The organism is uncultured Duncaniella sp., from assembly GCF_910577345.1.
Classification (GTDB): domain Bacteria; phylum Bacteroidota; class Bacteroidia; order Bacteroidales; family Muribaculaceae; genus Duncaniella.
On sequence record NZ_CAJTMT010000012.1, the window covers coordinates 1 to 90218 of the forward strand.

82 protein-coding genes, 1 tRNA gene and 1 pseudogene are annotated in these 90218 nt (G+C 49.5%); 30 read left to right on the forward strand and 54 right to left on the reverse strand.

What is annotated here, in order from left to right:
- Positions 1–218: 218 nt before the first annotated feature.
- Both QZ310_RS06730 and QZ310_RS06735 read right to left on the reverse strand, forming a co-directional pair.
- A tRNA-Ser gene (locus QZ310_RS06730) sits at positions 219–308 on the reverse strand.
- A 318-nt stretch (positions 309–626) separates the two neighbouring features.
- Positions 627–1526, reverse strand: coding sequence for a hypothetical protein (locus tag QZ310_RS06735; RefSeq protein WP_297071718.1), 900 nt, complete (start codon positions 1524–1526; stop codon positions 627–629).
- Positions 1527–1830: 304 nt separating this feature from the next.
- On the opposite strand from QZ310_RS06735, the gene uvrA reads away from it, so the two are divergent.
- The 4 genes from uvrA to rbr all read left to right on the forward strand — a co-directional run bounded on the left by uvrA (position 1831) and on the right by rbr (position 7363).
- Complete coding sequence (uvrA, locus tag QZ310_RS06740) at positions 1831–4707, forward strand: excinuclease ABC subunit UvrA (protein WP_297071720.1); 2877 nt, start codon at positions 1831–1833, stop codon at positions 4705–4707.
- Between the two features lie 110 nt (positions 4708–4817).
- Positions 4818–5888 carry a DUF2027 domain-containing protein gene (locus tag QZ310_RS06745; RefSeq protein ID WP_297071721.1) on the forward strand — a complete coding sequence of 357 codons (1071 nt, stop codon included), beginning with the start codon at positions 4818–4820 and terminating at the stop codon, positions 5886–5888.
- A gap of 2 nt (positions 5889–5890) precedes the next feature.
- Positions 5891–6703: an EFR1 family ferrodoxin gene (locus QZ310_RS06750; protein WP_297071723.1), complete on the forward strand. Its 813-nt coding sequence runs from the start codon at positions 5891–5893 to the stop codon at positions 6701–6703.
- 78 nt (positions 6704–6781) lie between these two features.
- Positions 6782–7363 carry a rubrerythrin gene (gene rbr / locus QZ310_RS06755; RefSeq protein ID WP_297071725.1) on the forward strand — a complete coding sequence of 194 codons (582 nt, stop codon included), beginning with the start codon at positions 6782–6784 and terminating at the stop codon, positions 7361–7363.
- Between the two features lie 563 nt (positions 7364–7926).
- On the opposite strand, the gene QZ310_RS06760 is transcribed toward rbr, so the two are convergent.
- From QZ310_RS06760 to QZ310_RS06830, 15 genes are all read right to left on the reverse strand, one after another.
- On the reverse strand, positions 7927–8733 hold the full coding sequence (locus QZ310_RS06760) for a class I SAM-dependent methyltransferase (RefSeq protein WP_297071727.1): 807 nt from the start codon (positions 8731–8733) through the stop codon (positions 7927–7929).
- Positions 8734–8873: 140 nt separating this feature from the next.
- Positions 8874–9077 carry a hypothetical protein gene (locus QZ310_RS06765; protein WP_297071729.1) on the reverse strand — a complete coding sequence of 68 codons (204 nt, stop codon included), beginning with the start codon at positions 9075–9077 and terminating at the stop codon, positions 8874–8876.
- Entirely contained in the window at positions 9055–9630 is a 576-nt protein-coding gene (locus QZ310_RS06770; protein WP_297071732.1) for a zeta toxin family protein, read from the reverse strand. The genes QZ310_RS06765 and QZ310_RS06770 overlap by 23 nt, the downstream gene beginning before the upstream one ends.
- Positions 9631–9716: 86 nt before the next feature.
- A complete protein-coding gene (locus QZ310_RS06775; protein WP_297071818.1) occupies positions 9717–12191 on the reverse strand; it encodes a bifunctional UDP-N-acetylmuramoyl-tripeptide:D-alanyl-D-alanine ligase/alanine racemase in 2475 nt (824 codons plus the stop codon).
- Positions 12172–13179: a GSCFA domain-containing protein gene (locus QZ310_RS06780; protein WP_297071734.1), complete on the reverse strand. Its 1008-nt coding sequence runs from the start codon at positions 13177–13179 to the stop codon at positions 12172–12174. The genes QZ310_RS06775 and QZ310_RS06780 overlap by 20 nt, the downstream gene beginning before the upstream one ends.
- 215 nt (positions 13180–13394) lie before the next feature.
- Positions 13395–14012: a CatA-like O-acetyltransferase, family 2 gene (locus QZ310_RS06785; protein ID WP_297071736.1), complete on the reverse strand. Its 618-nt coding sequence runs from the start codon at positions 14010–14012 to the stop codon at positions 13395–13397.
- 55 nt (positions 14013–14067) lie between these two features.
- Positions 14068–14865 (reverse strand): helix-turn-helix transcriptional regulator, encoded by a 798-nt coding sequence (locus QZ310_RS06790; protein ID WP_300878737.1) that lies wholly within the window; start codon positions 14863–14865, stop codon positions 14068–14070.
- Between the two features lie 3 nt (positions 14866–14868).
- Positions 14869–15444: a flavodoxin family protein gene (locus QZ310_RS06795; protein ID WP_297071740.1), complete on the reverse strand. Its 576-nt coding sequence runs from the start codon at positions 15442–15444 to the stop codon at positions 14869–14871.
- Between the two features lie 27 nt (positions 15445–15471).
- The gene (locus QZ310_RS06800; protein WP_297071742.1) at positions 15472–16002 is read right to left on the reverse strand and encodes a GNAT family N-acetyltransferase; all 531 of its coding nucleotides are present in this window, start codon (positions 16000–16002) and stop codon (positions 15472–15474) included.
- Positions 15999–16199, reverse strand: coding sequence for a 4-oxalocrotonate tautomerase DmpI (gene dmpI, locus QZ310_RS06805; RefSeq protein ID WP_297071744.1), 201 nt, complete (start codon positions 16197–16199; stop codon positions 15999–16001). The genes QZ310_RS06800 and dmpI (QZ310_RS06805) overlap by 4 nt, the downstream gene beginning before the upstream one ends.
- A gap of 44 nt (positions 16200–16243) precedes the next feature.
- Positions 16244–17128 carry an MBL fold metallo-hydrolase gene (locus QZ310_RS06810; protein WP_297071746.1) on the reverse strand — a complete coding sequence of 295 codons (885 nt, stop codon included), beginning with the start codon at positions 17126–17128 and terminating at the stop codon, positions 16244–16246.
- A gap of 57 nt (positions 17129–17185) precedes the next feature.
- Positions 17186–17812, reverse strand: a complete 627-nt coding sequence (locus QZ310_RS06815; protein ID WP_297071748.1) for a CatB-related O-acetyltransferase — start codon at positions 17810–17812, stop codon at positions 17186–17188.
- Positions 17809–18009: a 4-oxalocrotonate tautomerase DmpI gene (gene dmpI, locus QZ310_RS06820; protein WP_297071750.1), complete on the reverse strand. Its 201-nt coding sequence runs from the start codon at positions 18007–18009 to the stop codon at positions 17809–17811. The genes QZ310_RS06815 and dmpI (QZ310_RS06820) overlap by 4 nt, the downstream gene beginning before the upstream one ends.
- Positions 18010–18020: 11 nt before the next feature.
- A complete protein-coding gene (locus QZ310_RS06825) occupies positions 18021–18476 on the reverse strand; it encodes a GNAT family N-acetyltransferase (RefSeq protein ID WP_297071752.1) in 456 nt (151 codons plus the stop codon).
- Position 18477: 1 nt separating this feature from the next.
- The gene (locus QZ310_RS06830) at positions 18478–18948 is read right to left on the reverse strand and encodes an META domain-containing protein (RefSeq protein ID WP_297071754.1); all 471 of its coding nucleotides are present in this window, start codon (positions 18946–18948) and stop codon (positions 18478–18480) included.
- A 763-nt stretch (positions 18949–19711) separates the two neighbouring features.
- On the opposite strand from QZ310_RS06830, the pseudogene QZ310_RS06835 reads away from it, so the two are divergent.
- Positions 19712–20053: pseudogene (locus tag QZ310_RS06835) on the forward strand (antibiotic biosynthesis monooxygenase); the annotation flags it as partial.
- A 56-nt stretch (positions 20054–20109) separates the two neighbouring features.
- Here QZ310_RS06835 and QZ310_RS06840 read toward each other — a convergent pair.
- Positions 20110–20742 carry a CatB-related O-acetyltransferase gene (locus QZ310_RS06840; protein ID WP_297071758.1) on the reverse strand — a complete coding sequence of 211 codons (633 nt, stop codon included), beginning with the start codon at positions 20740–20742 and terminating at the stop codon, positions 20110–20112.
- The gene (locus QZ310_RS06845; protein WP_297071760.1) at positions 20739–21095 is read right to left on the reverse strand and encodes a helix-turn-helix domain-containing protein; all 357 of its coding nucleotides are present in this window, start codon (positions 21093–21095) and stop codon (positions 20739–20741) included. The genes QZ310_RS06840 and QZ310_RS06845 overlap by 4 nt, the downstream gene beginning before the upstream one ends.
- A gap of 181 nt (positions 21096–21276) precedes the next feature.
- Between QZ310_RS06845 and QZ310_RS06850 the strand changes: the two genes are divergently transcribed.
- On the forward strand, positions 21277–21921 hold the full coding sequence (locus QZ310_RS06850) for a flavodoxin family protein (RefSeq protein ID WP_297071762.1): 645 nt from the start codon (positions 21277–21279) through the stop codon (positions 21919–21921).
- Positions 21922–22109: 188 nt separating this feature from the next.
- Here the strand turns inward: QZ310_RS06850 and QZ310_RS06855 are convergent, their stop codons facing one another.
- Positions 22110–23666 (reverse strand): Do family serine endopeptidase, encoded by a 1557-nt coding sequence (locus QZ310_RS06855; RefSeq protein WP_297071763.1) that lies wholly within the window; start codon positions 23664–23666, stop codon positions 22110–22112.
- 313 nt (positions 23667–23979) lie between these two features.
- Between QZ310_RS06855 and QZ310_RS06860 the strand changes: the two genes are divergently transcribed.
- Both QZ310_RS06860 and QZ310_RS06865 read left to right on the forward strand, forming a co-directional pair.
- Entirely contained in the window at positions 23980–25209 is a 1230-nt protein-coding gene (locus tag QZ310_RS06860; protein ID WP_297071764.1) for a C40 family peptidase, read from the forward strand.
- Positions 25210–25228: 19 nt separating this feature from the next.
- Positions 25229–26506, forward strand: a complete 1278-nt coding sequence (locus QZ310_RS06865; RefSeq protein WP_297071765.1) for a pitrilysin family protein — start codon at positions 25229–25231, stop codon at positions 26504–26506.
- A 19-nt stretch (positions 26507–26525) separates the two neighbouring features.
- Here QZ310_RS06865 and QZ310_RS06870 read toward each other — a convergent pair whose 3' ends face one another.
- The gene (locus tag QZ310_RS06870) at positions 26526–26999 is read right to left on the reverse strand and encodes a GNAT family N-acetyltransferase (RefSeq protein ID WP_297071766.1); all 474 of its coding nucleotides are present in this window, start codon (positions 26997–26999) and stop codon (positions 26526–26528) included.
- A 27-nt stretch (positions 27000–27026) separates the two neighbouring features.
- Positions 27027–27458: a MarR family winged helix-turn-helix transcriptional regulator gene (locus QZ310_RS06875; protein ID WP_297071767.1), complete on the reverse strand. Its 432-nt coding sequence runs from the start codon at positions 27456–27458 to the stop codon at positions 27027–27029.
- Positions 27459–27687: 229 nt separating this feature from the next.
- Here QZ310_RS06875 and QZ310_RS06880 point away from each other — a divergent pair, with 229 nt between their 5' ends.
- The 5 genes from QZ310_RS06880 to QZ310_RS06900 all read left to right on the forward strand — a co-directional run bounded on the left by QZ310_RS06880 (position 27688) and on the right by QZ310_RS06900 (position 33281).
- Positions 27688–28338, forward strand: a complete 651-nt coding sequence (locus QZ310_RS06880) for a DKNYY domain-containing protein (protein WP_297071768.1) — start codon at positions 27688–27690, stop codon at positions 28336–28338.
- Positions 28339–28515: 177 nt separating this feature from the next.
- A complete protein-coding gene (locus QZ310_RS06885; RefSeq protein WP_297071769.1) occupies positions 28516–29694 on the forward strand; it encodes a glycosyltransferase in 1179 nt (392 codons plus the stop codon).
- A gap of 15 nt (positions 29695–29709) precedes the next feature.
- Positions 29710–30063, forward strand: a complete 354-nt coding sequence (gene folB / locus QZ310_RS06890) for a dihydroneopterin aldolase (RefSeq protein ID WP_297071770.1) — start codon at positions 29710–29712, stop codon at positions 30061–30063.
- A gap of 78 nt (positions 30064–30141) precedes the next feature.
- Positions 30142–31491, forward strand: coding sequence for a GTP-binding protein (locus tag QZ310_RS06895; protein ID WP_297071771.1), 1350 nt, complete (start codon positions 30142–30144; stop codon positions 31489–31491).
- Positions 31488–33281, forward strand: a complete 1794-nt coding sequence (locus tag QZ310_RS06900; RefSeq protein WP_297071772.1) for an ABC-F family ATP-binding cassette domain-containing protein — start codon at positions 31488–31490, stop codon at positions 33279–33281. Before QZ310_RS06895 ends, QZ310_RS06900 begins: the two co-directional genes overlap by 4 nt.
- 13 nt (positions 33282–33294) lie before the next feature.
- On the opposite strand, the gene QZ310_RS06905 is transcribed toward QZ310_RS06900, so the two are convergent.
- Complete coding sequence (locus QZ310_RS06905; RefSeq protein ID WP_297071773.1) at positions 33295–33567, reverse strand: M48 family metallopeptidase; 273 nt, start codon at positions 33565–33567, stop codon at positions 33295–33297.
- Between the two features lie 145 nt (positions 33568–33712).
- Between QZ310_RS06905 and QZ310_RS06910 the strand changes: the two genes are divergently transcribed.
- Positions 33713–34981 carry a histidine-type phosphatase gene (locus tag QZ310_RS06910; protein WP_297071774.1) on the forward strand — a complete coding sequence of 423 codons (1269 nt, stop codon included), beginning with the start codon at positions 33713–33715 and terminating at the stop codon, positions 34979–34981.
- A gap of 68 nt (positions 34982–35049) precedes the next feature.
- Positions 35050–35895 (forward strand): inositol monophosphatase family protein, encoded by an 846-nt coding sequence (locus QZ310_RS06915; protein WP_297071775.1) that lies wholly within the window; start codon positions 35050–35052, stop codon positions 35893–35895.
- A gap of 141 nt (positions 35896–36036) precedes the next feature.
- Here the strand turns inward: QZ310_RS06915 and QZ310_RS06920 are convergent, their stop codons facing one another.
- The 6 genes from QZ310_RS06920 to QZ310_RS06945 form a co-directional block, all read right to left on the reverse strand.
- Entirely contained in the window at positions 36037–36237 is a 201-nt protein-coding gene (locus QZ310_RS06920) for a hypothetical protein (protein WP_297071776.1), read from the reverse strand.
- A gap of 135 nt (positions 36238–36372) precedes the next feature.
- A complete protein-coding gene (locus QZ310_RS06925) occupies positions 36373–36816 on the reverse strand; it encodes a hypothetical protein (RefSeq protein ID WP_297071777.1) in 444 nt (147 codons plus the stop codon).
- A gap of 351 nt (positions 36817–37167) precedes the next feature.
- On the reverse strand, positions 37168–38190 hold the full coding sequence (locus QZ310_RS06930; RefSeq protein ID WP_297071778.1) for a P63C domain-containing protein: 1023 nt from the start codon (positions 38188–38190) through the stop codon (positions 37168–37170).
- Positions 38183–39130 carry an IS1595 family transposase gene (locus QZ310_RS06935; RefSeq protein WP_297071779.1) on the reverse strand — a complete coding sequence of 316 codons (948 nt, stop codon included), beginning with the start codon at positions 39128–39130 and terminating at the stop codon, positions 38183–38185. The genes QZ310_RS06930 and QZ310_RS06935 overlap by 8 nt, the downstream gene beginning before the upstream one ends.
- A 124-nt stretch (positions 39131–39254) precedes the next feature.
- Entirely contained in the window at positions 39255–40463 is a 1209-nt protein-coding gene (pncB, locus tag QZ310_RS06940; protein ID WP_297071780.1) for a nicotinate phosphoribosyltransferase, read from the reverse strand.
- Positions 40451–41017 (reverse strand): isochorismatase family protein, encoded by a 567-nt coding sequence (locus QZ310_RS06945; protein ID WP_297071781.1) that lies wholly within the window; start codon positions 41015–41017, stop codon positions 40451–40453. The genes pncB and QZ310_RS06945 overlap by 13 nt, the downstream gene beginning before the upstream one ends.
- Positions 41018–41236: 219 nt before the next feature.
- Between QZ310_RS06945 and QZ310_RS06950 the strand changes: the two genes are divergently transcribed.
- Positions 41237–42025 (forward strand): Cof-type HAD-IIB family hydrolase, encoded by a 789-nt coding sequence (locus QZ310_RS06950; protein WP_297071782.1) that lies wholly within the window; start codon positions 41237–41239, stop codon positions 42023–42025.
- An 11-nt stretch (positions 42026–42036) separates the two neighbouring features.
- On the opposite strand, the gene QZ310_RS06955 is transcribed toward QZ310_RS06950, so the two are convergent.
- The 14 genes from QZ310_RS06955 to cls all read right to left on the reverse strand — a co-directional run bounded on the left by QZ310_RS06955 (position 42037) and on the right by cls (position 58695).
- Positions 42037–42624 (reverse strand): YigZ family protein, encoded by a 588-nt coding sequence (locus QZ310_RS06955; RefSeq protein WP_297071819.1) that lies wholly within the window; start codon positions 42622–42624, stop codon positions 42037–42039.
- Between the two features lie 87 nt (positions 42625–42711).
- Positions 42712–43764: a tRNA preQ1(34) S-adenosylmethionine ribosyltransferase-isomerase QueA gene (gene queA, locus QZ310_RS06960; RefSeq protein ID WP_297071783.1), complete on the reverse strand. Its 1053-nt coding sequence runs from the start codon at positions 43762–43764 to the stop codon at positions 42712–42714.
- A gap of 116 nt (positions 43765–43880) precedes the next feature.
- The gene (truB, locus tag QZ310_RS06965; protein WP_297071784.1) at positions 43881–44612 is read right to left on the reverse strand and encodes a tRNA pseudouridine(55) synthase TruB; all 732 of its coding nucleotides are present in this window, start codon (positions 44610–44612) and stop codon (positions 43881–43883) included.
- Between the two features lie 9 nt (positions 44613–44621).
- The gene (locus QZ310_RS06970) at positions 44622–45440 is read right to left on the reverse strand and encodes an undecaprenyl-diphosphate phosphatase (protein ID WP_297071785.1); all 819 of its coding nucleotides are present in this window, start codon (positions 45438–45440) and stop codon (positions 44622–44624) included.
- A 74-nt stretch (positions 45441–45514) separates the two neighbouring features.
- Positions 45515–45802 carry a DUF3098 domain-containing protein gene (locus QZ310_RS06975; protein WP_297071786.1) on the reverse strand — a complete coding sequence of 96 codons (288 nt, stop codon included), beginning with the start codon at positions 45800–45802 and terminating at the stop codon, positions 45515–45517.
- A 14-nt stretch (positions 45803–45816) separates the two neighbouring features.
- Positions 45817–46695: a permease-like cell division protein FtsX gene (locus QZ310_RS06980; RefSeq protein WP_297071787.1), complete on the reverse strand. Its 879-nt coding sequence runs from the start codon at positions 46693–46695 to the stop codon at positions 45817–45819.
- A 131-nt stretch (positions 46696–46826) separates the two neighbouring features.
- A complete protein-coding gene (locus QZ310_RS06985) occupies positions 46827–47924 on the reverse strand; it encodes an RluA family pseudouridine synthase (protein WP_297071820.1) in 1098 nt (365 codons plus the stop codon).
- Between the two features lie 26 nt (positions 47925–47950).
- On the reverse strand, positions 47951–48547 hold the full coding sequence (locus QZ310_RS06990) for a PASTA domain-containing protein (protein ID WP_297071788.1): 597 nt from the start codon (positions 48545–48547) through the stop codon (positions 47951–47953).
- A gap of 71 nt (positions 48548–48618) precedes the next feature.
- On the reverse strand, positions 48619–51030 hold the full coding sequence (gene lon / locus QZ310_RS06995) for an endopeptidase La (protein ID WP_297071789.1): 2412 nt from the start codon (positions 51028–51030) through the stop codon (positions 48619–48621).
- 664 nt (positions 51031–51694) lie between these two features.
- Positions 51695–53158, reverse strand: a complete 1464-nt coding sequence (locus tag QZ310_RS07000) for a leucine-rich repeat protein (RefSeq protein WP_297071790.1) — start codon at positions 53156–53158, stop codon at positions 51695–51697.
- A gap of 34 nt (positions 53159–53192) precedes the next feature.
- Positions 53193–54692 (reverse strand): leucine-rich repeat protein, encoded by a 1500-nt coding sequence (locus QZ310_RS07005; RefSeq protein WP_297071791.1) that lies wholly within the window; start codon positions 54690–54692, stop codon positions 53193–53195.
- 160 nt (positions 54693–54852) lie between these two features.
- Entirely contained in the window at positions 54853–55233 is a 381-nt protein-coding gene (locus tag QZ310_RS07010; protein WP_297071792.1) for a hypothetical protein, read from the reverse strand.
- 237 nt (positions 55234–55470) lie between these two features.
- A complete protein-coding gene (locus QZ310_RS07015) occupies positions 55471–57009 on the reverse strand; it encodes a hypothetical protein (protein WP_297071793.1) in 1539 nt (512 codons plus the stop codon).
- 225 nt (positions 57010–57234) lie between these two features.
- A complete protein-coding gene (cls, locus tag QZ310_RS07020) occupies positions 57235–58695 on the reverse strand; it encodes a cardiolipin synthase (protein WP_297071794.1) in 1461 nt (486 codons plus the stop codon).
- Between the two features lie 291 nt (positions 58696–58986).
- On the opposite strand from cls, the gene QZ310_RS07025 reads away from it, so the two are divergent.
- From QZ310_RS07025 to QZ310_RS07035, 3 genes are all read left to right on the forward strand, one after another.
- Positions 58987–60927, forward strand: coding sequence for an NAD(+) synthase (locus tag QZ310_RS07025; RefSeq protein ID WP_297071795.1), 1941 nt, complete (start codon positions 58987–58989; stop codon positions 60925–60927).
- Positions 60928–60962: 35 nt separating this feature from the next.
- Complete coding sequence (locus QZ310_RS07030; RefSeq protein ID WP_297071796.1) at positions 60963–62132, forward strand: dicarboxylate/amino acid:cation symporter; 1170 nt, start codon at positions 60963–60965, stop codon at positions 62130–62132.
- A gap of 359 nt (positions 62133–62491) precedes the next feature.
- On the forward strand, positions 62492–63232 hold the full coding sequence (locus QZ310_RS07035) for a DUF2807 domain-containing protein (RefSeq protein ID WP_297071797.1): 741 nt from the start codon (positions 62492–62494) through the stop codon (positions 63230–63232).
- Between the two features lie 156 nt (positions 63233–63388).
- Here the strand turns inward: QZ310_RS07035 and sulP are convergent, their stop codons facing one another.
- The 9 genes from sulP to QZ310_RS07080 form a co-directional block, all read right to left on the reverse strand.
- Positions 63389–65089, reverse strand: coding sequence for a SulP family inorganic anion transporter (sulP, locus tag QZ310_RS07040; protein ID WP_297071798.1), 1701 nt, complete (start codon positions 65087–65089; stop codon positions 63389–63391).
- Positions 65090–65483: 394 nt separating this feature from the next.
- Positions 65484–66326, reverse strand: coding sequence for a 50S ribosomal protein L11 methyltransferase (prmA, locus tag QZ310_RS07045; RefSeq protein WP_297071799.1), 843 nt, complete (start codon positions 66324–66326; stop codon positions 65484–65486).
- A gap of 94 nt (positions 66327–66420) precedes the next feature.
- On the reverse strand, positions 66421–66705 hold the full coding sequence (locus tag QZ310_RS07050) for a hypothetical protein (protein ID WP_297071800.1): 285 nt from the start codon (positions 66703–66705) through the stop codon (positions 66421–66423).
- Between the two features lie 19 nt (positions 66706–66724).
- Positions 66725–67066 carry a hypothetical protein gene (locus QZ310_RS07055; protein ID WP_297071801.1) on the reverse strand — a complete coding sequence of 114 codons (342 nt, stop codon included), beginning with the start codon at positions 67064–67066 and terminating at the stop codon, positions 66725–66727.
- Positions 67067–67181: 115 nt separating this feature from the next.
- Positions 67182–67379 (reverse strand): YtxH domain-containing protein, encoded by a 198-nt coding sequence (locus QZ310_RS07060; protein WP_123613305.1) that lies wholly within the window; start codon positions 67377–67379, stop codon positions 67182–67184.
- 78 nt (positions 67380–67457) lie between these two features.
- Complete coding sequence (locus QZ310_RS07065; protein WP_123613304.1) at positions 67458–67655, reverse strand: YtxH domain-containing protein; 198 nt, start codon at positions 67653–67655, stop codon at positions 67458–67460.
- Between the two features lie 144 nt (positions 67656–67799).
- Complete coding sequence (locus QZ310_RS07070; RefSeq protein ID WP_297071802.1) at positions 67800–70061, reverse strand: cation:proton antiporter; 2262 nt, start codon at positions 70059–70061, stop codon at positions 67800–67802.
- 49 nt (positions 70062–70110) lie between these two features.
- On the reverse strand, positions 70111–70827 hold the full coding sequence (locus QZ310_RS07075) for an MgtC/SapB family protein (RefSeq protein ID WP_297071803.1): 717 nt from the start codon (positions 70825–70827) through the stop codon (positions 70111–70113).
- A gap of 41 nt (positions 70828–70868) precedes the next feature.
- Positions 70869–71780, reverse strand: coding sequence for a hypothetical protein (locus QZ310_RS07080; protein ID WP_297071804.1), 912 nt, complete (start codon positions 71778–71780; stop codon positions 70869–70871).
- Between the two features lie 266 nt (positions 71781–72046).
- On the opposite strand from QZ310_RS07080, the gene QZ310_RS07085 reads away from it, so the two are divergent.
- The 3 genes from QZ310_RS07085 (at position 72047) to QZ310_RS07095 (ending at position 77362) form a co-directional block, all read left to right on the forward strand.
- On the forward strand, positions 72047–74395 hold the full coding sequence (locus QZ310_RS07085; protein WP_297071805.1) for a BamA/TamA family outer membrane protein: 2349 nt from the start codon (positions 72047–72049) through the stop codon (positions 74393–74395).
- Between the two features lie 95 nt (positions 74396–74490).
- Positions 74491–75168 carry an HAD family hydrolase gene (locus QZ310_RS07090; protein WP_297071806.1) on the forward strand — a complete coding sequence of 226 codons (678 nt, stop codon included), beginning with the start codon at positions 74491–74493 and terminating at the stop codon, positions 75166–75168.
- Positions 75169–75235: 67 nt separating this feature from the next.
- Positions 75236–77362 (forward strand): HAMP domain-containing sensor histidine kinase, encoded by a 2127-nt coding sequence (locus QZ310_RS07095; protein ID WP_297071807.1) that lies wholly within the window; start codon positions 75236–75238, stop codon positions 77360–77362.
- 127 nt (positions 77363–77489) lie between these two features.
- On the opposite strand, the gene QZ310_RS07100 is transcribed toward QZ310_RS07095, so the two are convergent.
- The gene (locus tag QZ310_RS07100; RefSeq protein ID WP_297071808.1) at positions 77490–79769 is read right to left on the reverse strand and encodes a glycosyl hydrolase family 28 protein; all 2280 of its coding nucleotides are present in this window, start codon (positions 79767–79769) and stop codon (positions 77490–77492) included.
- A gap of 37 nt (positions 79770–79806) precedes the next feature.
- Positions 79807–81600 (reverse strand): pectate lyase, encoded by a 1794-nt coding sequence (locus QZ310_RS07105; protein ID WP_297071809.1) that lies wholly within the window; start codon positions 81598–81600, stop codon positions 79807–79809.
- A 292-nt stretch (positions 81601–81892) separates the two neighbouring features.
- On the opposite strand from QZ310_RS07105, the gene QZ310_RS07110 reads away from it, so the two are divergent.
- The 8 genes from QZ310_RS07110 (at position 81893) to QZ310_RS07145 (ending at position 90170) form a co-directional block, all read left to right on the forward strand.
- Positions 81893–82663: a dihydroorotate dehydrogenase electron transfer subunit gene (locus QZ310_RS07110; protein WP_297071810.1), complete on the forward strand. Its 771-nt coding sequence runs from the start codon at positions 81893–81895 to the stop codon at positions 82661–82663.
- Position 82664: 1 nt separating this feature from the next.
- Positions 82665–83573 carry a dihydroorotate dehydrogenase gene (locus QZ310_RS07115; protein WP_297071811.1) on the forward strand — a complete coding sequence of 303 codons (909 nt, stop codon included), beginning with the start codon at positions 82665–82667 and terminating at the stop codon, positions 83571–83573.
- Positions 83574–83649: 76 nt separating this feature from the next.
- Complete coding sequence (locus QZ310_RS07120; RefSeq protein ID WP_297071812.1) at positions 83650–84045, forward strand: hypothetical protein; 396 nt, start codon at positions 83650–83652, stop codon at positions 84043–84045.
- A 75-nt stretch (positions 84046–84120) separates the two neighbouring features.
- Positions 84121–84615: a hypothetical protein gene (locus tag QZ310_RS07125; protein WP_297071813.1), complete on the forward strand. Its 495-nt coding sequence runs from the start codon at positions 84121–84123 to the stop codon at positions 84613–84615.
- 46 nt (positions 84616–84661) lie between these two features.
- A complete protein-coding gene (locus tag QZ310_RS07130) occupies positions 84662–84982 on the forward strand; it encodes a translation initiation factor (RefSeq protein ID WP_297071814.1) in 321 nt (106 codons plus the stop codon).
- Between the two features lie 42 nt (positions 84983–85024).
- Positions 85025–88360, forward strand: a complete 3336-nt coding sequence (locus QZ310_RS07135) for an exodeoxyribonuclease V subunit beta (protein WP_297071815.1) — start codon at positions 85025–85027, stop codon at positions 88358–88360.
- Between the two features lie 113 nt (positions 88361–88473).
- Positions 88474–89403: a hypothetical protein gene (locus tag QZ310_RS07140; RefSeq protein ID WP_297071816.1), complete on the forward strand. Its 930-nt coding sequence runs from the start codon at positions 88474–88476 to the stop codon at positions 89401–89403.
- A complete protein-coding gene (locus tag QZ310_RS07145; protein WP_297071817.1) occupies positions 89397–90170 on the forward strand; it encodes a hypothetical protein in 774 nt (257 codons plus the stop codon). The genes QZ310_RS07140 and QZ310_RS07145 overlap by 7 nt, the downstream gene beginning before the upstream one ends.
- The last annotated feature ends 48 nt before the right edge of the window (positions 90171–90218 follow it).

The following is a 90218-nucleotide window of genomic DNA, read 5'->3' on the forward strand; positions in this document are numbered from 1 at the left end:
CGCAGGTTGCTCCTCAGCAGAGCCTGTTTCCTCTTCAGCCAACTTACAAAGATACGCTCTTTCGATCAAAAAATCATCCTACCATTTTACAATTAGGAAATAAATGGTCTGTTACATCCTACCATTTTACAATTAGTCTTGTTTCGTGGCATTTCATGGCATACACGCAAAAGCAGAAACCCTGTAAGTGAACTACTTACAGGGTTTCGCAATGGTTTTGGCGGAGAGGACGAGATTCGAACTCGTGGTAGGATTGCTCCTACGTCAGTTTAGCAAACTGGTGGTTTCAGCCACTCACCCACCTCTCCAAAATGTTTTGTCTGTCCTGCGCTCAGGACTTTTGTTTTAAGGTTTTTGTTTCATTGCTGAGGTGTTTTCCTTAAAAGCACTGCAAAGTTAGGGCTTTGTTCGGAATCCACCAAATATTTTGGCAACTTTTTTAATGGAATGTTAAAGATTTTTTTACTCTTTAAGTTAAAACAGTTGATTTTCAGATGGGTATGGCAGGAAGGAAAATTTAATTCAAACCGTAGGCCGCTGGACATCGCTGAACAGAGTTGGAAAATAATCGATCGTGTTAGGTATAGCATGAGCTATTTGCGGGGAATTTATATAACACGGATAAATCACATCGAATATGCCACTGATGCTTGCAGGAAGGGGGCAGCTTTTCGGGAGCAGTCAAAATATTCGGTGGTGCCGGTCTTGCCATTGACTCGACATGACATTTTCAATGACACTCCTCCCATTGCCTCGACATATAGATTGTCGCCAAGGCGATGCCTGTATTTCAGCATAGGGCGGAAAGATGTAGAGGTGAAACGGCATGTCTTGGGTAAATCTTCATGACCGGGTCTGAAATAAAATGATTTGACATCAATATCCGCACCGGCACACAACAGAGTGTTTTTCCCGGGGATATACTCGACTCCAAACATACCGCCATAAAGATTTATGGTCCATCTCTCATTGAATCTATGACGATACATGAAAACCAAAAACGCCGGAATTTTCGATGTGCTGTTGATCATCACCAGCGGTCCTATGCCAAACTGAGTGTCACGACTGTGACGCAACATAAGCAGTCCCATTGCGATAGCCGAGATACGTTCGTAGCCACCGATGCCAAATTCGCTGTTGATCATAGCGATTTCCATCAGAGGCTTACCAAACAAGCGTGTTCTTGCCGTAGCTGTTGCCCCTAATTGCCATATAATATGAATATCGTTAAGTCCGATGTCGTCAGGGTCATAACCGCCGCTCAACGCTCCCGGTTCAAAATCGACCTTAACCGAATTGTATTTGGCATTAGCGGTGAGCGTGAAGGACTTTCGTTTGAGGCATTCATACGAAACTCTCGCTCCAAAACCATCTCTCACAGCGCCCCAAGCATGATCACATTGAAGATTGATATTGGTCTTCACCATGCCATATCCACCGGAACTGACATTGACATCTTCTTGAGTCTGGCCGAGTAAGGCCGGTGCTGTCAGGCAAGCCAACAGTAGTAGATAAATCCGAATCATAATATATAAAAAACACAAAATCCATAGAGAATAGTATTCTACACGCCAATATGCCCGCCGACAAATCGACAAACCGCCGAATCATACATATCAATTGCAGCAGGAACAAAACAGACCGATAAATCACCTTTTTCAATCCGAATTTGACACCACGCAACCCATAACCATTAAAAAGACGTCAATGTCCGTTCTGTTTTACTCCAACGTCTTTTCTATTTTATTAAGTTTCGGCAACAGCGTGGGAGTTTGCATTTGAGGCGACTTTTTCGTAACTTTGTATGTTACATTTGAAGGAACCGAAAAAATGCAGCAAGTCAACAATATATCTTCTCAAGAACAGAACATACAGGTGCTGGGTGCCAAGGTCAACAACCTCCGGGATGTCGACGTTGAGATTCCGCGCGGTAAACTCGTGGTCATCACGGGTGTATCCGGCTCCGGAAAATCATCCCTTGCCTTCGACACTCTCTATGCCGAGGGACAGCGACGCTACGTCGAGAGCCTAAGCAGCTACGCCCGCCAATTCATGGGCAAGATGCCCAAACCCGAATGTAAAGCCATACTCGGGCTTCCTCCGGCAATCGCCATCGAGCAGAAAGTCAACACCCGCAACCCTCGAAGCACAGTCGGGACCTCCACGGAAATATATGATTACATGCGCCTGCTCTTCGGGCGCGTAGGCCATACCTTCTCACCTGTCAGCGGCGAGGAGGTGAAAAAGCACACCATCGAGGATGTGGTCGCCTACGTCACCACTTTCCCCGAAGGATCACGCGCTGCAATTGTCGCGCCCATCATTCTTCCCGAAGGGCGCAAATTCGCATCGCAACTCGACGTCTATCTCAAAGCAGGCTACTCCCGACTGATGCGCGACGGCAGCTTTGTCGACATAGAGGAACTTCTCGGTGAAGTCCGTGCATCGGACAACCCCGACAGCTACAAAGCCGAAGACTATACGCTGCTCATCGACCGTCTCGCTGTCTCCCCCGAAGCTGATGAAATCAGCCGTCTCAACGACTCGGTCGAAGCCGCATTCTTTGAAGGCCGCGACCGTCTTAGCATCCTCATCTGGGGTGAAGAAGGACTCGTGGAAAAGGAATTCTCGAAAATCTTCGAGGCCGACGGTATCCGCTTCGAACCGCCGACCGACATGATGTTCAACTTCAACAATCCCGTAGGTGCATGTCCGACATGCGGAGGTTTCGGAAAAGTCCTCGGAGTTGACGAAAGGCTCGTCGTCCCCAATAACACACTGTCAATCTACGACAATGCAATCGCCTGCTGGCGAGGCGACAAGATGAGCGAATGGAAACGCGTGTTCATCGCTGATGCCGCGCAGTTCAACTTCCCCATCCATAAACCCTACCTCGATCTCACGCAGGAAGAAAAAGACCTGCTCTGGCATGGTCCAAAAGACCTTACGGGCGTGAAGATGACCTACGGCGATTTCCCCTCGCTCGACAACTTCTTCAAGATGCTCGACGAGAATCAATACAAGATCCAATACCGTGTCATGAAGGCGCGCTATCAAGGCAAAACCATCTGTCCCGAATGTCACGGTTCGCGACTTAAGAAAACCGCATCCTATGTCAAGGTCGGCGGTAAGACCATAGGTGAACTTGTCAGTATGCCTGTGAGCCGTCTGCTCGAATTTTTCCGCAACCTTTCGCTCAACGAGCAGGATGCAAAGATTGCAGGCCGTCTGCTGCGCGAAATCAACAACCGCATTTCATATCTTGAAGAGGTCGGTCTCGGCTATCTTACGCTCGACCGCCTTTCATCGTCGCTTTCGGGTGGCGAGAGCCAACGCATCAATCTCGCGACATCGCTCGGAAGCAGCCTTGTCGGGTCGTTATACATCCTTGACGAACCCTCAATCGGACTCCATTCGCGCGACACCGAGCGCTTGATTTCAGTGCTTAAGAAACTCCGCGACCTCGGCAATACGGTCGTTGTGGTCGAGCATGACGAGGAAATCATGCGTTCGTCCGACTATCTCATTGACGTCGGCCCCGATGCCGGACGTCTCGGCGGCAACATAATCTATCAGGGAGAACCATCAGAGCTTATCCCCTCTCAGGGAGCCTCTGAAACCAACGGCAGCTACACAGCCCGCTATCTCACCGGAGAGCTGACAATTCCCGTCCCCAAGCAACGCAGGAAATGGCGCGACTCAATAAAGGTCATCGGTGCGATGGAACATAACCTGAAGGACATTGACGTGCAGTTTCCTCTCGGTGTGATGACAGTCGTCACCGGTGTCAGTGGTTCAGGCAAATCAACCCTTGTCCGCGACATTCTTTTCCGTGCACTCAACCGCCATCTCGGCAACCCCGGCGATGCACCCGGTACTTTCCGCCGTCTCGATGGAGAGCTCAGCCGTATAAAAAATGTGGAATTCGTGGACCAGAACCCTATCGGGAAGTCAACACGCTCAAATCCTGCCACATATCTCAAAGCATTCGACGAAATCCGCAAACTCTTCGCATCCACCCAGGGTGCAAAACAGATGGGTTACTCAGCCTCGGATTTCTCGTTCAATTCCGAAGGCGGACGCTGCGAGGAGTGCAAGGGCGAAGGCTACATCACCATCGAGATGCAGTTCATGGCCGACATCACCGTCCCCTGCGAATCCTGTCACGGCAAACGCTATCAGAAGGAAATTCTTGAAGTGGAATATCGCGGAAAGAATATCTACGACATCCTTGAAATGACCATCGACCAGGCCATTGAATTTTTCAGCGAAGCCGGTGGAACGCAGGAGAAACGCATCGTCAAACGCCTCCAGCCGCTCAGCGACGTAGGCCTGGGCTACATCAAGGTCGGACAGAATTCATCGTCACTCTCCGGAGGCGAGAACCAACGTGTGAAACTCGCATCATTTTTCGCCGACGAGAAGGCCGAACCGACACTCTACATATTTGACGAGCCGACAACCGGCCTGCATTTCCACGACATCGCCACACTCATGAAATCATTTGACCGTCTTATAGCACTCGGCCACACTGTACTCATCATCGAGCACAACATGGACGTAATCAAATGCGCCGACCACGTAATTGACATAGGCCCGGAAGGCGGCGATGCAGGAGGACGGCTTGTAGCGACCGGCACACCGGAAGAAATCACCGAGTGTCCCGAATCATACACAGGACGCTTCCTAAAGGAAAAATTGCAGTAGTTCCTGCCGGTCCTGACACACCGGACAAGCTCAATCTAAATAAATAAAAACAGTGGTGCTTACGGCACCCGAAGAATTCTCAGACAAAACAGAAAAATCATATAATCATCATGGCAAAAATCGGAGATCGCGTCCGCTTCCTCAATTCAGTCGGAGGTGGCATAATCAAACGAATCGAAGGAAATATAGCATACGTTGACGACAACGGATTCGAGACCCCTACCCTCATCCGCGAATGTGTGGTCGTTGCCTCTCCCGAGGTCACCGAGAAAAAAGTGGCGCTGACACAGGATGAAATCAAACCAACCGTCAAACCGTCGGCAAACTCAAAGCCCTCATCCACTCCGGCACCTTCCGAACTTCCCGTCGAGGAAACCCCGGAGGGCGACAAGCTCAACGTAGTCCTCGCCTACGAGCCGAATGACATCAAGCATCTCAATTCTTCTACTTTCGACACGTATCTCGTCAACGACTCCAACTACTATCTCTATTTCACTTACCTCTCCCGCGCAGACGAAGCAAATGGATGGACCACGCGCTATGCAGGAGTTGTCGAGCCGAACATCCAGGTATTTCTTGAAGAGATTTCCGGCTCCGACCTCCCGGCGATGGACCGCATAGCCGTCCAGATGATTGCATTCAAATCGGACCGCGAATTCAAAATCAAATCACCGGTCGCAATCGAGACAGCGCTCGACACTACCAAATTTTTCAAACTCCACTGCTTCCGCTCCAACCCCTATTTCGACAAAGAGGTGATTGCTGTGGATCTTGTGACTAACGATGTCCCCCGTCAGCGCATGGTTCTCGATTCATCGCAACTCGAAAAAGGGATCAAAGCCAAGAAAGCTGTCGACCGTCCTGTCAAGCGCCCGGTGCAGAAGCATCAGCCCAAACGCGGTGACCGTATCGAAGTGGACCTGCACATCAACGAACTTGTCGACACGACCGCCGGACTTTCTCCCGCCGACATCCTCAATCTCCAGATTGACGAATTCCGCAAGGTCATGGATGCAAACCTCAAGAACAAGGGGCAGAAAATCGTATTCATCCACGGCAAAGGCGAAGGAGTGCTCCGCGCGGCTCTCATGAAAGAACTCAACCACCGCTACAAAGGTCACGATGTTCAGGATGCCTCATTCCGTGAATTCGGCTTCGGAGCCACTCAGGTCACCATCTGATTATGATACTCTGGTTCTCAGGCACAGGCAATTCCCGCTTCGTTGCCGAGCGGCTGTCTATCCTGCTCGGCCAACGGATGACTGAATTGCGCCCCTCAGTCACAGCCACGCCATTGACACTCCCGGAGGATGACACGGCTGTCTATTGGGTATTCCCTGTCTATTCATGGGGAGTACCACCTTATATACGTTCAGTCATCCGCGACATAAACCTTGACATTCAGTCTGACCAAGCCCTCGTCCATCACCTCATTCTCACCTGTGGCGATGATTGCGGTCTCACGGCCGAAATGTGGCGCAAGGATGTCAGGTCGCGTGGATGGCAAGACGGCAATGCCTATTCGGTCATAATGCCCAACAATTATGTATGCATGACCGGATTCGATGTCGACCCTAAAGCTCTGGAAGAGAAGAAACTCGCGGAGGCCCCTGCAAGAATCAAGACCATTGCGGACGAACTGCGCGGCTATAGCGTGGCGCAGGGTCGACGCGATGATATTGTCCGCGGAAGCTTCGCATGGATCAAGACAAAGGTAATCTATCCGTGGTTTGTCCGCTATGCCATGTCGCCCAAGCCCTTCCATTACACCAAAGAGTGCATCTCATGCGGAAAATGTGCGGCCACATGTCCGTTGCGCAATATCTCGATGCAGCCCGACACGCAACCTGATGCCTCCGGACGCACGCGCAAACACCCCGTATGGTGCAGGGATTGTGCAGGTTGTCTCGGGTGTTACCACATCTGCCCCCGCCACGCCGTGATGTATGGAAAATCCACTCGAAAAAAAGGTCAATATTTCAATCCCTTTGTGTGAACTCTTTGTCCGCTTGATGCGTTTAGACTATGTAAACAAAATTAGTCTACTTTAACGCATCAATTCAGTATTAAAAATATGGAAAAGAAATCGATCAAAGGCACCAAGACCGAGCATAATCTTCTCGCTTCATTCGCAGGTGAAAGCCAGGCACGCTCACGCTATACCCTCTTTGCAAAGAAAGCCCGTGAGGAAGGCTACGAACAGATTGCAAAAATCTTCCTCATCACTGCAGAGCAGGAGTTAAGCCATGCCGAACTCTTCTTCTCGCGTCTCGAAGGCGGCGTGGTTGAGATCAACGCAGGTTATCCCGCAGGTGTAGTTGCCGATACAATGACCAATCTCCGCGAAGCCGCTGCAGGCGAACGCGAGGAATGGAGCGACCTCTACGCATCGTTTGCCACTACCGCCGAAGAAGAAGGCTTCAAGGATATTGCAGCTATTTTCAAGATGGTAGCCAAGGTTGAGATCGAGCATGAGCAGCGCTATCTGCGTCTTCTCGAGCGTCTGACCAACGGTCAGGAGTTCTCAAGCGAGACCGAAGAGGAATGGCAGTGTATGCACTGCGGCTATGTCCACAAAGGCAAGTCAGCTCCCAAGCGCTGCCCCGTCTGCGGCAAGGAGCAAGGCTATTTCGAGCGCAAAGCCGAGAACTATTAATTTTGAATCCTTCCACTACGCATTATTAGCGTAATCCACAATACAATTACCTCCCGCCAAAAGTTTCATGGAACTTTGGCGGGAGGTATTGCTTTTTCAAGCCAGAGAAAGGCACATAGAGACAGAAGGTCAGAAGATACAAAAGATTAATTTCAAGCAGATTATATTTCTTCTGTTGCTTTTGTCTATTTTGTTCGTTTGTATCTATAACCTATGGTGTTTCCACACGCATTATTATCGGACATCTTCGATGCCCGTGGGGGGGAATCATCAGTTACCCACACACCTTCGCGGCACGCAATTTCGCCCTGCGGGCTTCATTGCGTTGCCGCTCGATGCGGGGCTACCATCGCATCGCTGCTCCGCAGCTTATCAATTGCCATCCGGAAAGATGATGGCACACCTTTTAGGTTCATTCGCCGTAAAATTGCCATCCGGAAAGATGATGTCACGCCCATAGGTTCATTCGCCCAAAAATTGCCATCCGGAAAGATGATGGCACGCCCATAGGTTCACTCGCTGCAAAATTGCCATCCGGAAAGATGATGGCACGCCTTTTAGGTTCATTCGCCGCAAGAATCAAGTCCGAGTTGCTCGAAGTGGGGGTCTTGGGGGTCGGCATTATATTTTTTGAAATCCAAACGATGGAACTGCTTGCCATTAGGCAAGGTACTTTCTTTACGGTCTATAAGCCTATAGCCTATTGCGGCAAGCGACCTAATCAGTTCGTCGGCATTCACTGTCACATGGACGGAGCCAAGTACTTCCAGTCTGGCAGCGTATGGAGACTCTGAGACAAAGCTTTCCCCGGCAGACGAAACATCAGAGTCAAGACTTCCCTCAACAGAGTGTGAATCCGAAACAGAGCTTCCCACTGTGTTCGGAGTATCAGAAACAAGTCTTTCGGCAGTATCCACCTGAATCACACACGAAACATAGTCAGCATGTGTGCGTGCCACCGCTTTAGCAAAATTTGCGCAGCCGACATATTCGATAAACAGATTGGCTACGACCATATCCACTTCAGGAATGGCGGCCACACTCTCGTTAATGTCTACCTGAAGAGTATGATACCTCCCGGATAAATCAGGGTGACGTTTTGAAGAGGCTTCAAGATAATCCGGATTTATATCAATCCCGTAAATATCCTTTATTTCTGACAATCCATAAAGATTTGCAAGACCATTGCCACCTGCAACTCCGAAAATTGCGACACTCCCGACAGGATAAGCTGAAAACTGCTCGTGCATTATAGCATCCAATTCCTGCAATTGACCGACAGAAGCCAAGGCCATGTGATTCTCATAGTCATCCAAGGCAACCCCTTTCCACGGGTTCATGCCCTCATCCACTTTTGATTTATTAAACATTTGCTTCCTATTTTTTAGTATGACTGATAAAATTAATCATTATCCCCTAAAATCAATGATAATAGGGAGATAAAAATGTCCGGGGTGGGCCCGGACATTCGTTATTGGTTGATGGTGATGTTTTTTTAATGTCTTTTCTGTTACATCCGAGCCTCTTGTGCCGCTTCGGCGAGGAAGTGGTCAAGAGCGTCCTTGGCGGACATCGAGTAGATCGAGCCGTCCTCATGCGCATAGACAACCGCTTGCCCCTTGACCACTTTGTCAAGCAAACATTTTTCTACGGCGATTTCCATGCCTCTTGCTAATTTTTCAGATATATTGTCAGTCAATTTGAGTTTCTCCATCTTTTTTAATTCGGTCATACAATTCTGGGGCTAAAGTCAAAGTGTCGTTGGCCACCACCTTCGGGCGGCAGCGGGTGTTGTCGATAATCGTCCAACTATCGACAATGGGCATGAAAAGATTAAAGAGGTTGCTGATACCATGATGGTAACGGCGAATGATCACGTCGGTGGGGATATTATGGCCTCCCTCGCTCACACGCTGGGCCACGCGCTTGATGGCGAGCTGCGGTGAAGAGAGCCATATATAGAGTAGGTGAACCAGATAGCCGAGGCTATGGGCCTTTGAGACGAGCGCGTGGTAGCTTCGGGTGGCAAGAGTAGTTTCGATTGCGAAGGTGATGCCCTTCTGGAGAAGCTCTTCAATACGATGGAGCATAATGCGTCCGGCTTCCATCGAGACACTCTCAGGATGGAAAGGAGAAAGGCCCTTGGCAATCTCATCGGCATTAACAAACTGCTGGCAGTCAAGGACGTCGGGCAATATGGTGAACGAGGCCGTTGTCTTACCGGCGCCGTTGCAACCTGCGATGATGTATAAACTGGGCGATTTCATAATAGAATTGGGTTTTAGTTTTGTCAAACTTGGATTTTTTTGACGGGGATGTGTGTTTTTTAAGATATTTTGTCTGTTCCGCACTCCTACTCGCGGTAGTAGACGCGTTTGACGCGCTGCGAGATGGAGGTTAGCACTTCGTAGGGGATTGTACCGAGAGTCTCGGCAAGGGTATCGACGGGCATATTCTCGCCGAAGACCTCAACGCGGTCTCCGACTCGGACATCAGGGACATCGGTGACATCAATCATACATGCATCCATGCAGATTGTACCGACGGTGGGACATTCGACACCCTTGACTATCATTCGGGCATTGCCATAGCCGAGATGACGGTTGATTCCATCGGCGTAGCCGACGGGAATCGTGGCAATGACTGAGTCGCGGGTGAGAAGACCTCGGCGATTGTAGCCGATAGTGGTTCCCGCCGGCCATTTCTTAAGCGAAAGGACGACGGTGTGGAGCGAAGAGACGGGGCGGAGGTCATCCTGCGACCCATCGTTCATGGTCTTTATACCGTAGAGCCCGATTCCGAGGCGCACCATATCGAGCTGATGTTCGGGGAAGCGGGTGATTCCGGTCGAATTGAGTATGTGGCGGAGGATTTTCCTTTCAGGGAAAGCTGCAAGGAACTCACGGCAACATGCGTCGAAGTAGTCGAACTGCAACTGGGTGTAGGCATCCTCCATCGGATCGTCTGCGGCACAGAGGTGGGAGAAAATCGAGCGGGGAACAACACGGTCGGTGCTTTTGAGCACTTCGATGAGCTCCGGGAGATCCTCTTTAAGGAAGCCGAGACGGTGCATACCCGAATCAATCTTTATGTGGACAGGGAAGCCATAGACGTCGTAGCGTTCGGCTTCGCGGATCAATGTGCGGAGGAAATCAATGCTGTAGATTTCCGGTTCAAGATTATCGGAGAAAATGGCATGGAAATTCTCGACCGTAGGGTTGAGGACGAGAATAGGCATCGTGATTCCGGCGCGACGGAGTTCGGCGCCCTCGTCATGGACGGCGACGGCAAGATATGTCGCACCCTGGGCCTGCAAGGTGCGGGCAAGTTCATGGGAACCGGCACCGTAGCCGGAAGCCTTGATCATGCAAGCGATGCCGGTGGTGGGGCGGATGCGCGAACGGATGGCATTGAAGTTGTCGACAATGGCACTGAGGTTGATTTCAAGCACGGTCTCGTGTTGACGGGCCTCAAGCATCTCGCAGATGCGCTCGAAACCGAATGCGGGTGCGCCTTTGATGAGAATGAGTTCCTTGCTGAAATCGCGGGGAGAGACGTTGCGGAGAAAATCTTCGGTCGTGTCGTAGAACTCTGTCGAAAGTTTGAAACAACCGGCATGGCGTTTCAGCTCAGGTCCTATGCCTACCATACGGCGGACACCAGCGCGGACAAGAAGGTCGGCCATCTGGGAATAGGTCTCTTCAGCATCGGCGCTTCCGTGCATGAGGTCGCTTATGATTACAGTCGACGAATGGTCGGAAGTGGACCGGCGACGCATGAAATCGAGCGCCGGGAGGAGCGAATTGAAGTCGCTCGTGTAATTATCATGGATGAGCAGACAGCCGTTGACACCCTCGATGACCTCCAGACGTGTCCCGATAGGTGAAAGAGCGGCCATGCGCTCACGGATAATGGCAGCAGGAATGTCGAGATAGAGCATTACGGCCAGACAGTGAATGGCATTCTCTATGTCGTGGTCACCGTTCACGGGAATTGTGAAGATGGCCGGTTCACCACCATTATATATATAGGTAATCGCGCAACCAATCTCAGATTTCACCACATCTTTAATATAGAGAAGAGCCTGAGGATTCGTGCGCGACCATGCGATAGTCACAGGAGCTTCGGCAACAGCAGAACTGATGAGGGAATCGTCACCGTTGTAGATGACGCAACGGCAACCGTCGAGCAACGACGCTTTCTCACGGCATTTTTCCTCGATCGACCCGAAGCCGGAGCTGTGGGGAGCGCCGATGTTGGTAAAGATACCGATTTCCGGACGGAGTATGGCTTTGAGTTTCGCCATTTCTCCCGGTTGGGAGATTCCGGCCTCGAAAATGCCGAGTTGGGTGTCGGCATCAATTTCCCACACTGAAAGTGGGACACCAATCTGGGAATTGTAGCTGCGCGGACTGCGGGTGATGACGATATCGTCCTGAAGCAACTGATTGAGCCATTCCTTGACGATTGTCTTGCCACGGCTGCCCGTTATAGCTATCACCGGAGCAGAGAAACGCTCACGGTTGACAGTGGCGATACGGTGAAGAGCATCCAGGGGAGAATCAACCAAGAGAAAATTGGCATCATCGACACACTCCATCTCTTCGGGGATGTGGGTGACCACGAAGTTTCTCACACCGGCATCGTAGAGCTGACGGAGATAGCGGTGACCGTCGCCGGAGGAGGTTGTCAGTGCGAAAAAGAGTGTATCGTCGGGATATGTGAGAGAGCGGCTGTCGGTCAACAGTCGGTTTATCTTCAAATCGGGACGTTTCAATGTCGTCTCCGAACCAAGAATCTGTGATATTTCAGAAATGCTGTATTCCATCATTCAATATGATACTTAAATAACGCGCACAGGCACGTTTGAGTTTAGGAAAACGCCCTGTAAAAGCATCGGCAAGCGCGGTTTTCCCAGCAGCCTCCCTTGCAGCCGCATCGGGTGAGGCTGTAAGGGTGCGGTGGGCCAGCCGACGTGTCAGAGAGGCAGCATCTCCGGCAAGTCTCAGGGTTTCCTCATCAAAATATGAAGTTTTAAAAAGATCGTAGATATATCTCACCGCCTGCTGAGTGGGATGTTTCATATCCTCGGCATAAAAACGGTAGTCGCGCAAATCGTCCATCATGACCTCGTAGGCCGGGAAATAGCTCACCTTAGGGTCCGAAGATGAACGTATGAGTGAATCTATTCCAAGTAGGAGCGTGGCTTTCGAGAGCTGATTGCCGTGGGGACCATGTTCGCTGTAACGCAAGGGGCTGACGGTGAACAGGACTTCGGCCTCGGCGTTGACAGAGCGGATGGATGAGAGGATGGAGCGCAGAGCCTCGGTGACCTCTTCGAGCGTGAGATAACGGACATCAAACATCGAGCCGGGGAGTTTGTGGCAATTGGCAACCACAGAGCCACAGTCGCGGAGAGTGAAGACCCGCGTTGTTCCGAGGGTGATTATGACGACTGACGCAGAGCGCAGAGTGGCGGCACTTTCATTTACGGCACGGTTCATTTTACCGAGAGCCGCATCGCGGTCCGCATCGGAGACACGCGAATGGAAGAGCGTGCTGACCCAGGCACCGTCGCGCATGACCAAGGTGGAAGCGGGGACCTCTCCCCTACCGGCAAGCAATTCAAAAGCCTTGCTGATAGACAGAGGATTGTATAAAGGGCCGAATGGATTCACATCGGCCTCAAACAATTCGGAAACCAGACAGGAGCCAATGTTGTCGGAAAAACAAGAGCCGACGAGGAGAATAGGCTCGCCATGTCTGACAAGTCCACGTTTTCCCTCAACGGGTGGCACTACAGTTCTGAAATCCATTATACTCACAAATTAAGCGTGGCCCCCGTGGATGTAAACTCACTTCGGGACCGGAAGAATTGATGTCACACACAAAGGTAGTAATAATATCTCGTTAGGTGTATCCAAATCCACCACAAAAATTAGCGGAGGATGAAAATAAATTTCCATCGTTTGAGAAATGGAAGCTCCAACTTATTTATTGAGAGGGCAACGCAATTATCGTATCGAGTACTTCAGTGAATCGTATCAATCTCACGTTGCAATAGGTCAAGGAAGCGGGCGGCATGTGCACCATCCATTTGAGTGTGGTGGAATTGGAATGAAACGGTGAGAGTTGTCTTGAAAAACCGCTTTCTGTATTTCCCCCATATCATGAACGGGTTGTTGAATATTCCGCTATACATTCCCACCGCTCCATCAATATCGTATTGGGCGAGTGCGGATGTGCCTATTACCATACTTTGGGACAGGTCGTGATTCTCACAGCTTTCAGCGACTTTTCGGGTAAGACGTAGATATTCGGAATTGAATGTCTCTAAATCATCACAGAACGGCACATCACAAGAACTGACTTCTCCCTGACTGTTTGCCACGATGGTATTCACAGCGAGTGAATCGTATTCAATGAGTTTGCCACCGACCGGGAGCATCTGAAATTCCTTTACCTGCGATGCCGCCCGCCCGATGCACCAGCACATAAGCATATTGAATTTAAGTCCACGCTTACGGCTGATTTTCAATAATCGGGTGACGTTAAGAGTCTTGAAGAACGTCACCATCGGCATCGGTGCGTTCATCCACATATCGAAGGCGTAAGCTCTCGTTGTTTCCTTTGGGTTTACTTCTTTCATTTTTTACGGCAAAGTTAACGCATTGCCGTCGCCACCGATAGAAGAAAAGGGACATTCAGAAAGGCGAGGCAAACAAATCGGAATACACGGGTTGAGTTTTCAGCAATTCCACCGGGGTGGTTCCGGAATAGCGACGGCACTCACGGATGAAATGTGACTGGTCAGCGTATCCACACGAATAGGCAATGTCGGCAAAATCGCGGTTGCCATTCTGCATGAGCCACAATGATTTCTGAAAACGGACAACAGAGGAATATTCCTTGGGTTTCATACCTACAGCTTTGAAAAACACGCGGTCAAACTGCTTCCGGCTGAGACATGCGATTTGCGCCATGCTTTCCACGCTGATGGATTTGTCAGAAAATAACTGAGTCAGCGAAACACCAACTCTTTTGAAATTATAAATCTCCGATTCCGCCAATCTTGACCATAGGCACTTTTCAATCATTTTTATAGCCTCGGTAGAATCTTCGGCGTTAAGCACATCATCGGCAAGGGCATTCAAGGTTTTGTCACCAAGTGAATAGCCGTCAATTTCTTCATTGTAGAACGAGGATAGAGGAATATTGAACACAGTACCAATTGCATGAGGATAGAACACCACGACAATGGTTTCAACATCGCCTGATGATTGAATCTTTGCCGGGAAGTTGACTTGACCGCTTATGGAAAATCTTGCTTGCTCTGATTTCAATTCCGGAATATAAAATCGTGTCCGACGATGAAAAATCAGTTGCGGATATCCGATTGGAAAGGTCAGGACATCAAGATTTTCATTGGTATTCTGAATCCAATAGTAGCGGATAAATGGCTGTAGTTGCGCATTGGGTACTATATATCTAAATCTGCTCATTACTTACCCTTGCTTATCTAATCTTTTGAGAAGCCATGTCATATTTTGTCCGAGATTACGCATATTTTCCATTCCCTCTTCATCATTGAGGACATCGCCAATTTCTTTGCCATAGACCATATTCCAGTATGTGGAGCCAACTACTATCATTTCTTTGTTCAGCATAAAATGATTCATCGCATCTACGGCAGTCATGCCTCCTGCACGGCGAACAGCGGCAACTGAAGCCCCAACCTTATGTTTCAACAATTCGGGATTGGTAGCAACCACAACACCTCCACGGTCAAGAAAGGCTTTCATTTTTGACGATACGTCAGCGGAATATACCGGAGAGCCAAGTATAATGCCGTCTGCTTCAACCATGCGGTTGAATACATCGCTGAAACCATCATTTTTGAAAACACAGTTTTTCTTGCCCTTGCAAGCGAAGCAAGCGCGACACGGCTGAATATCAATATCCGCCAATTGAATCAGTTCCGTTTCAATACCAGCCTTACTCAATTCTTCAAAAACTGTTTTGATTATGATTGCAGTATTGCCGTTCTTACGAGAGCTACCACTTATTCCAATTACTTTCATATAGATTTTATCAGTTTATCCATTCCATTATAGAAAATCATGTATTTGTTGAGATTCAACAAACTCCATTTCTATGCAATACCAAATCTCACCGAGGCAAGTGTAGCTTTCAGTCTCTTCTTTTTGAACTTGCTTGAATCCCACAGCTTCATAACAATGTATTGCAGATGGATTATTTTCAAATACACCAAGCGATACTTTAGTCGCATCTAATTCTTTGTGGGCATAATCAACCGCCATGCCGACAAGTTTTTTACCCAATCCGAGACCTCGCTTTGCATCATCAACTATTACGAATCCAAGTCGCCATTCTGAATTTTCAGGGGTTGGCTTTCTGAGTGTTATATAACCAATGACTTCGGCGGCATCAACCATAGTAAGAGCGATTGATGAATGTCTGTCTATGAATTTGTCATGAAATGAGTTAATGTCATTTGCCGTGACAGGGTAACGCGAATACCTGTCGGCACACCATTGACGCATTTGATACTCGCTTTTCAGCCATCCGGCAATAATATTTGCGTCAGCCGGATGAAATTCTCTCAATCGCACGTTCATGGTCTGTAATCACGCTTTATTTCATTGATTGACTTGCCGCCGATGCCGAAATTTTCATCGGGTAGTTCCTTGATGGTTACTGTGAAGAACTGCTCCGGGATATGTGTTATCTCAGAGGCCGTCGCTGTGAGCCGTTCAATCAATTCTTTCTTTTGTTCTGCGGTTAATTTACCGCTCTCAATAGATATGTAGGGCATATTATTCTTTTAATTATCCAAAATTGTAGTTATCAACCAAATCCTCAGTGTACGTTTGTAATCCATTGTAATGTCGAGTTCTCGGTTATGAAATCGATAATTCCTCTATCCTTCATCCATGATAGATAAGACCGAACTGTTGAACCCACAAGCACATATTGCTCAATGGTCATATTTAAAGCAAAATGCTTGAATACACCTGTGATGATTTCATCAACTGTATGAGGCATGGAGCAAAGATTCTTGATAACATTTTCTATCTCAAATACTTTTTCACTGTTAAGTCTTGCAAGTTCAGCAACATCGTCACAAGGCTCCGCATGGGATGGAATAATTATATTCGCTTTAATTGTCTTTATGAAAGCTAATGTATCAAGATACTTCTCAACATCATAAATAAATGAAACGCCATATTTTTCCAGTGTTGCAGGACTGCTGACACAATCTGCAATAAATACAGTGTCGTCAGGTGTTCTGAATCCTACCATTTCAAAGAAATGGCCCGGAAGCGGTATTATTTCAATCTCTTTTGGAAAAAGTGGAGAATTGAAGTCTGTAACAACTGATTCTTTTGCCATAATGAACTTATTCCTCAGCACCTTACAAGGATATCCTCCATATAAAAAAGATGGTTCAAGCACAGGATGACGAGTAAAATCAGCCTCAATGCCACTACTGAACACCGGGCAGCCCGTTTTTGACTGGATAAACGAGTTACCTCCTATATGATCTGCGTTTGAATGTGTATTGAGAATACCTTTTATAGTCCAGTTCTTTTCAGCAGCAATTTTCAAGATCTTTTTAGCAGCTTCCTTGTCATTCCCACTGTCAATGAGATAAACCTCGTTCTCAGTTTGCGCATATATGCCAATCTTTGCAGGACTATTTATGTAGTAGCTCCGGGAGCCTACTTGTATAAGTTCGTACATAATTCTATATTTTTTTCCTCAGTTCTGAACAACGTTGTACCTGTTGGTGAAGTTGTGTTACAATGCCTCAATATCGCCTGACTGAATATGGTCTATTAAATTCTTAATTTTTTCAATAGGCCAATTCCACCATTCCAATTCCAGGAGTTTAGCCACAACATCCGGTGCAAACCGTTTGCGAATTTCTTTTGCCGGGACACCTCCGACGATTGAATATGGCTCGACATCTTTTGTCACAACTGCCCGTGTGCCGATAATCGCACCATCGCCTATATGGACTCCGGCCATGATAACAGCATCGTAACCAATCCAAACGTCATTGCCAATTACAATATCGCCCTTGTTGTCCCATGCTGTAGCAATTTCAGTTTTTGGCAAATCCCATTCTTCAAAAAAGAGAGGGAAAGTATATGTCGAGAGTGATTTAAGTGTGTGATTGGCACAGTTGAATATGAATTTCGCACCACACGCTATCGAGCAAAATTTTCCGATAATCAGTCTATCGTGATTTATCGGATAATGGTAGAGCACATTGTTCTTCTCAAAACCACACGGGTCATTCACGAAATCATTATAGATTGTAAAATCGCCGACTTCGATGGCCGGTTTTGTAATTACCGATTTAAGATATACTGTTTGCGTATCGCCTGTTCGAGGATATATTATGTTGGGATTTGGATTCATCGTTTAAAATTGCGTTTTATCTCATCAATGGATTTGCCGCCGATGCCGAAATTTTCATCAGGTAGCTCCTTGATGGTTACAGTGAAGAACTGCTCCGGGATATGGGTTATCTCGGAGGCTGTTGCTGTGAGCCGTTCAATCAATTCTTTCTTTTGTTCTGCGGTGAGTTTACCGCTCTCAATAGATATGTAGGGCATGATATTTTCAATCAGGTCAGTTCCAAATGATAGATTCTTGTTTTCTCGCCCCACGGATGATAGCAAAAGCCGATGAAACCGAAGCCGAACCGTTCATAGAATCCGATGTGATCGGTACATAGATACAAGTTTTTGAACCCGAGCTGCTCAGCATCCTTCGCTGTATGTTCAATGAGCATTTTGCCATAACCGTTGCCTCGACAATCTTCCTCGACATAGAGGGCTGCCAACCACGGGTATAGGTCCATGCGGGAATTGAAATCATTTGTCACTAACCCGGCACAACCGATTATTCTGCCGCCATCGACCAACAGATACCATTGCGGAAGAGGATTGGCAGCATATAGGCAATGACGCATACAATCATCATAGACAGCCATAGAGTCTTCCGTAGCCCACTTATCTTGAAAGTAGGCTATTGCGCGTTCGAGGTATTCCGGATTCTTTCTCAGAGATACTATTTCCATGTCAGTTGCCGGTATGCTCGTCGGCCTGTTTAATGAATACGGCAGAGCCAATATATGGTGCTGTGAATGCGAGAGTGTCGCCATGACATACAGCATAGGCTGTGGAGTCGTTGAGAAGACGCAGCATGTTTTGCTCAACAATCATATTGTCGCAAGCCATCTCGGTGACAAGCATGTTTTTGAAACGGATGGTGTCGTTAGCGATTCCAAACTCGCCGTTAATCATGTTGCAGTCCGTTGAAAGGCTGAATGTATTGTCCGGCTCATTGAACGACAGCTTATAATTTGATGTCGCATCAAATTGCGTCGACTCGCAGTCTATGCGATAAGAATCAAGACGCCATCCGCCCTGCAAGACTGCGGCTGTGTCAGAAGTGGTATTTTCTCCGCTTTCTGCGGATTTATTTGTTGCAGTACATGCGCACAAGGCAACCGATGCCATGGCAATTATAGATAATTTGAATTGTTTCATATACTTGTTTGATTCTTGTTTTTGCTATTAGTCTTATTTTTTAACCTCACTCAGAGGTTTCTTGTATGTAAGAAGGAACATAGTTCAATCTTTTGAATTATTTTTCGGTTAGTTGGCGCACTCTGCGGCCGAATATTACTGATGCGGCTGATGCTGTCGCTACGCAAGACATAGGTGCAAGAGAACTGAAAGCATCGAAACATGCCCGTATAAACGCTATTATTGCAATTGCAGCAAACACATACTGCATTATCCGATAAAACCGTAGTGTCTTCATCGTTTTATTTGTATGCTCACTGTCAAAAATGAGCTTATTATACCTGTTATATAGGAATAGAGTTGAACCTATCCCAATGCGAAGTTACGAAATTTTTATCAGTTTTTAAGGGTTTTGATGATGGCCCGGCTGATTTTCGGTTGAGAACATGCAGGCTTTGACTTATCATTATAATCAGAAGTTGCCTGAAGTTTATGGCTACAAGATGATTGAATGATGGTGATTGGCAATGGGAATAACAAATTTATATATTGATTATCAATACATTGTTTATTTCACGGGAATTGGCTAACTTTGCCTTGAAAACGTGGGGATGAATTGGAGCCAAACCACTTGGAAATGTGGTTTTGAGATTTCATGATCCGCAAGAAAGTCATCACAAGCAAACAGGACATTATGCCAATCAAGATAAATAGACTTATAGCAATAATCATCGGCACGATGGCACTCTTTTCATCGTGCTCACATTCTCATAATATGGTAGAAAAAGAAACAATGGCGACTGACGGTATAGTCCGGTTGTCCAAAATCGAGGTTTATCCACAATATCTTGATGATTATATGGAGTTTGCCATTGAGGTCGGGACAAAATCACTGTGCACCGAACCCGGAGTGCTTACCATGTATGCCATGCAGGATAAAGAGAATCCATGCATGATTACAATATTGGAGACATATTCCTCGCAGGAGGCATATAAATCCCATATCGCATCAGAACATTTTCAGAAATACAAACAGGGAACTCTCCACATGGTCAAGAACCTTGAACTTTGCGACCAGACACCTCTGAATCCTGATAATATAATCACAAATACGATTGTCAGATGAAGTGGATGAGAAGGATTGAGGAGGCTTTATAGGAAACTTCCATATCGGACATAATATTATTTAGTTTCAAATATATGCCTTATCGATTCTTTGACTTTCGACAGATTACTGTCGGTCAACAATGGAATCAAATCTTGTATCTCCGCCACGGATTTATCCCACCATTTCAGCCTCTGCAATAATCCAATCAATTCATCATCAAAACGTTTACGTATGAACTGAGCCGGGTTACCTGCGACAATAGTATAAGGTTCCACATCTTTACTTACCACACTGTTCAGTCCGATTATAGCGCCGTCACCAATGTGTACGCCCGGCAGAATGGTCGCATTTTGCCCGATCCAGACGTCATTTCCTATGACGGTGTCTCCTTTTAAGGGCAAATCTTCATGGGATGGAGTACCCTGCTCCCACCCCATTATGTAGAACGGATAGGTAGAGGCTGCGTTCATCTGGTGGTTCGCACCGTTCATTATAAAATTTACGCCTGATGCAATCTGACAGAACTTACCGATTATGAGTTTATCGCCAATAAAATCATAATGATGCAATACATGCTTTTCGAAGTCCACATCACTGAAATAGGTGAAATCCCCGACAATTATATTGGGGTTTGTGATTGTCGGCTTAACTAAAACCAACGTGCTGCAGTTCTTAATTGGAAAAATGGTATCGGGAGAAGGTGTCATTGGCTGATTTTATCGTTTCTGTTAATCATAATCTGTTCAAAGTTATCCTGCCCCCACTTCATTAACGCTTCGACATGAGGCAAGAGTGTTTTACCTAAGTCTGTAATTGAATATTCCACGCGCGGCGGCACATCCGGATAAAGCCGACGGCCGATTATGCCGTCTGTTGTTAGTTGTTTCAACACCTGCGACAGCACTTTCTCAGACACGGACGGGATGTTGCGGTACAGTTCGTTGAAGCGCATCGGCTCGCTCTCAGAAATCTTCACGAGAACGACCAACGCCCATTTGTTTCCGAGCCATTCAAGCATCGGAGCGGCCTTGCAATATTCATAGTCCAATTTTTTTGCCATATCGTGTTTGCAGAATTGATTGGAAATGAGTAAAACAAACTTTTCGGTAAGGGGCAAACCTTTTGGTAAGTTATTGTTTAGGCTCTGATTCTCACCTAATTTTGCATTACAAAGTTAATAAAATTAGCCGAGATTCGGACGAAGAACCGGACCAAATGTATAACTAAACAAACAGCGAGGTATGAAAATAGTAATCATAAATAGCAGTCCGCGAAAAAATGGCAACACCGCCAAGCTGTGTGATGCCTTCCGCAAAGGAGCTATGTCAACTGCCACAAGCCCGGAAATAAGTACGATTTTCTTAAACGACCTCAATTTCAAGGGCTGTCAGAGCTGTTTTGCTTGCAAACTCAGAGGAAGCAAGCAATATGGCAAATGCTCTCTAAATGACGACCTGACACCGGTGCTCGAAGCTGTGAGTACAGCGGATTGTATTGTTGTTGCCTCACCCATATATCTTATGGACGTCAACAGCAATGCAAAAGCATTTCTTGAAAGACTATGTTTCTCTTTGGATTCATACGAGGCAGGGTATCGCTCTCTCGCAATAAAGAAAGTAGCTGTCGTGACAATATACACAATGAATACCACGGGTGAGCTTGCGCCTGTTAAAGCTATGGATAATGTGGATATGTTCTTAGGGCATATATTTTCACGCCCTCAAAGACTGTGTTCCTACAACACATATCAATTCCCGGACTACTCTAAATACGTTGTGGATGTGTTTGATGAAGCCGAAAAATTAAAATACAAGACAACCGAGTTCCCCAAAGATTTACAGAAAGCATATCAATTAGGAATTAATATCGCAATTCAAAGAGTTTGAACGACGGATAGAAATTAAGGTCATGTAGACTTTGTTTATAAGACAATTTTATTTTATACAAAAAAGAGAGTGCGGGGCGGTTGGGCCACGCACTCTCGACTGTTTATGGACAAAATGATGAGAGAGGAGAACTTATTGAGATTTATGAAACTTCTTGAAACTTTGATTGGAGGGAGGGGAATGAGTGATTATTCGGCGCCGGAGAGGTCGACTGCGTAGATGCCACGCTTGCCGGTGGGATAAACTCCACGGAGAATCATGACTTTTTCGTCACCGCCACTCTTCATGATGGCCTTGTAGATTTTCTCCACATCTTCGGGAGAGGAGACACGGCTGTCGTTGATAGAATAGACGATGAAGCCCTGCTTCACACCTGAATCGCTGAAACGGCCTTTGGAGAGACCGGTCACCTGCACGCCATTGCTGAGACCGAGCTGACGGAGGGTGGACTCATCGACTTTCTTGAAGGCACAGCCAAGATCGGTGATGTCGCCGGCCTTTGTCATCTGCATGTTGCCCTGAGGATTGCGGAGGGTAACGTCGACCGACTGAGTCTTGTTGTCGCGGATGTAGGTGACTTTCACCTTGTCGCCGGGACGATACTTGGCCACCTGCTCCTGAAGCTGTGCGACATTGTCGGTGGGAGTGTCGTTGATTTTGATGATGACATCGTTCTTCTGAAGGCCTGCTTCCTTGGCAGAGCTGCGGTCGCTGACATCGCCCACATAGACACCCTTGGTGACGGCAGTGATATTGTATTCCTTGGCGATTTCATTGGTGAGGTCGGAAATCGAGACACCGAGGACGGCGCGCTGAACGGTTCCGAACTGACGGAGGTCGCTCATGACCTTCTTAACGATAGAGGTCGGGACTGCGAAAGAGTAGCCCGCATAGTTGCCGGTCTGGCTATAGATAGCGGTGTTGATACCGATAAGCTCACCGGCGAGGTTGACGAGTGCGCCACCCGAGTTGCCGGGATTGACAGCGGCGTCGGTCTGAATGTAGGACTCAATGCCCATACGGCCGTTGTTGTGACCGCCGATGCTGCGGCTCTTGGCCGAGACGATACCGGTGGTGACGGTCGAAGTGAATCCGAAGGGGTTGCCGACGGCAAGCACCCATTCGCCCACCTTAAGGGCTTCGCTGTCGCCCATAGGGATGACGGGGAGATCCTTGGCATCAATCTTGATAAGCGCGAGGTCGGTGGTGGCATCGGTACCGATTACGGTCGCATCGAAAGTGCGGTTGTCGTTGAGGGTCACTTCAAGACGTTCGGCATCATCAATCACATGGTTGTTGGTGACGATATATCCGTCGGCGCTGATGATGACACCCGAGCCGAGTCCGGAAGGCTGCTGCTGACGCTGCTGCTCCTGCTGACGGGGCTGACTGCGGCGGCTGCCTCCGTTGGGGCTTCCGAAGAAGTATTCAAAGAAGGGATCGTTGAAGAAACCGCCGTTGCCACCCTGGCTGTAGCCACGGGGAGTGGCATAGCTCTTGATGGAGACGACACCGTTGATGGTGCTCTCGGCGGCTGTCGTGAAATCAGAATGGTTGGCAGGAAGCTGGGCGACTTTGGTGAATGAACCAGCGGAAGCCTTACCCTGGTCGAACATTTCGGTAAAGCTGCCGACGCGCTCCACATCGTCGTTGAAGAGAGCATTTCTCATCGCAACGGCAGTCATTGCTGAGCTAATGACTGCTGTTCCGGCAGCCAACATGATGATTTTTCCTGTTAATTTCATTGTTACTTATACGTATGATTGTTTATTAATTTTTTACTGATGAATTCTCTTGTAAGCGATGAATGGAAGCGGCCAAAAAGATGGTCGGTCCGAAAACTTTTTGACGCGTCTGCTTGTCAATATAATTCAAGCTCCGTGTTCATCCTTCATGCCTATTAGACGGCAAAAACCATGCAATGTTACATGCCGAATATGAGGGTTTAAAATAAATTAAGACGAAATTCGCCCTATTTAAGATATATTTACCCCGCCGGGCCAATATATGTCGATATGTTAAAACAGAACTGTCACTTTTTTTGATTAATTTTGCCGTATGATGTCAAAAAAGTCACCTCTTCTACTCCTTGTCGCACTCGTCGCCTCACTGATGGTGTCGTGTGGCAGCATGAAAAATACTTCTACCGTCCACCGTACCTCGAAGGTCGGCGGAGGGCGTGGCGACACACGCAACTTTGAAATACCGAGTACGCTGCCACCGCAGTCGAATGCACTTCTTGCGGAAGCGAAGAAATGGATTGGCACACCTTATAAATATGGTGGTGAGGACAAGCGCGGCATCGACTGTTCAGGCCTCGTGCTGAACGTCTACAAAAGCGCTCTTGACATCAAGCTACCGCGCAATTCCGGAGAGCAGGCAAAATATTGCTCACCCCTGCAGAAGAATCAGCTCATGCCGGGCGATCTCATCTTCTTTGCCACCGGCTCGTCAAAGAAGAAGGTGTCCCACGTGGGGATATATGTGGGGGACGGACGCATGGTCCATTCATCTGCGTCAAGCGGAGTGGTGGTCAGCGACATCGAGTCGGACTACTTCGTGAGGACATACGCAGGAGCCGGATCGGTGGATAAATACCGCGCGATGATTTCAAAATCCGCACAGAAAAGTCCGGCAAAGAAAGCGGCATCCTCATCCTTGGCAGCAACGTCGAAAACCAACAGCCCGGCTCCGGCATCAAGTCCAAGCACAAGCCCGGTCGCAACTGCAACGTCAACACAGAGTGCAAGTGCATCGACCGTCACCGGAGAGCAACCCTACAAGATGACACCTGTCACATCGCTTCCGAAGAAAGTTGACCGCAAGGAGAAAACTGCAAACAAGACAAGCATTGACACGAAAAATACGCCAACGCCTGAAAAAGCCGAGGATGTTCCGGCAATCGGTATGCCGACAGTCAAGTCTACGCAAACCACTCCGACAGTCACCGCAACACCGATAAGCACCAACGCCAACGGTCAGACCGCAGTGAAAACTGTGGCAAGCGAAACGAAGAAAGAGACCGTTGTCACTGCATCGTCAACTCCTGCACAGACAAAATCGGAGGCCACAACGGCGAAACCCGGCAAGGCTGTCGTAAAGACAGACAATCCGGTCCAATCCGCAACTTCCGTAACTGTCAAAACGGAAAAGGCTCAGGCAAATCCGGTCAAGGCCGTCCAGACTGTCAGCACCGGGAAGAATGCAGAGCCTACACCCGACGAAGCCCGTAAATCAGTCCTCGGTTCTCTGAAAGAACAGAAGATGGACACTATCAACAAGAAGTAAAAAAAACGCCATTTTATACATGGACCGCACCACTGCACCGAAAGTCTACAATTTTGGGCCGCTCACCCTATCGCCGGCCTCATCCCATACACTCGCCAACGGAATCCGCATCCACATTGAAAGCGGAAGCGAGATAGAAGTAAGCCGTCTGACCGTAGCCCTCCCCGCAGGCGAGGCCGAATCGCCAAAGCCAGGCCTCGCAGCCTGTGCGGCGATGGTACTCATCGAGGGAACAAAACGGATGAACGGCGAGGAGATAGCCAACACACTTGAATATAACGGCGCTTGGGTCAACACTGCCGTTTCGACCCACTACTCGACGGTGACGCTTTCGAGTCTCAATGACAAATTCGCGGACCTGCTTCCGATTGTCGCTGAAATGATTCTCGCACCGGTCTTTCCGGCCGAGGCTGTAGCCAATATCCTCCAACGTCAGGCCGCGCGCCTCGACATCGAACACGAGAAGGTTTCGTTTTTGGCCGACAAAGCCATACGTCCGCTTGCCTACGGAAACGAAAATCCACTCGCCCGGACAGAGAACCCGGACGAAATACGTTCGTTCACACCCGAAGAGCTGTCGGATTTCCACTATTCGCGTCTTGACCCGAAGGAGATACATGTCTTCTTCTCCGGAAATATCACTGAAGCCATGATTCAGGCCGTCGACAGAGTGTTTGTCCGTTTCCCGGCTCATACACCCGTGCCGGTTGCTCCACTACACTTCCCGACAACGGCTCCCGAACAGCAGAGAGTCGACATTGCCATTGACCATGCCAAGCAAAGCGCCATAAAACTCATGATTCCGGCAGCCGGACGCGAAAGCGAAGACTTTGTCCCGCTGCGCGCGACAGTCACCGCACTCGGCGGATATTTCGGAAGCCGTCTGATGCTCAATATCCGTGAGGACAAGGGTCTGACCTACGGCATCTCGGCAGTCCTGCTCGGCTACTCGCAACGGAGTTTCATCACCGTCACCACCCAGACCGACGGCTCGACAAAAGAAGAAGTAATCAAACTTATCTTCGAAGAGATGGAAAAGATGAAGGATCCGGCAAGCTACACGGAGGATGAAGTGAAGCGTCTGTCGAGATTTCTGCTGTCAAATCTCGCGACAATCCTCGACACTCCGTTCAGCCGAATGGACTACACGCAGACCCACATTTTCGCCTATACTCCCGATGATTATTTCGAGCAGCAGGAACGATTTGCACGCAACCTCACTCCCGAAGTCCTCGCAGAGATGGCCCGGAAATATTTCGACACATCCGCTGCAATAATAGCCACTGCGGGAAACTGAAGCATAAACTCCGATTCAGTCAAAGGTCGAGTTTGAACAATAAGGATTGCCGGTCGGGATAGTCATACCGCACCGGCAATTCCGTTTTTTCAATCCTGCGGAAACCGGCACGTTCATAGAAGGAGTGGGCCTTCTTTGCAACTGACGGGGTATCGAGAATAATGTGGCGGTAGCCCATTGTCTTGGCAAAGTCAAGCAGACGCATGTAAAGAGCCAGACCGACCTTGCACGAACGATAGTCGGAACGGACAAAAAACTTCTTCAACACGGCCCACTGATCGTCAATTCTCATCAAAGCGAGGGTCCCGACAACATGTCCATCGGCAATCGCCACCCAGAAATCTCCGCCACGGTTTATGTAGGCATCCGTGATGTCCAGCAGGTCGGGCTGACATTCGATTGGCATGTTGACCTTTGCCTCGTTGTTCTGGATGTCAAGTATGAGTTCAATGACCTCGGTCTTGAATTCGTCGCGATATTGTGTTATTTCCATATCCTTAGCTGATTTATCTTCTGTCGGTTATTTGTCGTTAGCGAGGAGATTGCTGATTGCATCCATGTGGGCAATCATTTCCTCCATCTGTTCTTCAGTCAGGCCACCATATATATCTTCCACCGAACGGTCGGCGGAAGCGTTCAGTTCGTGATAGATGACGATGCCTGAGTCTGTGAGTGAAATGATGTCCCTGCGTCCGTCCGTATCGGATGCTGAACGGCAGACATAACCCTGCTCCTCCAATTTTTTTAGCAGACGCGAAAGATAGCCTTTGTCCATATTCAGTTCAAGTGCAATTTCCTTAGCGCCTCTCCCGGGATGAAGGTACATGTCCTGAATCACACGAATTTCCGGGAGGCCGAAAGGACTTCCCATGTAATGCCGGTTCAAAATACCGAGGATTTTGGTATAGAAGCGGTTGAACGCCCTTATCCGGTCAATCTGTTTCTGTTTCATGCTCAAATAATATCTGTATGATTAAAATCGGATGCAAAGCTACGAAATATAGTTGACAAAATCAACTATTTTATTTCTTTTATCTTTCAATCTGCCTCTACTGCCGAAACCACGTCATCATCTGGATGACAAAGATACCGGAGTGCGTTAAACTTTTACAGCGACGCCATGTCTATCATTATATACAGTTCCATAAACGTAATGAACACCCCCTAAAACATCATTGATTATGCGAAAGTTATTTCTCCTGCTTGCTCTAAGCCTCACTCTCACCTCGGTCAGCGACATCAACGCACAGGGCAGACATGACCGCCGCCACCGGACGGAATCCTGCAAAGAAAACAGAGATGACGAACCATGCCACAGGCACGGGCGCAGAAAACATCGTCCGACGTATGTCGTCAACGGCGGCAATGTATATTTCGGCGGAAAAGTAGTCAAGGGTGCAACCTTAAACGGATTTACCGTTCTTAAGGACGACTATGCCAAAGACTTCTGGAACGCATATTACAGAGGTGTGAAAATCAGCGGGGCAAGCTCCGGCTCTTTCACCTCGCTTGGCGACGGTTATGCCAAAGATACATGGGAGGTGTATTTCGATGGCAAGAAAATCGGCGGTGCAAGCTGTGATTCTTTCAGGGTACTCGGCGACGGCTATGCCAAGGATACATGGAATGCATATTTCGACGGAGCGAAGATAGGCGGAGCTTCCCCCGACAGCTTCAAGGTCCTCCACGACGGATATGCGAAAGACTTCTGGAATGTATATTTCGACGGAAAGAAAATCAGCGGAGCATCGCCTGACAGTTTCAGCGTGATGTCCGACGGATATGCGAAAGACTTCTGGAACACATATTATTATGGGAAGAAAATCCGATAGTACGGAAGTACGGGATACCCGTCGGCAGAATCAGCGGAAAATCACCACTCTATATCAAACGCCGAATAATAGTCGAATTTTATCGGCATGAGTGGATAGATTTTTGGCGGGGATTTCGTAAATTTGCATCTTGATTTGCAATCGAAATCTCACGATTTTATACTACAATTTAGCAAGATGTTTGAAATAGAGTTTACGCCGGTCATCCTAATCCTGCTCTCCGCCATCATAGTCGCGTCGCTTTACCTGATATTCGGCTTCAGGCATTATGTCGCGTCGGTCGGAAAAAGGATTGTCAAGGATGATGCCGCCCCTTTCCCGACCGATCCGTCGGCCTATCCTTCCGTATCTGTGATAGTTTATTCCGAAGATGATGCGGAAAATCTTGAAATACTTCTCCCCCAGATTCTCGAACAGGACTACGAGGGCCAGTTTGAGGTGATTGTCGTCAACGACGGAGCCATATCATCGACAAAAGATGTGATTGCGCGTCTCGAACGCCGCTATCCCAATCTCTACATGACCTTCACTCCGCTCGAATCGCGCTCACTCTCGCGCAAGAAACTTGCCATCACCCTTGGCATTAAAGCCGCGCGCTACGAGGTGGTATTGCTCACACTCGGAACATCCCGCATCGAGTCGAAGACATGGCTGAAAAGTATGGCGCGCCACTTCATTTCCGGAAAGGAAATCGTGATTGGCTATGCGACCCCGCTCATACCTGAAGATGCGCCCAATCCCTGGAAACGTCTTCACTCTTTTGACGAAGTGCGCACGGCAATCGAGTATCTTTCATGGGCTATCGCCGACCGTCCCTACAGAGGAAATTGCTACAACCTCGCCTACCGCCGTTCAATCTTCTTCAAGAACAAGGGTTTCTCACGCACACTCCACCTTAAGTTCGGCGACGACGACCTCTTCATCAACGAAGTAGCCAATGCCGACAATACAGCGGTGGAATTGTCGACAGCCTCCATCGTCGAAGTGCTTGACCAACGTCCGCAACTCGCCCATAAGAATGCGAAAATGCGATATGACTACACGGCCAAGTCCCTGCGCACATGGGCGCGCGTATTCTTCGCGTCATGCTCGTGGGCATGGTGGATACTGCTCGGTTCCACTGTGGCGCTATCCATCGTAGGTCTTCCGTCACTGATTCCGCTCATTGCAGCCTGTGTCATCTGGCTTGCAACCGCAATCATCCTCATGCTTGCATGGCGCAAGACTTCGCGCGCATTGGGGTCGCGGTCACTTCTCCTCACAGTTCCCTGGTTCATGACCTTTGAGCCTGTCTACAATTTCTATTATAGAATCAAAGGGTTCATCCGCCGCGGACGTAACCTCACCTGGAATTAAAGAAGTTTTTTAGGCATGAAAAGTACCATTGAAATCAAGGGTCTGCGGCTATTCGCCCGTCACGGTGTGTTTGAAGAGGAACGCATCAACGGCAACACTTTTGAACTGGATGTCCGTCTGGACTACCCTATCGGAAAAGCGATGGAGAGCGACGATGTCGCCGACACGCTCAACTATGCGGAAGCCGTTGAGATAATCCGACAGGAAATGGACATTCCGTCACGATTGCTCGAACATGTCGTCGGCCGTATCCACAAAGCTCTCACCGAAAAGTGGCCCGACATAAGCGGAGGCTCCATAACGCTCATCAAGCACAATCCGCCCATACCGGCCGACATCGACGGCACGGCTGTGAAAATCGAATGGTAATGCACAATATCTAAAGTGATGCTTAAACCACAGGTTAAAGCATCACTTCAACTTAAACAATATAAAAAAATCAACAATATGTCAACTCCCGTCCTTCTTCTCACCGGTTATCTCGGCAGTGGCAAGACCACACTTGTGAACCACATACTCACCAATGAAAGAGGCATACGTTTCGCCGTCATCGTCAACGATATAGGCGAAGTCAACATTGATGCCGACCTCATCCAGCGCGGAGGCATAGTGGATTCAAAAGATGATTCGCTCGTAGCGCTCCAGAACGGATGTATCTGCTGCACTCTTAAAATGGACCTCGTCAAGCAGCTCGACGACATCATGGCGATGGGAAAATTCGACTATATAGTGATTGAGGCAAGCGGCATCTGCGAACCGGCCCCCATCGCACAGACAATCTGCTCCATCCCTCAGATGGGTGCGGAGTTCAGCAAGCATGGTCTTCCGAAACTCGACTGCATCGCGACAGTCGTCGATGCCCTCCGTATGCAGGACGAATTCAGTTGCGGTGAAGACCTCACTGCCAAAAAACACGACGAGGAGGATATTGCCAACCTCGTCATCCAGCAGATTGAATTCTGCAACATCATTGTCCTCAACAAGATTTCAGAAGTCACAGAGACTGAAAAAGGCCGCATCCGCACCATCATCAAGGCTCTCAATCCGGGAGCGCGCATCATCGAATGTGATTATGCCGATGTGAACATCGAAGATCTCATCAACACACATCTCTTCAACTTCAACAAGGTTGCTACCTCTGCCGCATGGGTCCAGGAAATCGAGAAGCCCATCGAACAGATTGAGGAAGAGGAGCGCGCACACCATCATCACCACCATCATGACGAAGAAGAGCATGAACACCATCACCATGAGCATGATGATGACGATGATGATGACCATGATGAATGTGAATGTCACCACCATCACCATGATGACGACGAACATGAGCACGATGGCCACGAGCACCATCACCACGAACATGGCGAGGGTTGCACCTGCGGCTGCCACCACCACCATCATCACCACCACGGCGAAGGCGAAGCGGAGGAATATGGCATCGGCTCGTTCGTCTATTTCCGTCGCCACGGTTTTGACCTGAATAAATTCGACTATTTCGCAGCCAACAAATGGCCCAAGAGCATCATCCGCTCGAAGGGTATCTGCTATTTCGGCAATAACCCCGACATGTCGTATCTCTTTGAAAGTGCAGGCAGACAGAAACAGCTCCGTGAAGCCGGAATGTGGTTTGCGACAGCACCTGAGGATGAACTCAAGGAACTCGTCGAACAGGATCCCGGCATCATGCGTGATTGGGATGACGACTACGGCGACCGCATGATCAAGATTGTGTTCATCGGCCAGAACCTCGACCGCAAAGCCATCACTGAAGCACTCGACGCCTGCCTTGACCTATGAAACCATATCTTCAAGTCGAAAATCTGACCAAAAGCTACGGCGACCGCCTGCTGTTTGATTCTGTCACCTTCGGAGTTAACGAAGGTGACAAGATCGGTCTCATCGCCAAAAATGGCACCGGAAAGTCAACCCTCCTGCGCATCCTCTCGGGAAGCGAGGCTCCTGACAGCGGCAGTGTCACATTCCGCAACGACCTCCGCGTCGGGTTTCTCGCACAGATGCCCGAATTCGAGCAGGGAAAATCAATAATGGACAATCTTCTGGCGACTGTCAAGCCGGAAGAGCATGAGGAATGGGGCCATGAGGACCGAATCAGACAGATGCTGTCGCAACTCGGGATTGATGACCCGGACAGGGAGGTGGACCACCTGTCGGGAGGACAGCTAAAACGCGTGGCACTTGCCCAGGTGCTTCTCGGCAATCCCGACTTGCTGATTCTTGACGAGCCTACCAACCACCTTGACCTCGCGTCTGTGGAATGGCTCGAAAACTATCTCACCCGAATGCGTGTGACACTGCTCATGGTGACACACGACCGATATTTCCTCGACCGTGTCTGCAACAAGATTATTGAAATCGACATGCAGCAGATTTTCACTTACGAAGGGAATTTCGATCTCTACCTGCGCCGCCGTGCCGAAAGAATCGAAGCATTGACCGGTGAGCTCGCAAAAGTGAAGAATCTTCTGCGCAAGGAGCAGGAATGGATGCGCCGTCAGCCACAGGCGCGAGCCGGAAAGGCACGTTACCGCATCAATGCTTTCTACGACCTGAAGGAACGCTCCCGGGCAAACTATGACGAAAAGCAGATTGACCCGACGGAAATCAAATCGTCATACATAGGGTCAAAGATTTTCGAGGCAGAGGGTATCTCAAAACGTTTCGGCGAAAAGGTGATACTCGATGATTTCACATATACGTTCGCACGATATGAGAAACTCGGCATCATCGGAGGTAATGGCGTGGGAAAATCCACATTCGTCAAAATGCTGCAAGGGCTGGTTGCACCTGACAGCGGAGAGTGGAATGTCGGCGAGACCGTCCGTTTCGGCTACTATTCACAGGAAGGACTGCAACTTCCTCCCGGCAAAAAGGTGATTGACGCGATTACGGACATCACAGAGGATGTGGTGGTCAACGGAACGACACACTACTCCCCCATGCAATTCCTCAACCGCTTCCTCTTCTCACCCGCCGACCAGCAGAAATATATCTCGACACTTAGCGGTGGAGAAATGCGCAGATTGAACCTCGCAGCCGTACTCATCACTCAACCGAACTTCCTGATACTCGACGAGCCAACGAATGACCTTGACATCATGACGCTTGGTATCCTCGAAGACTATCTCAGGGACTTCAAGGGTTGCGTCATCGTGATTTCGCATGACCGCTTCTTCCTCGACTCGATTGTCGACCATCTATTCGTCATGGAAGGCAACGGCGTCATCAAGGACTTTCCCGGCAACTACAGCGATTACCGCGCCTATCTCAAGGAGCAGGCCAAAGCCGCACAGGCAACGGCAAAACCCGCTGCAGCAACCGCTCCCGCGCAGGCGCAACGGCGCGAGAATACCCGTCCGCAGAAACTGTCGTTCAAGGAACGCAAGGAGCTTGAAGCTCTGACGAAAGAAATTGATGAGCTGACAGAGGAAAAGTCGGCTCTCGAAGCCCTCTTCAACTCAGGAGCTGAAATCGCTGACATCGCAGACAAAGCCAAACGTTACAGCGACCTTAAGGAAATCCTTGACGAAAAAGAGCTCCGCTGGCTTGAACTTTCGGAAAAAGAATAAAAGGAGCCTCGAATCACGGATTATAGAGGTCCGGATTGAAGAAATCGGCAATGTCACGGGCATTTTCAAGAGCTTTCACCGCAGGGCTATCGGGATTGAGAAGTGCAGCTTTCGCATAATCACCGGTAGCTCCTGCCCTATCTCCAAGACGCCACCGGAGTTTCCCACGATTGAAAATCAGAGTGTCATCTTCGGGTGAGGATTCGACAAGGCGGTCGAGCTCCAGAAGAGCCTCCTGCAGACATCCACGGGCTATCAGACTTTTATAATAAGGTGTGGTATCCATCAAATTTTGAACAAAAGTAGCGTTAACCGAGTTTAACTTTTAGAGACAGACTGAATTGACTGAGGATTTTATGCCCGTCAACACGAGGGATTCGCAGTCCGGCTCATTCGACACGCAAAGCTAATAAAAAGAATTGTCATCCACAATGAAGAAACTTCACTTTTTGCTTGCTCTGGCCATCGGGGCAGGGACATTGACGGCAAGCGCCATTGATCCGACCGCTACGGACTATACGTTCATTGAATGTCAGGGTTCAGCCATCCCGTATCCCGACCGCAATGTCGAGGGTCTTGCATATCCCGACTCACTCGCTCCTGTCTATCTCAACCATGTGGGCCGTCACGGTGCGAGGTTTCTATCGTCGTCGAAATATACAAATTCGCTGCTCCGTTCACTCCACAAGGCTGATTCGCTACGCACAATCACGCCGATGGGCCGTGAACTTATAAAAGTGTGCGATCTCGTTGTGGCGAGGACAGCCGGACGATGGGGTGCGCTCGACTCGCTTGGCATGGCTGAACAGCGGGCAATCGCATCGCGCGCGTTCATGGCATTCAAACCGCTTTTCGATAATACCAAAATCAATGCAATCGCATCATACGTCCCCCGCTGCGTGATGTCGATGGATGAATTCACCCATCAGCTGACACGGTTGAACAACAAGGTTGAAATCTACATGTCGTCCGGTCGGCAGAATTCTCCACTCGTTCGTCCTTGGACCGACGATGAGGCCTACAAGGCTTTCATGGCGAGCGAAGAATGGCATAAGGTCTATGATGACTATGTCGACTCTCATGTCCCCGTGACAGTTGCCGAGCGCGCACTCGGAAAGAATTATCCCTTCAATGGCGACGAGGCACGCGACATCAGTCAGGCCATCTATAAAGTGCTTGCCGGATGTGCGGCCATGTCCATCGACATTGATTTGCAGAAATATTTTACCAAAGCTGAGATAAACTCATTGTGGAGCGTGGAAAATCTGCATCACTATCTGACCCACTCTGCCTCCACCCTTTCAAGCGCGCCTCCGGAACTTGCCTCGCGTCTGCTTTCCGAACTGATCGCCACTCTCGACAGCGCCGTGGAGGGGAAGAATCCTTACAGTGTAATGCTCAGATTCGGACATGCCGAGACCATGATGCCACTTCTCGCGCTCATACATGTCCCCGGCTGCTATTACATGACCAACTATTTTGATACTGTAGGCCTCCACTGGCGCGATTTCTACGTCGTGCCCATGGCCTCGAACCTACAGATGATTCTCTTCCGTTCGGAAAGCGGGAAATATTATCTCCGTGTTGACCTTAACGAACAGCCTGTACCGCTCATTCCGGGGCGTCAGACCATATATATCCCCTGGGCTACCGCACGCGAGTATCTCAACCGTTGCTTGCCTATACAGTATCAGAATTAACCACAGTCCGGAAATCCGGACTTACAACACCTCTTTATTGTAGGACAACTCTCTCCAATCATTAAATCATGAACAGAACAAACACACTTCAGCCTGAATTGGCAGAAGTCATCGCCTGTGCAAAACAAGCAGGGCAAATCGCCATGCAGTATTTTCGCAGCGGCCACAGAATTGAAATGCACAATAAGCTAAATGACAGCGATATTGTGACCATAGCGGATAAGGAATGTGAGATCTGCATCAAGGATTTCATACGAAAAAACTATCCGGAACATTCCATATTGTCGGAAGAATCGGGAGAAACGTGCGGTGATGCGCAGTACCGCTGGGTGATTGACCCGATTGACGGCACGACCAACTTCTATTCGGGGATTCCATTATGGGGAATCAGTATCGGTGTTGAGTTCGGAGGTGTCACCGAATTGGGTGTAGTGTATCTTCCGGCAACCGACGAGCTCTTTTATGCACAAAGGGGCCAAGGAGCCTATCTGAATGACCGTCGCATACATGTCACCCCGGAGACCAAATTATCGCGGGCAGTCATTTCAACCGGATTCCCTGTCGACAAGGATGTCAACCCCGACAACAATCTCGACAACCTTGCCGCCATCCTGCCTCTCGTCAGAGACATCAGAAGACTCGGCGCGGCCACAGCCGACATCTGCTATGTCGCTGCCGGATTCCTCAGTGGCTACTGGGAACTGAACCTACATGAATGGGACGTGAATGCAGCCCTCCTGATCCTGTCGGAAGCAGGAGGCAAATCCACCCGCTTCCGACAGGACCGCGGAATCTCCATCCTCTGCGCCAACCCCTCAATCCACGACCAACTCCTCCCCTATCTCAACACATCCCCACGGATGGAGAGAAATTTTAATTATGTTTGGCATTTATATACAAATGTACATCAATAAAATTGAATATGCAAATGTAAGTATACATGTAATATAACAAAAGGGCTTATTCCGGTTTGAAAGAATAAGCCCTTAAAATGATGACGAACTGTGTAAGTGCAAAATGAGCTAAAATAATAGCTACAGAACGATTATTTCGGGTTATCTATATCCAGAAATACAATCTGATTTTTGTGATAATGCGACTACCTCTTCGGGCATTGACATTGTCAGATTGAATTTTTGTTCTACTTGATTAAAGTAGACACACTGTACCTCCCCTTCAGAAATAGACATAACTGTCATCTGAACGTCTTTTTCAGAGTTCAGACAAACCACATCTCCAATTTTAAGTTTGTTCATTTTACTTGGTTGATTGATATTAAACTAATGCGCGACACTTAACCAGCCACGCTTTGGTATTAATTCTAAAGTTGATTATAGATATTATGGGGGTAGTGCGAATACCCCCATAATATCTGTATTAAAAAATGAGTGCTAATCAGATGACTTTGTATATATTTTCTCGATGGAGAAGCTATTCCCCTTTCCATGCCGAATAAAAGTAAACCGAATGGGATTTTCGGTGACATTTAAAGTTTCGCCGTTGTCTAATAAAAACATAAATCCCTCATCATCATTCACGATATTTAATAAAGGACTATTATACTCTCTTTGCCCTTTAATCTTAATGTAGGCTGTCGCGTTCTCTATCGCAACATATTCAAGTTTGCAGTCTTTTATATGGGTCAATCGTGGTTCGCCCAAAAAATATATCATTTCAGCGTCAGGATGATTTGATACAACTTCTTTATAGGAAAGATTGTCTTGATTAATTAAGGTTTTGGCAATGTGGATTACAAGCAGAATTGAGATAGCAAGGATTGGCAATCCTATAATTCCACCACACACCCACATAATTATTTTGACGCATTTCTTCATTTTTTCAAAAGTTTATTGGTTAGTTTGCAATATTGCCTGAGTTATTGCCCGACCAATAAAAATAGTGGTGGGCTTTTGCATCCTGTACGATTCAGAGGCACTGCCATGCCCACACAACATACAAGACACTAAGCCCACCAAACAAGCCATACCCCTGAACAGAGGTACGACAAGATTGTGGGCGTTTAGTGCATTGTCCCCGTTGTGTTGAAAATTGGCAGTTTTCTGAATCGAGTACAATAGCATTAAACGCTATTCGTTTACAAAAATGCAAGCGGATAAGACCTCTATCCTATCCGCTTGCAAATATAGTGATATTTTTGATGTATGCAAAAGAATTACATTGTATATTTATGCCTCTCTGCCCTCATCATTGTTTCTCTTGTCCTTTCGAGGATTGTAGTTTAGGGCTTGCATGAGATTGTTATTAAATGATGACTTTGGCATATCACCTTTTACATCCTCTATTGGGGAAATAGTGTGTCCATCTTCATCAAAGTCAAAGGGAAGTTCTAATTGCCCATTTTGTCGTTCTTTTAGCTTCTTAAATTGTCGCCACATTTGCTCCATATTGTCTGATAGTTGAAAAAGAGTGACAATCTGTGTTATCTGTGATGATAGAGCTGGATGGCCTACATCCTCCGTAAGGCTTTGATGTAATCGAGCTGTATTATTCCCTTTGGCACTTTTAGGTGTTTTGTTCTTTAGCTCGTCTAATACACCAGTAGGCAGTTGCTTGTAAATTAAATCGTTAGTCCATTTACCGATAACACCGGGCCTTTTACGAATATCTTTAATGGTGTAATCCCATCCATTTAATCTAAAAAGTTCTTTGTAATATATATCGGGGAACCTCTTCTGCCAAGGCAGCAATTCTTCCGATATATAGGCTTTTAATATTTTTTGCAGCTCATCTTTTTCGCGGTCATGTTGATAGCCTGTAGCTTCATCAACCAAAGCAATAATACCTGTTTTTGCTAAAGCTCTTATTAGGATTTCTGCTTTTTGAGCTACAATAGTTTGAGAGGGGGTTAAATCTCCAACCTCTCTTGCATGTAAATATATATCACAAACTATAGGTAAAATCAAACAATTAAAACCATTTTGGACAGTCCCTTTTATTGACAAATAGCTTATAGGCCTGATCACCTTCATAACATCCTCATCTATATATTTTTGAAGATTTTTAGCATCCATAAATGTAGGGATGTTGATCACTCGTGAATTTCCACGAGCAGGTCGGCCTAACGCTTTAAAGACAGATGCTTGAGTTAGCACTCTTGTACCATCATTCAAAACGGCACATGGTATTTCTACATCACCGATTGTTAAGGAGCCTTCATATTTTGCAATGGGACGTTTTATTTTATCCATAAATGAGTTCTTTATAAGTTAATCTATGTTGTGTATTTTGAAGGAGAAAGTTGAAACGCTCACCATCGGAATGGTGACGTGTGTTGTAGCGATAGACGCACTCATCAATGTATCGTTGAATATGCTTACGCGACCAATGGTAATATATACCCATTATGCTACGCTTTACTATCGCCCAAAATCCCTCGATGCTGTTTGTCGTCAGTTCTCCGCAACCATAGAATCCTGCTCCATGGTTAACATTCCGATGGTCGTAAAGATAATCTGCTGCCTCGCTGTAGTCCCATTCATCAGTGTAGAGTTCACTCCCAACTTTGACATGTTTTAGGATTATTGGGAACAAAGTCTTTGAACGTGTGTTTGCCACAACTTTCGCAATTACCTTCCCTCCACGCTGTAACATGCCGAAGACCGGAACTTTGTCCTTGAAACTACGGCCTTGACATTTCTTCACTTTCTTGTCTTTATGGCGGTTCTTATTCTTGCCGCCAACGAATGTCTCGTCAATCTCAACAGCTCCATTTAGTTTATGGCTGTTATCATTGTTGACATCCTCGTCAATATCATTACTTATTCCAAAGCAATTACGGATGCGTTGTAGCATGAACCATGCCGTCTTTTGCGTCACATCAATATCGCGCGACAACTGAGCGGAGGATATGCCTTTCTTGTGCGAGGTCACAAGCCAAATAGCCACAAACCATTTGCGCAACTCAACTTTTGAGCTATCAAACAAAGTATTTGTCTTGACATTGAAATATTTCCCTGTGTTTTTACACCGGAATTTATTATCTTTGCACTTGTAGACTTTCGATGTCGGGTCAAATGGACTCTCCACGTCTCCCGGCCATCGGAGCCGTTCCAAATGGTCAATGCAACTTTGCTCATTCGGAAAAGCCTCGAACACTTCGATTATGGATTTGAAATCTTTGTCTATCATACAAAACTTATTATTCGTATGCGACAAATTTAAGAATAATTTTACACTAATGCAAATATTTGTGTAATTTTATATATAAATACCTTATGTTTTTAAATAGGGTGATGGACAATTAAAATTACCATCATTGCATCGGGAGGTGGAGGGTGGCGAGGAAGCGGCGGACGGTGGAGGGGTCGCCGGTGTATTTGCCTTCGTCTTCACTTAGTTTACATGTGAGGCTGTAGAAGGGCCATGACTCGGTGATTTTGACCGCCACAAGTTTTATGACTATATTCATCGGCTTGATTCCAGGAAAATCATTGGTGAAATGGGTGCCGATTCCGAATGAGGGCTGACATTTGTCGGACGCGTAACGGTTGATTTCTATCGCCTCGTCGACGTTCAGACCGTTGCTGAACACAATCTGCTTGGTACGCGGATCAATATTGAGCGAACGGTATTTGTCTACAATCAAGTCGAGCTGCCGACGGTTGTCACCGCTGTCGACACGCAATCCTTTGAACATATTGGCAAAGTCTTCCGAGAAGTTGAGGCTGAATATCCGCCAACCGTAAGTGTCGTAGAGATAGGTTCCCAGCGCACCGCGATAGGTCTTAGACCACACGCTCATCGCTATATGGTTGGCCATCAGAGGGCCATACATACCGGCGATGGCACATACAAACTCATGGGCCATGGTTCCGATTGGCACAAGGTCATACTTCATGGCAAAGTAGACATTGCTCGTACCTACGAAACGTCCCGGCCCTGCAACAGCCTTGTTGCAATCGGACATAGCCTTCACGCAGACATCCTGCGAGGCAAACGACAGGCGCCGACGTGTCCCGAAATCGCTGAAGTTACATCCGGCCTCAATCAAACGCGATGCCTTTGCGTATGACTTATCATAGTATGCCTCATAGTCAATGCCGTCAGCCTTACCGGTCATCATGTAGTACAGCTCCGAGACAATCGCAAGCACTTTCACTTCAAGCAGAATAGTATCGCTCCAACATCCCTCGAATGAAATTGCAAGATGCCCCTCTTCGTCCTGACTCACCTTCACCCACCTACGGTCGTAACGGAAACCTTTCAGATAACTGTAGAACCAGGTCGGGATATAGGTGCAGCGCCTGCGCATGAAAGCAATCTCCTCATCGGTAATCACCACATTCTCAAGCATGGCTATCTGTTCGCTCACAGCCTCGGCAAAACCCGGAGGATAGACGGTGTGGTCACGGTCAGTGAAACTGTATTTCACCTGTGTTCGCGGATAAGTATCAATCACCGCGCAACACATGGTGAATTTATAAAGATCGTCGTCCGTAAAATGTGTTATTATCTGTCGCATGTCACTTGTAGTTTAGCTATGGCCTTGGCAAGCGCCTCCCCGCCGTCGAGTGACGGTGAAAACGAAGTCAAAACGTGAAACATATTCTTACCGAAGATACCAACTCCGTCAGTCAATGTGGAGCGGACACAGACATCTCCCGCAAGTCCGCAGATGTCAATGCGCCCGATTTCCTCATCCTCAACAATCCGTCTTATCCTCTCGGCTGCACAGCGATTTTTAAAGATGGAATATTCCTCCTCGTCGCGGTTCTCGCCTTTATATAGAAACGTGACAGAGCCAGAGGTTGAATATAAGGGTGCAAAAAGATGCTGCCACACCGCCGCTCCGACAGTGTCATGGACACAATGCCGTGGCCACGGCCCACCGTGACCGTCAAACGAGCAGTGATCGTATGGATGGCGGTCTGCCGTTACGATTTTATGGGCATAACGTCCATCTGATTCATATATATACTCAGCCAACCGGTCCATAGCCTCCTCTGCACCGGGAACCGGAAGAGTGCCCGCTATGAAATCGACTTGCGGATCTACAATCAAAAGTAATCTCTTCATCTCAAAATAAAGTAAAAACGGGATGGTATCTTTATTTGTAACGTAGAGAAAGGTCTATTGTTTTACCCTCACACATTGAATTATAGTAAGTTCTACCGGAATATGTGGATTTTGCCTATTTCCTGTGCGCTCAATTACGCGACAAAATTCACAGTCCGGAATTTTTTGGCTAAATTTGCAGTCCAAAGCAGATTTTCACAGAAAAGATAAAGCATCGAGATGATAAAGGCTATATTTTTTGATATTGACGGGACTTTGGTACCCTTCGGCTCCCACGGCATACCTCAGGAGGTTAAGGACGCGATTGCAGAAGTACGCAGGAAAGGAATAAAGGTATTCATCGCCACCGGCCGACACCTGAGATGGATTGACAATCTCGGCGACACGGAATTCGACGGTTACGTCACAGTCAACGGAGCCGTCTGCCTACTTTCCGACAAGGAGACATGCATTTTCCGCCGCACCATCCCGCAGACAGACATTGAGAGAGTAATCCCCTTCTCGCATGAATCAACCATTCCATTGGTTGCCGTCCCACTCGACGGAGATATTTTCATAAACCGTATTGACGATGGTGTCCGCCACGTCATGAAGCTTCTACGTGTAGCCCACATTGATGTCCGCGACCTTTCTACACTCCAAGGCAAAGAAGTTGTTCAGATGATGGCATTCGGAACGGAAAAAGAGCGTACTGACAGTGGAATCTTCGGAAAAATTCTCACCGAATGCGAACCGACGAGCTGGAATCCGTATTTCTGCGACATTATTCCACGAGGAAGCGACAAGAGCGTTGGAATCGACAAAATCATTGAATATTTCAACATTCCGCTCTCGGAGACAATGGCATTCGGCGATGGTGGCAACGACATCGGAATGCTGCGCCACGTCGCCATCGGCGTAGCGATGGGAAACGCAGACGAGAGCGTAAAAGAAGCAGCCGACTATGTGACGACTGCCGACACCGATCATGGCGTGGTCAATGCCTTCCGCCACTTCGGATTAATCTGATAATTAACCACCTATTTATCCGCCTCACCTGCCCCGGTAGCGCTGAGTATGGATGTCCCGGAAATACCACCTATACGTCCCGACAATTCAGGAAGTAGGTCAAGGGGTAGCGAAATAGTGATTGAACAGGTGTTGTCAAACGCCTGTTCAATTATTTTTATGACCTCACGACCACCCGGCGGATTCTGAGCCTTCAGAAGCTTCATCACATCATTCATGGCAAGATAAGGGAAGGTGAACGACAGCGTAGTCATATCCTTACCCTCGATAATCTCCGCAGCCTCGATAGCAAGACGTGCAGCCTCTCGATATGCAGCGATAAGACCGGACGTCCCGAGCTTGATACCGCCGAAATACCTCACCACTATTATGACTATGTTGGTAAGGCCAAAAGAATTTATCTGTCCCAATATCGGCTTACCCGCCGTCCCCGACGGCTCGCCGTTGTCGGACGACAGAAACTCCTTGCGGTCCGAACCAATCATGTAGGCCCAGCACACATGGCGCGCGTCATGATACTCGTTGGCATAGAGACCGACATATTCCTTCGCCTCCTCCGCAGTAGTCACCGGAATGGCAAAAGAGATGAAGCGGCTCATCTTTTCACGAAAAGCCGCTTCACTTTGAGATGCTATGGTCAGATAGTTAGCCAAGATTGCTATTGATTTACCAAATGACCGATTTCTTTATGATACGATGAGCATGGCATCACCATAGACACCAAACTTGTAGCCCTCCTTCACAGCCTTCTTATAGGCATCCATCACGAGGTCATAGCCACCGAAGGCCGCAACCATCATGAGCATGGTCGAATAAGGGAGGTGGAAGTTTGACACCAACGCATCCGTGACAGAAAAATCGTAGGGCGGGAAGATGAACTTATTGGTCCATCCGGTATAGGTCTTCATGTGATCACCCATGCTGACAGAACTTGCGATCGCGCGGAGCACGGAAGTGCCGACAGCGCAGACACGATGTCCACCATCCTTGGTGTTGTTGACGAGGTCAACAAGCTCCTCGCTTGCCTCCATCTCCTCTGAATCCATGCGATGTTTGGTCAGATCCTCGACATCAATCTCACGATAGTTGCCAAGACCGCTGTGGATGGTGATGAAACCCTGGTTGACACCCTTGATTTCAAGACGCTTCAAAAGCTCACGCGAGAAGTGAAGACCCGCACCGGGAACAATGACGGCACCTTCCTTGCGCGCAAAAATGGTCTGGAAACGTTCTGCATCCTCCTCGTCCGGTTCACGGTTGATATAGTAGGGAAGCGGAGTGGTTCCGAGCTTGTAGAGCTCCTTCTTGAACTCATCGTGAGGACCGTCATAGAGGAAACGGAGTGTACGGCCACGGGAAGTTGTATTGTCAATCACTTCCGCAACCATCGACTCATCGTCTCCGAAATAAAGCTTGTTGCCGATACGGATTTTGCGGGCAGGCTCGACAAGAACATCCCACAGCTTGTTTTCCGCACTCAGTTCACGAAGCAGGAACACCTCGATGCGGGCGCCTGTCTTCTCCTTATTGCCATAAAGACGTGCCGGGAAGACCATAGTGTCGTTGTAGACAAAGAGGTCACCGTCATCAAAATAATCAATGATGTCCTTGAAGATCTTGTGTTCAATCTCGCCTGTGCGTCGGTTGACGACCATCATTCTTGACTGGTCACGCTCGGGAGCGGGACGCTGGGCGATAAGTTCCTCCGGCAGCCGGAATTTGAATTGAGAAAGCTTCATGCTAAAAAATTTCTTATATATTCTTTTCTGAATTATCTATTAAAAAAATACCCGTTGGCAATTCAATGTAACCTATCCTTAAATTCAACGGATCATACAAGGGATGAAACGCACACCTACTCTTCGCCACCTGCCTGATCGTCGTCGGGAAAAGTGATGTCCGTGGTGCGGATAAGCTCGACAGCCTGCTCGACTGAGAGGCACTTGTCAATCACAGCCTCCCCGACGCGGGTACGCCGCAATCCTATGAGGTGACCGCCCGAACCGAGAGCCTCGCCCAAATCACGGGCAATCGCACGGATGTAGGTGCCCTTGCTACAAACAATCCTCAGCGTCAGCACCATTTCATCAGGGTTGAAATCCATAAGCTCGATCTCATCTATCACGAGCACCTTGGGTTTCAGCTCGACCTCATGACCCTTACGGGCCATCTTATAGGCACGCTTGCCATCAACCTTGCAGGCGGAAAATGCCGGCGGAATCTGCTCTATCCTTCCGGTGAACTTGGGAAGGACTTCGCGGATCTTTTCGATGGTGATATGCTCAGTGGGATAGGTTGCGTCAATCTCGGTCTCAAGGTCAAACGATGGGGTCGTAGCGCCAAGCTTAACGGTTGCGACATATTCCTTCACACCTGCCTGGAGGGATTCAATCAGTTTCGTCGCCCTTCCGGTGACCACGACCATCACTCCTGTTGCAAGCGGATCGAGCGTCCCGGCATGACCAACCTTGAACTTCTTACGGTGAAGACGGTGGAGCAAGACACCGCGAAGACGTTTGACCACGTCAAACGAGGTCCATTCCAGAGGCTTGTCAATATAGAGTATTTCTCCTGTAACGAAATCCATAGGCGTTTATTACCAGAAGATACAAAGGAGACCTACACAGAAACAGTAGACAGCAAACCAGATAAGCTTGCCTTTCTTCACAATATTAATCATCCACTTGCAGGCAATGCATCCTACAATAAATGAAGCGAAGAAACCGACAATCATAGGCCACATCCCGACAGCCTCATTCACACCCTCACCGCCAATCATATCCTTCACGTCGAGAAGCGCTTCGCCAAGAATGGGGATGATGACCATAAAGAAAGAGAACTGTGCAATCTTGTCGCGCTTGTCGCCGAGGAGGAGACCTGTAGCGATGGTTGTACCGGAACGGCTAAGACCGGGAAGAACTGCCACAGCTTGTGCGCAGCCGATGACGAAAGCGTCAAACCATGTGATGTCGTGACCTTTGATGCCTTCAACCCGCTCACGCTGGGGATTGCGGAAAAGGAATGCAAATGTCAGGAGAGCGGCTGTCACAAGAAGGCAGTAGCCGACAACAGTCAGACCGTCTCCAAAAAACTGCTCCACAAAATCCTTGAAGCAAAGGCCTACAATAGCTACGGGAATACACGAAAGAAGAATCTTGCAGACATAGAAAAACTTGTCGTCTCTCGCAATTGTAAAGAAGGACTTGCAGAGAGGCACAAATTCATTCCAAAGCACCACGATGGTACTGAGGACTGTTGCGACATGGAGAACGATGTCAAATTCGAGAGCGTCAGAACCGGCAAGCTTAAGGCCGAGAATTTCTCGACAGATTTCAAGATGGCCACTGCTGCTGATGGGGAGATACTCGGCAAGTCCCTGGACTATACCTAAGATTAGAGCGTCAATACAATCCATTTCAAAAATGAGATTTCAGAGGGTGTTTAATATTCGATATATGTGTGTTAAACGTGAGGACGGAGGACTGTTTTTCAGTTCTTTTTGCTCTTAGGGCTATACATTATTGCAAAGCCCATGAAGAGGAATCCAAGGAAAGCTATCGTCGGACCGACAACAATCCTGCGGGTCGAGAAAATATCCGCGTTAAACGCATCCCAATCCGTAGCGCCACCGGCCATCAGACAGAAACCGAGCACGATCATCGCACCCGCAATGGCCATGAGTATGAAATTTATTTTAAGCAGCGGAAGGCGGCTCTCACTTTCCAATTGCAGACGCGATTCGTCGTTTTCGCCCTTAGGCGTAGATTTAATAGCCATTTCTACTATATTTTTTATTTAAACATTTCATCATACGAGAGACGCAGATAGCGGTTGGCGGCAAAGATAGCCGCGACGAGGCATATCAGCATCCCGGTGACAATAACTCCCGCGAGGACGGCGGCAACAAGCTCCCACTCTATCAGACCGGAAATCTCCTGCTCGTAGGTGCTGCCGTAATATACCGTCGCAACGAGGGCTATGGATGCGATCAAACCGGCCACAAGACCGTTTATCAGATTATCCGTAAGGAACGGACGGCGGATGAAGGAGGATGTGGCACCGACAAGTTTCATCGTATAGATGGTGAACCTGCGGGCATAGACCGTCAGCCGGACTGTATTGAATATAAGAATGAACGATACCGTCAGCAATGCAATCGCAACAAAGACAAGAGCCATTGATATGCTTCGCAGTGTGGCGTTCACGCGGTCAACCATTGCCGTGTGGACCTTTACCTCACTCACCTGCGGCATGAGCATTATCGGCGCTGTCAGAAGGGAGATGCTGTCGGTCGATGCATAGGCCGGCAAGACCTTCACCTCAATCTCTCCGACGAAGGGATTGACATCGGCAAGCTTGATTATGTCTTCATCATCCCCGACCATCTTCTGCCAACGGTCAAGCACCGCATCAGGCGACGAGTATATCGTCTCGCGCACACCCGTCATTTTCTTAAGACGCGTTTTGACCGCATCAATATCCGATGCAGTCACATCTTCGTTGAAGAGGACAACGAAGCCCATGTTCTCCTTTATCCCTTGTGTGACCTTGTGGGCGGCTATCCCCATGAACGCGGCAAGTCCGAGGATGAAGAGAACCAGCGCAACCGAAAGGGTCGCGGTAGCACGAGTGGTGAACAAGGGTATTAAGTGATGACGCCTTTTTGCCATAATAATTAATAAAGTGCAAATTTACAACCTGCGGAAGCCGATGTCAAGTGATTTAACGTTATTTTAACACCTGAATCGACAAAGAGTTGACAAATACCCCTCCAACCGATTGGGAGAAGAAGATTCTCACCCTATTTTCCGCTATTTTTAGTATAGGCGCGCCATTTTTCAATAAGGGCGGTCATGTCAGCGGGAATCGGGGCGGTGAAAAACATTTCTTCTCCCGTATCCGGATGTACGAATCCGAGGGTTCTGGCATGGAGGGCCTGACGGGGACAAAGCTCGAAGCAGTTACCTATGAACTTCTGATATGAGCCGTTGCGCTCGCCACGGAGGATGACGTCGCCGCCATAGCGTGCATCCGAGAAGAGGGGGTGACCGATATGGCGCATGTGGACGCGGATCTGATGTGTGCGCCCCGTTTCAAGGACGCATTTCACAAGGGCCACATGGATGAAATCCTCAAGAACCTCGTAGTGTGTGACGGCATGTTTACCCGTAGGATCGTCGGGGGGAAGCACTGCCATCTGCAGTCGGTCCTTGGGGTTGCGTCCGATATTGCCTTCTATTCGGCCCACAGAGGGTGAAGGCACACCCCAGACGAGTGCGTTGTATTCGCGCTTCGTTGTCTTGTTGAAAAACTGTTTGCCGAGATGGGTCTTGGCATCGGGGGTCTTGGCCACGACGAGCAGTCCGGATGTATCCTTATCAATACGGTGAACGAGACCGAGGCGCGGATCGCTCACATCGTAATCGGGATTGTCGCGGAAATGCCATGCAAGGGCATTGACAAGGGTGCCGGAATAGTTGCCGTGACCGGGATGGACAACGAGACCGGCAGGCTTGTTGACCACAAGGAGTGCATCGTCCTCATAGACAATGTCAAGGGGGATGTCTTCCGGAATGATTTCCAGTTCGTAGCGCGGACGGTCCATCACGATGCGGATGTCGTCAAGCGGCTTCACGCGGTAGTTTGACTTGACAGGCTTACCATTGACGATGATGCAGCCCGCATCAGCAGCCTGCTGGATGCGGTTGCGCGAGGATTTTTCAAGGCGCGTGACGAGATACTTGTCGATTCTCAACAGTTGCTGACCTTTGTCAACGGTGAAGCGGAAGTGCTCATACAGTTCTCCGCTACCTCCGTCGTCAGCCCCGTCAAGCTCCTCGGCATCAATATCTGCATCGTCAAACGGAGCAATCGGACCGGGGACCGATGTGGCGGCCATGTTTTTCTCAACCTCTTTCATGACTGTCATTCAAAAAGGTTAAGCTGTTCGGATGTCGGGACGGCCTCTTCAGCCACACTGTCGGTGTCCTCGTAAACGTCTGTCAGGCCCTGCCCCACTTCAAGTTCAATGGTAGAGTTGACAGGGACACGCGCACCCGGTGAAAGACGGCGTCCTTTATAGTAGACACCGAGGACAAGATCCTTGAACTCGCTTGGGATGCGCTTCTCGACCACATTCTTTATCTCCAGACCTTCAAGAATCGATTTGGCCTGACGCAAGGAAATGTCGGTGAGTGTCGGGAGTGTGACCATCTTGGGAGAGAAGGCATTGATGGTGAGATAGATTTCACGGCCTTCCTTGACGATTGTCCCGACCTTCGGGTTCTGCTCGATGACCGTTCCGGGACGGGTGGTCCGGTCATAGACGGAGTCGCTGAGGACAGCCACAAGACCTTCCGTGGCAAGCGTGGTCGCGGCGCTCTCATAGGTCATGGACTTGACGGAGGGAACCGTGATTGTCTGATCGTGACGTGTCCACACATCGAGCCACATCATGGAGAGCCAGCCGATGACTACGGCGACTATGAGCATAAGCCCGATGTGGAGGAGGATTCTTTTCATACCTTATTATATAGAGGGTTGATTTCTGGTTGAGATTATCTGAAGGAAACAGCACGGGCGATCCGTCCGGACTATTCCGCAAGAGCTATCGCGAAAACTTCGTCGATGGTGGAGACGTAGTGGAACGTAAGGCCTGCGATATAGACCGGCTTGATGTCCTCGATGTTCTTGCGGTTGTCGCTGCAGAGGATGATGTCGGTGATTCCGGCGCGCTTGGCTGCGAGTATCTTCTCCTTGATGCCACCGACGGGGAGAACCTTCCCACGGAGGGTGATTTCGCCGGTCATGGCAAGGCGGGGCTTCACGGGACGTCCGGTCAGAGCTGAAAGGATGGAAGTGCACATGGTGATACCTGCCGAGGGACCATCCTTGGGAATGGCACCTTCAGGGACATGGATGTGGAGCTGACGGTTGTCGAAACTTTCGGGATCCATACCGTAGCGCGAGGCACGGGCCTTGACCACCTGTGTGGCTATGACCGCGGATTCTTTCATGACATCACCAAGGTTGCCGGTGATGGTGAGCTTCTCCCCTTTTCCGTGGGTGAAAGAGGATTCTATGAAGAGGATTTCGCCACCGACAGCCGTCCATGCGAGACCGGTCGCAACGCCCGGGGTATCCGACACCTCGTAGCGCTCCGGAGTGTAGGTCTCTACACCGAGGTAGCGGCGCAGATCCTCCGGTTCGACATGAAGACGATAGGCCTCACCGCGCATCTTGCCGAGCACAATCTTGCGGACAACTTTCGCGAGTTCCTTTTCGAGCAGACGGACTCCGCTCTCGGAGGTGTAGCTCTCGATGATTTTTGTGAGGGCTGCGTCGGAGAATGTAATCTCATCCTTTCCGAAACCGTTTTCGGCGGCGAGACGGGGAACAAGGTGTCTTCTTGCAATCTCCATCTTCTCCTCTGGTAGATAGCCGGAGATGTCTATAATCTCCATGCGGTCGAGGAGCGGACGGGGGATGGTGGAGAGGGTGTTGGCTGTGGCGATGAAGAGGACGTGCGAGAGGTCATAGTCCACATCGACGTAGTTGTCGTGGAAATGGCTGTTCTGCTCCGGGTCGAGGACTTCGAGCAGAGCCGACGAGGGATCACCCTTGAAGTCACTTCCGGTCTTGTCAATCTCATCGAGAAGAAGGACCGGATTGGAGGTGGCTGCGCGGCGGATGGCATCAATGATGCGTCCGGGCATGGCTCCGATGTAGGTGCGGCGGTGACCGCGGATCTCTGCTTCATCATGGAGACCGCCGAGCGATACGCGCTGATAGGCCCTGCCGAGTGCTTTGGCTATCGACTGACCGAGGGAGGTCTTGCCCACGCCTGGTGCTCCGACAAGGCAGATGATGGGCGAACGACCATCGGGGGTGTTCATCATGACGGCAAGCTGTTCAAGGATGCGTTCCTTGACCTTCTCGAGTCCGTAGTGATCCTCGTCGAGAATACGTTCGGCCGACTGGAAATCTGCGTCGAGATGGCTGTATTTTCCCCACGGGAGATCGGTGAGGAGCTGAAGGTAGCTATATTGCACGGAGTAGTCAGGGCTCTGGGGATTGAGGCGGCGGAGCTTTTCAAGTTCCTTGGCGAAAGTGCGCTTGACATTTTCAGGGAGGTCAAGCCCGGCAGCTTTCTCTTCGAGCGCACTGCAATCGTCATCATCACCGTAGAGCTGCTCGCGCAACACTTCAAACTGATGCTGGAGGAAGGCGTTGCGCTGCTGCTCGTCGATGTTGCGGCGAGCCTTGCGGTGAACCTCCGCGCGGATTTCGGCCATCTCCTCGCTGTGGGCAAGATGGCTGAGGAGGAGCTGAGCGCGGTCCTTCATACGGTTCTTGCGCAGTAGCTCAATCTTCACGTCGGCGGGGAAGGGCGAATGGGTGGCGATGATGTTGATGAGCAACTGGGGGCCGGGGATGTTCTCGATATTGAAGGCGAGATCGCTCATCTTGTCGTTGCCGGCATGGAGGATGTTGAGCGTCGTCTGACGGATGTCATCGACGAGGGCTATGAATTCCTTGTCGCTCTGGCGCGAGGTGGAGTCATGGATAGGCTTGACCTCGGCTGAGAGGGCGCCGGGGATTGCGGCGCCCCGTCCCTCACCTGTAATGCGCACCTTGCCGCGAGCCGAAAGGATGGCGGTGTGGGTGCCGTCGGGGAGGTCGAAGGTCTTGAGGACGTCGGCAACCACGCCGAGGTCATAGAGGTCGGCGAGCGTGGGGCTCTCGGTCGACGGATCACGCTGGCAGAAGATGCCGACGGGGATATGGCCCGAGGAGGCCGCTGCGGCTGTGGCGACGGAGCTTTCCCGGGCAAGGGTGATGGGGAATGTGACCCCGGGGAAGAGGACGAGGTCGCGCATGGCGATGATGGGGAGATCCGTAAGGTCGGGCTCGGGACGCTCGGCGGGAAGGCCGATGTCAATCTGTCCGACCGACACGATTTTCGTATTGTTGCTGTTGCTGCTGTTGTTGTTGTCTTCTTTCATCTTCTTCTGTGCGTATGAGAGTGAGCGTACGTATGGTGGGGAAACGCGCGGAGCCTGCGGCTGCACGTCTCTCCAACCTTTTCCAATGCCGCTGCCGGAACCCTCCGGGACCTGCGGCGGCAAAACGCGACCCCAAAGTTAGTGATTTTTCCCCAATCCGTCCCAATCGGTTCCCACCTATTTTATATACTCCCCAAATCCACGCCACATCCGGATATATATCGAAAACGGAAAGTAAGCCTTAACACTTTTTAACTTAATTACATTTTAACGCCTTTCCCACCCGCTGCCCTAACAAAATGCAAGCCTCCAAGGGTTGATAATGTCAATTTTTCGCTACTACCCTCTCATGGTTCCTACATGTCGCAAAGTTGTGTTTTAAAGCAGACAATCACCATTAGGTTTTTTCAAAATTAAAGTATAACTTTGCATCAACATCGAAGGGGCGCAATGCTCAAAAACATTAAAGGTAAAACAATCCGGCTCCCCGTCAATGTTACAGACAGACAAACTCTCAACCACAAATCAAGAGACATTTGCATTATTAGACATTTATAAATCCACTGACGTTAAGTACTATGTGTAAGCAGCGAAGGATGACCGTGAGGCCACCCTTCGTTTTTTATTGTCAAATCCCGGAGGGGCGCCTGACGCCCCCCGGGATTCAATATTTCCACCACTCCGGCTCATCCTCTGTCCACGGTTCCTTCCAGAATCCATCGGGAATAGGAAGGATGACAGGGACATCTCCCCATCCCGGAGCGGAGCGATAAGCCTCGACAGTTCCTGCGGGGACATAGAGCGAGTCAATCCGTGTGCTTCTTGCCGGTATCCACGCCGGAGGAGTATCCTGCTCCAGATACAGGTTCTTCACCTTAAGTCCATTCAAGGCATTTGAAGTGGCCTCCATACATACCGGAAACAACAATGACTCAATTACGCTCCCGTTTGTAAAGAATGCCCGGTCGCCAAGTTTCCTCATATCAGACAGCTTATGGATATAGATTTCACAAAGGTTTCTGCACCCGGCAAAGGCATTGTCGCCTATTTCATCCACCGTCAGCGGAATAAAAATCCGTTTCAACCCGACACATCCCTCAAACGCGCGCCTGCCTATATTCCTCAAATATTTTGGCAACCGGCATTCGACCAGCCTGTCAATGTCTCTGAACATACCATCCGGCATTATATCATCATAAAGAATCCGCATTCCCTCTACGAGCGTCAAAGGCGTGTAGTAATAGTACGGTGAAGGCGCACACCCCTTGAAGCTGGCTTTCGACAAGTCAATCGAGATGGAATCGGAACCCCTCTGGTGGAGAAAGTCAAAAATAGGCCCCATATCGTAATCATCCAAATCTCCACGGTATTCCAGATGTTTTATACGTCCGATATTTGCAGCATCCTCTCCGAGCAAAACGCTGAGTTTTCCGCTACAGCCCAAATTAACAACGACAACCGTATCGCCAAACTGCATCGGATCCTGAATCAATGGCAAATCGATAGACCCCTCGATGGGAGTCGGATTGTTGGCCGATATTCGCAAAGGCAATATGCGTCCGAAGCCGCCACTGTTGTCTTCAGCCTCAATCACAACTTCATAATTGCCATCCTCATCCTTTTCGCAGGAAACAACCTCCGCCCATTCAAAATTAGGCAGCGTCACACTTGGTTTACCCTTGGCCCACATTCTGAACGAGACCCTTCCACCGCTATTTTTCACTCTGAGCGGTTTCCGATCCACAATGAGACCTCCGTAGCAGTCCTGGGTCACCCTTATCTCCTTGATTTCACGCCCTGCAGTAATCGTGACCACTCCCGTACGGATCTTACTGCTGCGGTTCGGTTCGACCATGACGGCAAATTCTCCATACCCTGCCGACACTTTACTCTTGACCTCCATCCACTTCTCACCCGCATCAACCGACATCTCAGAAGAAACCATCGGTTGTATGCCACCCTTACAGGTAAAAGCCGTTGCCCATCCCCCTTCTTCCCAATCAAAATTGATTCCGGTCTCGCACACATCCTCCTGCCCCACTGCAAATCTTATCGAAGAAGAATCATCATCCTCCTTGCAGGAAGCAAACAACAACGCGACCAATACAAGCCAAAGACAATTTTTCATAATAGTTTCAGATATTTATTAGTTTTAACATGAGTTACATCTCATAAGTATCAGGATCCCATTCCACAATGTTTTTGGATGGATAACACTTCTGATATCTTTCCCTACAACCATAAGGGACATAAAGCGTCCTTACCTTATTCAATCCCGTCACCGGCGGCTCATCCCAACACACATAAAGATTCTGTACTATGCCCAAACTGCCGGATTCAAGGCTGCAAGTCTCAGGTAAATACATAGTGTCTATATTGGTCCACAAAAACGCTCCATCCGAAATTTCATTCAGACAGGAATTCTTTCCGATGGCCACTGTCTTTAGTCTATTACAACCGGAAAAAGCCCTTCCTTCGATAACGGAAAGCGCGTTTGGCACCTGCACTCTTGAAAGACACCGACACTCCTCGAATGCGCTCAGCCCGACACACTCGGTATTGCCCGGCAGAATAATTTCACCGAGAGCAGTAGAACCGTAAAATAGCCTTGGAGTCACTCGCTCATCCTGCCATCCCTCGGGCCTCACCTTTTCAAGCACTCCTGAAGAAGCCCCGAATTTAGCATAATAATTATCAACATATTTGATTGCAAGATGAGCAGCCCCTAAATCAAGCTTGACATTCCCCTCTGCAACATTTTCTTTATTCACGCACCATGCCAGCATGGCCATATCAAGCATATTAAGGATGCCTTCAATCTTAAGTGTGGATATTCTTCCGAAGTTTTCCCTGTCAAACCCAAGCATACCCCATAATTGTCCCATTCGGGTAGTTTTCACAACTACCTCATCATCGAATGGAGCTGGATCCTGCTGTATGGGCAACTTCTTCACCTCTTCCGAAATGGCCTCAAGCCTCAAACCTGCGATTCGTCCCAAACCCACATTTTTAGCCACACGGAGTTTAATCTCATAGCTGATTCCGTCATCAAGCTTTGAAAATGACTCCATTTCACACCACGGAGTCTCATCCTCACTGACAAGCGATGCCGAAAGCTCCACATCGGATTGACATTTTACGGTAAGTATACCCGAAAAATCGAAAGGAACAGTTCCACCACGCTTTTCATACAGATCGGCAACCGATTGTGTCACCAATATACCCTCTTCACCCCTCTGCACCACTTTCAGTCGTTTAGTTTGCTTATTGATGGTGACAATCACCTCTGCTTCACGCTTCACCACACTATTATTGGGCGAGATAATCAAATGAAGTATGGATGTTGTTGCAGTTACATGCGAAAAATATGCAGCCACAAATCGTTCCTTACATTCAGCAGGATAATCTACAACCACATTGAAATCACACTCCTCCACATGTCCAAACAAAAGCTCGGAATGAACCTTTTTAGGATGAAGATTGCCAAGATCCCGCTCTATAATCTTAGCGGAAGCCGCATCCCACCAAAAAGAATCCGGTTCATCAGAATGACACGAAATCATCAACAATGAAAACACCAAAATCAGGAACTTCGAATTTAACATATCACAACGTTTAATATATCCTACAAGATTATAGGCAGCATTTATAGAGAGATTCATGCAATCTTTCCATAAATACCATCCATATATACAACTTCTATAATGCGATAATATTATAATCCAATTTTGCCAATGCAAGCATAGAGTAAATTTCTTTTTTCATTTGTGGTATTATTGGTTTTTACAAGTTTATTTTCTTAATGGATAGTTCATGGAATGACTAAAACTGCAAGACTCCTTTGAACATACTTCCGGAATCTGTGATGCACACAATCTGTACTTCCCCATGCAGTTCAGGAATTTCAACCTCCGGGTTCACTTTGTTAACAAATCCGACCCATACAGGAAACATTTCATTCCCTAATATGATATTGACAGCATCCACATTCGGTGGAAATTTAAAGCTTAGATAGCCGCTTGAATACTCACACACGATGCTGTACTTTGCAGGGGATGATGGTCTTTTACTTGGTACATCCTGCTGCAATCTCACAACATTATCACAAGTCTTAACACCATTGTTTTCGGCTCCAGCTTTTATCTGATGCGGGCATAAAGCTACACCGAACATAAAAGAAATAGTCAAAATAATTTTATTCATGTTACTATTTAATTGGTTTTGAATCTTCGACAAATTTAGGACAAAACATTCATAACTACCAAATCGCCGAATATTTATTTTTCTGGTCTTCATCTTCGTAACTCGCTATTTATAAAGCAATTGCGTGGCCACCAAAAAGCTTTTTTTGGTGGCCACGCAATCCTGCATAGAATCAGCTGAAAATCAATTAATAGCTGTCACTATGCTTTATACAAATGACAAGAACTAAAGACTAAATTATTCAAAATATTTTAAATATTTTCTTTGCTTAAATTTGCTCAATCGTTTAATCCTATCCTTCATCCTTCGTTTTCTTTCGTAAATAACCTCTACTTTCTCTTCCTTAAGGAAAAACATAATCGTACTTGACGAAAATCCCAAAACCGAAAAAAGATAGACATTATAATCAACCTCTTTCAAAGAAGGGAATTCAGACCTTAAATCCCGCATCACATTATCGTAATACTGATTCACCAGTGATTCAAAATGTCCTACACCACTGGATTTGCTCATTATTTCAGTTCTGAAATCCTTCATTGCCTTATCAATCCGCCTGTAAATTAAAGCAGAATTATCCTGATCTCTATATGTTTTACAAAGCGTCTCAACTATCTCAATCCTTTTATCTAACAATAACCGCACAGTATTCTGAGCTTCGACACATTCTGTTTTTTTCATTGATAACACTTCTCTTAGATTTTTAGCCAACAGATAATTTTGACGCATCTTACCTTTGTAAATTCTATAATATCTTATTATAAAATAAAGTATTACAGATAAAATAATCATAAAACCTATGAATATTCCCACAGATAACATACGCGCATTTTTCAACTCCATAGCATTAGCATATTTAGACAAATCGTAATATTTTGCTAATGAAGTAGCCAATCCCAAATTTACTCGCCCCATAAATGAGGAGTTATCCTCAGCATTCATTTTTTCTAAATTTACAAATGCGGAATCAATCATTCCTGCTTTTTTATAAACTTCGTATCTCAACCAATAATCATATTTATTACTTTTTTCCATGTGTTTAAACAAGTCCATACCTTTTTTTGCCATACCTATCCTACTATATGCTACACCTAAATATATAGAGTCTTTTAAGGTCGCGTTTCCGGAAGCAAATATCACATTATAAGCCTCAATAGCCTTATCATTTTCATTTTCCGAGATATAAGACACAGCCATTGAGCGAATCGCCTCATTATAGAGGAATGTATCACCTGACACATGCGCGGAATCTGCAATTTCCTTCAACAATTGTTGACTTCGTTCAATTTCACGGTTGTTGCATAACGAAATTGCCAAATCTAACATTGCATAGTGGATATAGGCATATTTATCAGTCCGCTTGAGATTTTCAAGCTCAATTTCAGAATAGCGCACTGCATCAGCAGCGTTATATGTACTGCGATACACATCCGCAATTCCTCTTGCCGACATTCCCATCCAGAATTTATCGTCGATTTCAGTCGCGAGATCATGTGCCTTGAACATGGCCACAAGACTTTCCGGATAATCCTCAGTCTGATACTTCACCCGTCCATTGAAATAGTTTGCAAGCATGAACCGGCGTGTATCTGACGAGTGGCGCGAATAGAACTCAACCGCCTCGCTTATTATGGAATCAGTCTCGGCAAGCGGCTCGTGATTCTTGTCAAGAGCCTGCGTCAACAGCACCGCATAAAGCGCACGGTCCGAAGCGCGGTTCATATCCTTCACCTCAATACCACGAAGCACCGCGAGTGCCGAATCAGGACGCTCATCCATAAATCTCTCCACATCCGCAAGGGTCTCCCCAACTTCCGATGGGCCACACGACGACACACAGAAGAGCGCCATTACACCAAAAACTAACCGTGAAATCAAACTTTTAAATCTCATATTCACATTCCTAATCCTGAAAATCAAAACTCTTCTGAAACTTCTGCTCTTATGTCCGTCTGTATCGCCCTAAAAACTAAAAACTTACAACTAAAAACCCACAACTAAAAACTACAATATCGGACTGAGAAGCCTATAGACCGATTCCTGAACTCGGCGGGAACGCTCTCGGCGGTTCCAGTCGGCCAGTCTGAGGCGTGTCGATTCCGCCGCGTCTGCCTCGAACGAGCGGGCAAGCACACGGTTTGCCCCGGGAGCATACATCACCAAATTCTCCTCAAAATTATGCTCCAGACTGCGGAAATCGAAATTGGTGGAGCCGAGAGTCGAAAAATCATCGTCGACTATCAACACCTTCGCGTGGAGCATTCCCGCATCGTAAAGATAGACCTTGATTCCCGCAAGCAGACACTCCTCGACGTAGGAATGAGATGCAAAAGTCAGCACCCGCGAATCAGAGCGGCGCGGCATCATCACCCTCACGTCAACCCCCGCGAGTGCCGCACTCTCAAGCGCCTTCAGCAGTCCCTCGCTCGGGAGGAAATATGGAGTCTGCAACCATACGCGACGGCGCGCCGTTGAAATGGCCTTGTAGAAAAGTAAAGTCATGTTGCCCCAACGGTCATTCGGGCCGGAGGCAAGCACCTGAAGCGTGGCATCCTCGACATCCGGCGCTCCCCCACGAAAATCCGGAGCCTTCACAGGGTCGCAGAGGAGATCGTGGCCCATGAACTTCCAGTCGACAGCGAAGTGATACTGCAACGCTCCGACACATGGGCCGGTGATACGCACAGCCGAGTCGCGCCACTTTCCGCCGGGGGAGGAAGCTCCGAGATAACGCTCGGCCACGTTCATGCCTCCGATATAGCCCACGCGCCCGTCGATGACAACAACCTTGCGGTGGTTGCGCCAGTTGAGGCGGTTGACATGGGAGGGAAACGAGAGTTTGAAGAAGGAATGGACCTCCACACCGTTCTCCTTCATGCGCTGGAAGAAATCATGGCGGCGCGCATCGAAGGACCCGATGTAGTCATAAATCACCCTTACTTTCACCCCGGCACGGGCACGTTCGATGAGGATGTCGCGCAGACGGCGGCCAAGAGGGTCGGAAGCAATAATATAGAACTGCAGATTTATATACTCCCGTGCATGGCGCAGGTCGTCGAAAAGTTCCTCGAAGAATGATGCACCGTCGGAAAAGAAACGCAGGTCATTACCGGTGTAGAGATTAGCGCCACCGATACTGTAGGCCAACCGGATGCGCTGACGGTTCTCCGGCGACAGCGCGCCGTCGAGCTTCGGCAGAGGCTGCGTCCCCTCATGGCGCAGGAGCTTGCGGCGATTGCGCCGCGAAATCATCCTGACATTGCGGATGCTGCGACCAAAGACGAAATAGAGCACCACACCCCCCACCGGGAAAAGCAGCAACGCTGTCACCCACCCCAACGCCTTCAGCGGATTGCGGTTCTCGCTGATGACGATGGCAATGACGCAGAGGATCAGCACGGCATAGCCTACAGCGAGGCTCCACCACAGTCCGTTCCAGCCAAGATTTATGAAATCCGTGTGCATATCTGTTTCTCTACTAAGGCGTCAAAGGTCAGTCGCACAGTCCCGTCAAAGAACTGCATTACCGCAAAGTTAAACCATTCCACCAAAAATATCAACAGAGATGGGCAAAAATCGAGAAATTATTCATAAATTCGTGGTCCAACTCTCCCAAAACAGCAAACAACCCTCCTCCCAACCCAAAACTGACAACTCACAACTGACAACTGTCAACTAAAAACTCACAACTGACAACTCCAAACAACTGTCAACTCAAAACTGACAACTAAAAACTCAAAACTCACAACAGAGCCCATGCACTCCGGATTCCTACGCGTAGCCGCCGCCGCCCCCACCGTAAGGGTAGCCGACGTTGACTTCAACCTCTCTCAAATCAAAGCCAAACTCACCGAACTGGAAGCAAACGGCGTTGAAGTAGCCGTCTTCCCGGAAATGTGTCTGACCGCCTATACCTGTGCCGACCTCTTCCACAATTCCACATTGCTCGATGCCGCCGCAAAAGCACTCATCGAACTTCGCGACCTCTCGCGCACACTCTCGCTCCACTTCGCAGTCGGCCTCCCGGTCCGCCATGCCGGCGCGCTCTACAACTGTGCCGCCTTCATCCGCAACGGCCGTGTTGACCTCGTCGCCAAAACATACATTCCCAACTACAACGAATTCTACGAGCGCCGCTGGTGGCGCCCTCTGCAGGAAGGCGAAAGCCTCCGCGTCGACATCGCGGGCGAAAAATTCGAAATGTCAACCGGACGCATCTTCAGTTCCAACGGGGCAAAGATAGGTATCGAAATCTGCGAGGACCTATGGGTTCCGATCCCACCATCATCGCGTCTGGCAATGCAGGGCGCACAGGTCATCCTCAACCTCTCCGCCTCCGATGACCTCATCGGCAAATACGCCTATCTCCAATCGCTCCTGCGTCAGCAATCAGCCCGCTGCCTCTGCGCCTATGCCTACGCCGGAGCCGGGTGGGGAGAATCGTCCACCGACCTCACATTCGACGGCAAAGCAATCATAGCCGAAAACGGCACCATCCTCAAAGCCAACCGTCGCTGGGATCCTGCCGACAACACCTCCATTGTCGACATCGACATCGAAGCCCTCGACCGCGACCGCATCCATACCACCACCTTTGCCGACTGCGCGCAAGCCGAATGTCACGACCGATCCTGCGTCTGCGAAGCTGAAGAAACGACCCCGTGCACAACCACCGCACCGCGCACACTCATGCGCTACGTCGACCCTCATCCTTTCGTACCCTCATCCGATACCGAACGCCGCGAACGCTGCGAGGAAATCATCAACATCCAGGTCGCTGCCCTTGCCAAGCGCCTTGACGCAATCCACTGCTCCACCCTCACCGTCGGAATCTCCGGAGGACTCGACTCCACGCTTGCACTGCTCGTCGCAGCGCGCACATTCGATCGCCTCGGGCTCGACCGCAAGGGCATCATCGGAGTAACCATGCCCGGATTCGGCACCACCGACCGCACCCACACCAACGCCGTCGAACTCATGGAAGGCCTCGGTGTGTCGATGCGTGAAATCTCCATCGCAGCCGCCGTCACCCAACACTTCAAAGACATTGACCACGACCCCGCAATCCACGATGTCACCTACGAAAACTCTCAGGCTCGACAGCGTACACTCCTCCTCATGGACATAGCCAACCAGACCGGAGGCATAGTCCTCGGCACCGGCGACCTCTCGGAACTCGCCCTCGGATGGGCCACTTATAATGGTGACCACATGTCGATGTATGGAGTCAATGCAGGCGTACCGAAGACACTCGTAAAATACCTCGTCGGTTACTTTGCTGATGAAGCTCCCGCTGACTCAACCGTGCGCCGATGCCTCCTTGACATCATCGACACCCCAATCAGCCCCGAACTCATCCCGGCCGACAGCAACGGCAACATCAAGCAGAAAACCGAAGACCTCGTCGGCCCCTACGAACTCCACGACTTCTTCCTATACTACACTCTCCGTTTCGGCTTCACTCCCGAACGCATCTACCTCCTCGCCCGCCACGCCTTCACCGCTGAGGAATATCCCGACGAGACCATCCGCCATTGGCTCTCCACCTTCTTCCGCCGCTTCTTCTCACAGCAGTTCAAGCGCTCATGCCTCCCCGACGGCCCGAAGGTAGGCTCCGTCTGCCTCTCACCCCGAGGCGACTGGCGTATGCCCTCCGATGCGTCCTCTGCCCTCTGGAGAACATCAGCCGCCCTTTGAACAACCATTCCACTTCCACCCAATCAGCACCACCCATGAAAAGAATCGGACTCCTCCCCCGAATCCTCATAGCCATCGTCGTCGGCATAGCCATCGGCTATGTCGCCCCGATGTGGTTTGCCAGCACCATGGCCACGTTCAATGCCATCTTCTCCCAATTCCTCGGATTCATGATACCGATGATTATCGTCGGCTTCGTGGCCCCCGCCATTGCCGACATCGGAGGACGTGCAGGCAAACTCCTCCTCGTCACCGCCGCCATCGCCTATTTCGCAACCTTCATGGCCGGACTGCTCTCCTATTTCACAGGCTCACTGACCTTCCCCTCTCTCATCGGTGGAGAAGAGGGAATAGCGCTGGCCGAGGATTCGACCAAGGTACTCCCCTACTTCAACATTGAGATGCCACCGCTCATGACCGTCATGACGGCCCTCGTGCTTGCCTTCATGCTCGGTCTCGGAATGGCCTTTGTCAAGGGGACGGCCCTGCGCAGAGGCTTTGAGGAATTCCGCGACATCGTCTCCAAGACCATCGATGCTGCCATCCTCCCCCTCCTGCCCATCTATATCTTCGGCATCTTCCTCAACATGACCATGGAGGGTCAGGTCGGGATGATACTCAAATGCTTCATGAAGATTATCGTCATCATCTTCATCCTCCATGTCCTCATCCTTGTGATTCAATACTGCATCGCCGCCCTCTTCGCGCGGAAGAATCCGTTCAGTATGCTCCGCACCATGCTCCCGGCCTACTTCACGGCCCTTGGCACACAGTCGTCAGCAGCCACCATCCCCGTGACACTCCGACAGGCCATAAAGATGGGCGTCAGTGAAGACATCGCAGGCTTTGTCATCCCCCTCTGCGCGACCATCCACATGAGCGGAAGCACCCTCAAAATTGTAGCCTGCGCCCTTGCTCTGATGATTATGCACAACCAGCCCCATGACCTCTCCCTTTTCTGCCATTTCATCGGGATGCTCGGAATCACCATCATCGCAGCTCCCGGTATTCCCGGAGGAGCCATTATGGCCTCAATCGGCCTCCTGCAGTCCATCCTCGGTTTCGACGAACAGATGGTAGCCCTGATGATCGCACTCTACATCGCGATGGACAGCTTCGGTACAGCTTGCAACGTCACCGGCGACGGCGCCCTCGCTGCCATCATCGACCGCCTTTTCTCCAAAAAGAAAACCGCTCAGGTATAAACGGTCCTTAAAGGAACTGTATCGAACCGACACAAGAGATACAAAAGCACAAAAGAGCATAAGGGACAAAAGATTTTACAACAATGGATATGAAGGTAACTCTCAATCCTACAAAAATATATCTTTTGTTTCTTATGCACTTTTTTACTTCTGTATCGAGAAACGGAAATATTGAATTATGATACAACTCCTTTTGACCGAGCAAAAAAAATGGCTTGAACATGAGCCATTTACTGATAAATAAACAAATTTTCAGCATTAGAGTGTAACTATTCACATTCTTTCACGTCTTATATATGTAAATGCATCGAAACGGTGCCTCTACTTGAATTATTAATCTCCCAAATACCCTAAAGACGATGAAAAAATCAATCTTTACACTCTTTCTCCTCATCGCCGGGCTTGCAGCCTTCACTGCAGAAGCCGAGACCCGTGTGCTCAACATCAAGCAATCATTCTCTGCCCTCGACGCAAGCGCAGGTGTCAAGATCATCTATCAGCCCACATCCGGTGGTCAGCGCACGGTAAAAATCACAGGCGACACAAAACGCATCAATGAAGTGGATGTGCGCATCAGTGGAAAAACTCTCAAAATCTCCCCTAAAGCCAACAAAATGGGGAGCCGTTCCGGCAACCGCATCAAAGGCGTGGTGGTCACCGTCATCGCTCCAATGGTCGACGACATTGAAGCCTCATCCGGCGCATCGATCCGCTGCAACACCGCAATGAACACCGGCAGCAAAAAAATGGAAATAGATGTCTCCTCAGGTGCTGTCGTCAACTTCTCCGCCATCAGTTGCCGCAAGATTGAAGTGGACGCATCCTCCGGTTCAGTTGTCAATATCAAGAGTCTCAATGCCGACAAAGCCGAACTCGACGTATCATCCGGTGCCGCCATCTCTCTCTCAACCGCCACAACCAAGGACATTGACTGCGAAGCATCGTCCGGAGCCACAATCAAACTTGGAGGCGGAACTTCCGTCAAAGGCTCCTTCTCGGCATCGTCAGGAGGCGCAATCAAAGGCTCTACCTTCACTGTCCGCGACTCGCGCATCGACAAGTCAGTCGGAGGTTCAATCAGACTGAACACAAGGAACTGATTCCTGCTGATTTCCCTCTCCTTCCGCTCTCCTCAACATCAAGGACAAGCCAGACACAACGAAAGCCACGGCATATCTTTCACATTTGATATGCCGTGGCTTTCGTTTTTATCTATTGTCGTCCGAGTTCCGTCCCGGGACTACTTCCGGATTGCATCAAGCAGTGACGGTCGAAGCAGGAGCTACAGGAGCAATCTTATTGGCCATCTCGACAGCCTTGGTGATGTGTGAGCAGATATGATCCTCACCAATGAGCTTGTTGACACCGGCATGGACAAGCGCGGCGCGCACATTCTCCTTAACGCCAGAGAGCACTACATGGATTCCCTCTTCCTGCGAAGACTTGATGAGAGTCTCAAGGTTGTGGATACCGGTGGAATCAATGAAAGGCACCTTACGCATACGGATGATGCGGACAAGAGGCTTGCGACCGATAGTGTTTCGCATAAGCTCGTCAAACTTGGTAGCCACACCGAAGAAGAACGGGCCGTCGATTTCATACACTTCCACACCGGGATTCACATTCAGCACCTCATGATGTGCCATCTCCGAACCCTCGTCAATGTCAAGCTGACCGGAGTAAGCCTTGATTTCAGTGTTCTCCATCACACGGCGGAGGAAGAGGATAATGGCGAGAAGCAGACCCATCTCGATAGCGATGGTAAGGTCGAAAATGACGGTCAGGAGGAAGGTGACTGCAAGCACCGAAATGTCGCTCTTCGGGTTGTGGAAGATAGAACGGATGGTGCGCCAGCCACTCATGTTATAGCTCACCACGATCAACACCGCTGCAAGACATGCCATCGGGATAAGATTGATGAGGGGCATGAGGAAAAGGAAGATGAGGAAGAGAACAATCGCGTGGATGACACCTGCGACCGGAGTACGGCCACCGTTGGTAATATTTGTCATTGTACGTGCGATTGCGCCGGTCACTGGGATACCGCCGAAGAAAGGCACGATGATGTTTGCCATACCTTGACCGATAAGCTCGGTGTTGCTGTTTGTGCGTGTACCTGTCACACCGTCTGCCACAGTGGCGGAGAGAAGCGACTCGATGGCACCGAGAATGGCAATGGTGAATGCCGAGGGAAGAAGACGGTTGATAGTCGCCATGTTGAGTTCAAAACCGTGGGGCTGGGGAATGTCGGTCGACATCGAGCCGAATCGGTCACCGATGGTCTCGACATTCACACCGGGAATGAGCGAGACGGCAGCCGTGACGAGGATGATCGCAATAAGCGCACCCGGAAGTCGGCGCGACACCTTAGGAGTCACGATTATGATGGCGAGGGCAGCCACACCAACAGCAAGCGTGGTCCAGTCGATACTTCCGAAATTAGAGATATAGGCTCCCCACTTCGGGATGAATTCGCTCGGAACATTCTTAAGTCCGAGGCCGAAGAAATCGTTAATCTGAGTCGAGAAAATCGTCAGCGCGATACCGGCTGTGAAACCAACCACAATGGGATAAGGAATGAACTTGATGACGGTACCCAGACGGAAAAATCCGAGAGCCACAAGTATCAGACCGGCCATGAACGTGGCCACAGCAAGTCCTTCAAGACCGAAATTGGCAATGATATTGTAGACTATCACGATGAATGCACCGGTAGGGCCACCGATCTGCACCGTGCAACCACCTGCAGCCGAAACGATGAAACCGCCGATGATGGCTGTGATAAGACCTACCGTCGGGCTGACACCGCTGGCAATACCGAAGGCGATGGCAAGCGGAAGGGCGACAATGCCCACCACAATACCGGCCACAAGGTCATTTTTGAACTTGTCTGCTGAATAATCTCTCAGAGCCGAAACCAATTTCGGCTTGAAATCAATTGAACCGTAAAAATTCATTTGCGTTTACCTTATATGTATAACCTAATTCTTTATATGCACACCAATCCCCGCTTCATACGGGGCTTTTGCTTCAATTATCTAAAATCGGATACAATGTTTTTAAGCACTGTTTTTAAACAAGAATCACGACATTCTGAAAACAAAGTGCAAAATTACGCAAAAAATTCATAAAGTCCATCAAAATCCACATTCCATTATGGAAAATAAATGCGAAAAAGGAACAAATTAACACATCCGGACAGTAACACAAATCGGAAGGCACAAGAAAAGGGACAACCCACACGCGTGCATTGACAACTGCAAAACGCATGAATCGTCCCATTTTAGAGGGTATGTGGCAATAACCATTGCACACCCTCATATATTTTTTGGACGGAAGATCCGGAAATTTCTAATTTTCAAGCACAAGGCAAGTCCAGCGGTCAAGCACCTGGTGCGACTTGTATTTAAGTCCGAGCGGTTCGGCCACGGCGAGAATCACCGGGACATCCTCTTCATAAAATCCGCTGAGAAGCATAGTTGCCCCCGGAACAAGCGTAGCACGATAAGCGGCGAGGTCGGCGGTGATTATATTGCGGTTGATGTTGGCGATGAACAGATTCACATTGCCGATAAGCGAAAGCTTGGCAGCGTCGCCAAGATGCAGATAGATGTTCTCGGCAAAATTCAGACGCACATTCTCTACCGCATTGTTGAATGCAAACTCATCAATCTCGATAGCATCAATCCTCGCAGCACCACGCATAGATGCAAGGATGGCAAGTATACCGGTGCCTGTACCCATGTCAACGACCTTAAGTCCTTCAAGATTCCTCGACAGCAACTGACGCAGTATAAGTGTAGTGGTGGCATGATGGCCTGTTCCGAAAGCCATCTTGGGGTCAATGACAATGTCGTAGGTACACTCCGGAATATCCTTATGGAATGAACTGTGGATTACACAGCGGTCATCAATGACAATCGGCTGGAAATAATTCTTCTCCCACTCGCTGTTCCAGTCACGTCCTTCAACCGTGGTATCGGTGAGTTTGAAACTCGTTTCCATAGGGAAATCAGCCAAAATCGCCTCCACGGCATCCTTGGAATACAGCTCAGCCTTTATATAGGCCGTCAGTCCCTCCGGATCGGGAACAAAACTTTCAAAACCTGCTCCTGCAAGGAGCGCTGCAAGAATGTCGGTACGCGTCTCGTCACACGGGGTGGCATCCAGACGCACTTCTACATAATCGTTCACTTTATATAAGCACAATTTATTATTGAATTCAATGACAAAGATAAGCGGTGACAGGGACATGGGCGCACTGCGTAGTCAGCGCCACCCCGGACAATCAGCGTTTCTTACCTTTGAGGAAACGGGCGACCTTGAAGGCCTTGCTGCCGACTCGGAATGTGAGCAGAGCAATGTCAATATAGCTGAGAGTACCCAGCAGCTTGCCGAGCATACCTGATTTCGAAACAGGGCCGGCATCCTTAAGTCCTGCGAAGTTTCGCTGAAGACGGTCACGGTTGATTTCAAGGCGCGCAACCGTGTAGGCGCGCATATATCGCAACTCTTCGAGAGTATAGCCTGACCATTCAGGCTTCTCGTGAGGAAGTTCTTTCGTATTCGCCATAGAAATGTGAGGTTAAATGTCAGGGATTAAAGAATATACGCGAGACAAAACGCGCGATGGGATTGACAATAAGCTGCTTGCGGAATGCAATCACCACACCGAGAAGCACCACATAGAAACCACACATTATAAAGTAAGCCCAGATCAGGCCTACCCCCGTAGCAATGCAGCGCACGATGGCGATGGAAAGGAAGAACATAAGCAGCGAAATCAACACGAAACCGACGAGCGCGAAAGAGATGGTCGTCAGCAGAAGTGTCAGTTTCTCGGCAGCGGTAAACTTCGCATAATTGACGTTAAGCTTACACGTCTCCTTCAGCTCAGTCCAGAAAGTGTGGATTTGATTTTGTTTTTCAGTCATAATGAGAATGTGAATCATATTTCCGACTTCAAGCCCGCGCCACACATACGCCGGAAAGATATATGTGCGACACGAGCTTGCGTGTTAGTGTTCAAGTCGGGTTGTATATGCCTTATTAGTCGTCAATTTCGGTGGTAAGCTGTTCCACGAGGGCATCAATCTCATTGTCCGAGCAGATGATACCCTTCTTGCGAAGCAACTCTGTGATGCGGGCGCGCACATCTTCACCCTTTTCAGGTGCAAAAAGGACTGCGGCTCCGGCACCTACGATAGCACCGCCGATGAAGGCATAAAGCAATGATAAATTTGACATAGCGTAAATGGTGTTAATTGAGTGTCACAAAATTGGTTTTGTTGAAATCAGAGAGTAAATTTGCGCTTTCGGCTATTATTACTTCTTGATTTCCTCAGCGATTTCGTCGGCGAGTTCTTCGAGCTTGCTCTTCTGAAGCTTGATACCCTTGCTTTCGAGATACTTCACGATGTTGTCACGAGTTTTTTCACCCTTTTCAGGAGCAAGGAGAAGACCTACTGTAGCGCCGGCTACTGCGCCGCCAATTACTGCGAGCACGATGTTTAAAGCTTTCATTTCTTTTATAATTTTTAGGGTTATTGGTTTTACAATGTTAAAACGTTCCGCATTGGAAAAAGTTCATCGGTTGATGCGATAAAGATACAATCTTTTATCCATCTTTCCAAATCAAAGTGAAAATAAAGCCAATAACCCCGCCATTTAGCCTGCGATAGGCTCAATACGCTTGAGATTTCCCACAACCCACACGGTGTCATCCTCAGCGAATATGATTGAAGCATCCGGCTGAAGATAGTCCTCACCACGCTGGACAGCTACGAGAAGAGCCTCCCACACATTGCGGAAATCTGACCCGGCAATGGTCTTTCCGATTAGAGGTGAGGTAGCTTTCAGACGTATACCGGTCAGTTTGACATCGGTCTGAGTTGTATCCGAAGCCTCATCCTCATTGGCTTCCACAACAGGAAGAAGCTTCTGAATCTCATCATCCGTTCCTATGACACCGAGCACATCGCCGGGAAATACCCTCTCGTCTGCACCGGGTACCATAATCATCTTTCCACCACGCTGTATTGACGAGACCGAAACGCCGAACTGCCCACGCAGGCCTGAATTCTTCAATTGCTCACCGACGAACGGACACTTGTAGCCGACAGTCATATAAGCAAGGTGCATGTTGGGGACGAGACGATTCTTGGCTCCGCTGCGACGCAGTTCGCGTTCGTTCAGGTTGTCCATGAAGCGCGACTCGATTCTGACCATTCGCTTGTGGGCCGACTTTGAAAACGACAACGCCAGAATGAGGAACAGCCCTACACCGATGGTCCAGCCAACAGTCATCGAATAAATCGAGCTGAGAAGATAGACAAGAATCACCATCGCAATGAGCAGCCTGACAATGGTCATGATGATAAGCGGCACATCATACTTGGCATTGGCGGCAATCAATCGTTCGCGCTCAGTCTTTTTCGATGCCGGATAGGTCATTGCAAGCAGGAAGGGCGACATTATGACGAGTGCTACAACCGTAGTGATGAACCGTCCCCAACTCGGGAACAGCCCCACGAACATCGGGCGGAGATAATCAAGGGAGATTATGCAGAGTGCAATCAGCACCATCGAATAGAGCACCACTCGCCAGAGATAACGCTTGAACAGCGACGACCAGAGCTGCTTGGTGGCGCTCGCAGAGGTTGTCGCATCCTTCGTGTATCGGTCAATCAGGAAATGCAATCTTTTCGGCAGATGGGATTCCACGAAATCGCAGGCAGGGTCGGCCATACGGATAAAATATGGCGTCGTGAAGGTCGTGATGACAGACACAGCCACCACGATGGGATAAATCTGCGGGTCAAGCACACCGAGCGACATGCCGAGCGATGCGATGATGAATGCGAACTCGCCTATCTGCGTCAGCGAGAAGCCCGACTCGATTGCCACACGGAGCGACTGGCCGGTGAGCAACATGCCGGTTGTGCCGAAGAATATCATACCGACTATGACCACCGCCGACAGCACAAGTATAGGCGCCCAATACTGGACAATGATATGCGGATTGACCATCATGCCCACGGAGATGAAGAACACCGAACCGAAGAGGTCCTTAACCGGAAGTGTGACCCTCTCGATGCGTTCGGCAAAACTGGTTCCTGCAAGAATCGAGCCCATGACAAACGCGCCCAACGCAAGTGAGAACCCACAGGCGACGGAAAAGACAGCCATTCCGAGACAAAGTCCCATAGCTACGATAAGCAGAGTCTCCGAATTGAGGAAACGGCGCTGCGAGTTGAGAAGCGACGGCAGCACGAACACCCCGACGAGAAACCATATAATAAGGAAGAAGGCAAGTTTGCTGACACTATAGAGCATCTCCCCTCCCTCGACACTGTTGTTGATTGCGATTGACGAAAGTATCACCATCATCAACACTGCGAAAAGGTCCTCCACGATAAGCACGGCAAACACGAGCGAAGCAAACTTCCTGTGACGTAGGTTAAGGTCGGTGAATGCCTTTATAATAATGGTGGTGGAGGACATCGAGAGCATTCCGCCGAGGAAAAGACTGTTGATGTGGGAGAAGCCGAGTATATGCCCTACGGCAAATCCGGCCCCCATCATTCCGCAGACGATGAACAAGGCCGTGACCACAGCCGACCCTCCGGCATTGACCAGCTTCTTGAAACTGAATTCAAGTCCAAGCGAGAACAGAAGCACCACGATGCCTATCTGCGCCCAAAACTCAATGTTCTCCTCGGTCGACACCGACGGGAGATATTCAAAATGCGGACTGGCGAGGAATCCGGCCACAATGTAGCCGAGCACCACCGGCTGTTTCAGCCATTTGAACAGAAGAGTTGTGACAGCTCCGAGGATAAGGATAAAGGCAAGGTCGCGGATAAGTCCCTCGACATTGAAAGTCTCGGACGCGGCAGCCGCATTGGCGAGAATCAAGTTGAGAATCATTTGTGAGTGATAGGGTCAGATTGACGTGAGTAGTGTTGTTCAGTATGTATCAGGACAAATCGGCCTGATTTGAGAGCGAGATTGAGATTGTGGGGTGGACATCATGCAGCGCCGAAAACACTTCGATGAAGTCGGAATGCTCACGGATAAGAATCAGAAGATTCATCCGCGTTGTTTCCCCTTCATAGTCATATTCCACATAGACGCGCGAAAGATGGATGTTGTAGCGTTCGAGCACATCGCGGTAAGGCTTGATTGTCTTCACGATTCCCCGCACTTTAAGCCTTATCGTACGGGCCTCGTTACCGACATTCACACGGTGTTCAAGCTGTTCGAGGATGGTCAGCACCACAAGCACGAGTATCGTAGCCACGAATGCTATCAGATATAGCCCGCAACCGACGGCCATGCCAATTGTAGCTATAATCCAGATTCCGGCCGCAGTCGTCAGACCGCGGACCGAGCCTTTCATCTGGATGATGGTGCCTGCACCGAGAAAACCGATGCCCGACAGCACCTGTGCCGCGATTCGGCTCGGGTCGCCGCGAAGAAGCCCGACCGTCTCCTGGCAGACATAGATCGAAAGCATCATGGCAATACATGCTCCCATCGAAATCAGGGAGAATGTGCGCAAGCCGGCCATCTGCCCCTTGCGTTTACGCTCTATACCAATCACGCTTCCGAGAAGCAGACTGACGGTGATACGGAAAATTGCAGAGGTAGTGGTCAGCTCTACGCTTGTGACTATGTGCCAGAAATGTTCCATGTGGGGGATGAGAATCGGAGAGTGATTGTTGAGAGGGAGGATTATTTCTTCAATGTGAACCGGCGCGAGGTAAGGCGATAGCCGTCGGTAAACAGTTCGACGGTGTATTCACCGGGAGTAAGGGTTGTGTTGACATCCCAATACATCTTCACGCCAGGAATCTCGTCGCCGGCATATTCGATGGGCTTACGCGCAGTGCAAGGTATCGACTTGCCCTCGAAAGAGAATGAACCGGCACCGCCGAGCAACTGGCCTTCGGGGTTTACAATTCGCAGATAGATGGTCTTTTCACCGACAGGAGTGGAGTTATTCTGGGGAATCGTGAAGCTGACAAGTAGCTGCTTGGCCTTGGTGATGTTCTTTTCTGTCTTGCCATTCTTTTTGAGACCGGTGATGGATACGCCCGTGACGTTGAGCTTCTCAGCAAGTGTCATGCGTTCGCTGAGAGTCTCGGCAGTGCGGGTGACAGCCTGTACCTGCGACGACAGGCGCTCGTTCTGGCTCTTGATTTCCTGATTCTCGGCGCGCAGACCGGCATTTTCTTTGTTCAGGGAGTCAATCTGGGCGATATAGTGGCGGAGTAGGCTCTTGAGAGTGGCGATTTCCTTCTGGAGTTCATTGATGCGTGCCTGCGATTTCACCTTTTCGCTCTTGAGTTCCTGCATGAGCTGCTCGACCTTTGCCTTGGCGGCAGTGTATTTTGCAAGGATAGTGTCGTTGGCAAGACGCTGCGCCTGGTCCTCATACTGCTGGAACTCGGCATTGAGCACATCAAATTCGTTTGAAAGCTGAAGCTGCTCGTTGGACAGTTTAAGTTCCTCATTCTCAAGTTGGGCTTCCTGCACCTGCGACTTCAACGACGCAACCTGTGTGACACCGAAACCGACTGCAATAAGCAATAAGCCTGCCAGTACTATGATCAGAATGACCATTGGCGACATTTTTCCTTTCATAACTCTATTCAGAATATTATAAATTGATGAAATGATATTTTTACGGACTGATGAAATGTGAAATAATGATTATAATTTCACCCGCCGGAGAAACCCTCTCCTGACAAACTGCAAAATTACTAAACCCGCCCCTATAATCCAAATCCGCAGTCTTAAACTTTGTCAAGCACACTCCTTCTGGCCGATAAAAGATGCGGTGGCTGTCACTTTCGTTCTACATTTTGTTGGTAGATTCCGTCGGGTATTGTAACTTTGCAGCATCAATCATGTGTAAGTTCACGCATTATCTTCTCTCACTTCCAATCATTGCTGCGGTCCTGCTTCTGGCGGGATGCAGTTCGACGCGTCATGTCCCTAACGGTTCTTATCTCCTTGACAAAGTCGATATTGAAATCGAGGGTGATGACGAAGTGACCGTCTCCGAACTGGACAACTATCTCAAACAGGTCCCCAACCATAAGGTGCTCGGCTTCTGGAAACTTCAGCTCGGCACCTACAACCTTTCCGGAAAGGACTCCACGAAATGGTACAACCGCTGGGTGCGCCGCATGGGTCAACCTCCGGCCATCTATTCGCAGGCGCAGACAGACGCCTCCATCCGTCAACTGAGACAGGCACTTGTCAACCGTGGCTACCTCGAAGCGCAGGTTGAAGCCGACACACTCCTTTTTCCCGACAAAAAGAAAATCGAAGTCACCTACAAAGTGACCACCGGCGAACCGCGCCGTATCTCCTCCATCGCCTACGAGATACCCGACACCATCATCGAACGCATAGTCCTTGAAGACTCCGCGCTCTTCACCCTTCAGCCGGGCAACCGCTTCGACCGCGACATGCTCGACACCGAGCGCGCACTCATCACGCAGCGTCTCCGCAACCACGGATACTACTCCTTCACCAAGGAATATATCACCTTTTATGCCGACACGTCGGAATACTCAAAGGAAGTGGACCTGACCCTCACCGTCCGTCCTCCGCTGGTCATGAAAAGCGGAAAACTCACTGCCGACTCCACGGCAAAACATCAGCAATTCTACATCAACAAAATCTACTTCATCACCAACGGTTCAACTCCCGGTGGTGCAATGACCGAAACTACAGTCGCCGACACCGTCAGCTATAAAGATGTGGAAGTCATCTACGGCAAGGACCGATACATAAATCCCGGAGCGCTGCGCCAGAAATGCTTCCTTATCCCGGGACAGCTCTACAGGGCTGCAGACGTTGACCGCACCTACGAAGCCCTCTCGCGCCTCGGCATCCTCAAGACCATCAACATCGAGCTCGTCCCTGTGGCCGACATCGACGGCAAGCGTTGGCTCGACGCCTATATCCTCCTTTCAAGAAACAAGAAGCAATCCGTGACCTTCGACGTGGAGGGAACCAACTCCGAAGGCGACCTCGGATTCGGCCTTGGAGCCACATATCAGCACCGAAACCTCGCAAAAGGTTCGCAGTTGCTGACTGCGCGCCTGCGCATGAACTACGAGAGCCTTTCAGGTAAATTCAACGGCCTCATCAACGACCGCTACACCGAATATGCGGGTGAGGTCGGCATCACCTTCCCGAAATTTGAATTCCCGTTCGCATCGCAGCGTCTGCGCGAACGGCTCAACGTCAGCACCGAATTCGCCCTATCGTTCAACTATCAGGAACGCCCTGAATACACACGTATCATCGCCGGTGCGGCATGGAAATACAAATGGGTCAACCGCAGCAACACACGCCGCCACTACTTCGACCTTGTGGATATCAACTATGTCTACCTGCCGGAAAGCACCAACGACTTCCTTGACCAGATTGCGCCCGACAATCCGCTCCTGCGCTACAGCTACGAGGACCACTTCATCATGAGCCTCGGATACCGCTACTACAACACCAACAAGCGCATACCCTCCTCGATTGTGCGGACCTACAAGCTCCAACCGACAGTCTACACTATCCGTACATCCGTCGAGACCGCCGGCAACCTCCTCTACGCCATCTCATCGCTCTCCAATGTGAAGAGAAGAAACGGTGCCTACCGGGTATTCGGTATAAACTACTCGCAATATGTCAAGGCGGAGGTCGACTATTCAATCACACGCAACATCAACAACCGTCATTCGCTTGCCTACCACGTCGGTGCAGGCATAGGTGTCCCCTACGGCAACTCTACAGTCCTGCCGTTTGAGAAGCGTTTCTATGCCGGTGGAGCGAACGGTGTGCGCGGATGGGGTGTCCGCACCCTCGGGCCGGGAAGTTATGACTCCCGCAACTCCGTGACCGACTTCATCAACCAGTGTGGCGACATCCGTCTGGACATGAGCCTTGAATACCGCGCCAAACTCTTCTGGGTCCTCGAAGCAGGCGCATTTGTAGATGCCGGCAATATCTGGACCATCCACAACTACGAGAACCAACCCGGCGGAATGTTCCGCTTCGACACTTTCTGGAAACAAATCGCTCTTGCCTACGGACTTGGCATTAGGTTTGACTTCACATATTTCCTCCTGCGACTCGACCTCGGCCTCAAGGCTCACAATCCCGCCAAGGGACAGGAGCACTGGCCAATCATCCATCCGAACTGGCACCGCGACGCGACCTTCCACTTCGCTGTCGGCTACCCGTTCTGATATTCACCGGCAGAAGCATCGCCAACACAACGCTCCATCTGCCATATTGCATAAAAAAGCATACTTCACCGTATAACTAAAATATCACAGTCATCATGAAGCAACTGGTAATATTCGACCTTGACGGCACTTTGCTCAACACCATATCCGATCTCGGAGCGGCCACAAACTACGCTCTGCGCACCTGCGGCTACCCCGAGCACCACCTGTCAACCTACCCCAACATGGTCGGCAACGGCATCACGCGCCTCATCGAGCGGGCCCTCCCCGAAGACCTAAGGGACAATGCGGAGATTGTCGAGAAGGTGCGCGAACATTTCAAAGAATATTACGACCGGCATCAGACCGACCTCACAGTGCCATATCCCGGCATCCCCGAACTGCTGCGCGAACTCTCGGCAATGGGTGTCAAAGTGGCTGTCGCCTCCAATAAATACCATACAGCCGTAGGATCGCTCATCAAGCACTACTTCCCCGATATTAACTGGAGCGCGGTTGAAGGACAGAAGGAGGGCATCCCGACAAAGCCGGATCCGTCCATAGTCTTCGAGATTCTTGCAAAATGCCCCACCCGCAAATCAAAAGTACTCTATGTCGGCGACTCCGGTGTCGACATGGAAACCGCGCGTCGCGCCTGCGTCGATTCCTGCGGAGTGACATGGGGATTCCGCACAATCAAGGAACTTAAGGATAATCATGCTGACAATATCGCGAACACAGCGGACGACATACTTGCCATAGTCAAGCGTCCGGGCCTTGAACTCGATGTCTGATTCCGCCAATAATATCTTTTACCATACAACACAACTGACAACCAACACATTTCTCACATTCATCCTCATGAAAATCCGCAATCTCATAATAGCTGCCGCCCTGACCCTGGCACCGGCCACGACATTTGCCGGAGACCGCTACGCCAACAAATCTGTCAGCGATTCCCTCCTCCTCGAACTGAAAAAAGCCACCGACGCGCAAGATTCTCTCCCCTTGATGTGTGACCTCTTTGACATCCTGCCTCGCGACACTGCATTCGTCATCGGTATGCAGGCCTTCCATGTCGCGAACCGCGCCGGTAACTCCAGCGTAGCTCTTGAGATGATCCGCCATCTCGCCAACCGGAGTGTGCGCAGCGACTCCATGCTCAAAGAGTTATCCAACATGACTCTGCGCTACTCCAACCCTGACAATGTGGAAATTATGGCTGTCAACCGCGAGGAACTCCGCGAAACCCGCGCTTTCATCAAAATCAAGCGAAACTATTACCGTGCGCGTGTCTCTGAGGCCGAGGAGCGTCAGGCCCTGCTGATGGAACTCGTCCAGACAATGGCCATACAGCCGCCGGCCGACCTCTATGACCGCATTGTCCTTCAGGATGCTATCTGCATGATGCTTGCCAAACTCGGCGCAAAAGATCTCCTCACCAAAGAACTCGATAAGCTTGGCACTTACATAAATGAATTGCCGCCGACGGCAACCGCTCTGCGCAACGCCTACTATGTAAATGCAGCCCTTCTCTACAGCGACAACGGAGAATATGAAAAATCCATGCAGGCCGACAGAAAGACTCTCGAAGGTATTGAGCAACTTGAGGAACGCTACAGGGCCAACAACCGAAAATACCGCAATTTCGACGCGAACCGCTACATCATCTATACACGTTTCCTTTCCAACTTCCCGGTCCTCCCGCCTCATGAGATAGAAGAGTACTACAATGCAGCGATGGAAATCGTGGAACGCGACTATACTGCATCAGAAACCAACGCTGCCTATCCGGGACCGCAGATATACTACAATCTCTCCTACAAGAACTATGCCAAGGCGATGCCATTAATCAAGAAAGCTATCGCAAACCCCTATAATGCGCAACACTACCGACGTCTGTTGAAATATGAAATCGAGTGTGCTGAGGCTCTCGGCGACAATGAATCGCTCATAAAGGCATCCCGTGAGTACAACACCTTGCTTGAAAATTATCTCACCGAACGCCTTGATGAGAAATTCCGTGAATTCCAGGTCATTTCCGAAACATCGGAAATAACCGACAAATACAACCGCCTCTTCGTGGAGAAAAAGCTCTCCGAAGCCAAAGCCTTGCGTCTGACAGTCATCATTGCCATTTTAGCAGCCATCATCCTGCTCGTCTCAGTGATAGTTCTTTTCACCCTCAACCGCAAGAACCGCTCACTCGTCAAGACACTCGACAAGTCGAACCACGCCCTGCGAATCGAGAGCGAGAATCTTGAAAATTCGCGCAAGGAACTCATCAAGGCACGCGACGTGGCCCAGAAAGCCAACAATCTGAAGACCGACTTCATCAAGAACATGAGCTACGAGGTCAGCGCCCCGCTCAAAGCCATCAACGAATACTCGAAACTAATTGTCGATTGCGCCGACGCAAGCAACCGCAAATATCTCGAACGCTTCACTGCACTTGTCGAGCTGAACAGCGAACTCCTGACCACAATCGTCAACGACGTCCTCCACATCTCTGAAATCGACAGCAACTCCGTGCCTGTCAACAATCGTTCGACCGACCTCCGCTCGCTCTGTACAATGGTGCTCGACGGAGTGCGCCACCGAGTAGCCCCGTCGGTAGCCCTGCAGTTCGACACAGCCTCCCCCCAAATCAGTCTGTTCACCGACCCGCAGCGCCTACACCAGATATTGCTCAACCTCCTCACCAACGCCGCAAAATTCACTGTCAGAGGCAGTATAACCCTTGGCTATAGCATTGACGAAGACGCAGAGAAAGTGATTTTCACTGTCACCGACACCGGCATCGGCATCAAGGCCGACAAGAAAGAAGCCATCTTCGACCGCTTCGTCAAACTTGACAAGGAAACCCAGGGAGCCGGCCTCGGCCTCACCATCTCCCGTATGCTCGCGCGCATCCTCGGTGGCGACGTCTACCTTGACACCACCTACACCAAAGGCGCCCGCTTCGTCCTCACCCTCCCGAAAAAGTAAATCAAAATGATCCAATAAGTTCGGTCTCATAGTTGATTTTGGAATCAACTATGAGACCGAACTTATTGGATCAACCTGTATGGAATAACTTTTATAAGTAGGTACAGTTAACCTGATTTTTAGATAATTATTTCTCGTTGTTTTTGTCGAGGTCGGTGGCGTCGAAGTTGAGTTTGTCTTTCATCTCCTCTTCCACGCTGACAATCTGCGGGGCTTTGCCGTTGACTTTCACGTCGGTCAGGCGCACCCAAGGATAGTTGCAATGGAAAATGTCGGACTTGGCTTTGACATTCACATTCGAAATCGAGAAATTCTCAACCATATCATTGGCGTTGGCGGCTATGGCTCCAAGATTGTCGCACGATCCGGTGACATTGCTCACGCTGACATTTCGGATGATGCCGACGGGATGCTCATTGCTACCTTCAAGGGTGTAGAACTGCTTCCAGGGCAGAATCTCGATGAGTGTGCCGAAGCGTCCGGTGATGTTCTCCACACGGATATTCTCGTAGGTCTGATATGTGTCGGGGCGCATTTTCAGACGCAGGACAGAGCAATCGTTATCGACACGGCAATTGCGCATCACGACATTGTCGGCATGGATGCACTCGCTCCCCATTGTCAATGTACCGTGGAGATTGGGACCGAACACACAGCCCTCAACCAGCACATCCGTCACACTGTCGTTCTCGTATGAACGGTTGGCGTAGACACCTTTGCCGCCTTTCAGACAGACACCGTCGTCATCACAATTGAGATAACAACCGCGCACGACCACACGGTGGCAACCGTCGAGGTCAATGGCATCGCTGCTCGGCGCGCGCACTGGCTCTTTGGGTGCCTGCACCTCACAATTCTCGATGAGAAGGTCGTTGCAGCGGTAGTAGTGCGAGGTCCAGAAAGCCGAATTGACCAAGCTCACTCCGCTCAGACGGGCATTGTCGCAACCCCAGAGGAACACCAGACGCGGACGGCGCACTTCAAGGTTGGTCCATGAGCGGTTTTCCTTACGCGCACGCTCAACGTTGTCCCAGAACTCAACCCAAAATTTGTAACCGTTACCGTTGATGGTGCCGGGGCCTTCGATGGTGAAATTATCCACATGATAGGCATTGATGAGCGCGGCATGGTAATAGATGCTCCGCCCCTCCATGCGTGAGGGAATAAGCGGATAATCTTCAATGCGATCAGAGCCCTTGATGACGGCACCTTCGTGGAGATGCAAGGATGTCCCGGGCTTGAAGAAGAGGGCACCGGTGAGATAGGTTCCTGCCGGAACAACCACCTCTCCGCCACCATCGGCCTCAGCACGGTCAATCACCGCCTGTATGGCAGAGGTCTGAATGACAGTGCTGTCGTTCACCACACCGTAGTCAGTGAGTTTGTAGCGACGCGGTAGCTGCGGTGAATCAGCCTTGAACATTCTGTCGAGGAACTCCGAGGCATATTCGACGGTCGTGTTCATCCAGGGATTGAAGAACCAGAAAGGATGGACATCCACAGGGATGCGGTGACGCTCGGTGTAGATGCCGAGTGAATCATAAATCTCCACGAGAGAATCGCGCCCGTCGCTGTAGCGGGGCAGCCCGCTGCTGATGAAGCAGACGGGAGCCGACTTGGGGGTAGCCCACAGAAGAGCCGAGGCTTCCTTCCAGTTCTCAGGTGAATCCTCATAGAGTCCGCCGAGCCAAAGTGCATTGACCGGAAGCTGACCCTTCTTCTCGAAGCGTTCACGCGCATCGGCTATGTTTGATTCCGACACGAATGTGGCAATACCATCCATATTTATGACAGCCTGCACATCGCTCGACACCTTTTTCCATTCACCCTTGCCTTCATGGCGCTTCGAGCCGTTTGTCACTCCGACAAGCGTTGCAAGTTGCGCACCGGCCGAACAGCCCGACACCGCAATGCGGTCGGGGTCAATCCCGTATTTCGATGCATTGGCCCTCGCCCAGCGGACGGCAGTCTTTATGTCGTGGAGACCGGCAGGATAGACGGCCTCGGGAATGAGACGATACTCAACAGGAATCGTCACATAGCCCCTCGCGGCAATCTGCTGCGCCATCGGCACCTGCAACGACTTGTCGCCTGAGTTCCAGCCTCCGCCATGAATCATGATGAGAGCAGGATAGGTCTTGTCGTCATCCGGGCGGAAGATGTCGACATGGAGGTCGCGGTCACCGAAACGGGTCTTTTTGATGGTGGTATAGACAACGTTCTCGTAGGCTTTCACGCCTGCAGGCAATTCCGGTTTGACAAGGACGGCCTCGGGATGCTTCTTCCGAATCTTGATATTGGTCGAATAGGCGGTGAAGGAGGTGTCGCGCGGAATTTCCGGCACTGCAGCAGAGACCGATGAAGCCATCGAGAAGCCGAGCAGGCCAAGGAGGATGAGTTTTTTCATTGGAAACGAGTTTGTAAATGAGTTTCTTGTGACGGCCTTACTTTATCACCTTGTCGGTTTCGATATGGCCATCGGTATAGACAATGCGACGGATATTCACACCCTCCACAGGAGCGGAAAGGCGTATGCCCTGAAGGTTGTAGTATTCGATGCGCTCAATCTGACTTCCAAGCACAGGTGAACTTATGCCGGACTCCACGCCTTTCAGTTCAGGATAATATTCATCGACAGAGGTGAGGGCATCGGTATTTCCGGCCTTCATGATGTCCTCGACAAGCGAGTTGAGATAGACCTCCACATTGCTGTACCATCCACGCGGATCGAGAGTGAAACTTTTGGCATCCGAAGCATCGTTGGGGTTCAGACCGTAGGCAAGTTCCCAAGCGTCGGGCATACCGTCGTTGTCGCTGTCATAGCCTTCCGGACGGCTGACACTCGGGAGCGCGGGGAAACTTGCAGTACCGGCCATCTCATCCTTCGCAGGATCATTGATGAAGTCAAGGATACCGGAAGTTCCTGAAGTCGGGTAAGTCTTGCCATCGGCATCGACGTATGCCACATTGCCTTTGTAGGTCGTTGTGCCTGTACGGGCCTCCTCCATGTAGCGCGCATCGGTATCGTCGCGATAAAGCGACGCACCGCAATAATCAAGAATCTTGTCATAGACACCGGTTGCGCTGTGGGTGGTCACATCGCCCGCATCAATGGCAGAGTCAAGTTTCAGCGAAACGCAGTCGACACCATTGATGTTAGTATAGTCAACATTCTCGCCATAAAGATGGGCTGCATCCTTGATGTAGCGCTCGCCGTCCTTGGTGACAAGACCGGAATCATAGATGACGCCGCTCCAGTCGTAGTCCTGCGGATTTGACGCGGCGGTGACATAGTTGCCCTTTATATAATAACGCGAGGCATAGCCCTGAAGGCTTGAACCCTCGGCATTACCGTCGGATGCGACACTGACCTGCGTCACGCGGGTTTTATTTTTTGTACCGGGACCGGCCTTGTAATAGTTGTTGACCATATTGATGTAGCCACCGCCGGGGCCGCCGTAGCAACCGTTGCCGTTGCCCCAGTTATACATCAGACAGTTGCGGAAATCCACGCGCTCGGCATCGACAGTCGAGCTATATGCCTCCTTATCATAACCGGTCCAAGCGTAGCGGGCGCCGTTGAAACGCGGTGCGCGATTCTGGATGTGGGCCACAAAATTGTGGTGGAAAGAAGCATTCTTACCTCCCCAGATACCGCCATAACTGTGCGCACCCTTGGAGTGGCCCGGGTTTGCAAGACCTTCAGCAATGGTTGACCATTGGAGAGTGAAATCACGGTTGTCGTAGAACGATGCGACCTCGTCGATACTCCATGAGAAGGAACAATGGTCAATGATTATATTCTTACGATTACGGCCCCATGTTGCGTCGGCACCGTCGTTGACATCCTTGACTTGTGAACGGCGCGAACGGATGAAACGGACAATGACGTTGTCGCAGTTGCCGAAATAGAGAGTGTAGTAGCGCAGGGTGATGCCACCTTCGGGAGCAGTCTGTCCGGCGATAGTCGTATTCGAAGTGACATTGAGTTGTGAACGGAGGTCGATATAGCCGCTCACGTCAAACACGATGATTTTCTTCGCCGTACCGCTGAGAGCCTGACGGAGCGAACCGGGACCGCTGTCGTTGAGATTCGTGACGTGACGGATTTCACCGCCACGACCACCGGTGGTGTAACGTCCGTGGCCTTCCGCTCCCGGGAAAGCGGGAGTAAGGTCTGTTGCAGATAGTCCGAAACCGAGGAGGATAGCTGAAACTGACAGTAAAAGTTTTTTCATATAACTGGCAAGATTTTAAATTTTAAGGTGATTTCTATATTTGTTATGATGATTTCTGTGACAGGTTTTAAATACCGAAACCGCATAACGGCCATCGTAATCCGAAAGATTCATGGTAATTCCCGGCAAAGTTAATAAAAATAAGGTGTCCGAAGATGTTTTTGACGGTGCTTTTTGAAATTTGAGGGGAAAGTATTACTTTTGTAGTGGTCGAAGTGTGTCACGGCGACAATAAATCAGGTCAGCCGTGCATCTTCGGTCTGAATGAACTGAAAATGTCATACAGTCAACCATGAAACAAGTTAAAGATTTCATCATCATTGACAATTGCAAAATCGGAGAAGCATACTGCAAGATGCGTCTTGCACCGGCCGACGGAAGCATACTTCCCGAAATGTTGCCCGGACAATTCGTAGAGGTCGCAGTGGAGACTCCCGGAGTCCTTCTCCGCCGTCCTATCTCCATCAACGATGTGGACCGTCAAGCCAACATCCTTACACTTCTCGTCCGTAACGCAGGCCGTGGCACCTCCGCCCTTATAGATATGAAAGCCGGTGAGCGGCTGAATCTGCTCCTGCCGCTTGGCAACGGATTCTCGACCGAGGCCCCTGCAGGAGCGCGACTGATCCTCATCGGAGGTGGTGTCGGCGTGGCTCCCCTGCTCTATCTCGGAAAAGTTCTCAAGGAAAAAGGATTCGAGCCTGAATTCCTGCTTGGAGCGCGCACAGTTGGCGATCTTCTCTCGCTCGACGATTTCAAAGCCGTCGGCAAAGTGCATGTCTGCACGGAAGATGGCTCAGAGGGCGTGAAAGGCTTCGTGACAGCCCATCCCTGTCTGTCGGAAAAGGCCACACGTTACTATTGCTGCGGACCGGCACCGATGATGAAAGCTGTTGCAAAGGTCGCACGTCAGAACGACGTCGATTGCGAAGTCTCGCTTGAAAACATGATGGCCTGCGGACTCGGTGCCTGTCTCTGCTGCGTGGAAAAGACAGTCAAAGGCAACGTCTGCGTCTGCACCGAGGGTCCGGTGTTCAACATTAACGAATTAACTTGGGAATAAAATGGCAAATCTTTCAGTCAACATAGGAGGCCTTGAGCTTCAGAACCCCGTGATGACGGCCTCCGGTACATTCGGCTACGGCGAAGAGTTCACCCCCTTCATCGACATTAACCGTCTCGGCGCATACATCATCAAGGGTACGACTCTCAATCCGCGTCAGGGCAACGACTATCCGCGCATGGTGGAGACACCCGCCGGTATGCTCAATGCCGTAGGCTTGCAGAACAAGGGTGTGGATTACTTCATCGAGCATATCTATCCCCGCATCAAGGATTACAAATCGCACCTCATTGTCAACGTCTCGGGAGCCAATGTCGAAGACTACGCCGAAACCGCCCGCCGTCTGCATCCGCTCGACGGAGTGAAGGCTATCGAGGTCAATATCTCCTGCCCCAACGTGAAGGAGGGAGGCATGGCGTTCGGAACGACCACAAGCGGAGCCGCCGCCGTCACAAAGGCCGTGCGCGAAGCTTACCCCGGAAAGACTCTCATCGTCAAACTTTCGCCCAACGTCACTTCCATCGCCGACATCGCGCGTGCGGTCGAAGCCGAGGGTGCCGATTCTGTCTCGCTCATCAATACCCTAATGGGCATGTCGATTGACGTCGAGAAACGCCGTCCGCATCTTTCGACCGTGACAGGTGGTCTGTCAGGACCGGCAGTACGTCCCGTGGCCGTGAGAATGGTATGGCAGGTTGCAAAGGCCGTGAATATACCCGTGGTCGGCCTCGGAGGCATCATGAACGGACGCGACGCGATTGAGTTCATGCTTGCAGGTGCGAGAGCGATTGAAATCGGCACTGCCAATTTCGTTGACCCCGCTGTCACCATGAAGGTGATTGACTACATGGAGGATTACTGCCAACGCCACGGCATCAGCGACATCAACGAAATCGTCGGTTGCATCTGACCATAATCTTCAACCGGGACTGCACCCGGAGCAACAAAAAAAAGATATAACAGAATAGCATCATAATCAAACAAAAATGAAACCATCCATCCGTTTGACCTCGGCACTTGCCGCATTGACATTGATGTGCGGATGCTCTAATCTGAGCAAGGAGGCCAAGGAAATCGTCGGTACCTACTACAACACCGAGCTTTCGCAGACAGAACCGGTGATGGAGTTGCACAAAAACGCAAGCTGCATCATCAGGGCAATCAAACCGGGAGTGCTGACCTATAGTGTCGAGGGAAAATGGAACGTGGAAAATGACTCGCTGATAATTGACCTCGACCCTGCATCACTGACTTTTGAAGGAGACAGCACTCTGATTGCGCACATCCCGACAAGAGTGGCACAGAAGGTTGTCGGGCACAACGATTTCTCCCTCCAGCTTGAGACCGGCGGAATCACCTACCTCTATCAGAGGAGGAATTGAGAGTTTTCAGTTGTCAGTTGAGAGTTGTCAGTTGAGAGGTTTCAGTTTAAGATATTTATTCCTTTTTCAATTTATATGAGACACGCGCTTTTAATCAGCATTGTGACAGGCGGAGCTTTGATGCTCGGTGCTTGCGGCGGTTCTGACTCCGTCAGCGACCAGATTTCATCGGCTGAACTCGCACTGGCCAATGAAAATGTCAGCGCCACCCGCGAGCTTTGCAACCATATCCTTAAAAACAAAGGTAATTCCGGAATGGAGGCAAAGCAGATGGCAAGACTGTCGATACTCTACATGCAGCTCAATGAGCGCTCCGATGATCCGGAGGATGTAGAATATGCCGTGCAATGTTTCCGCGATGCTTTCAGCATCAATGCAGACTCCGCACGGGCCTATTACACATCCCTTCCTTACGACCAGGACAAGTATGCCATGACTCTGTCGACTATTGTCCATACGCTCGACAATCCGAGGGAAATCCCGACCGACCATGATTGCGACCCGAATGTAGACGACACTGTCGGGATGGACATTGACCATGTCGAGCATCCGGACTCAATCGGCGAGTAAGCCCCTGCTACATTCACTCCGAATAATTCACATACACCATACAGAAATGGATTGGAAAGACATACTGGCCCAGAAAGTTAGCTCAGGCGAGCTTTCGCATGAAGAATTCATCCCAGAAGAGGAAAAGACCGAGAAAGCCGCCGACGTCATCGAGGTCAGCATCGACCGAAAGGGCCGCAAGGGCAAGACCGCCACAATAGCCGCCGGTTTCACCTGCGGTGACGACGAACTGAAAACGGTTGCCTCGAAACTCAAGACCCGCCTCTCCACCGGAGGTTCTGCGCGCGGAGGTGAGATTCTGATTCAAGGAGAAAGAGCTGATGAAATGAAAGCCATCCTCCGCGAATTGGGCTACAAAGTAAAATGAAGCTCTATAAGTTAGTGATCTGAAAAACAGCATCCCTTCGGAATGATCAACATCTACAAAGCATCCGCCGGTTCCGGAAAGACCTTCACACTCGCCCGCGAATACATCAAACTGATTCTTGGCTACAAGGACGAGGATGGTCGCTACAGACTGAACCGCCGTGGAGGTGGAGCGCACCGCTCGGTGCTTGCCATCACCTTCACAAACAAGGCTACCGAAGAGATGAAAACCCGTATCATCCACGAACTTGCGGTGATTGCGGGACTTGAAAAGGGCTGGACAAAGGAAAGCCCCTATTCCGACGACCTTTGCTCGACATTCAATTGCTCACGCGAAGATCTGCGCACCACGGCAGCCCGTGCGTTGCGCGACCTGCTCTATGACTTCAACTTCTTCAGCGTCTCGACCATCGACTCATTCTTCCAGACCATCCTGCGTTCGTTTGCCCGCGAAGCGGAGGTTGCCGGAAACTATGAGCTTGAACTGAACGACGAAGCCATCATCGGCATGAGTGTCGACAAACTGTTGCAGGATCTGAACCACGGCGAGGAAACGAAACGGACGACATATCTGATTAACTGGCTGTCGAGCTACATGACCCAGCTCATAGAGGACGGAATGCCGTTTAATGTGTTCAACCGCTCTCTACCGATTCATCGCAACCTCATCAAGTTCATTGACAAGATTACCGATGACGTGTATCGCGAAAACGAGGAAGCATTGCTCGGCTATCTGTCAGATGAAACAAAGTTCAACGACTTCAAGAACCGTGTCTATTCACAGCTACGGCAGATAAAACGACAGACGGAAGAGGCCTGTGAAAGCGCTCTCGAAATGATAAGCTCAACAGGGATGAAAGAGGTGGTCAAGCTGCACATAGTCAACGGGCTGCGGAAATGGGCCAACGGAGGCTACTCCCCCGACGGCTACAGCAAGACCCTCGCCGATGCGATGGACGACATCAGCACCGCCTACAAGAAACCGAAAAAGGGTTCGCCACTCCCACCCGAGAACCTCGACGGAGCCTTGGCAAAGGCACTCGACATGGTGAAGTTCAGCGCTGAGAATGTCGGGACACTGCGCCTGATCGCATCCAACCTCTATCAACTCGGACTCCTTGCTTCGCTTTCGGAATACATCGACAAATACCGCCGGGAAAACTCCACAATCCTGCTCAGCGACACCAACGCACTCATTTCGAGAATCATCGGGCAGGAGGACGCTCCGTTTCTCTATGAAAGGGTCGGTGTGTGGTTCAAACACTATCTGATTGACGAGTTTCAGGACACATCGTTCAGCCAGTGGAGCAACATCTACCCGCTCATTGCCGAAAGCCTCTCGCAAGACCATGACAACCTCGTCATCGGTGATGAGAAACAGTGTATCTACCGTTTCCGTAACAGCGACCCCTCACTGCTCCACAATCTACACAAAGACCGCCTTGCGATGGGGCGCAGCAGCGTCCGTGGCGACAGCATCGCGGAAAACACCAACTGGCGTTCATCGGCCGATGTCATACAGTTCAACAACACCTTCTTCTCGGCACTCGTCAGAAATCTCGGCTACGAAGAGATATACTCCAACGTCGCGCAGCAGATTTCAAAGAAACACAGCGCGCACCGTGGCTACGTCAGAGTAAAGACCTACACCGGTGCAAAGAAATCGGACTGGCTTCCAGAGGCACTCGAAAATCTCACGACAGAACTGCGCCGCCAACTGTCGTCGGGCTACAAGCCGGGCGACATTGCCATCCTTGTCAGAAAGCGCGACGAAGGCAACACAATCATCAAGCATCTTGAGGAGACCGTCAAGGCCGATCCGGATTTCCCGTATTTCCGAATCGTATCCGATGCATCGCTTTTCCTCGGAAATTCACCCACGGTAGGTCTGATTGTCAGCCGTCTGCGCCTCATCAGCGCCACTGATTTCGCAACAAATCCAAAAAAGAAAACAAAACGCGAGATTGCCGCACTCATCAACAGTTTCGAGAACGAGAAAAGCCTCGGAGCGTCATCATCCGCAGCTCTCGTCAAAGCAATAAAGCTCCACGAATCACCGACAGAAACAAACGAAGAGAATCAGGAGGGAGAGGAGACGGCATTTGCAGGAATGTCGGCCACATCCGTCGACCTAATCTCACTCGTCGAGGAAATCGTGGCTACCTACATCCCCGAAGCGCAGCTCACCTCGGAGAATCTATATATCAACGCCTTTCAGGACCTCGTCACCGAATTCGTCAGCCGTGGACATGGCGACATTCGCTCCTTCCTCAACTGGTGGGACGAGAAAGGATATTCAACACCCGTTGCCGGAGCGCAGGACGAAAGCGCACTGAACATCCTCACCATCCATAAATCGAAAGGTCTTGAATATCCCTGCGTCCACATACCCTTTGCGGAGATGACCGAGAGCAACCGTCCGGAACCGGCATGGTTTGAAATCAAGGAAATTCCCGGCATCCCGTCCGACATGTTGCCCCCGATGCTCCCGCTTGAACTTTCATCGGCTATGCGCGGCACCCCGTTCGAGGCCCGCTATGAGGAGGTCAGCGCACAGAAGAAACTCGACACCGTCAATCTGCTTTATGTCGCCTTCACCCGCGCAGTCAACGAACTCCACATCGGACTGCCTGAGCCGTCGGCTCGCGCGAAAAACATGTCGGCCGACATCTGCGACGCGATAGAAATGTGTACGCCCGACTTCTGCCGTGAACTCGAGAGCGAGGACAGTTTCGACGGCATCTCTCCCTTCACATCCTTTGCCATGACTGACGGAGTTGTGACAATAGGCTCACCAACCAAAGCCGAAGAGAAAGAAAAAGCCGACAAAACAGCACTGACTCCCGCCGAACTCTACGACATGGGTGCCTACTACACCTGCACACAGCGCAACATCTGGGCCAACACAACGCTTGAAGACAAGTACTACAACATCGAGGATGCGCGCGACCGAGGCATAATGCTCCACGACACGATGGCCGACATAACAACAGTCAACGATGTCAGTGTGGCCATCAACAATCTCCGACATTCAAAAAAAGCCAAGGAACTTACCACCGGCGACATCGCTGAAATACACTCAATCATCATGCAGAGAGTCAATGACCCGAGAGCCGAAAGATGGTTTGCAGGATTTGAAAAGGTGATGATCGAGCGTCCGATAGCAATCGGCGGTGACGACTCCCGCCGTCCCGACCGCGTCGTCTGGACAGCCGACGGATATGTCGACGTCATCGACTTCAAGAGCGGAACCCAGAAACCGCAACGCTATCTGAAACAGGTCAAGGAATACGTCGGTCTGCTCTCACACCTCGGCCACAAAAACGTCAGAGGCTTCCTCTACTACCTCGACTCCGGACAGATTGTGGAAGTAGTGTGAAAAGTATCGTAAAACAACCATTGAGTCCTTATATATTTGTAAAATCCAATTGTTCTCCGTAATTTTGCATTATTCTCCGCGTATTGGAGAATAATGCAAAATATTTGGAGAACATGAAAGAGATAACAATCGCCGGACAGCGGATAGTGCTTAAAGAGCTATCCATTCAAGACAAAAAAGGTCTGTGGCTTGAACTCATTGCAAATTTCAATATGATGCAGTTCGAGTTCAATGGGCAGGTTATGCTTTTACTTGTGGCCAAAGGTGACGTGGATTATACCAATGTGCAGCGTCGTAAGATTTCGGAAAGAATTGAAAGCGTCAAGCATATTCCGGCTGTATTTTATTTTGACAATCTATTGACTTATGAGCGTGACCGGTTGGTGGAGCAAGGAGTGTATTTTGTCGTAGCCGATAAATTTGCATTTGTGCCGACATTGATTATCAACAGGCGGTCAACAAAAAGTGAGATTAAGGAATTGTTTTATCCGTCAACCCAATATATTCTTCTTTATCATCTACAGATTGAAAGTCTTGACGGATTGTCTCTTAAAGGGTTGGAGGATAAAGTGCCTTATAAATATAAGACAATCGCCAAATCCATAAAACAACTTGAAGCATTGGGATTGGTTCGTCTGGAAGGCAGCAGGAATAAGAAACTTGTGTTTGAACTGTCTGGAAAAGAACTTTGGAATAGGGCGTCAATCAATCTGATTGATCCAATCAAAAGCATAGAATATACATCGGATGTATTTCCCGAAGGAAATATTGGTGGAATCTCAGCTCTGTCGCATTACTCAATGCTTGCCCCGGAGGATGTCCCGACGAGAGTTTTGACTGCGGAGTGGGTGCGTGAACACAAATCTTCCATACCCGAATTGCACTCTTTTGAGGACACCCAGCGCATCGAAATATGGAAGTATCCACCGTTAGGCACTTCAGGCTATGTGGATAAACTGTCGTTGTACCTGACATTGAAAGATGATAAAGACCCGCGGGTTGAGAAAGAAATTGAAATAATGATGAACGAAGTAATATGGTAGGAGGTCTTGAAAAATTCAGAGAAGCGTTTGCCGACTTCTCTGACAACTTTGTGATTATCGGAGGCACCGCCTGCGATGAAGTCTTGGCAGGGACAGCAATGCGCCCGCGGCCGACACTCGATATTGACATTATTGTCATTGTCGAGAATATGACAGCAGATTTTGCCAACGCCTTCTGGCAATTCATCACTGCCGGAGGTTACAGACCGGGAGTAAGAAAGAATGATGACAATACTCCGAAGTATGTGCTGTACAGCTTTGACAACGGGGCCGTTGGTTATCCGGTGAAAATAGAGCTGTTATCACGGCACAACGAAGTATTCACAAACGCGGCCCATACTGAACCTTTGCCGATTGACGGCGAGGTTTCGAGTCTGTCCGCTATCATTCTCGATGAACCATATTACCGGCTGACTGTCAACAATTCATTTGTGAGCAATGGATTGAGATATGCCTCACCCGTAGCGTTGGCCGCATTGAAAGCCCGTGCCTATCTGAATCTGCTTGCAGAAAAAGCAAGCGGGCATCATGTCAACACCAAAGATATTCTGAAACACCGTAATGATGTGCTTAAACTCGTCGCCACAATGGTACCTGGAGAAAATACAGAGGTAAATCAGGAAGTGATTGATACCGTCAACGAATTTTCAGAGCAACTGTTAGCCTCTTTGCCCAATCAGTCACTGAGCGATGCGATGCGTGCCAATGAGGAAACTCTACGTCTGTATCTTGAAACATTGCCTACATTCTACGTTGCCGCCAAATGATGAAAATCCAGTACGCTTCCGACCTGCATATTGAGTTCAAGGAAAATG

Coding starts and splice junctions, on each gene's coding strand:
- QZ310_RS06945 (WP_297071781.1), bottom strand. CDS start 41,017: ATGAAGAGATTACTTTTGATTGTAGATCCGCAAGTCGATTTCATAGCG.
- QZ310_RS06780 (WP_297071734.1), bottom strand. CDS start 13,179: ATGGATTTCAGAACTGTAGTGCCACCCGTTGAGGGAAAACGTGGACTT.
- QZ310_RS07000 (WP_297071790.1), bottom strand. CDS start 53,158: ATGAAAAATTGTCTTTGGCTTGTATTGGTCGCGTTGTTGTTTGCTTCC.
- QZ310_RS07085 (WP_297071805.1), top strand. CDS start 72,047: ATGTGTAAGTTCACGCATTATCTTCTCTCACTTCCAATCATTGCTGCG.
- QZ310_RS06865 (WP_297071765.1), top strand. CDS start 25,229: ATGGACCGCACCACTGCACCGAAAGTCTACAATTTTGGGCCGCTCACC.
- QZ310_RS07130 (WP_297071814.1), top strand. CDS start 84,662: ATGGATTGGAAAGACATACTGGCCCAGAAAGTTAGCTCAGGCGAGCTT.
- QZ310_RS06745 (WP_297071721.1), top strand. CDS start 4,818: ATGGCAAAAATCGGAGATCGCGTCCGCTTCCTCAATTCAGTCGGAGGT.
- folB (WP_297071770.1), top strand. CDS start 29,710: ATGAAAAGTACCATTGAAATCAAGGGTCTGCGGCTATTCGCCCGTCAC.
- QZ310_RS07005 (WP_297071791.1), bottom strand. CDS start 54,692: ATGAATCTCTCTATAAATGCTGCCTATAATCTTGTAGGATATATTAAA.
- QZ310_RS07025 (WP_297071795.1), top strand. CDS start 58,987: ATGCACTCCGGATTCCTACGCGTAGCCGCCGCCGCCCCCACCGTAAGG.
- QZ310_RS06810 (WP_297071746.1), bottom strand. CDS start 17,128: ATGTACGAACTTATACAAGTAGGCTCCCGGAGCTACTACATAAATAGT.
- QZ310_RS06825 (WP_297071752.1), bottom strand. CDS start 18,476: ATGGAAATAGTATCTCTGAGAAAGAATCCGGAATACCTCGAACGCGCA.
- QZ310_RS07050 (WP_297071800.1), bottom strand. CDS start 66,705: ATGGCGAATACGAAAGAACTTCCTCACGAGAAGCCTGAATGGTCAGGC.
- QZ310_RS07075 (WP_297071803.1), bottom strand. CDS start 70,827: ATGGAACATTTCTGGCACATAGTCACAAGCGTAGAGCTGACCACTACC.
- QZ310_RS06985 (WP_297071820.1), bottom strand. CDS start 47,924: ATGGCCGCCACATCGGTCCCCGGTCCGATTGCTCCGTTTGACGATGCA.
- QZ310_RS06885 (WP_297071769.1), top strand. CDS start 28,516: ATGTTTGAAATAGAGTTTACGCCGGTCATCCTAATCCTGCTCTCCGCC.
- QZ310_RS06800 (WP_297071742.1), bottom strand. CDS start 16,002: ATGAACGTGCGATTGAGAGAATTTCATCCGGCTGACGCAAATATTATT.
- QZ310_RS07070 (WP_297071802.1), bottom strand. CDS start 70,061: ATGATTCTCAACTTGATTCTCGCCAATGCGGCTGCCGCGTCCGAGACT.
- QZ310_RS06870 (WP_297071766.1), bottom strand. CDS start 26,999: ATGGAAATAACACAATATCGCGACGAATTCAAGACCGAGGTCATTGAA.
- cls (WP_297071794.1), bottom strand. CDS start 58,695: ATGCACACGGATTTCATAAATCTTGGCTGGAACGGACTGTGGTGGAGC.
- QZ310_RS06770 (WP_297071732.1), bottom strand. CDS start 9,630: ATGAAATCGCCCAGTTTATACATCATCGCAGGTTGCAACGGCGCCGGT.
- QZ310_RS06970 (WP_297071785.1), bottom strand. CDS start 45,440: ATGGATTGTATTGACGCTCTAATCTTAGGTATAGTCCAGGGACTTGCC.
- QZ310_RS06895 (WP_297071771.1), top strand. CDS start 30,142: ATGTCAACTCCCGTCCTTCTTCTCACCGGTTATCTCGGCAGTGGCAAG.
- QZ310_RS06875 (WP_297071767.1), bottom strand. CDS start 27,458: ATGAAACAGAAACAGATTGACCGGATAAGGGCGTTCAACCGCTTCTAT.
- QZ310_RS07110 (WP_297071810.1), top strand. CDS start 81,893: ATGAAACAAGTTAAAGATTTCATCATCATTGACAATTGCAAAATCGGA.
- QZ310_RS07055 (WP_297071801.1), bottom strand. CDS start 67,066: ATGACTGAAAAACAAAATCAAATCCACACTTTCTGGACTGAGCTGAAG.
- QZ310_RS06845 (WP_297071760.1), bottom strand. CDS start 21,095: ATGGCAAAAAAATTGGACTATGAATATTGCAAGGCCGCTCCGATGCTT.
- QZ310_RS07115 (WP_297071811.1), top strand. CDS start 82,665: ATGGCAAATCTTTCAGTCAACATAGGAGGCCTTGAGCTTCAGAACCCC.
- QZ310_RS06785 (WP_297071736.1), bottom strand. CDS start 14,012: ATGAAAGAAGTAAACCCAAAGGAAACAACGAGAGCTTACGCCTTCGAT.
- truB (WP_297071784.1), bottom strand. CDS start 44,612: ATGGATTTCGTTACAGGAGAAATACTCTATATTGACAAGCCTCTGGAA.
- QZ310_RS06815 (WP_297071748.1), bottom strand. CDS start 17,812: ATGAATCCAAATCCCAACATAATATATCCTCGAACAGGCGATACGCAA.
- QZ310_RS07080 (WP_297071804.1), bottom strand. CDS start 71,780: ATGAAAGGAAAAATGTCGCCAATGGTCATTCTGATCATAGTACTGGCA.
- QZ310_RS07095 (WP_297071807.1), top strand. CDS start 75,236: ATGAAAATCCGCAATCTCATAATAGCTGCCGCCCTGACCCTGGCACCG.
- QZ310_RS07120 (WP_297071812.1), top strand. CDS start 83,650: ATGAAACCATCCATCCGTTTGACCTCGGCACTTGCCGCATTGACATTG.
- QZ310_RS06910 (WP_297071774.1), top strand. CDS start 33,713: ATGAAGAAACTTCACTTTTTGCTTGCTCTGGCCATCGGGGCAGGGACA.
- QZ310_RS06860 (WP_297071764.1), top strand. CDS start 23,980: ATGATGTCAAAAAAGTCACCTCTTCTACTCCTTGTCGCACTCGTCGCC.
- QZ310_RS07035 (WP_297071797.1), top strand. CDS start 62,492: ATGAAAAAATCAATCTTTACACTCTTTCTCCTCATCGCCGGGCTTGCA.
- uvrA (WP_297071720.1), top strand. CDS start 1,831: ATGCAGCAAGTCAACAATATATCTTCTCAAGAACAGAACATACAGGTG.
- QZ310_RS06915 (WP_297071775.1), top strand. CDS start 35,050: ATGAACAGAACAAACACACTTCAGCCTGAATTGGCAGAAGTCATCGCC.
- dmpI (WP_297071744.1), bottom strand. CDS start 16,199: ATGCCCTACATATCTATTGAGAGCGGTAAATTAACCGCAGAACAAAAG.
- QZ310_RS07010 (WP_297071792.1), bottom strand. CDS start 55,233: ATGAATAAAATTATTTTGACTATTTCTTTTATGTTCGGTGTAGCTTTA.
- queA (WP_297071783.1), bottom strand. CDS start 43,764: ATGAAGCTTTCTCAATTCAAATTCCGGCTGCCGGAGGAACTTATCGCC.
- QZ310_RS06850 (WP_297071762.1), top strand. CDS start 21,277: ATGAAAATAGTAATCATAAATAGCAGTCCGCGAAAAAATGGCAACACC.
- QZ310_RS06935 (WP_297071779.1), bottom strand. CDS start 39,130: ATGATAGACAAAGATTTCAAATCCATAATCGAAGTGTTCGAGGCTTTT.
- QZ310_RS06880 (WP_297071768.1), top strand. CDS start 27,688: ATGCGAAAGTTATTTCTCCTGCTTGCTCTAAGCCTCACTCTCACCTCG.
- QZ310_RS06775 (WP_297071818.1), bottom strand. CDS start 12,191: ATGGAATACAGCATTTCTGAAATATCACAGATTCTTGGTTCGGAGACG.
- QZ310_RS06795 (WP_297071740.1), bottom strand. CDS start 15,444: ATGAAAGTAATTGGAATAAGTGGTAGCTCTCGTAAGAACGGCAATACT.
- QZ310_RS07015 (WP_297071793.1), bottom strand. CDS start 57,009: ATGGATGAGCGTCCTGATTCGGCACTCGCGGTGCTTCGTGGTATTGAG.
- QZ310_RS06830 (WP_297071754.1), bottom strand. CDS start 18,948: ATGAAACAATTCAAATTATCTATAATTGCCATGGCATCGGTTGCCTTG.
- QZ310_RS07100 (WP_297071808.1), bottom strand. CDS start 79,769: ATGAAAAAACTCATCCTCCTTGGCCTGCTCGGCTTCTCGATGGCTTCA.
- dmpI (WP_297071750.1), bottom strand. CDS start 18,009: ATGCCCTACATATCTATTGAGAGCGGTAAACTCACCGCAGAACAAAAG.
- QZ310_RS06930 (WP_297071778.1), bottom strand. CDS start 38,190: ATGGATAAAATAAAACGTCCCATTGCAAAATATGAAGGCTCCTTAACA.
- QZ310_RS07105 (WP_297071809.1), bottom strand. CDS start 81,600: ATGAAAAAACTTTTACTGTCAGTTTCAGCTATCCTCCTCGGTTTCGGA.
- QZ310_RS06765 (WP_297071729.1), bottom strand. CDS start 9,077: ATGGAGAAACTCAAATTGACTGACAATATATCTGAAAAATTAGCAAGA.
- QZ310_RS06980 (WP_297071787.1), bottom strand. CDS start 46,695: ATGGCAAAAAGGCGTCATCACTTAATACCCTTGTTCACCACTCGTGCT.
- QZ310_RS06920 (WP_297071776.1), bottom strand. CDS start 36,237: ATGAACAAACTTAAAATTGGAGATGTGGTTTGTCTGAACTCTGAAAAA.
- QZ310_RS07140 (WP_297071816.1), top strand. CDS start 88,474: ATGAAAGAGATAACAATCGCCGGACAGCGGATAGTGCTTAAAGAGCTA.
- QZ310_RS06905 (WP_297071773.1), bottom strand. CDS start 33,567: ATGGATACCACACCTTATTATAAAAGTCTGATAGCCCGTGGATGTCTG.
- QZ310_RS07030 (WP_297071796.1), top strand. CDS start 60,963: ATGAAAAGAATCGGACTCCTCCCCCGAATCCTCATAGCCATCGTCGTC.
- sulP (WP_297071798.1), bottom strand. CDS start 65,089: ATGAATTTTTACGGTTCAATTGATTTCAAGCCGAAATTGGTTTCGGCT.
- QZ310_RS06950 (WP_297071782.1), top strand. CDS start 41,237: ATGATAAAGGCTATATTTTTTGATATTGACGGGACTTTGGTACCCTTC.
- QZ310_RS07135 (WP_297071815.1), top strand. CDS start 85,025: ATGATCAACATCTACAAAGCATCCGCCGGTTCCGGAAAGACCTTCACA.
- QZ310_RS06840 (WP_297071758.1), bottom strand. CDS start 20,742: ATGACACCTTCTCCCGATACCATTTTTCCAATTAAGAACTGCAGCACG.
- QZ310_RS06990 (WP_297071788.1), bottom strand. CDS start 48,547: ATGAAAAGAATCCTCCTCCACATCGGGCTTATGCTCATAGTCGCCGTA.
- QZ310_RS06900 (WP_297071772.1), top strand. CDS start 31,488: ATGAAACCATATCTTCAAGTCGAAAATCTGACCAAAAGCTACGGCGAC.
- QZ310_RS07145 (WP_297071817.1), top strand. CDS start 89,397: ATGGTAGGAGGTCTTGAAAAATTCAGAGAAGCGTTTGCCGACTTCTCT.
- QZ310_RS06760 (WP_297071727.1), bottom strand. CDS start 8,733: ATGTTTAATAAATCAAAAGTGGATGAGGGCATGAACCCGTGGAAAGGG.
- QZ310_RS07065 (WP_123613304.1), bottom strand. CDS start 67,655: ATGAAAGCTTTAAACATCGTGCTCGCAGTAATTGGCGGCGCAGTAGCC.
- lon (WP_297071789.1), bottom strand. CDS start 51,030: ATGAAAGAAGACAACAACAACAGCAGCAACAGCAACAATACGAAAATC.
- QZ310_RS06975 (WP_297071786.1), bottom strand. CDS start 45,802: ATGGCTATTAAATCTACGCCTAAGGGCGAAAACGACGAATCGCGTCTG.
- QZ310_RS07060 (WP_123613305.1), bottom strand. CDS start 67,379: ATGTCAAATTTATCATTGCTTTATGCCTTCATCGGCGGTGCTATCGTA.
- QZ310_RS06790 (WP_300878737.1), bottom strand. CDS start 14,865: ATGAGCAGATTTAGATATATAGTACCCAATGCGCAACTACAGCCATTT.
- QZ310_RS07090 (WP_297071806.1), top strand. CDS start 74,491: ATGAAGCAACTGGTAATATTCGACCTTGACGGCACTTTGCTCAACACC.
- QZ310_RS06750 (WP_297071723.1), top strand. CDS start 5,891: ATGATACTCTGGTTCTCAGGCACAGGCAATTCCCGCTTCGTTGCCGAG.
- QZ310_RS07125 (WP_297071813.1), top strand. CDS start 84,121: ATGAGACACGCGCTTTTAATCAGCATTGTGACAGGCGGAGCTTTGATG.
- QZ310_RS06955 (WP_297071819.1), bottom strand. CDS start 42,624: ATGAGCCGCTTCATCTCTTTTGCCATTCCGGTGACTACTGCGGAGGAG.
- rbr (WP_297071725.1), top strand. CDS start 6,782: ATGGAAAAGAAATCGATCAAAGGCACCAAGACCGAGCATAATCTTCTC.
- QZ310_RS06855 (WP_297071763.1), bottom strand. CDS start 23,666: ATGAAATTAACAGGAAAAATCATCATGTTGGCTGCCGGAACAGCAGTC.
- pncB (WP_297071780.1), bottom strand. CDS start 40,463: ATGCGACAGATAATAACACATTTTACGGACGACGATCTTTATAAATTC.
- QZ310_RS06925 (WP_297071777.1), bottom strand. CDS start 36,816: ATGAAGAAATGCGTCAAAATAATTATGTGGGTGTGTGGTGGAATTATA.
- QZ310_RS06735 (WP_297071718.1), bottom strand. CDS start 1,526: ATGATTCGGATTTATCTACTACTGTTGGCTTGCCTGACAGCACCGGCC.